This is a genomic window from Paraburkholderia sp. RL17-381-BIF-C (assembly GCF_046026435.1).
Taxonomy (GTDB): Bacteria; Pseudomonadota; Gammaproteobacteria; order Burkholderiales; family Burkholderiaceae; genus Paraburkholderia.
Map to the genome: position 1 here is coordinate 57,672 of NZ_JARESX010000007.1, position 107,523 is coordinate 165,194.

The window sequence follows — 107,523 nt, forward strand, 5'->3', positions numbered from 1 at the left end:
CTTGACGGGCCTCGGTTCGTATTCGGATGAAGGGTTCAGCGGATGCGGCGCAGTGGAGAACGCGGCGAGCGTATCCATTTCGAAGCGCAGATCGAACGCGGCGCCGGCTGGCGAATGGCCAGTGACGAAGTCGAGCGCGCCGTCCTCGCCGATCGCGAGCTTGCTGAAGAAGTTGATGTTGGCGACCAGGTCCCGCGTGCCGAGGCCGTGCTTCGCCAGTTCGAGCAGCAGGCTGTCGCGGCCGTTGCGGATCATGGCATTGCGATGCTGCTGATAGCGCGCCACACCGTATTTGCTCGCGAACAGTTCCGCGTCGCCGACGCCGCCGAGCGGATCGTGCCAGCCGAGCGTATCGGCCGTGATCGACGCCAGCACGCACCCCATGTCCGAATAGAGCACGTGGCCGCTCGTCAGATGCGCGGTGTGCTGCGCCTTCAGCGTATCGGCCATGTTGTAGCGTTCGAGCGGTTCGTCGTGCCGGTAGAACACGGCGGCCAGATTCGCGCCGCCTTCAATATCGACGACGCGCAACGCCATGCCACGGCGCAGCACGCCGGACCAATGGGTGCCGGCGGGAATCACCGTTTCCCACGCCACGTGCGGGATCGGTGCGAGATCGACTGGGAGTTGCGTCGACATGGAGGCTCCTGGTATCGGTTGGGAAAAAGCGTGAGAGGGCGATTGACCGACATCGCGACCTCCCGGGCTTTTATCCCTCCGTGGAGCCTCGCCGGCGCCTTGAAAGAAGGTGAACGGCAAGACCGGATTGCTCTCGGACCAGGCATCGTGCGCATGCAAAGCGCACGACCGGAACCCTAGCGATCCTGAAGATGATGCAAATTACTTCGCACCTCTCGATAAGCACTTAAGCGAGTAGCGTGCCAGTGTTCGCCAGACAATGCGGCAAGTGCGGCGTGGCAAGGGATTGGATGTGAATGGAGGGTGATTTTCATAGGCGTGCGATGTTCGCCCGCGCACCAGTGCCGTTGGCGATTTCGCACCACATGGATGCGCAAGGCACCACGATTGGGCTCGTTCGCCGCGCGCGCCACCGTAAGCAATGGCGTCACGCGATGGCATGGTGTGTGCGTATCAATGGACCACGTCCACTCCCTTCCTGACACGACCATGCCGACGCTTGCCGCTTTTCGACGCGCGCTTTACACCCTCTTGTCGGCACGTTTCATCGAACTGCAGAAGCAACAGCGCCGCTTGTAACTCAAGCGGCGCTGTTGCCGTACCGATCCGGGCGTCCTCTCTCAAACCTGAACATCCGGTTCAGCGGTTGCGTAACGCGCCTGTTGGCCGAAGCTTGCCAGCGCCTTCGAACCATCGGGCAGTACCAGTTCGCCTCGTTCGAGACGTTCCTTCAGATAGGTAAAGCTCTGCGCCGTCTGCGCGAACAGATGGTCGCCCGCCGACACCGGCGGGTACTTCGCGAGCGCCTCGGGCGTTGCGAACTGTGGTAGCGGCGCGACCACCGTGTGATAGTCGCAGGCGAAAAAGAGCGGAAACGAGTAGCGCTCCTGCTTCACCTTGCGCACGCGATGCGAGGTCGCGACATACGTCCCGCCTGTCCACACTTCCAGCATGTCGCCGATGTTCACGACGAACGCGTTCTCGACTGGCGGCGCGTCGATCCACTCGCCTTCGCCGTTCATCACTTCGAGACCGGGCGCGGTTGGCAGCAGGATCGTGAAGCACTCGTAGTCGGTGTGCGCGCCGATACCCGGCCGGTCTTCCGCGGAGGGATCGAGCGGATAGTGGATCAGGCGCAACTGGCTCGGCGGCTTGCGCAGATAACGTTCGAAGTGGTGTTCGGGCAAGCCTAGCGCGAGCGAAAAGCCTCGAAACAACGCACGGCCGAGTTCGAACGCCGCTTCGTAGTACCCGCCCACGGCTTCGCGAAAACCTGCTTGTTCGGGCCAACTGTTCGGGCCGAGCATCGGCGTGCCGGCGCTCACGTCGGGGTCGTCGGCGGGCAATTCCCGGCCTGTGTCGAACGCTTCTTTTCTGTCGCGCTTGCCACCCGCGAACACTTCCTCGCCTTCGGGCACATAGCCGCGATGCGCGGTCGAGTTGCCGATGTAATAGCGCATCTTCCAGTCGTGCGGGGCGGCAAAGAAGCGTTTGGCCTGCTCGATGAGCGCGCTTTGCTGTTCGCGCGCCACCTGGTGGCCGGTCACGTAGAAGAAGCCTGCGTCGCGCGCAGCGCGATCGAGTTCGTGCGCGGTGGCGAGGCGGCGGTCCTGGTCATCGCTGAAGAGGCCGCTGACATCGACGATAGGCAGTTGCTGAAAAGAGGTATGGGTTGGGCTCATGAGAGGTTTGGCGCCTATGCGGCTTGCGGGTTGGTCTGCGATTGCGCTGGCTGGTTACCATTGGCACCGGGAATGCCGCGAGCCTTGCCGGTATCGCGCCCGGCAAGAAACGCGGCGAGGTGACGCCGTTCCTCGCGGCCCATCCATGTGTTGATCTCCCATAAATCGGCCACGGGCGCGTTCGTAAACGGCAGCGTGTGCAGATAGCCGTCGGGGCCGAACTCCGGCGTCATCGTCGTGACGGTGTAGCCCTGCTCGATCTGCGCGGTCCACAGCGCTTCCCAGATCCGCTGATGCGACGCGAGGCAGTCCGCATACTCGGGCGCCGCCGGATGCGGCACCTGCGGACCTTGCGGATAGCCGACACGGCCATGCAGATGGTGCGCATGCGGCGCGAGTTCGAGGATCGTCTCCCACTCGCTATCGAGCAGTCGCTCGCAGACGGACACCCAATGGCTGAAGTCGCAGGTGAGCTTGAGCGAGGGCACGGCGCGCGCGACGTCGCGGGTAATCCACGGGTTGTAGAACGAGCGGCCGCGATGCGTTTCGAAGCTGCAGAGCACCTCGTGCTTCGCGGCGATCTCCACCGCACGGCTGAAGAAATCGACTTGCGTCGCCGCCGGCCACGCGTCGCAACCGGCCATTACATTGAAGAAGCGCGGCGCGAGCGGCTTGCCCCACACGATCTTCTCCTCGAAGTCCCGCAGATGATCGGCCGGCGTGGCCGAACGCTCCGGCACATAACTGCCCGCTGTCGTGATCTCCGCGATGAACCCGAGTCCTTCGTCCGCGATTGCCTGCGCAAAAGCGTCGCGCGCCGCGCCGCCTGGCGGCACTGGCGCTTCGATACCGTCGAAGCCTGCCGCCCGCACCAGCGGCGCCGCATCGCGCGGGCCGCCATCGAATCCCCAGAAGGTCTTGAACAATTCGAATTTCATCGCCACTCCATTTGCATGCAAATTTGCATGCAATAGTACACATGAAATTTGCGAGTCAATAAACTATCGGCGTGAGGCGTGCAAAAATCCGGGCGCGCCCGATTTCCGGCTCAATTAGCACTTAAACTGTGCAGCCCTCCTCCTCGTGGTGAATCGATGAAGAAGAAAATTGCGCGTGCCAAGGGCCAGGCCGTCGCGCGCGCCATTCTCGACATGGACTGGCAGTGGTCGGCGCATTTCGGCGATCTCGGCCTGAACGACCTGAACTACAGCGATCTGTTCTGCCGCATGTGGGTGGACCCGGACAACTACTTCGCCAAGACCGCGCTCTACGAGTTCATGCCTGGTGTGAGCCGCCGCACTGCCGTGCGCTACGTGCAGGACCTGATCGACGGCGGCTGGCTGCTGGAGACGCATTCCGCCGAAGATCGCCGCATCAAGCAGGTGAGCCTCGCGGCGTCGATCGAGGAGCGTCTCGAGCAGTTTCTGGCCTACGTGCATCAACGGTTTGCGGCGCTGGATTGACCGCATCTCCGCATAAACCCTGGCGCGCAATTCATTGGCATATTTCTCGCTAGATAGTTGACCGAGAGGTGCGGCAGCGTCGCATCTTAGGGATGCTAGGGTTCCGGTTCGAGAGAACGTCTGGTCCGAGAGCAGCCCGGTACGCCGGCCGGTTCGCTTGCAGGTTTCATTGCAAGCACGAACGGCCGGGCGCACTACACGGCGGGACAAAAGCCCGGGAGATTGGCGATAGCAATGTCTATCGCGCCTCTCCATGGCCGGCTTTTGTCTCGTGCACGTTTGTCTCGTGCAGTTCTCCGCGCTTTGTCGTTCGTTTGCGTGCGGGAGCCGGTCATGTTGTTTCGTCGCGCAGTCGCCGCGCGATCCAACTCAACAATCGCAATTGACCGGTCTCCTGGAGAAAACGATGAAACGCTTCGAATCTGCCCGCACTTCCCTTCATTCAATCGCCTCGCCCGTCCGCTTCGCCGCTGGCCTTCGCGTGCGTGGCGCGCTCGCCGCGGCCGCCGCCGCGCTCAATATCGGACTCACTGCGGGACTCACTTTGGGACTCACTGCGGGTCTTGCCGCCACCCCGGCGCAAGCGGCGACGCCGCTCGCCATCGGCTATAGCGACTGGCCAGGCTTCGTCGCTTTCCAGATTGCGATCGAGAAAGGCTGGTTCAAGGAAGCCGGCGTGGATGTCAATTTCCAGTGGTTCGACTACTCGGCCTCGCTCGATGCATTCGCCGCGGGCAAACTCGACGCGGTCGGCGCAACCAATGGCGACGCGCTCGTGACGGGCGCAAGCGGCGCGAAGAACGTGATGATCCTGCTGACCGACTATTCGAGCGGCAACGACATGATCGTCGCGAAGCCGCCGGTGCGCACGGTAGAAGGACTGAAGGGCAAGAAGGTCGGCGTTGAAATGGGTCTCGTCGATCACCTGCTGCTCGACACGGCGCTCGAAAAACATGCGCTGAAGGAATCGGACCTCACGCTCGTCAACGCGAAGACCAATGAATTGCCGCAAGTGCTGGCGTCGTCCAAAGACGTCGCCGCCGTCGGCGCCTGGCAGCCGAACGCAGGCGAAGCGCTCAAGCGCGTGCCGGGCGCGCGGCCGATCTTCACGTCCGCCGACGCCCCCGGCCTGATCTACGACGCGATCACAGTGAACCCCGTCAGCCTGCAATCGCGCAAGGCCGACTGGGCCAAGGTGATCACGGTCTGGTATCGCTGCGTGGCCTATATCAACGATCCGAAGACGCAACCGGACGCGGTCAAGATCATGTCGGCGCGAGTCGGCCTGACACCGGAGCAGTACCTGCCCCTGCTCAAAGGCACGCACCTGCTCGACGCCGCGGCGGCGAAGAAGGCCTTCACCAAAGGCGATGGGCTCGACTCCGTGTACGGTTCGAGCGTGAATGCCGACAAGTTCAACGTGCGCAACGCGGTGTACAAGCAGTCGCAGAACGTGAGCGCCTATATCGACCCCTCGCTCGCCAACGCGCATTAAACGGGCCGCAAAGCACTCGCGCCACAACCGCCGAAATAGCCCGCGGACCCGAAACTGTTATTCTTGCGTCTCTCCCGACCGTCAACTGGTCGCCTGCCGCCTTCGGGCGGCACTCCCAAAGCGGCGCTTTTGCGCCCGTCTTCCGAGAGACAGGAATTTGCATGTTTGGTTTTCTGCGCGGCTATTTTTCCAACGACCTGGCAATCGACCTCGGCACGTCCAACACGCTGATCTACATGCGTGGCAAGGGTATCGTGCTCGACGAACCCTCGGTGGTCTCGATTCGTCAGGAAGGCGGTCCGAACGGCAAGAAGATCATTCTGGCCGTCGGCAAGGAAGCAAAACAGATGCTCGGCAAGGTGCCGGGCAATATCGAGGCGATCCGCCCGATGAAGGACGGCGTGATCGCCGACTTCAACATTACCCAGCAGATGATCAAGCGCTTCATCCAGATGGCGCACGAGTCGCGTATGTTCGCGCCGTCGCCGCGCATTATCATCTGCGTGCCGTGCGGGTCCACTCAGGTGGAGCGGCGCGCGATCAAGGAAGCCGCGCACAGCGCGGGCGCCTCGCAGGTCTATCTGATCGAGGAGCCGATGGCCGCGGCCACAGGCGCGGGCTTGCCGGTTTCGGAAGCGACCGGCTCGATGGTGGTCGATATCGGCGGCGGCACCACGGAAGTGGGCGTGATCTCGCTTGGCGGCATTGTTTATAAAGGTTCGGTGCGCGTGGGCGGCGACAAGTTCGACGACGCGATCGTCAACTATATTCGCCGCAACTACGGCATGCTGATCGGCGAGCAAACGGCAGAAGCGATCAAGAAGGAAATCGGCTCCGCGTTTCCGGGCTCCGAGGTCAAGGAGATGGAAGTCAAAGGCCGCAATATGTCCGAAGGGATTCCGCGCAGCTTCACGGTCTCCAGTAACGAGATTCTCGAAGCGCTGACCGATCCGCTCAATCAGATCGTCTCGGCCGTGAAGATCGCGCTCGAACAGACGCCGCCGGAATTGGGCGCCGACATCGCCGAGCGCGGCATCATGCTGGCGGGCGGCGGCGCGCTGTTGCGCGATCTCGACCGGTTGCTGGCCGAGGAAACCGGCTTGCCGGTGTTCGTCGCCGAGGCGCCGCTGACTTGCGTGGTGCGTGGCTCCGGCATGGCGCTCGAACGGATCGAGAAGTTCGGCGGCGCGTTCTCTTACGAGTGAGCTTGACGCGTGTCGGCGCGCGCTGGTCGATCGAGTCGAGCAAGTCGCTCAGGTCACTCAGCTCGCTCAGGACACGAACGGCAGCTTGCTGTCGCGCGCCGCGGCGAGCATGGATAGCGTGATCTTGCGCACTTCCAGCTTGCTCTGCGTGACATGCGCGCGCAGCAGAATGATCGCCTCGGTCAGGCGGTTGCGTTCGATCAGATTGAGCATGGTGGAATGCTCGTCGTAAGTGGCGCTGGTGCGGTGCGGTTTCAGAAAATCGAGCCGCCGCACAATGCGGATGCGCTCGGTCACTTCGTTATGCACGCGCAGCATCTCCGCATTACCGGTGGCGGCAACCAGTTGGCGGTGAAAGTTTTCGTCCATGCCGAACATTTTCACCGGATCGCTTTCGCGCAACTCGGGCTCGACGCACCAGACCGCCTTCAATGCCTCGACGGCGGCATGCGCGGCATCGCCGCACGCGCCTACCCGCTCCACCGCCGCGACTTCCAGCACGATGCGCAAATCGTAGAGTTGATCGAGCTGATCGAAGTTGATCGGCGAGACCTTCCAGCCGCGCCGGAAACCGACTTCCAGATAACCTTCGCGTTGCAGCCGGAACAGGCCGTCGCGCATCGGCGTGCGCGACACGCCGTAGTGTTGCGCAATGCCGTTCTCCGAAAAACGGTCGCCGGGAAACAGGCGGAAGCTGAAAATATCGCTCTTGAGTTGCTGATAGACCTGCTCGGCGAGCGGGTTGGCCGCGCCCGGCGTGGCGGGCATGGCGTGCGTCTCCTGCTCGCCTGAAGCGGCGGGTGTCTCCAGCAGATTCGTCGGGTCGTCGTTCATGATGCCAAGGTCCTTTTTCTTATTATCGGCGTTTCATGGCATCGAGATAAGACTCACATGCGCGGCGACGATCTTCCAGCCGTCGGCGGGACTGAGCCTTGCCCACGTTTGCATCTGCCGGCCGAGCAAGGGCGTGGCGTCGCTCGTGAATTCGGTGCTGACAGTGGCGAAGTCCGTGCCGAAGGTCGTCACCACCGTTCGATGCAGCTTGCGCGACTTCGGCACCGGCTCGCAGCGCTCGCGCCATGCACGGATCGCTTCGCCGCCGTGCTGGACTTCGGCGATACCGTAGCGCACCGTTTCGGGCGTATGCCAGAACAGCGCGTTCATCGCCGCGATGTCGTTCTCCACCAGCGCCCGTTCGTATTCGACAAACGCCGCCTCTACCTGCGCCACGATATCGGGCTGATTTACTTCCATGCCGGGATTGTCTCGTCGAGTTTCATGAATGAAGAAAACGGTGCGGTCCAGCCGACAATGCCGCCTTGCGAACGCACCATCTCGAGCGTCGCCTGTTTGAAGGCGGGGAAATAGCTGGCGGTCGCGTCTTCGATCAGCAGGCTGTCGTAGCCACGGTCGTTGGCCTCGCGCATCGACGTTTGCACACACACCTCGGTGGTGACACCGGCAAACACCAGATGCGTGATGCCGCGCATCGCGAGTTCCTCGCCGAGCCGGGTCGCGTAAAACGCGCCCTTGCCCGGTTTGTCGATCACCAGTTCGCCGGCCTGCGGCGCGAGCGGCTCGACAATCGCATTGCCGGGCTCGCCGCGAATCAGAATGCGCCCCATCGGCCCCGCATCGCCAATGCGTGCGTTCGGCGCGCCGCGCAGACGTTTGGCCGGCGGGCAGTCGGACAGATCCTCCGCATGCGATTCACGCGTATGCACGACGAGCCACCGGTGTTTGCGTGCGAAGGCGAGCAGCGCGGCCACGGTCGGCACGATCTGCGCGAGCAGCGAGACGTCGTTGCCGAGCGATTCGCCGAAACCGCCCGGCTCGATGAAGTCACGCTGCATGTCGATCACGACCAGCGCGGTCTTTGCGGAATCGAAGCTGAACGGTCCGGGTTGGGCGTCGATGGTCAGCAGGTGGGTCGATGTCATCCGATGGCTTCCCTGAGTTTTTCGGCCGGGACGGTGGGCCGCATGGATGTGTCGCCGTGTCCGGCCATATACTGGCCCAGCACGGTGCGCTCCGCGCGCGCGGCCGGCGTCTCGAACACCAGCTCGCCCTCGGCAATCACCATGATACGGTCCGCGAGTTCGAGCAGTTCGTCGAGGTCTTCGCTGACCAGCAGCACGGCCGCGCCCGCATCGCGAGCTGCCATCAAACGCGCATGAATATCGGCCACCGAGGCGAAGTCGAGCCCGAACACCGGATTCGCGACGATCAGCACATCCACCGGCTGGCCGAGTTCGCGCGCGAGCACGGCACGTTGCACATTACCACCCGAGAGCGTGCCGATCGCGCGTTCCGGCACCGGCGGGCGCACGTTGAATTCCTCGATCAACTGCGTGGCGCGTTCGCGCATGGCGCGGCGATCGAGCCACCAGCCGCCGCGCCGCAACGGCTCGCGATCGAAGTCGCGCAGCGCGAGATTCTGCGCGACGCTCATGGCGCCGACGCAGGCGTTTTTCAGCGGCTCTTCGGGAATCGCGAAGACACGACGCTGCGTCATCTGCTCGCGCGTCGCATGGTAGGGCTTGCCGGCGACCTGCATATCGCCCGTCTTCACGCGGCGCTGGCCGACCAGCGCTTCCACGAGTTCCTTCTGGCCGTTTCCGGACACGCCCGCGAGTCCGAGAATTTCGCCCGCGCGCACCGCGAGCGTCGCGTGCTTCACGGCCGTGTGCCCGCGATCGTCTTCCACGGAGACATCGCGCAGCGCAAGGCGCACCTGGGCGGATTCGTCGAGCGGTTTGCGCTGCACGCGTTCTTCGGTCACCGCGGCCATCACAGGCGCGTCGCCGGCCGCCACGGTGCCCATCATCCACGCGGCGAGTTCGTCGCGCGTGGTGTTCGCCACCGTGCTCGTGCCGACCTGACGCCCCTTGCGCAACACGGTGACGTCGTCCGCGTAGGCCATCACTTCGCGGAACTTGTGCGTGATCATCAGCACGGTCAGCTCGCCGCGCGTGGTCAGCTCGCGCATCAGGCCGAGCACTTCGTCGGCTTCCTGCGGCGTGAGCACGGAAGTCGGTTCGTCGAGTATGAGGAAGCGCTGCTGCAGATAGAGCTGTTTAAGGATTTCGAGCTTCTGCTTTTCGCCGGCGGCGAGCGAGGCGACCGGCGCGTCGAGCGGCAGGCGAAACGGCATGCGCTGCATGAACGCGCTGAGCGCGGCGCGTTCCGCTTTCCAGTCGATTTTCCACGGCATCTGGCCGCGCGCGAGCAACAGGTTTTCTTCGACAGAGAGGCCCGCGGCCAGCGTGAAATGCTGATACACCATGCCGATGCCGAGCGCCTGCGCATCGCGCGGCGAATGGATGTGCACTTCGCGGTCGTCGGCGGCGATCTGCCCGTCGTCGAGCACGCCGTAGCCGACCAGTCCCTTCACGAGCGTGCTCTTGCCCGCGCCGTTCTCGCCGAGCAGCGCGTGGATCGTGCCGGCCTTGACCTTGATCGAGACGCCGTCCAACGCGCGAAACGCACCGAACGACTTGCTCGCATTCAGCACTTCGACACCAAGAGCCTGCCGCACCGTCGACATGATCATCCCCCTAGCGTATGCAGCAACGCGCCTGAGTCCGACACCGTGCCGAACACGCCGCCTTGCATCGTGATCATGTGCAGGGCGGCGTCGTGATTGCCTTGGTCGGTCGCGCCGCAACAGTCGGCGAGCACTGTGCATTCGAAACCGCGGTCGTTGGCTTCGCGCATGGTGGTGTGCACGCAGACATCGGTCGTGATGCCGGTCAGAATCAGGTTCTCGATGCCGCGCGTGCGCAGGATCAGTTCCAGATCCGTCGCGCAGAACGAACCTTTGCCCGGCTTGTCGATCACGATCTCGCCGGCGAGCGGCTTCAGTTCGTCGATGATCTCCCAGCCCGGTTCGCCACGCACGAGGATCCTGCCGCACGGGCCGTCGTCGCCGATGCCCACGCCGTCGGTGCCTGCGCGGCGGCTGCGCCAGCGCTTGTTGGCGGGCAGATCGGAGAGATCGGGCCGATGGCCTTCACGCGTGTGAATGATCGTGAAGCCCTGCTCGCGCATCGCCTTCAGCACCCGCTTGATCGGCTCGATCGGCGCGCGCGTGAGCGAGAGGTCGTAGCCCATCTTGTCGACGTAGCCGCCGTGGCCGCAGAAATCCGTCTGCATATCGATGATCACGAGCGCGGTGTTTTCCGGGCGCAGGTTGCCGTCGTAAGGCCATGGGTACGGTTTGGCTTCGATGAATCGGGTCATGGTCGAAATATCCTGGATGGGTTTCGTAGAAGTCGGCAGCGTCCGGCTGTGCGCGAACCGGTCAGCGCGTCAGGCTCAGCTCGCCGGGCGCACCCGCCAGCGTGCGGTCCGGACGGCAATTGATGATCATGATCACGAGCGTGAGCACATACGGCGCGGCGTTGTACAGGTAGTAGCCGCTCGTCACGCCGATCGCCTGCAGCGCGGGGCCGAGCGCGCCCGCCGCGCCGAACAGCAGCGCCGCCCACAGACAGCGCAACGGCTGCCAGCGCGCGAAGATCACCAGCGCCACCGCCATCAGCCCCTGCCCGCTGGAGAGACCTTCGTTCCAGCTGCCCGGATAAACCAGCGACAGATACGCGCCGCCCACGCCCGCGAATACGCCGCCCACCGCTGTCGCGGCGATCCGCACGCGAGTCAGCGGATAGCCCATGGCGCGCGCCGTTTCCGCGTGATCGCCGACGAGCCGCAGCACCATGCCCCAGCGCGTATTGCGCAAGCCCCATTGCAGAACGAAGGCGAGCACCACGCCAATCACGAACAGCAGATTCAGATGCAGCGCGTTATGCAATTGCGGCGATGAACTCCACGCGCCGAGGTCGATGAACGGCAGCATCGGCGCTTGCGGTTCGATAAACGGCTTGCCGAGATAGAACGCAAGTCCGGTGCCGAGCAGCATCAACGCGATGCCGAAGGCAATGTCCGACACCCGCGGCAACGAGCACACCAGACCGTGCAGACAGCCGAGCAGCAAACCGACCGCGCCCGCGGCGAGCACGCCGATCCACGGCGAGCCGCTCAGAAAGGCGCCGGCATAGCCACTCATTGCGCCGGAGACGAGAATGCCTTCGAGGCCGAGATTCACGCGGCCGCCCTTCTCGGTCAGACACTCGCCGAGACTGACGAACAGATAAGGCGTGCTGACGCGGATCGCACCGGCGAACAGCGACAGCAACAGGATCACGATGGGCGAGTGCATATCAGGCATGGGTCTGCTCCAGTTGCACGGGAAGCTCGGTTTGCGCGGCGACCTGCAACTTCACACGCCACGCGGCGATGCGGCCGCCTAGCGCTTCCCACGCGAGCAGGTTGGCGAACAGCAGGCCTTGCAGCACGAGCGTGGTGGCGTCGGGCAGGTCGAGACGCCGTTGCAGCAGACTGCCGCTCGCCTCGATGCCGCCGATCATCAGCGCGCACGCAATGATCGCGAGCGGATTCTGTCGCGCCGCGAACGCGACGAGAATGCCGGCGTAGCCGTAGCCGGCAAGCAGCGACGCATTCGCGCTGCCCTGCACCGCCGCGACTTCGAACATACCGCCGAGGCCGGCCGCCGCGCCGCCCAGCACGCACGCGGTCAATGCGAGCGTATTAACCGGCAAGCCGACCAGACGTGCCGCGCGATTGCTGCCGCCCACCACGCGCATCGCGAATCCCCTGGTGCTGAACTTCACGAACACCCACGCCGCGATGCACGCGACCACGCCCCAGAACAATCCCCAATGCGTTTCGAGCCCGGGGATCGAGCCGATCATCAGCGCGTCGGGAACCGGCAGCGTGGACGGTTTGTTCAGACTCGCGGGATCGCGCAGCGGCCCTTCCACCAGATGCTTGAACACGGCAATCGCGATATACGACATCAACAGGCTGCTGATGGTCTCGTTCACGCCGCGCCACTGCCGCAACGCGCCGACCGCGCCGATCCACACGCCGCCCGCCAGCATGCCGGCGAGCGCCATCAACGGCGTGGCGATGAGCCAGGGCGTGCCGTGCGGCAGGATCTGCGGAACGATCGCGGCGCACATGCCGCCCAGCGCGAGCGCGCCCTCGCCGCCGATCACGATCAGCCCGACCTGTGCGGGCAACGCCACGCACAACGCGGTCAGCATCAACGGCGCGGCGCGCAGCAACGTGCTTTGCCAGGCGAACGAGGAACCGAACGCACCCTGGAAAATCAGCACGATCGCGTCGAGCGCGGGCTGTCCCTGCACCAGCAGGAACAGCGAAAACAGCAGCAAGGTGCCGAGCACCGCCAGCACGGTCGGCAGCGCGGGCAGCAACGAGAGCATCACTCTCGCAACAGAGGCATTGGGGCGCATCACGGCTCCTCGATTGACGCCAACATCGTCACGCACACTCCGCGATCATCAGATCTGGCCGACGACGCCGGCGACCAGATAGTTCATGCTTTCGAGCGTGTAGTCGGTCTGAGCGTGACTCGCGCCGGAGGCGATCGCCATGCCGCCCTTGTTGTCCTTCATCGGGCCTTTGAAGATCACGAAATTGCCGGCCACCATGCCGGATTTGATCGAGTCGGCATTCTGCTTCGCCGCGGCCGTGACTTTCGCGCCGTACGGCGACATCTTCACGAAGCCCTCTTTCAAACCGCCGCGCAGCACGTTGGGCTGCGGCGTGCCGGCTTGCGCGCCCGTCACCAGTTGTTTGTACGGCGTCGCCCAGTCCCACTCCGCGCCGGTCAGATAACCCTTGGGCGCGAGCGCGGCCTGGCTCGCGTGGTAGCCGCAGCTCATCGCGCCGCGTTTTTCCGCGGTCTCGACCACGACCTTCGGACCGTCGACGTGACAGGTCAGCACGTCGCAACCTTGATCGACGAGACTGTTGGTGGCTTCGGCCTCTTTCACCGGCATCGACCAGTCGCCCGTGAAAATCACCTGCGTGGTAATCGACGGATCGACAGACTGCGCGCCGAGCGTGAACGAATTGATATTGCGCAGCACCTGCGGAATCGGCTTGGCCGCGACAAAGCCGAGCTTCTTGCTCTTCGTCATATGGCCGGCCACCACGCCGTTCAGGTACTGGCACTCGTCGATATAGCCGAAGTAGCTGGTGATGTTCGACGGATTGCCCTGCTTCCACAAACCGCCGCAATGGGCGAACCGCACCTTCGGATATTTCGCCGCCATTTTCAGCACGTGCGGATCGAAGTAGCCGAACGAGGTCGCAAAGATCAGCGTCGCGCCGTCCTGCTCGATCATCGCTTCCATGGTCTTCTGCACGGCGATGGTTTCGGGCACGTTCTCTTCTTCCACCACCTTCACGTCGGGCATCTTCTTGATCACCGCGGCGGCTTGCGCCTGTGCCTGGTTGTAGCCGTAGTCGCCGCGCGCGCCGACGTAGATCACGCCGACGGTGGTCTTCGGCGCGGCGAACACCGACTGGATGGGCAGAATATTGCCGAGCGTCAGCAGACTGGCGCTCTTGATGAAGTTGCGGCGGCTTGTCATGGTGTCCAATTCCTGATCGAGGGTGAGAGAGCGTTGGCCGTGGGTTGGCCTAGCGGGTGGCCTGCGGGTTGGCCCGCGGGTCGGCCTTCAGGCTGGCGAGATACGCGAGCCAGCCGCCGAACGAAGTGATGTCGCGTGCGCCGCTGTCGTCGCTGACGGCCGACGCCTCGCAGATGAAGCCTTTCACGCTGTCGCCATCCGCGAGTTGCAGCGTGCCGATGCCGAGCGGCGCGGGCACGTCGGCGACGAATTTGCCGAAGGTACGCAGCGGCACTTCCCACAGCTCGATGGCAATCGGCTGGCCTTGCTGCGGCGTCGCACGGACGAGGCCGGGTTTTGGCGGTTGGGTGTTGGCGAGCGCGTAGAGCTTGTAGCCGGGTGCGGTGTGCGTCGCTTTCACGAAACGCGCACCGGCTTCCTGCAGTTGCCAGTTCAGCGGCTGTCCACGCAGATGCGCGCCGACTACCGCGAGCGTGATCGTCGGTTCCTGGAACGGCAGCGGCTGGATGAGCGCGGCCATTGCGATGGGTTCCGCGGCTTCGGTGGCTTCAGCGGTCTCGGCTGCGTTAGCGAACAGCGCCTGAATCCGCGCGCCGAGCTCGGCGAGCCGCCGGTCCGCGCCGCTCGGCGCGATCAGCGTGACGCCGGCCGGCAGACCGTCGCTGCGCCGCCGGCACGGCACGGCCAGCGCGCACAGGTCGAGCAGGTTGACGAAGTTGGTGTAGTAGCCGAGCTGGCTGTTCAATTCGACAGGATTGGCCTGCACGTCGGCAATCAACGGATGCGTCGGCGTGGTGGGCACGATGAGAATGTCGATCGTGTCGAAGAGCGCTTCGGCGTAGCGCTTCAGATCGGCCAGCGCATACTGGCTATTGAAGGCGTCGGCGGCGGTGAACTGCTCGGCTTTGCCGATCACTTTGGCCACGACCGGATCGATCGCCTGGTGATGGGTCGCGAAGAACGTGCCGAGCGCCGCGCGCCGTTCCGCAACCCACGGGCCTTCGTATAGCAAGGCGGAGACGGCTTTGAGCGGCTCGAAATCGATCGGTTGGGTCGTCAGATAGAGGCGCGTGGTGAGCGTGTCGAGAGCGCCTGAGAACGCCTCCTTCGCTACTGCGTCGCCATAGAACTCCAGTTGTTCCGGCACGCCGATGCGGGGCGCCGAGCGCAGCAGGCCAAGGCCTGGCACCTTGCGCGAATAACCGTCGAGCGAATCGAAGCAGGCGATTTCGCCAAGCACCCGCCAGGCGTCGTCCACGTCGTGCGCGAAGACGGAGAGCGTGTCGAGGCTGCGGCACGCGGGCACCACGCCGCGTTTGCTGACCAGCCCCAGCGAGGGCTTCAGTCCGACGAGCCCGTTGAAGCCGGCCGGCACGCGGCCCGAGCCGGCCGTGTCGGTGCCGAGCGAAAAGGCCACACAGCCCGCCGCCACCGACACCGCCGAGCCCGAACTCGATCCGCCCGATACGCGCAGCGGCGCCTCGGCATTGCGCACGGCGCCATACGGCGAACGCGTACCCACGAGACCGGTGGCGAACTGATCGAGATTGGTCTTGCCGATCAGAATGGCGCCGGCGTCGAGGAGTCGCTGCACGGCGAACGCCGACGCGTCCGGCGTATAGGCGAACGGTTCGCAAGCGGCCGTGGTCGGCAAGCCGGCCACGTCGATATTGTCCTTGACCGCGAACGGCACGCCGAACAGCGGCATTTTCCGGAACACGTCACCGCCCTGCGCTTCATATAGCGCTTCGAGCGCGGCTGCGCGGGCCTGCACGTCGGCTGCGGGCACGCGCAGAATCCAGACTTCCGGGCGGTCGATGGCGTCGATTTGCGCCAGCGCCGAGCTTACGGTTTCAGTCGGTGTGAGGCTGCCTGCCGCGTATGCCGCCAGCAGACCTTTGACCGTCATGGGTGAAGAAATAGGCACCTGTCTGTCCTTGAGTTCAATCTTGAATACAAGTTTGGACTCAAATTAGCAGGAGCTATGCCAAGTGCTCGGCAGGCGGTGGAAAACGGCTTCAAACCTAAGCCAGTCGGGCCTTGCCCATTCCGGGCCCAACGGTCGCTACGCTCACGCGGACACCGCCGGCCACGCTGCCGATGGTGCAGCGCTCCCCAACTCGGGGCTCACGCGCCCTGGATTTGCGCCCGCACGCGCAGCGGGAATGCCGGCTGCGACGCGCCGGCCATCACGAACGCGCGCACCATCTCATGCGCCTGGGCTTTGTGATCTTCCTGCCACTGCGTCGCGAGCATGTCGGTGTTAAAGATGCGCGACAACGTATAAGCGTTCGACTTGTGGAACGAACATAGACTGACGAGCGCCACATACAGATGCAGCGGGTCCATGCCCCGGCGCAGCGAGCCGTCGTCCTCGCCGCGCGCGATCACCGTGCGCAGCAGCGCCAACACCGGCGACGACATTTCCGGAATCGCACTCGAACGCTTCATCACGCGGGCGCGGTTCAGGTTCTCGAACGAGAGCAGCTTGGCCAACTCGGGATGCGCCGCGAAGTGTCCTTCGATGAAATCGTAAAGCTGCACGATGGCCGTGACGGGATCGATGCGATCGACATCCAGTTTGAGCTTGAGCTCCGCTTCGCGCAGCCGCGCCAGCACGAATTCGAGCACTTCCAGATAGAGCGCTTCCTTGCCGCCGAAGTAGTGATAGATCATCCGGATATTGACCTTCGAGCGGCTCGCGATCGTCTCGACCCGCGCGCCGCTTAAGCCTTTGTCCGAGAACTCGGCGATCGCGATCCTGAAGATGCGCTGACGGGTCGCCGCTGCGAGCTTCTGACGCTGGGTCGTGGGTGCCGTTGAACCGGCGGCGGATGCAGCGGAAGTCGATCGGGCTGAAGCACGTGTCATAAGAGTCGAAAGCCTGGCGGCGGCGTGATGGCGTCAAGAGGATGCGGCGGAATGCGCGACTCCCGCATTGTAAGCGCGGCCTCAGCGACGGAACGGCTGGGTCAGCGCGAGCGGCGCGGTTTGCCGGCCGATCAGCCCGGCCACCGCGATCAGCGCGAGCAGATAAGGCAGCATGACCAGCAGCGCGGTCGGCACGTGCACGCCGATCAGCGGCAACTGGAACTGCAACGCGCTCGCGGCGCCGAACAGCAAACAGGCGCCCACCGTGCGGCCAATCTTCCAGTTGCCGAAGATGATCGCGGCAATCGCCAGATAGCCCGCGCCGCTCGTCATGCCTTCGGTGAAGGTGTGAATATCGCCGATCGAAATGAAGCAGCCCGCCGCGCCCGACATCACGCCGGAAAACAGCACCGCGCCATAGCGCAGCCGCGTCACCGAAAGCCCCGACTGATCGACGGATCTGGGCGCCGCGCCGACCGCATGCAGCGCGACACCGAGCGCAGTGCGCCGCATGACGAGCGAAGTCGCGAGCAGAATCGCGAGGCCGAGATAGACGAGCCATACCTGATGAAACACTGGCTCGCCGATCACGGGAATCGCGCCGAGTCCCGGCGGCGACCAGCGCTCGAGCCCAGGAATCACCGCGCTCGAGCGCTCGCCGAACAACTCGCGGTACGCAAGCGTCGTCGCGCCGAGCGCGAGGATATTGATGCCGATGCCGGTAACGATCTGATTGGCGCGCAACGTCACGCTCAGGAACGCCTGCAGCAAGGCGATCGGCAGCACGCCGAGCATGCCGATCGCGAGTCCGAGCGCCGCATTGCCGGTCGCCCATGCGCCCGCCGCGCCGAGAAACGCGCCCGAGAGCATCATGCCCTCCACGCTCATGTTGAGCACGCCGGCGCGCTCGCTGATCAGCTCGCCGGTCGATGCGAGCATCAACGGCGCCGCGAAGCGAATCGACGAGCCGACGAAAACCGCCGCGAATTCCGCGTTCATGAGCGTGCTCCCTTGGGTTCGAGCCACAACGAACCGCCCGCCAGCGCGACGATCACGATGCCCTGCACCACCAGCACCAGCGCCGACGGCACCGATGCGACCATTTCCATATTGATGCCGCCCGAGCGCATGAAGCCGAATAGCAGCGCCGCCGCGCAGACGCCGGTAATCGAGCCGCGCGCGAGCAGACCGACCACGAGGCCGTCGAAGCCATAGCCCGACGAAAAACCCGCCTTCAGCGAGTACTGGTCGCCTTGCAGCATCAACGCACCGGCCAGACCGCCGAGCGCGCCGGCGAGCGCCAATGCGCCGACGATGGTCGACGTGATCGGCATGCCGGCGCGGCGCGCGGCCAGCGCGTTCAGGCCGACCGCGCGCAGATGCATGCCGAAACGGCTATACCCCAGCACGAGCGCCACCGCGATGCATAACACGAGCGTGATCGGCAAGCCGATATTGAGCCCGGTCGAGGTTGCGCTCGCGAGCAAAGGCAGTTTGGTCGAATCGGGAATATCCAGCGATTCGGGGAGCGTGGCCGCGTTGCTCATCGGCTGGCGCAGCAGCGCTTCCGATTGCACGCACCAGTAGAGAAACCATACGGCTATGAACGTGAGCAGCAGCGTGCTGATCACCTCGTTGGTGCCGGCACGGGCTTTCAGCCAGCCGGGCAGCGCGCCCCATGCGGCGCCCGCCAGCGCGGCCGCGAGCATCGGCACGATGAACGCGAGACCGAACGGCAGGTGCGCGACATGACCATACAGACTGACCGCGGTCGCGGCGATGCCGCCCATCGCGATCTGCCCTTCGCCGCCGACATTGGTCAATTGCGCGCGATTGGCGAGCACGAAGCCGCTGCCGACCAGCGCGAACACGAGGCTGCGATTGATCGATGCGCCGATCGCGTAGGGCGAGCCCCACGCGCCGTCGGCGAACGCGGCCAACGCGTCGCCGAGCGGCACGTGGACGATCGCGATCAGCGCCAGCGCCGCGACAATCGCGACGAGCGCCGCGGCGGCGAGCACCAGTGCGGTTCTCACGCGCCGCGAGCCGCGCCATGCGGCGCGAGGAAAAGAACTCAATGAGGTCGTCGGAGTCATGCTGTCTGGCCTGCCATCCATGCGCCAATGCGCTCGCGTTGAAGATTGAGTTGCGACGCATCGGGCACACAGGTGCCCATGATGCGGCCGCGATACATGACGAGGACGCGGTCCGCCACCGCCATCAGTTCGTCGAGTTCGGACGAGATCAGCAGCACGCCGACGCCTTCGTCGCGTGCCGCGCGAATATGGTCGTAGACCGCCGCCACCGCGCCGACATCGAGCCCGCGCGTGGGCTGCGCGGCAATCAGCACGGCGAGTCCGTCGAGCGTGAGTTCGCGCGCCAGCACCGCTTTCTGCTGATTGCCGCCCGAGAGGCCGCGAAACGCGACATCGGGACTCGCGGCGCGCACATCGAAACGCTGCATCAGCGCGCGCGCATCGCGGCGCATCGCGCGACGCCGCATGAAGCCGTGCCGCGCATAGTCGTCGAGCCGGTTGAGAAAGAGGTTCTCGGTCAGGCTCATGTCGGGCACGCAGCCGACCGCGTGCCGGTCTTCCGGCACCACGCCGACGCCGGCCTTCGTCAACGTCTGCGGCGCGGCCTGGGTGCAGTCGGCGCCCTGCACGAAGAAGCGCCCCGCACTCGCCTTCTGCATGCCGGCCAGCACCGCGCCGAGTTCGCTCTGGCCGTTGCCTTCCACGCCCGCAATGCCGACGATCTCGCCACGGTTGACCACCAGCGTGCAGTCTTCGAGACGCGTCACGCCGTCGGCGTCGCGTACCGTGAGGCCGTCGACCTGCAAGGCTTCGTCGGCGAGCGGACGGCCGTAGGGGGACGGGCTGCGGGTTGCGGGAGGTGGCGTCGCGCTTGCGCTTGCGCTGGCATTGGCATTGGCTCCCGCAGCCGATGCCGCGTCCTGCTCCACATGCCCCGGACGTTGGATCATCGCCCGCACGAGCGCGTCCACGTCGGCGGATGGCGTGCTCGAACGGGCCACCACGCGGCCGCTCTGCAACACCGTCGCACGGTTCGCGATACGGCGGATTTCGGCCAGCTTGTGCGTTACCAGCACGACCGCGCAGCCACGCGCCACGACCCGCGCGCAGGTATCGAGCAACGCGTCGATCTCGGCCGGCAGCAGCACGGCGGTCGGCTCATCCAGCACCAGCAGACGCGGCTCGCGAATCAGACATTTGACGATCTCGACGCGCTGCTTTTCTCCCACGGACAGTTCCGCAACACGGGCATCCGGATCCAGCGCGAGCCCGAGTTCCGCCACCAACGCGCGCACCCGCTGCGCCTCGCGCTTGCGATCGAGCCAGCCGCGCACCTGCCCGAGCAGCAGGTTATCGAGCACGCTCACGTCTTCGACGAGGCTGAAGTGCTGATGCACCATCGCGATGCCGTGCGTCAGCGCATCGCGCGGACTGTGCGGTTCATACGGCGCACCGTCGAGCCACATCGCGCCCGCGTCGGGCTGGTGCACGCCGAACATCACGTTGCACAGCGTCGATTTGCCGGCGCCGTTTTCGCCCAGCAGGCAATGCACTTCGCCGGCGAAGAGTTCGAGCGAGACATCGCTCAACGCCTGAAATGCGCCGAAGCATTTGACGATGCCGTCCATGCGCAGCACCGCCGCGCGCGGCCGGCCGTCGCTCACCGGCGCGCCGGCAGTCCCGGTGGTAGCCGCGTTGGCAGAAGCGGAAGTCGCGTCCATGTCAGCCTTCGAATACCTTGATCTTGCCGCTTTCGATGTCCTGTTCGATCTGCTTGATCTTCGTCGACATCTCCGGGGTCGGCTTGCACACCACCATGCCCGACGCCTTCGGTCCCATGGCGAGGCCGAACGCCTTATAGCCCGGCTGCCAGGTGCCGGCCGCCATCTGGTCGATCGCGTATTGCACCTGATAGCCGACGCCCGTGATCGAATACGCGATATACAGCGGGTCCGTGCCGCAGCGGTCGGTATAGCTGCCGATCACGTGCGTGTGCTTTTCATTGGCCGCCTGCTCCATGCCGCGCAAGCCGAGATTGAGAATGTGATAGTGGACGTCCGCGCCTTGCGAGATCGCCGCGAGCGTCGCTTCCTTGGCCTTCGAGACGTTGTCGAAGTCGCCGGTATAGCTCTCGAAGTATTTGATCTTCGGATTGATCGAGCGCGCGCCGTTGCCGAATTCCTTGCCGGCGTTGACGATAGACGGAATCTCCATGCCGCCCACGTAACTCACCGCGCCGTTCTTCGACAGCATCGCCGCAGCCGCGCCGGCCACGTAGGCGATCTCGGCCTGCTTGACGTCATAGCCCGCCACGTTCGGCGGCATGTCCTGCCCTTTGTTGCCGCCCACGATCGCGAACTTCACATTGGGAAAGCGCTTCGCGATCTTCAGCACCGAGGCCTGCGTCTGCCCGCCCACGCCGATCACCAACTGGTTCTTCGAAGCGAGGTTGGTCAACGCCTGCTCCATGTCGGCGTAGTTGATGTTCTCGATCATCTGCGTCTTCAGTTTCGGGCCGAGTTCCTTCTGCGCGGCAACCAGTCCGTCGTAGCCGGATTCCATCCAGCCTTTATCCGACTTGGAACCGGGAATCAGCACGCCGACCCGCAGCGGATCGGCCGCCACCGCATGCATCGCACTGGTGGATGCGGCGAGCGCGACGACACAGGTCGCGAGAGTTTTGAGCTTGGCGATCGACATTCTGGCATTCCTCTTGCGTTTGGTTTGGGTAAGTAGGTTATTCATGAACGAAACCAATGCAACTTCGATGCCATGCGACGGTTTTTGCGGCATGCCGGCTTCGTTTGAACCTGCCCGATAGAGCGATCCAGACGCCGCGCGAACGGCGCGCGTCGGCGCTCACGCAACACCTTTTCTATAGCGATCGAAACCCGATGGAGAACTTTCGATGAAACAGCACGACGCATACGGCACAAGCGTTTCCGGTCAGTTGGGCCGCGACGGCCGGGCGCGCTGGGCAGCCAGCGAAACGCTCGTCGACATGTCGTTGCCCGCGCCCGAACCGGTCGTCGCGACGCTGCCGTGCGAGCCGCAAAACGTTCGTATCGATCTGCGCAGCACGGCCATTATCGTGATCGACATGCAGAACGACTTCTGCACCAACGGAGGATGGGTTGCCCAGATTGGGGGCGATTTCGCCGTCGACCGCGCGCCAATTGCACCATTGCAGCGCCTGTTGCCGGCGCTGCGCAAAAGCGGCGTGCCGGTCATCTGGGTCAATTGGGGCAACCGGCCCGACCTCGCCAACATGCCGCCGAACCAGTTGCATCTATATAAGCCGAAGGGCACCGGCACCGGCCTCGGCGAACCGCTCGCGAGCAATGGCTCGCACGTGCTCGAAAAGGATTCATGGGCCGCGGCGGTGGTGGATGAACTCGCGCCGCTGCCCGAAGACATCTGTGTGGACAAGTATCGGATCAGCGGGTTCTGGGACACGCCGCTCGATAGCATCCTGCGCAATCTCGGCATTCGCACGGTGATGTTCGCGGGCGTGAACACCGATCAGTGCGTGCTGCATTCGCTGACCGACGCTAATTTTCTCGGCTATGGCTGCGTGCTGGTGGAGGACTGCTGCGCGACGTCGTCGCCGGACTTCTGCACCGAAGCGACGATCTGGAACGTGAAGAAGTGCTTTGGCTTCGTCACCGATTCGGCGCGGATCGTCGCCGCGCTGGCGGATGCCGCATGAACGCGTTTATTCCCGGTCCGCGCACGCAGGTGGCCGCAACGGCAAGCGGGCCGCTGAACGGCCTGCGCTTCGCGGTGAAGGATCTGATCGACGTCGCCGGCGTGACGACCGGCGGCGGCAATCCCGACTGGCTCGCGAGCCACGCGGCGGCGCGCGCTCACGCGCCCTGCGTGGATGCGCTATTGGCGGCCGGCGCGACGCTCGACGGCAAGACGATCACCGACGAACTCGCCTATAGCCTCGAAGGCGAGAACCATCACTACGGCACGCCGCTCAATCCGCGTTGGCCGCGTGCGTTGCCGGGCGGGTCGTCGAGTGGATCGGCTTCGGCGGTGGCGAGCGGCGACGTGGAGTTTGCCTTGGGCACCGATACCGGCGGCTCGGTGCGCGTGCCCGCCGCGTTCTGCGGCCTGTTCGGCATGCGGCCGAGTCACGACGCGATTTCGCTCGAAGGCGTGCTGCCGTTCGCGCCGTGCTTCGATACCGTGGGCTGGTTCGCGCGGTCGATCGACGTATTGGCGGCGGTGGGCGATGTGTTGTTGCCGGCGGCGCCGTCCGCTGCTAGCGCTTCGGCAAGCCCAATGTGTCTCACGCGTGTCGCCGAAGCTTTCGCTGCACGCGCGCGCAATGAACCCGACGACGCGGCGCGACTCACCACGCTCGCGGAATCGCTCGGCGCGCGCACATCGCTTGATGTGTTCGCTGGTGTAGAAGCCCGTTGGCTTGCGTGCTATCAGGCCGTGCAAGACCTTGAAATCGACGTTTCGCTCGGCGACTGGATTCGCTCGGCGCGGCCGAGCTTCGGCCCCTCCATCGCGCCGCGATTCGCACGGCTCGACACGCTCGACAGGCAACAGGCCGAGTCATGGCGCGCGGTTCTGCGCGAACTCCGTAGCACACTGGACACACTCTTCGAAACCGAACAGACCGTCCTGATGATGCCCACCACACCCGTCGCGCTGTTACCCAAAGACGCCACGAGCGACGCCGTTGGCCGCTTCTACGAGGACTCGCTCACGATGAACTCGATCGCCGCATTCGGCGGTTTGCCGCAAATCACCCTTCCTTTCACCGACGAAGTCGACCGGCCGCTCGCACTCTCCCTGATCGGCGCGCGCGGCAGCGATCGCGCGTTGCTGACCCTCGCGCGCGATCTATACTCGCGACACGCTTCGGCGAACTCTCAGTAGCGGAGCCTCGATGCACAATCAGAAACCCGCCGGCACGCACGGCGGCATGGTCACCAGCCCTCACGCGTTGGCGAGCGAAGCAGGCCGCGACGTCCTGCGCGCGGGCGGCAATGCGATCGAAGCCGCCATCGCCATCGGCGCCGCATTGTGTGTGACGTACCCGCATTTCACCGGACTCGGCGGCGACGCCTTCTGGGTAATCGGCGACCGGCAAGGCATGTTGCGCACGGTATCGGGCATCGGCCAGGCTGCGGCGCAACTGCCCGCGTACAACGGAGCGATTCCGCTGCGCGGGGCCGCGTCGGCGATCACCACGGCCGCGACCGTCGATACATGGCAGCAAGCGTACGAGATCAGCCAAAGCGCGTGGGGCGGCCAGCAGTCGTGGCCGTCACTGTTCGAACGCGCGCACGAACTGGCCGCCGACGGCTTTCCGGTCACGCCGTCGCAGCATTTCTGGCAGAGCATGCGCGCCGACGAGTTGCACGCGTTGCCCGGCTTCGCCGCGACCTTCGCGCCGCACGGCCATATTCCCGCCATCGACGAGCGCTTCGTTCAACCGGCGCTGGCGAAAAGTATCAACCGGATTGCGCGTTTCGGCGCACGCGAGTTTTACGAAGGCGAGTTGGCTGAACGCATTGCCGATGGCCTCCGGCAAGCCGGTTCGCCGCTCAGTTCGAGCGACCTCGCCCGCACGCACGCCCGCAATGAAGCACCGTTGCGTGTCGCCTACCGTGGCGGCGAACTGGTGAGCATGCAGCCGCCCACGCAAGGCGTGACGACCTTGCAGATCATGGGCACGCTGGAGCGCTTCGACCTTGGATCGATTCCGGAAGGCAGCGCCGATTACTATCACCTGCTGGTGGAAGCGGTCAAACGCGCATTCATGGATCGCGATCGGTTCGTCTGCGATCCGGAGTTCAACTTCGTGCCGGTCGACGAGATGCTCTCGCCCGCCACGCTCGACGCTCACGCACGCTCCATCAACCTGCGTGAAGCGCGTGCGTGGCCACACGTATTTCGCCCGGGCGATACGGTGTTCATCGGCGCAACGGATCGCGAAGGTCGCAGCGTGAGCGTGCTCCAAACGGTGTACTTCGATTGGGGCAGCGGCGTGGTGGCGGGCGATACCGGCATTCTGTGGCACAACCGCGGCGCGTCGTTCAGCACGAACCCCGCGCATCACAACGCCGTGCAGCCGGGCAAGCGGCCCTTCCATACGCTGAATCCCGGCATGTATGTAAAGGACGGCCGCCCTCAACTGCTATTCGGCACGCAAGGCGCGGACGGTCAGCCGCAAACGCTGGCCGCCATTCTCACGCGACTGATCGACTACGGCATGGACCCGCTGACCGCCCTCGCCCGCCCGCGCTTTCTGCTCGGCAAAACCTTCTCCGACACACGCGATGCGTTGAAGCTCGAAGCGGACGCCGGCGCCGACGTGTTCGCGGCGCTCGCCGCGCGGGGTCATGAAGTGAGCGCGATTGCGGCGCAGAGTCCGTTGGCGGGGCATCCGGGCGTGATTCGCATCGAGCCGGACGGGTCGGTTTCAGGCGCGCATGATCCGCGCAGCGATGGGCGTGCGCTGGCGGTGTGATGCCCCAATGATGCAACGTGATGCGGGCTATGTGATGAACGCCGCTGCGTCACCCGAGCGTGAAGCGGTCCCGCGTCGTCACATAGTCGCTCGCACCGAAACGCCCAACCGGAAAGTAGTGTTGCAAACGCACGCGCCACGTTTCGGTGTCGATCAACTCGTCGCGCGCGTGCAACCGGTGCACGCGTCCGATGAAAATCTGCCGGCTGGTTGTCTCCAGCGTCTCCCAGATCGTGCACTCGAACGCGACGGGTGCTTCCGCAATGCGCGGCGGCGCGACGTGCGAACTCGGCAGCGGCGTCAAGCCGACCGCGGTCAGCTCGCTCACGTTCGGCGGCAGCCTTTCTCCGCAGCGATGCATTTTGTCCGCAATGGCTTCGTCCGCGAGATGCACCACGAACTCGCCGGTACGCCCGATATTCACCGCCGTGTCCTTGAGTGTGCCGTCCGCCACGCGGTTGATGCTGATCATCACGATCGGCGGTTCCTCGCCGAGCATGTTGAACATCGAGAACGGCGCGGCGTTGATCGTGCCGTCGGCGCCGAGCGTGGTGACGAGCGCGATCGGACGCGGCACGATCAGACTCGCCATCAGCTTGTAACGCTGATATTCGGTGATCGCTTCGAAATCGATTTCCATATCGGCTGCCTAGTTGGGAGTGACGGATCCGGTAATGCCGAGCAGCTGGCCGAGGCTCTTTTCGCCGCGCATCCGCGAGGTCTCGATCCGTTCTTCGATGTCACGCAAATGCGCTTCCATATGCACTATCGCGCCGGCCGCATCGCGCGCCTCGATGCAATCGACAATCGCCGCATGCTCCGCGTGCTCGCACGGCGCATGCCCCGGCGGTTCATACACACCCACGATCAGCGAGCAGCGCGAGACCAGTTCCTTCAGATAGTTTTGCAGAATCGAATTGCCCGCCAGCGCGGCGATGCGCATATGAAAGCCACTGGCGAGCCTCGCCCATGAAGGCTGGTCGAAGCGGTGCATCGCTTCATGTTCGCTCGCGAGTTGCTCGCGCAACGCCCTGATGTCCGTCGCGTTCGCGCGCTGCACGGCCAGTTCGACCAGCATCCGCTCGACCGAGCGCCGCGCTTCGAAGATCTCGCGGGTTTCCTCGGGCGTGGGCTCGGCAATCACCGCTCCTTTATTCGGCCGCAATACGACAATACCGTCATAAGCGAGCTTTTCCAGCACGCGCCGCACGACCGCGCGGCCCACGCCGAACAGTTGGCACAACTCGGGCTCCGGCAGCTTCGTGCCCGGCGTCAGCCGGTGATTCAGCACGCCGTCGAAAATCGACTGATAGATGCGCGCGTCGAGATCCGCATCGTCCTTGCGGGATTGTTTCGCGGTGGCCGCGCCGGCTTTTGCGTTCATGCAATCGCCGGGCGCACGACGCCGTCCCGCTCCAGTCGGTCCATATGATCCGCGATTGCACCCGGCGTGGTGATCCACACGTCGCCTCGTGTGCGTGCCGCGGCGATATGCTGAAGCGCGCGGCGCAAATGCCGCAAGCGATACGGCTGCCCCACCAGATACGGATGCAGCGCAATGCCCATCACCAGCGCCTGGGGCTGCGTGCCGCGATTGGCCTGCTCCAGCATCTCGTCGAACTGGTCGACGATCATGTCGGCGAACGCGCGGCCATCCATATGGCGGCCCACCATCATCGGCAAATCGTTCAGTTCCTGCGGATACGGAATCGACCACAGCGGCCCGCCGCGCGTGGCCATCCGTACCGGACGGTCGTCGTGACACCAGTTCAGCGTGTAGCGGTAGCCGGTCTCGGCGAGCAGATCGGGCGTCAGATGCGACTCCGAAATCCACGGCGAAAGCCAGCCGTGCGGTGTCGTGCCCGACACTTCGACGATCCGTTCGCGGCAATGCAGAAGCAGCTCGCGTTCGCCGTTCTCGTCCAGATCGCTCTGCCGGTGCGCGTTCGTGTGGCCGTGGCCGATCAGTTCGTCGCCGCGCGCCACACAGGCTTCGATCAGCTCAGGACAGTGATCGTAAAGCGCGGTGTTGATCAGCGTACCGGCCGGCAGATCGAGCTGATCGAACAGTTCGATGCAGCGCCACGCGCCGACGCGATTGCCGTATTCACGCCAGCTATGGTTGAGCACATCCGGTTGCGGCGAGATCGGGCCGAGCGCCGCGCCGAGCCCCTCGCCAAACGCAAAGTGTTCGATGTTGAAGCCCAGATAGACCGCGAGCCCGGTGTCGCCAGGCCAGCGGAACGCGTCGCTGTCGGTGATCGGCCGGTACGCAAAGCGGCCGTGCGTGGCAAGCAACTGACGCGCGCGGTTCTCTGCTGCAGGCATGTTCCGTGTGTCGTTCATGTGAAGAAGCCGTGGGTGATGAAACGCGGCCGGTTGCGTCACGCATGAACCGGATTGGCCGATTCATGCCCCGAGACGGAACGAAGACGCACCGTGATCGCGCAAGAAAATTCGCTTGGATCGCTAACGATCGACACTGCGGATCGTTTGCAATATGTGAGCCAACTCGTAGACGTTAAGCGCACGGCTGTGTCGGCAATCAGCGAACCACTCGATGCAACGGATGGCACATGTCTTGCATTTGGCTGGTTTCGTTCAGGCGCCGCTGCAGTTTTCGTGCGCCCCTGCTCTTCGCCGTTCACGAGGACACCTTTTCATGATTCAGCCTGTTTCAACGGTGCTCGAAACCAAAGCCGCCGATATCGAACTGGTGCACGTGTCGAAGCAATACGGCGACTCGCTTGCCGTCGACGCAATCGATCTGCGTATTGCAGGCGGCCAGTACTGCTGCCTGCTCGGACCGTCGGGCTGCGGCAAGACCTCGACCTTGCGCATGATCGCCGGGCATGAATCCGTCACCGAAGGTGACGTTCTGATCGCCGGCCGCAACGTCACGCGCGCGGAGCCGGCTGCTCGCGGCACGGCCATGGTGTTCCAGAACTATGCGCTGTTCCCCCATCTGAGCGCGCTCGACAACGTCGCGTTCAGCCTGAAGATGCGCGGCATCGCCAAAGATGTGCGGCGCAAGCGCGCCGCCGAGCTGCTGGAACTGGTCGCCATGTCGGCGTATGCCGAACGCAAACCGGCCCAACTCTCTGGCGGCCAGCAGCAGCGTGTCGCGCTCGCCCGTGCGTTGCTCAACCAGCCAGGCTGCCTGTTGCTCGACGAACCGCTCTCCGCGCTCGACCCGTTCCTGCGTGTGCAGATGCGCGCCGAACTCAAGCGCTGGCAGAAAGAACTCGGCATTACGTTCGTGCACGTCACGCATTCGCAGGAAGAAGCCATGGCGCTCGCCGATCTGGTCGTGGTGATGAGTCACGGCCGTATCGAGCAAAGCGGCACGCCGCATGAAGTCTTCAACCGTCCGCGCACCGAATTCGTGGCGCGCTTTCTCGGCGGCCACAACGTCTTCAAAACCAATGGCCGGTTGTTTACCGTGCGTGCCGATCACCTGCGCGTTGTGCCGCATGGCATCACGCCGGTGCAGAACGCGAGCGGCGACAACGGCATGACGCGCATTGGCGGCGTGCCGTGCACAGTGCGCGAAGCCGAGTATCAGGGCACGCATCTGCGCATGACGCTCGACCCGCTCGACGGTTCGCCCGAGTTGATCTCGCTCGTGAGCGACGGTGATTACGATCCGGCGCGGCTCGGTCCCGATGCCCGCGTGGTGGTCTGGTGGAACGAACAGGACGCGCATCCGCTCGCGGCCTGAGTAGTGAAGTCTTCGCATTGAAACGGCATGACATTGCCGCGCATGAGCGTTCCAGCAAGCTAAAACCGAACGTCAATCGAACGTCAACTGAGGAGAAAGCAATGAGTGAAACGAACGAGAGCCCGGCACCGGCCGCAACGGATGGGAAGGAAAAAGGCCTGTCGCGCCGCACGTTCATCAAGGGTGCAGTGGCGGCAGCCGGTATTGCCGGTTTTCCGTACGTGCACGCGCAGGAAAAAATCACGTTGCGTTACCTCGGCACGGCGGTCAATCAGAGCGCCGACATCGCGAAGAAATTCAAGGAAGACACCGGCATCGAGATTCAATACGTGCCGGTGACCACCGACGACGTCGCCAAGCGCATCATCACGCAGCCCAACTCGTTCGACATTGTCGACACCGAATATTTCGCGCTGAAGAAGCTGATTCCGGCCGGCACGCTGGCCGGCATGGACGCGAAGCGCATCAAGCTTGCCGACAAGATCACGCCGGTGCTCACGCGCGGTGAAGTCAACGGCAAGAAGATCGGCGATCAGGGCACCGCGCCGAAGAAGGTGATGTTCCTCACCGGCCCGCGCTCCACCGAATTCTCCGCCACGCCGACCGAGTGGATGACGCTGATTCCCACCACGTACAACGCGGATACGCTCGGCATTCGCCCCGACCTGATCAAGCGGCCTATCGACAGTTGGGCCGAACTACTCAATCCTCAGTTCAAGGGCAAGGCGGCGCTGCTGAACATTCCCGCGATCGGCATCATGGATTCGGCCATGGCGATCGAGGCGATGGGTCACGTGAAATACGGCGACAAAGGCAACATGACCAAGGCCGAAATCGATCAGACCATCAAGATCCTGATCGAAGCGAAACGCGCCGGCCAGTTCCGCGCGTTCTGGAAGGACTTCAACGAAAGCGTGAACCTGATGGCCTCGGGCGAAGTCGTGATCCAGTCGATGTGGTCGCCGGCCGTGACGAAAGTCCGCACCATGGGTATCGCCTGCAAATTCCAGCCGCTCAAGGAAGGCTATCGTTCGTGGGCCTCGGGCTTCGGCTTCCCGCGCTCGCTGCAAGGCAAGAAGCTCGATGCGGCGTATGAATTCGTCAACTGGTTCCAGGACGGCTGGGCGGGCGCCTATCTGATGCGTCAGGGCTATTACTCGGGCGTGCTCGAAACCGCGAAGACGCATATGCAGCCTTACGAGTGGGACTACTGGATCGAAGGCAAGGCGGCCGCCCAGGACATCAAGGCGCCGGACGGCCAGCTGCTCGAAAAAGCCGGCACCGTGCGTGACGGCGGCTCGTACAACCAGCGCATGGGCGCGATTGCGTGCTGGAACGCGGTGATGGACGAGAACATTTATATGGTCCAGAAGTGGAACGAGTTCATCGCGGCTTGACCGACCACCGTGGTAGAAGCCGCGATCGGGCATGAGAGCCGGCGCCCGCCGCGCCGGTTCTCATCCGCTATCCGCACGCACAGTCACTCCTTAGAAATACGCCCATGGCAACGATCGACCTTCCCTCGCACGCGCAGGACGCGCCCGTCAAACATCGCCGCGCGCCGGCATGGTTGCAGGCGACGCCGCTCTCGCTGACCTTCCTGCTGTTTTTTATCGTGCCGCTGGTCATCACGCTGATCGTCAGCTTCTGGGACTTCAACGAATACCAGATCATCCCCGCGTTCACGCTGAAGAACTACGCGGCGATCTTCAACGGCTGTTCGTCGATGACGGACCTCTGCGTCACCTTCAAGACGTACTGGTCGACGCTCAAGTTCTGCGCGATCGTGTGGGCGGTGACCTTGCTGCTGGGTTTTTCCATCGCCTACTTTCTCGCCTTTCATGTGCGCACCACGAGCATGCAGACCGTGCTGTTCCTCGTCTGCACGATTCCGTTCTGGACCTCGAACGTGATCCGCATGATTTCATGGATGCCGCTACTCGGCCGCAACGGTCTCGTCAATCAGGCGCTGCTCGGCGCGCATCTAATCGATCAGCCGCTGGAATGGCTGCTGTATTCGAACTTTTCGGTAGTGCTCGCGTTCGTTCACCTCTACACGTTCTTCATGATCGTGCCGATCTTCAACGCGATGATGCGGATCGACCGGTCGCTCCTCGAAGCCGCGCGCGACGCCGGCGCGAGCGGCTGGCAAGTGGTGCGCGACGTGGTGCTGCCGCTGTCGAAAACCGGCATTGTGATCGGCTCGATCTTCGTGATTACGATCGTGATGGGCGATTTTCTGACCGTCGGCGTGATGGGCGGCCAGCAGATCGCCTCGGTAGGCAAGATCATTCAGGTGCAGACCGGCTACCTGCAATTTCCCGCCGCGGCGGCCAATGCAATCATCTTGCTCGCCGTGGTGCTGATGATCGTGTGGGGTTTGACGCGGGTCGTCGACATCCGCAAGGAGCTCTGAAGATGCAGGCCATTCGCCTCAACCATCGCGAGCGCCGCCCGGCGAGTTTCTATTGGCTGGCGCTCCTGTTCGGCCTGTTCGTGCTGTTCCTGTACGGACCGGTGATCACCATTTTCATCCTGTCGTTTCAGGGTCCGGAAGGCGGCCTCACGTTTCCCATGCGCGGCGTGTCGCTGCACTGGTTCTCCGTGCTGCGCGACGGCGTGGGCGATGTGGATATCTGGTCCGCGTTCGGGCGCTCCGTGCGGTTAGCCGTAGCTGTCACGGTGCTGACGGTGCTGTTCTCCGTCGCGGCGGGCCTCGCCTTTCGCCGAAAATTTCGCGGCGATACGGCAGTGTTCTACGTCTCCGTGGCGAGCCTGATCATGCCGTCCATTATCGTTTCGCTCGGCATCGGTCTAACGTTCCGCCTGCTCGATAACAGCGTGAAGTACCTGGCAACGGCCTGGGGCTATCAGTCTTTCGCCGATACCTACACCACCTCGATGGGCCTCTTCACGTCCGCGCTCGGCGCGCATCTCACATGGACGCTGCCGTTCGGTTTGCTGGTCATGTTCGCGGTGTTCAACCGTTTCAATCCGGCTTACGAAGAAGCATCCCGCGATCTCGGCGCGACGCCGTGGCAGAGTTTCCGGCACGTAGTGCTGCCGATCATCGGCCCCTCGGTGGTGGGCGTGGCCATGTTCGGCTTCACGCTCTCATGGGACGAGATTGCCCGCACCTCGCAGGCGATCGGCGATCAGAACACCTTGCCGCTCGAACTTCAGGGTCTCACCACGTCGGTGACCACACCAGTGATCTACGCGCTGGGCACCATGACGACGGTGTTGTCGCTAACGGTGATGGGCGTGTGCCTGCTCGCCGTGCGATTGCTGGCGCGCAGGCGCGCGGTGGCGGGATTGCAATAGGCGCGTTCTCCGCCGATTCCAGGCGCTGCCCGGCAGTCATTTCACGCCCGCTGCTAAGAATCGGCCAAAAACTTCGTTGCTCGCACCCGCCCCGTCCCTTACCGTTCTCTGATTGCGCCTCACGCGCGCCTCGTTTCGGAGAACCCATGTCCGCAGTCGAATCGCCAACCCACGCTGACCACAGCATCGCCGATGCCGCGCAACTCTTCGGCGACGATCCGCTGACGCGCCGCTTCGCTCCCGTTTTCGCCCGTATCGCGGAAGGCGCGGTGGAGCGCGAGCAACAGCGCGAACTCGCTTACGCGCCCGTGGAATGGCTGCGTGAAGCGGGCTACACGCGGCTGCGCGTGCCCAAAAAATACGGCGGCGAAGGCATCTCGCTCACGCAATTCTTCGCGCTGGCCACGCGTCTCGGCGAGGCGGACTCGAATCTGCCGCAAATCCTGCGCGTGCATGGCGGCTTTATCGAAGCGCTGCTGGAAAACGGCGACGAATCGCTGCGTGAGCGCTGGCTTACGCGGGTGGCGCAAGGTCAGATTGTCGGCGGCGCGGTGTCCGAGCGCACGGGCGTCACCAACAACAGCGTGCGCCTGACGCAGACCAATGGCGCATGGCATCTTGACGGCGAGAAGTACTACACCACCGGCACGCTCTACGCCGACTGGGTCGACGTCACCGCGCACGACGGTTCGAGCGACCTGCGCGTGCTCGTGGAATCCGACGCGCCGGGCCTCGAACGTATCGACGACTGGGACGGCTTCGGGCAGCGCCTCACCGGCAGCGGCACGGCCCGCTTCACGCAGGTGCCGGTCTCGCTCGATAACCTCTACCGCCGCTATAACGCCGCCGAACCGCGTCGCAACAGCCTGCTCACGGCTTACTATCAGGCGCTGCATGTCGCGAACCTCGCGGGCATCAGCCGCGCGGCGCTGCGCGATGCGGTCGCGTTCACGCAGACCAAAACCCGGACCTTCGGCGTGCCGGGCGCGTCGAGTCCGCGCGACAATCCGCTCGTGCAGCGCGTGGTCGGCCGGCTTGCGAGCCTCGCTTATTCGACGCAAAGCATCAGCACGTCGCTTGCGCGCGCCATCGATGAAGTCTCCGTCGCGCGCGAGGAAGGCCGTGCCGACGAACAGACTTACATTCACCTCGACATCCAGACTTTCCAGGCGCAGCAGATCGTCATCGAGCAGACCTTGCAAGCGGCGACGCTGCTGTTCGAAGTGGGCGGCGCATCGGCCACCAGCGAGACGCGCCGCTTCGATCGCTACTGGCGCAACGCGCGCGTGCTGGCGTCGCACAATCCGGCGATCATTCGCGAGGCCGCGATTGGTGACTTCTACCTGAATGGCAACGCGCATAACGAGCGCTTCGGTGTGACGCGGCAGACAGAGATCGCGGCAGCGGCATAAACACGGCCAGCCGGCCTCCTGGTGAGGCTCGCCGCCTTCCTGTGGCACAGTGTCGTCAGGCGCATGCGCTAAGCTTGCGCAACCGAACTGCCCTGACGAGCGACATGAAGAACCTGCCTGCCTACGAGCCTCCGGTCGACGAAAACCAGCTTCTGCTGAAGTGGATTCGCCGTGCGCGCGAATCCCAGATGAGCCACTACGACATGGCGGATCTGCTATCGGCGCGTGACCGCCAGGTCGGCTGGCTTGCCACCGCGTTGACCGCCTTCGTGGGAACGGCTGTGTTTGCGTCCCTGCACGCGTCCGCCGTCTCACCGGAACTGAAGATTTTTATCGGCTTCGTGAGCGTGGCGGCCGCGGTCGCCTCCGCGCTGCAAACCTTCCTGCGCTACGCCGAACGCGCCGAGAAGCATCGCGCCGCCGGCGCGCGCTATGGCGCGGTGCGCCGCAGGCTCGAAGCGGTTTTTGCGGGCGACGCCGATGCGCGTGACGGCCACTATCTCACCGCGATCCGCGACGAACTCGACCGGCTCGCCGAAGACTCGCCCAACGTGCCGCCGCGCGTCTTTTATCGCACCCAACGCACGCTCTCCGCGGATACGCCGCGCAGCCGCGACGCGTGAGCCTCATTCGCCGGCCGTCAGATCTCCGGCATCAATACCCAGCTCCGCCGCCATACGGCGCACCACGGCCTGCAACCGGCTCACTTCATCGGCAAGGCGCTTCTGTTCGGCCTTGACCGCCTCGAACGCGGACAGCGGCACGGCGTCGTCTTCGGCGCCTGGCTGCGCCAGCTCGCTCGCACTCACTTCGCCGCACAGCAAATGTGTCCAGCGGTTCTCGCGCTCGCCCGGCGTGCGCGCAAGTTTCACGACCCGTGGCGGGTCGTTGGCCGCGAGTTCGTCGAGAAACGCCTCGACCGACGAGATATCGGCAAAGCCATGCAGACGCGCGCTATTGAGCCGCAATTCGGCGGCGGTTTGCGGGCCGCGCAGCAGCAAGGTGGTGAGCAGCGCCGCCGACTGGCTCGGCAAACCCAGCACGCGATTCATGTTGTGTTCGAAGCGCGGCACGCGGCTGCTGCTGCCCTCCATGACGAGGCTCAACCGTTTCAAGCCGTCGACGGCGGTCAGCACCTCGGCTTCGGTGGCGTTCATGACCGGCGCGCGGCCGGTCTTCTGATTGCAGCCCAAGGTCAGCGCGTTGAGCGAAAGCGGATAGCTGTCCGGCACCGTGTGCTGCTTTTCGACGAGCACGCCGAGTACGCGTCCTTCAAGCAGGGTCAACGCGCGGATCGAAGGGCGGGAAGAAGTGTCGGGAGTGGAATTCATGGATGATGTCGCGGCATGAGCCGCCGGGTCTCGTGGATGTTGCCTTACCGTTGCACAGCCGGGCGGCGCTTTCTGGTTGGTGGGCACTATGATAAACGGCCACGGCCGCGAAGGTGTACCCATCTCCGCCACGGCCGGGCGCGCACGCGGCCGTCTGGCACGTGGCGTGCTGACACAGAACATTCTTCCCTTATGGAGTCGATCAATGCCCCTACGCCGTCAACCGGTCCTGCGCCTGAGCGCCATTTCACTCGTGGTCGGCGCAGTCTGCCTGCTTGGCGCGTGCGCGCTCAGCCCGGCCGGCAAGAGCGGCAACGCGCACGTGCCCGAGCCCGCGAAGCCCGTGGACCTCAGCCGCTATCTCGGCCGATGGTATGAACTGGCGCGCTATGAAAACCGCTTTGAGCGCGATTGCGAAGCGGTCACCGCCGAGTACGCCACGCGCGACGACGGCCTGATCGACGTGGTCAACAGTTGCCACCAAGGCGCGGTGAACGGTCCGCTGGACGTCGCGAAGGGCCGCGCGAAGGTGGTCGCCGATTCGGGCAATGCCAAGTTGAAGGTGTCGTTCTTCGGCCCATTCTTCTTCGGCGACTACTGGGTGCTAGATCACGCGGACGACTATAGCTGGTCGATCGTCGGCGAGCCGAGCGGACGTTATCTGTGGATCCTCACGCGTGAGGCCACGCCGGCTGCGAGCGTGAAAGACGCGCTGATCGAGCGGGTCCGCGCGCTGGGTTACGACACGTCGATGCTGCGTATGACGAGGCACGAGTAAGTCGCGCTCCTGGCCGGCTATCGGACGGTTGGTCCGCGTCAGCCGGACAGATCCGATTTTTGTCCTCATTGACCGGTTTCCATATTTGAGATATTTTCCCGAATATGGAAACCCCACTCTCCGACGACAACGCCATCGACCGCCGTATCGCCCAGCGGCTGCGGGCGCTGCGCGCCGAGCGTAACTGGTCGCTCGACGATCTCGCGAAACTGAGCGGCGTGAGCCGCGCGACGCTCTCGCGCCTCGAAAACGCCGCCGTGAGCCCCACGGCGAGCGTGCTCGGCAAACTCTGCGTGGCTTACGGCCTGCCCATGTCGCGCCTCATGCACATGGTCGAGGAAGATTTCGCGCCGCTCGTGCCGCGCGACGCCCAGCCGCTCTGGACCGACGCCAGCATCGGCTTCCGGCGGCGTTCCGTGTCGCCACCCGCTCAGGCGTTGAGCGGCGAGGCGCTGGAATGCGAACTCGACGCCGGTGTGCGCATTACCTACGACGCGTCGCCGCGGCCCGGCCTCGAACATCATCTGATCCTGCTCGACGGGCAGTTGCAGATCACCGTGGACGGCCAGCGCCACAACCTGCAACCCGGCGACTGCCTGCGCTACCAACTGTTCGGCCCCAGCGCTTTCGTGACGCCCGCGCACAGCGCGGCCCGCTATATTCTGTTCATCGTGTGAGCCAGCATGAGCGCGACCACCCTCACCCCTTTCTCCGCCGACGACCTCGCGCGTCATCTCCCTGAACTCGGCGCGCTGCTGGGCGCCTGCGTGCATGACGGGGCCAGCGTCGGCTTCGTGATGCCGTGTGGCGCCGACGAGTGCGAGGCGTTCTGGCGCATCAAAGTGCTGCCTTCGTTGCGTGCCGGCGGCCTCGTGCTGCTGGTCGCGCGTCAGGGCGAAGCGATTGCGGGCACCGTGCAACTGGATTACGACACGATGCCGAATCAGCGGCATCGCGCCGAGGTGCGCAAACTGCTTGTCCATCCGGCGTTCCGCCGTCAGGGCATTGCGCGGGCGCTGATGACGGAACTCGAACGCCATGCGCATGGATTGCAGCGCAGCCTGCTCACCCTCGACACCCGCACCGGCGACCACGCCGAGCCGCTCTATACCGCACTGGGTTATCGGACAGCAGGCGTGATCCCGGGATACGCGCGTGGCACGCACACCCATGAGTTCGACTCGACCACCATCATGTACAAGGCGCTATGAGCGAAGCGCGGGCCCGGCCTGTGCGCCTCACGCGGTCTTCGAATATTTGAACGTGCCCTGCGCGCTGGCGATCAGCAGCTTGCCGTCCACCCACGCCTCGCTGCGCGAGAAAAAAATCGAGCGGCCCGCACGCTCCAGAAAACCCTTGGCGGTGACCAGTTCACCGAGTCCCTTGTCGAGATAGTTGGTGGTCAGCGACAGCGTGAACGCATGCCGCGCCGGGTCGCCGCTCGGCGCGAAGATTCCCGCATAACCCGCCGACGCATCGAGCAGCGTCGCGATCGCGCCGCCTTGCAGCACGCCCTGGCGATTGAGCTTGCTGGCATCGATCGGCATGACCAGTTCCGCGTAACCGTCGCGCCATTGCGTCAGGCGAACGCCGAGCGATTCGAGAAACGGGTTGTCGATGGGAAAGTCGGACATGAGCATGCCTTTGTGTTCGAGATGAGAGATGCAAAATGCGCTCAACGGCGCGAATCGAGCGCAATGCGGACCGCAAGTCCGGCAAGCACGGTGCCCATCAACCAGCGCTGCACCAGCAGCCACACCGGCCGCCCGGCGAGAAACACGGCAATCGAGCCCGCCATGCTCGCGATCAGCGCATTGACCGTTACGCTGATGACGATCTGCACACAGCCGAGCGCGATCGACTGCGCGAGCACGCTGCCGTGCCCCGGCGAAATGAACTGCGGCAGCAGCGACAGGTACATCACCGCGATCTTCGGATTCGCGAGGTTGGTGACGAGTCCCATGGTGAAGAGCTTGCTGCGGCTGTCGTGCGGCAGGTCGCGCACCTGGAACGGCGAACGGCCGCCCGGTTTAACCGCTTGCCAGGCCAGATACAACAGATAGAGCGCGCCGCCGAAACGCAATGCGTCGTACGCGTAGGGCACCGTCAGCAGCAGCGCGGTAATGCCGAACGCCGCGCAGAACATGTAGAACACGTAGCCGAGCGCGACGCCGCCAAGAGAAACGAGGCCCGCGCGACGACCCTGACAGAGCGATCGCGAGATCAGGTAGATCATGTTCGGCCCAGGCGTGAGCACCATGCCGAGCGAGACCAGACCGAAGGCGAGCAGCGTTGTGAGGGCGGGCACGGCATTCTCCTTGGCGAATGAAAGTCGGACAGTGCCGCCAAATATAGCCGATGCCGCCGATTTCAGCGTCGCGGCCGGCTTGAGAAATTCGCATTGGCGTATGAGCCGCATTCATGTTCAATTGCGGCGCTTCTGGCCACTTCTTGTGCGGTGACTCGCACGAAACACTTGCGGCGAATTATTTTGAACGGTATCGTCGAGCCGTTCTGCAATGCAGCGCGGGAGAGATCGTCAGAAATTCGGACGACGCCGACGGAGCAACCGCCCCGGAAACTCTCAGGCAAAAGGACCGCGCAGCAGGAACATCTGGAGAGCGGCGCACCGGCATACCGCGTGCGCCCACCGAAGGGGATTCTCCGCGCACGACTCATCACTCATGACGGGCCGGCCGCCGCGGGGAAGAAACTCTCAGGTACATGGACAGATGGGGCATCGACGCCGGTTTCGACATGAAATCGACACCGGTGATGCTCAACTACTCTGGACCATGACATGTCACGAATCGCCATTATCGGCGCCGGCATTACCGGCGTCACGACCGCTCACGCCCTCGCCCAGCGCGGCCACCACGTCACCGTTTTCGAACGCCACCGCTATGCGGCGATGGAGACCTCGTTCGCCAACGGCGGGCAGTTGTCCGCCAGCAATGCCGAAGTCTGGAACAGCGCGGCCACCGTCATGAAAGGCCTGCGCTGGATGCTCACGCGCGACGCCCCGCTGTTGCTCAATCCCACACCCACCTGGCACAAGTACTCGTGGATGGGCGAATTCCTGCGGCAGATTCCGCACTATCGGGCGAATACCGTCGAAACCGTGCGGCTCGCGATCGCCGCGCGCGAGCATCTGTTTGCGATTGCCGAAACCGAAGGCATCGACTTCGATCTCGAACGGCGGGGCATTCTGCATATCTACAAGACGCGCAAGGAATTCGACGCCGCCAGCAAGGTCAACGCATTGCTGCGCGAAGGCGGCCTCGAGCGCAGCCCGGTGACGGCGAGCGAGCTGCATGGCATCGAACCCACGTTGCACGGCGATTTTTACGGCGGATTCTTCACGCCGTCCGATTCGACCGGCGATATTCACAAGTTCACGCGCGGCCTTGCTCAGGCGTGCGTGCGGCACGGCGTCGAATTTCATTACGATGCCGAGATCACCTCGATCGAGCAGCCTGCCGAGGGCCGTTTTACACTGGCGGTCAATCTCGAAGGCGAATCGCAGCGCTTTGCGTTCGAACGGATCGTCGTCTGCGCCGGGGTGAAGAGCCGCGATTTTGCAGCCATGCTCGGCGACCACGTGAATATCTATCCGGTGAAGGGCTATTCGATCACTGTTTGTCTCGATGATGAAATCAGCCAGCAGCGCGCCCCTTGGGTGAGCCTGCTCGACGACAGCGCGAAGATCGTGACGAGCCGCCTAGGCGTGGATCGCTTTCGCGTGGCCGGCACGGCGGAGATCAACGGCTTCAACCGGGATATCCGTTCGGACCGGATTGCACCGCTAGTAGACTGGACGCGGCGGTATTTCCCTGAGGTATCGACCTCGCGCGTGATTCCGTGGGCGGGCTTGCGGCCGATGCTGCCGAGCATGCTGCCCAAGGTGGGCCGTGGAAAACGGCGTGGCGTGTTCTACAACACCGGGCACGGACATTTGGGCTGGACCTTGTCGGCCGCAACCGCGCAGGCGCTCGCGGGCGCGATTCAGTAGGCGTGATGCGGGCGGTTTCGCTAACGGCGGTGGCTCGACATCACAGCCGTCGCCAGATTTGAACTCCCCGTGCTGCTGGAGTTTGGGCGGCGGCTGTGGCGCGAGACCGCAGCCGTCAGCCAATGCCAGATTCTCCATTTCTGCTAGTGTTCTTCCATCCGTGTTACTTCGGTGGAGAACCCATGCCGCACGCCCGCAGCGTAAAACCCAAGGCACACGACACACGCCTGAGCGATGCACAGATCGCGAAGGAAGCGACGCGGCGTCTCGCCTGGGACGCCGCGGTTCCCGAGCATGCCGTGAAGGTCCAAGTCTCGCGCGGCCGTATCACGCTGCATGGCGAGTTGCAGCGCGACCAGCAACGCACCGCTGCACTCGAAGACGTGACGCGCCTGTTCGGTGTAACGGGCGTTCTGGATCACACTGTCATCAAGTCAGAATGAAGTCAGCCCTTGGTTGCCTGACGTAATAGCGCGCGGCAATGCCGCGCGATCTGCTTTTCCTCCTCGGTGTGAATCGCCTTCACCTTGCCCGCCGGATCGCCTTCGGTTAGTCCCATGAAAGCCAGCCCGTCGCAGACGCGCGTGCGAATCGCCTGGCTGTGCTCGCCAATGCCGCCGGTAAACACCAGCAAATCGATTCCGCCCAGCAACGCCGCATAGCCGCCGATCGTCTTGCGCACCGCAGTGGCAAAGGCATCGATCGCGAGCGACGCATTCGCATCGCCCGCCGCAGCGCGTTTTTCCAACGCCTGCATATCGCTCTCGCCATCCGCGTAGCCGGCAAGACCGCTTTCGCGATTGAGCAGCGTCTCCAATGCGCCGGCATCGAGCTTCTCCACGCGCATCAGATACAGCAGCACACCCGGGTCGAGATCGCCGCTGCGTGTGCCCATCGGCACGCCGCCGGTCGGAGTCAGTCCCATCGACGTATCGATCGACTGGCCGTCGCGCAGCGCGCACACGCTCGAACCGTTGCCGAGATGCGCGAACACCGCGCGCGCCGGCAAGTCGGCGCCGAGCCGCGTCACCAGTGATTCATAAGACAGCCCATGAAAACCGTAGCGCATCACGCCGGCCTCCACATAACGACGCGGCAACGCGAGTTGAGCCGCGCGCGGCGGCAGTGTGGCGTGAAACGCCGTATCGAAACAGGCGAAATGCGGTGCATCGTCGAAAATTTTCTCGGCCTCGTCGATCAACGCAAGTGCCGGGGGAATGTGCAGCGGCGCAAAGTGCACGGCGTCCTGCAATTGACGCCGCACGTCGGCGCTAATCCGCTGATGCATGCGCAAATGCGGCCCGCCATGCACCACCCGATGCCCTACCGCCGAAGGCCGCGCATGATGCTGTTGCGCAAGCACCTGCGCGAGCTTTTGCAGCGCGTAGGTCTGCGATTCCAGTTCGTGCTCCTGCTGCAGCAGTACACGGCCGTCGGGCGCCTTGATCCGCAAACTGCCGTCGCTGCGTCCAATGCCTTGCGCGCTGCCTTCCAGCAGGAGCGATTCGTCGCCACCGGCGTACCGGAACAAGCCGAACTTCAGCGACGACGAACCGCTGTTCAACACCAGAATTGTTTGATCGTCAGCACCGTCTGGAGTGCGCATGGTCATGCCTCGCTTAGCCTTTCCACGTCCAGTTGCGGATCTCTTCCCGGTCGATGCCCTCGGCGTGCGCATACGCCAGATGTTCGATGATCTGGCCACGCAACCATTCCTTCGCATGGTCGCCGACACCGCGCAGTTTCGGCACGCGATCGATCACGTCGATCGCGAGCGAAAAGCGGTCGACCTGGTTGATGATCGCCAGTTCGAGCGGCGTGTTGATGTTGCCCTTCTCGTGATAACCATGCACATGCAGGTTGTCGTGGTTCGTGCGGTTATAAGTCAGCTTGTGAACCAGCGACGCATACGAGTGGAAATTGAAAATCACCGGTTTGGTGGCGGTAAACAACGAATCGAAATCGCGGTCGGACAAACCGTGCGGATGCGCGTGCTCCGGCATCAACCGGAACAGATCGACCACGTTGACAAAGCGGATCTTCAGGTCGGTGAACTGCTCCTTCAGAATCTGCACGGCGGCGAGCGCCTCCATGGTCGCGATGTCGCCCGCGCAGGCCATCACCAAGTCGGGCTCGACGCCCTGATCCGTCGACGCCCAGTCCCAGATGCCGATACCTTTGGTGCAATGCGTGACCGCCGAGTCCATGTCGAGATACTGCAAATGCGGCTGCTTGTCGGCGACGATCACGTTGACGTAATCGCGCGAACGCAAGCAATGATCGGCGACGCTTAACAGGCAATTCGCGTCAGGCGGCAGATAGATACGCACCACGTCCGGGCTCTTGTTCGTAACGACATCGAGAAAACCGGGGTCCTGATGCGTAAAGCCGTTGTGATCCTGCCGCCACACGAGCGAGGTGATCAGCAGGTTGATCGACGGCACCGGCTGCCGCCAGCCGAGATCGCGTTTCGCTTTCTCCAGCCACTTGGCGTGCTGGTTGAACATGGAATCGATCACGTGCACGAACGCTTCGTAGGTGGCGAACAGGCCGTGCCGGCCGGTCAGCACATAGCCTTCGAACCAGCCTTCGAGCGTGTGTTCGCTGAGCATTTCCATCACGCGGCCGTCCACCGAGAGTTCGCCGCCGTCCGCGTCGCTCGGGACGGTCTGCGCGAGCCAGGTTTTCGCGGACGCTTCATAGATCGCGGTCAGCTTGTTGCTCGCGGTTTCGTCGGGGCCGAACACACGAAAGTTCGTCATGTTCCGGCGCATCACTTCGCACAGGAACTTGCCGAGCACCTCGGTCGGCGATAGATACGAGCCCCCCCGTTTCTTCACCGCGGCCGCGAAATCGCGAAACGCCGGCATGTCGAGCGTCTTGCATAACAGGCCGCCATTCGCGTGAGGATTCGCGCTGATGCGGCGCGCGCCCTTCGGGGCGAGCTCGCGCAACTCCGGCACGAGGCGCCCTGCTTCGTCGAACAGCGACTCGGGCTCGTAACTGCGCAACCAGCTTTCCACCAGCTTCAGACTCTTGCCATTGGTCACCGGATCGAGCACGGGCACCTGATGCGCGCGCCACGAGCCTTCCACCTTGTGGCCGTCGACTTCCTTCGGGCCGGTCCAGCCTTTGGGCGAACGCAGCACGATCATCGGCCAGCGTGGCCGCGACGCGTCGTTGCTCTCGCGCGCATGCTGCTGGATCGCGCGGATTTCTCCGATGCACTGTTCGAGCGTCGCCGCCATCTGTTGATGCATGACGGCGGGATCGTCGCCTTCGACGAAATACGGCTTGTGGCCGTAGCCGGTCAGCAAGGCTTCCAGTTCTTCGCGGGGAATGCGCGCGAGAATGGTCGGATTGGCGATCTTGTAGCCGTTCAGATGCAGTACCGGCAACACCGCGCCGTCACGGATCGGATTGAGGAATTTGTTCGAGTGCCACGAGGTGGCAAGCGGCCCGGTTTCCGCTTCGCCGTCGCCGATCATGACGGTGACGATCAGATCGGGGTTGTCGAACGCGGCGCCGTAGCCGTGCGAGAGGCTATAGCCGAGTTCGCCGCCTTCGTGAATCGAGCCGGGCGTCTCGGGCGTGCAATGCGAGCCGATGCCGCCAGGAAACGAGAACTGCCGGAAGAAGCGCTGCATGCCGGCTTCGTCTTCGCTGCGGTCCGGATAGATTTCCGAGTAATGCCCTTCCAGATAGCAATGCGCGAGCGTGGCCGGCGCACCGTGACCGGGACCCGCCACGTAGATGACATTCAGATCGAGCTTCCTGATCAGCCGGTTAAGATGCACCAACAGGAAACTCTGCCCCGGGTCCGAACCCCAATGGCCCAGCAAACGGTTCTTGATGTGTTCGGGCTTCAGCGGTTCGCGCAGCAGCGGATTGTCGCGCAGATAGATCATGCCGGCCGAAAGGTAGTTGCAGGCGCGCCAGTAGCGATCCATGTTGCGCAACGTATCGGCGTCTAGAACTTGCGGCGGTGTAGGACGGGAAGTTGCTTCAGCCACGGCGTCACTCCTTGAAAAGGACGGTCAGGCGGGTTAACGGGCGCGGCGGCGATGGTTCGTGATGCGGCGGGCGCGCAGAAATCAGCGCACCCGGCCATCCTGTCACGCAGATGACATAACGAAAGCGTAGAGGCCAAACCTCATTGCAGCGGGAATTCATGCCGCTGTTCATGCAGCGAGCCCGTGCACGTCACGCAGTGTGACAGGAAGCGCGCGGCATGGTTCGATGCAATCGTCTCCGGCTTGAGCCAACTACATGTCCGCAATATCGCAGGCACTCAGCATCACGCCGCTTACGCCAGACGTAAGCGCATATTAAGGGAATGCGTTTATCCTCGTGATCTTGTACGCACGGCGGCGGAGCGCATCTGCGCATCCCGCTTTGCCGACCCTCCTTACCTGACCACTCGATCATGCCGACACCCAGCCGCTGGAAAGCACCGTTGATCCTCGTTATCACATTCGTGCTGCTGTTCGCGGGTGTCGCTGTTCTGATCGGTGTGTTCGGCTTGCTGGTCAAGCTGTTCGGACACGGCTGAGCGCCGCTGACGCGGGCGTGGCCGGCGCAAGATGTGTATCCTGAGAGAATCTTGCCGGCGCCATCTTATGGACACTCGTGCGCACTCATGCGTTCGCGAGACGTGCGACGCCCGGCTTTACTGCAAGGAGATGCCATTGACGGACCACGCTGATACTTCCCCGCCCGCCGGCCAGCCGATCGACCCGGAATTGCTCGAACTGGCGCAGCAGGTCTTCGACCTCGCGCGGCGCGGCGATGCCGCGATGCTCGCGGCGGTGATCGAAAAAGGCGTACCGCCGAATTTGCGTAACGACAAGGGCGACAGCCTCGTCATGCTGGCCAGTTACCACGGTCACGTCGAAGCCGTGCGCACGCTGCTCGAACGCGGCGCCGATCCGAACCTGCGCAACGACAACGGGCAGACGCCGATAGCAGGCGCGGCTTTCAAGGGCTTCGACACGGTGATCGAAAGCTTGCTCGCGCATGGTGCGGATGTGGAAGGCGCGTCGCCGGACGGACGCACCGCGTTGATGATCGCCGCGATGTTCAATCGCACGGCGATCATGGAATTGCTGATTGCGCACGGCGCTGATCCGAAAGCGCGCGATGCGAATGGCGTAACGGCCATGGACGCAGCCGGCCGTATGGGCGCCGGCGATGCGCAAGCGCGTTTGAAGGAGCTTGGTTCCTGAGACGCAGCGCGTTTGAAGGAACTTGGCTCTTGAACCGCGGTGAGGCTTGAAGAAACTCGGTTCTTGCGCTGGAGCGGCGTTGGCTTGCGGCGCTTGTTACATCCCTGAGAGCGGGAATGATCCACGCAGACTCGCAAGCGCCGCGAAAGACCTAGCCTTTCTCCGCCAACAGCCACTCCACGTCGATATCCACCAGCTCTCCGATTCGCTCGACGGTCACATCCGCCGGCGGATTGCTGGCGATCTCTTTCGGGTCGAACGCATAGTGCCCCTGGCGGGGAAACACCGTCGTCAGTTTCGCGCCCCACGCCCTTTTCATGGCTGCCAGAATCCGCAGCTTGTCGTCGACCATCACATAGTGGCGGGCGGGATAACACTCCATCACCTGATCGAGCATCAACTCTTTGTGGATGTAGATCAGCACCCGCCCTTCGACCTCATCCCATAGCCCGGAGCGTTCGATCTTGCGCGGCTGGAACACTACATCACCGTCGGAGAGGATAACCGTGGGACCGTGTGCGCTCAGATGCCGCAGCACGTTCAGCGCGCCCGGATACAGACGGCTCGCAAACGGATAGTCGATCAGGAACGAGGACATGAGCAGGAGCCGCGTGTCGCGCGGCCGCTCAAGGCGATAGCGCTGCAGCGCGCCCAGGTAGTCGGCGTAACCGAGCTCCGTGCGCAGCGTCTCGAAGATTTCCCAGTATCGCGCGGCGTTCTGCGCGCCGAACTCCCGCATCATGTGCGCGCGCAGATCGGCCAGCACAAGATCGTTGTCCAGCAGAGTGTTATCGCAATCGAACAGAAACACGACGTCGTGCGGCGTAGCAGTAGTGGCTTGCATCGCGGCTCCCTGGAATCAGCCTTTCGGCCCATCGGACGGCGTGGCCGCTTTCTCGACGTGGCCGCCGAAATCATGCCGCATTGCCGAGAGCACCCGGTTTGCAAAATCCGCTTCGCCGCGCGAACTGAAGCGCGCGAACAGCGCGGCGCTCAGCACCGGCGTGGGCACGCCTTCGTCGATGGCGGCCGCCACCGTCCAGCGCCCCTCGCCCGAATCGGATACGCGCCCTGCGTAGTTCTGCAGATCGGCGTCGCTGACCAGCGAGCCGGCGATCAGATCGAGCAGCCATGAACCGATCACGCTGCCGCGCCGCCAGACCTCGGTGACGTCGGCGAGATTCAGATCGTACTGGTACAACTCGGGACGGCGCAGCGGCGACGTTTCGGCGTCGGCCTCGCGCGCGTGCTTGCCGGCGTCCGCGTGGCGCAGAATGTTCAGCCCCTCGGCGTAGGCGGCCATCATGCCGTACTCGATGCCGTTGTGAACCATCTTGACGAAGTGCCCCGCGCCGTGCGGCCCGCAGTGCAGAAAGCCCTGCTCCGCGGTGCTCGCGCCGCTGACGCGGCCCGGTGTAGCCGGCGCGGCGCCCGCGCCCGGCGCGAGGGTCGAGAAAATCGGTTCGAGCCGCTTCACGACCTCCGGTTCGCCGCCGATCATCAGACAGTAGCCGCGCTCGCGGCCCGCCACGCCGCCACTCGTGCCGACGTCCACATAGTGAAGCTGGCGTTTGGCCAACTCAGCGCTGCGGCGAATGTCGTCGTGATAGTAGGAATTACCGCCGTCGATCACGATGTCGCCAGGCTCCAGCAAAGGCACGAGTTTCTCCAGCGTCATATCGACCACCGCCGCCGGCACCATCAGCCATACGGCGCGGGGCTTCTCGAGTTGCGCGATCAGATCTTCCAGCGACGCCGCGCCCGCCACGCCGTCCTGTTTCAGCTTCTCCACCGCCGCCGGCTGCACGTCGTAAGCGATGCATTGCTGACCGCCCTTCGTCAGACGCCGCACCATGTCGGCGCCCATGCGTCCCAAACCAATCATGCCTAGCTGCATATCTCGCTCCGGAAAGTGCCTCGTTGCGCTGCTCGATTTGCTTCGTTGTACTGCGGCAATGTTTGTGATTTCGCTGCGTGTTCCAATGGCGGCGCGAACGATCGCGCGCGACTACGCTTACTTTAGTTGTGTTTTCCTGCGTGCGCCAAATGCGCGGCAGCCGCGCGTTTGTCTCGTGCTGCGAAGCTGCGCCACCGTATGTATCGAAAGACGATACGCTTCTTTGCAGAGGCTTTGCGCGGCGTAAAAGTTCCTGACATGAGTGGCTGCGCGGCATTGGGCTCGCGCAGGCTTCGATTCGGCTGACGGACCTCTTACACTTCGGCCTCGCAGGCGGGGACTCGAACGGGCTTGAGCGTCTATTGCCGCCTTGCCTGAAGTTTGCCGTATTGCGAACGCACAAAACGCTTTACGGCCTGCCACATCACCGGATAGCGATCGCCCGGCACGGCGAAGAGCACGAGCGCGCATAACGCCAGCAAGCCGCAGAACATAAACGTGCCGCGATAGCCGAACGCCTGCACCAGCAAACCGGACAACACGCCCGAGAGAATCGAGCCGACCCGCGCCGCGTTGAAGAAGAGCGCGGTGGCGCGGCCGGGCGCGTGGGGCATCAGATCCTGCACGTACGTCATGCCCAGACACGAGGTCACCGCGACGACGAACGCGTTGAGCATCTGCATTGGAATCAGCACATGGACATTGCCCGCCAGTGCCATGCCGGCGAAATACACCGCGTGCACCGCAGCACACGCGCCGAGCCAGTTCGGCTTGTGCAACGCCGACGACTTCGCGCCGAGCGCGAGCATCATCGGAATCTCCATCAGGGCGCCGAGGCCGAGCATGATCGACACGTCCAGATGCGTGCCGTTCAGACCGTGCACGATATAGAGCGGCAGCACGATCATGGTGGCGTTCGCGGCAAGGCCGAGCAACGTGAGCGCGGCAACCGCGCGGCGGATGTCGTTGGCCGAGGCGACGCCGGGCAGGTCCTCGTGTGCGTCCTCGCCGAGTGCGGTGAGCGGCGGCACGGTAATCGAAGCGGAAGGTTCGGACGCCGTGTCTTCCACCGTGTGATCGCCCAGATGACCCTGCGGCTCCCGCATGCGCCAGACAATGGCCGCGCAGGCACCGAAACTGGCGGCGGCGAACAGAAAGAGCCCGTAGAAGCTGCTGGCGGCGAGCACCAGCGCGCCCACCGACGGCCCGAACACCCACGCCGCCGAGAGAATCGTCCGCAAGGTCGCGCTGGCGAACACGCGCTCCGCCGGATCGGCTACCGGCAAGGCCGCGCGGCTGAAAGAAAAGACCATGGAAATAGCCGAGCCGCCCGCGCCGATAAAGACGATCCCGACCACCAGCAGCAACCGGTAGTCACGCACGACGCATAAACACAGATAACCTAGCGCCGCCGCCACCAGCGCCGCCAGCAGCAAGGGTCGGTGCCGCCCGCTCGCGTCGCTCCAGCGGCCCGCGAAGGTGCTGGCGAGCACCCCGCTCGCCGCGATCAGCGTCATGAAGACGCCGAGCCTGAACGGCGTCATGCCCGCGCGCTCGACGCCGAACAGGGAAAGATAGGGAGCGGTGAACGACATCGCCACACCGAGCATCAGAGTCGCGGCGGCGAGCGGCTTGAAGCCGGGGATGCGTAGCAGGTCGAAAAAACGTGAGGTTTTCAACACGGGGGCGGAGGATCAGGGAAAGCGAGCCTGCCACGCGCTATGCGCGCCGCAAACTTCGTGGCCGGAACGACCGGGGCATTATCGGCTTAGCTTGCGGGCGCGTAAACCCGCGTCACCGCGTCCCAAAATTGCGAAGCACATTCGCCGGTCGCAGGCCGCAGGATGCGGCACCGGTTACAGCACGACGTAGCCGCGCTTTTCCAGCGTCCAGCGGTGCCACTGATTGCCGTAGAAGCCGCAGGCCATGCCGAACAACACCGACAGCGCCAATCCGATCAGGTCGGCGGTTTCGCCCCACAAGCCCGAGCAGAACAGCAGAAGATTGACCGCCAGCATGACGAACGCGGCAAACCACATTTTCTTCGACAACGCCCAGATGAAACCGAGCAGACACGCGCCCCAACTGAAGCCCGTGGCGACCGCGACGGTTTCGTCCTTGCCCGGGTACCGCAGATAAATCCTTTCGCCCATATCCTTTCCTGACCACGATGATTCGCCGCCGCCTCGCGGCCTTGACGATGTTTACCACGTCATGCCGGCAACTGTGCGAGTCCGCGTGAAATTCACGCTGCCGCGTGCTTCGCCGCACGTTGGTCGGTGCGGCGCTGCCTGACGATCGCGGGCATAGCTGCTACTCTTACCAGATTCACGCGCAGGGAGCGCCATCGCAGCGCAACCCCGCCAGCACAGGTTAAACCGCTTCGGAGCACGCATGGCCACGCAGACCGCCTATTCTTCCAAAGCCCCTTCGCGGGCCGAACTCGATGCCCTGCCGGGCACCACCGTCGTCGAATTCGGCACGGACTGGTGCGGCTACTGCCAGGGTGCGCAAGCATCGATTGCCAAGGCGCTCGAAGCGCATGCGGACGTCCGGCACCTGAAGATAGAAGACGGCCCGGGCCGGCCGCTGGGCCGCTCGTTCAAGGTCAAGCTGTGGCCCACGCTGATCCTCATGCGCAATGGCGCCGAAGTCGCGCGCGTGGTGCGACCGGCGAACGCGACGCAGATCGCTGAGGCGTTCACGTCGCTCTAAATATCTCTTTAATGTCTCTTTAATGTCGAGTTACGTCGAACCGCGTCGTGCTGTACGCACAGCCACTGATGCGCCGCCGCATTGGCCCACGCCACGCAGGAACGAATACGCAAGACCCGACCCACAGCTATCATGCGCCAAGCCATCCATCACCTGAGCGTCAAAGCCCGCAGCCGCGGGCTCGTCGAGTTCACCGACGAAGCTCGCCGCTTCGTCGCCGGGCAAGCCATCGAGACCGGCCTGCTGACGCTCTTTTGCCGTCATACGTCCGCTTCGTTACTGATTCAGGAAAACGCCGACCCTTCGGTGCAGCGCGATCTGGAGCGCTACTTCGCGAGCCTCGCGCCCGAAGACGCCGAGCGTTACGAACACGACGCCGAAGGCCCCGACGACATGCCGGCGCATTTGCGCACAGCGCTCACGCAAGTGCAATTGTCGGTACCGGTCGAACATGGGCAGATGGTGCTCGGCACCTGGCAAGGCTTGTATCTGTTCGAACATCGCCGTCATACGCAGCATCGGGACATCGTGCTGCATCTGCTCGGTGAATGACGGCGCGAGTCGCGGCCGTGTATGTTTCAAGATGCGTTGTTGACAGAGATTCGTTGCAACATTTCATCCGCGAACCGGATTAAAGGGAGCACACCTCATGGACACCCGTAGCGAATTGCAAGCCACCATCAAGGCAATGGTTCAACCCGGCAAAGGCCTTCTCGCCGCCGACGAAAGCGGCCCGACCATCGCCAAACGCTTCAAGACGATCGGCCTCGAATCGAGCGAGGAAAATCGCCGCGCCTATCGCAACCTGTTGCTCACCACGCCCGGACTCGGCGAATTCGTGAGCGGCGTGATTCTCTACGAAGAAACGCTGGGCCAGAAAGCGGACGACGGCACGCCGTTCCCGCAACTCGCCGCGAAAAACGGCATCGTGCCCGGCATCAAGGTGGATCTCGGCAAGATTCCGCTCGCGCTCGCCCCGGGCGACGAAATCACCGAAGGGCTTGACGGACTCGCCCGCCGTTTCGCCGACTACAAACGCCAAGGCGCGCGTTTCGCCAAGTGGCGCGCGGTCTACAACATCACGGCGAGCCTGCCGAGCCGCCTGGCCATCGAGGCGAATGCGGATTCGCTGGCACGCTACGCGGCGATCTCGCAGGAAGCGGGCATCGTGCCGATCGTCGAGCCCGAAGTGCTGATGGACGGCGAGCACACCATCGAGCGCAGCGCCGAGGTCACGGAGGCCGTGCTGCACGAGGTATTCCATGCGTTGCACCGGCATCGCGTGGTCCTCGAACATATTCTGCTCAAGCCGAGCATGGTGATCGCCGGCTCGGAACACGCGCAACAGTCGTCGAGCGCCGATATTGCCGCTCATACCGTGCGGGTGCTCAAGCGCACCGTGCCGTCGGCGGTGCCGGGTATCGTATTTCTGTCCGGCGGCCAGTCGCCGGAAGAAGCGACCGCGAATCTCGACGCCATGAATCGTCTCGGCGCGCTGCCGTGGAATTTGAGCTTTTCCTATGGCCGCGCGTTGCAGGAACCGCCGCTGCAAGCCTGGAGGGGCGAGGCGAGCCACGTCGAGCAGGCACAGCAGGCGCTGCTCAAACGCGCGCGCCTGAACAGCGCTGCCGCGCTGGGCAAGTACGAGGCCGCGCAGGAAAAGAGCTAGCGTGAACGCCGCACGGTCCGTTGCGCGCCGAGATCGGTCGAGAGCAGCGGACCGCGCCAGCGCGTCAAAGCGGCGCCCCGCCGAATGCCTGGCGCTGCGCGAGCGACACGAAGGCCTGCGCGTCGCGCGCCGCCTGCACCACGGCCGCCATGCCGAAGAACTCGTGAGTCGCGCCACGGTAATTGCGATGCTCGACGGGCACGCCCGCGCCGTGCAGCTTCTGCACGAGTTTCTCACCGTCCGAGCGCAGCGGATCGATGCCCGCCGTGACAACGACAGCCGGCGGCAAGCGTGACAGATCGGCGCTCACCACGTCGATCAACGGACTCGTGAGATCGCTCTCGCTATTGATCACGTTATGCAGGAACCACAGCATCATCGGCTTGTTCAAGGGCCGGGCGTTGCGATTCTCTTCATAAGAGATCGACACGATGTTGTTGCTCGCCACCGGATAGATCAACGCCTGGTGCATCGGCATGCGCGTGCCCGTGTCGCGTGCGCGAATCGAAACATTGATCGCGAGATTGGCGCCGGCGCTCTCACCCATTACCGCGATCTTGCCGGGGTCCCCGCCGAGGCTCGCCGCATTGTCCACGAGCCAGCGCCACGCCGCAAACGCGTCTTCGTGGGCGGCCGGCAGCCTGTGCTCGGGCGCCTGCCGGTAGTGCGCGGAAACCACGATCGCCCGGCTTTGCGCGGCCATGGAACGCGGCGTGGCGTCGTAGGTATCGAGATCGGCGATCACCCAGCCGCCGCCATGAAAATACAGAATCAGCGGGAAAGGCCCCTCGCCTTGCGGTGTGTACACGCGCGCGAGATTGCTGCCCGCTGCGCCGGGAATCATGATGTCCTCGGTGCGCACGGCCTCCAGCTCCAGCGCGGGACGCGCGCTGAACGCAGGGTCGTTCAGCAGCTTTGTCACGGCATCGGCGGGCGTGGGTTGCTGGCGCGCTTCGGCTACGGTGCAATCCTCGATTGGCTTGGGGTTCAAACTCCTGAGCGCGTCGAGCACGGCTTTCATGTCGGGATCGGCATGACCCGTGGGATCCATGCCGACCATGCCTTTAATGGTGTCACCGAGTGTCATGGCGATGCTCCTGATGGAAGATTTCACGGATCCATCGAAGCTGTGAACACCGCGCTCGACCCCCGTGCATGCCGTGAGATTCGAGCAAGCGCTATACCTGTCGCATATTCACGCATGGCGGCGCGAAACGGCTAAAGAATTGCGCCGCATAGCGCTCCGGTTTGAAGCGTACGCAGGTGAGGCGGTCGTCGTGTGGTGCATGGCCGAGCCAGCCCGACCAGCCGAGTTGCTGCGGGCCGCCTAAAATGGCCAGCGGCGCGCTCTGCGGTTCGAGACGCAACTCGAGCTCCCACTCGAACTCGAAGCCGACAAACGTCCTGACCCATTCGACGAGCTTCGGCAAATCAGCGCCTCGCGGCGTGAAGCGCAGGTACGCGGCGATATCGAGCGGACCGACGACAATGCGAAAGGTGTGCTGACAGTCGGGCACCTGTTCGCCCAGCAACGCGCCCACCGTCATGGTCGAAGCGGCGCCCGGCTTGCCCAGATAGCTGTGCTCTTCTGCATCGACATCGATCCAGCTGAACACGGATTCCTCGATCTCGACCGGAACGCCGAAGTAGCGCTCTAGCGTCATGCGCAGCCCGTCGGGATTGCGCGCCTCCCGCACGAGGTGCGCCGAAGCCGCGAGCCGTGCATGCGCGGGCAACGCGCCGTGACCGATCTCGCGGATGTCCTGGCCCGTCAGGCTCGCCACATAGAACGAAAAGCGCTCATTGTCAGCGCGATCGAGTCCCGCGGCAGCTTGCGCGGATGCCCAGGCCCGATAAAGCAGCGTCAGATAGCGATGATGGAAGATATCGAGAAAATTGACGAGCGTGGCGTCGTTGCGGCTCTGTTCGCGGTCACGCGCGATTTCGGTCACGTGAATCGGCAACGGTCCGTTCGGCCCGAGCATACCGAGTCCGAACAGGCGCACCTTCAACCGTCCGTCGGCTTCGTCTACGCTCGCGATCTCGCGCGGCGCGAAACACAGGCTGGGTTGCTGCCCGAGACGAAACGGCTCAGCCTGCGGGCGTGACGCCGTTCCGACCGGATCGATCCGCTTGTCGGCGCCAATGCGACGCAGCAGCGCGAGAAATCCGAAGCGCCACGGTTCGGCCTGCAAATGCCCGATCAGCGCCGGCGAGAGTAACGTGCGATGCGTGATCGCCCCGAAAGAAACGCGCTCCATCAGAGCACTCCGCGCGTGTCCATACGCACCGGCCAGCGCGCGACGCGACCGCGCTGCATCGAATGCAGTTCAGTCTGCGTGAACGAATTGATGGACGCGCGGCGCGCGAGATAGTGTTCGAGAATCAGCCCGAACAGATACGGGCTGGTCCCCGAAAAACCGGTTTCGTCGACCGTCAGTTCGCACGCCACGCCGCGACCGAATACCAGCATGCCATTGCCAGTCAGCTTGCGTGTGACAGCACGCGTTTTTACGCCGACGAGACTCTCCACCTGGCGGCGCTGGTCCGTCGTCTCATCCGTCACGAATAGCCGCAACAGATCGCGCAAACCCTGGGCGCAGGCGCGGTGATCGAGATCGTCGAGCGGCAAATAATTGAAGTTGAGCTGGCGAATCAATCGCCATGCCAGTTCGCGCTCGGCATAAGGCGCTTTGGGCGCCGTGGGCCGGCGAATCAGGCCAATGCTGTCTACCGGCCCGCTGTCATCCAGTTCCAGATCATTCACGCCGTCACGTGGGACGAGGCTCGCCAAATCCCGGTTGGTGGCGAGCGCGGCCACCGAGAGGTAGCGAATCTCTTCGCGATACGGCGCCTCGTGCTGATCCACGAGCGACACGTACACCTCCGTGCCGATGTACTGCGTGCGGCTACCATAGCGACGCGCCGAATCGGAAATCAAACGGCGTTCGCGGCGCGTTGAAAAGTAGCGCCCGTAATTATCTTCGTCGTTATTGAGTGACTGATATAGCGGGCGGAACTCGAACTCGGCGGATTCCGTCGTTGCCTGCGCTGTGAGGGATTGGATGGAGAACACTTCGTAGTCCAATGGAGCAGCGCGAGCCGGAATCACCCTGAACTCGGTTTGCGCGCTATTCAACGCGATATTGTCCATGCGCATTGGAAACAGATTGATCACCGGTGTGCAGAAGAGCGCGAAACGTGACGCATCGACCAGATTCGAGAGCCGCTGGGGCGCTCGGTCGAGTAGCACGACAATCTCGACTTCGTCGCCCTTTGTTCTGCGAAAACCCGCCTCGAGTCCAGTCAGCGTGAAAAAGTAGAAGCGGGCCGGACACGCGAAATACTCCTGCAACAGGTTGTGGCCGTGAAATTTCGACCAGGAAAGCGGCAACAGCCCCTGATCGGGATCAAGGCCTTCATGCACCACGGCGTCGCCCGAGACCACTGAAAGCAGCCCACCCGCCACGCCGAATTCGCGAGGCGCGCCCGTAATCGACGCTACGCTCGCCGTGTGCAGCAATTCGAAGAGATGCGATGCAATCTGCTCGTCGCCCGTCAGATAAACGGGCAGCCTGTCCAGGTGCCGCAGACAGGCAATGTCCATTCCGTTGAGCGTGCGCAATCGCAGTCGCAGCGCTCCGCGCACGTCGGTATTGGCCGGCAGATAACGTTCGAGCGCGGGCATGTCCGGCGGAACGCCGGTCAAGCGCGCCTCGACGATTTCGAGCGGATAGAGCATGACGTCCTGACTACTCTGGAAGCGGCAAACCGTATTTTCGCCGGGAGGCATACGCGATCTGAGTGTCGAACCGCGCGGCACCCGAAAACCTTCGGCCGCGTTGACGTACTTGCGCCCCGGAAAGAAACGCGCAACGGCCATGGAAGGCGTGGGCGCGACGTAGTTGGGATACAGCACATCGAGCAGATGCCCGGTGAAACGCGGAAATTCCGCGTCGAGCTTGATCTGCATGCGCGCGGCCATCAAGCAGAACGACTCGATCAGACGTTCGACGTACGGGTCGGCCATATCGCCCGCTTTCATGCCGAGGCGTTGGGCGATCCGGGGATGAGCCTGCGCGAACGCGGGAGCAAGCTCGCGCATGTCAATCAGCTCCTGATTGTAGTAATCCAGCAGTCGAGGATCCATCGGCGATTTGGTGTTGTTCTTGTGGCGGACTCGCTGACACGGCACGTGCGTCGCGCGAAACGTCTGTCCGCATGTGAATCCCGATGTACGTCCAATCAGCGACTGCCGCATTTTTACCCGGCACTGGAAAGCGTTCAATCAGCGTCACGGGGAAATAATCGCCAACTACTCAGGGGGGCGTGTCGGCGGGGCACATCCACATAACTGAAATCGTTATGGAAGGTTAACTTTCATGAGGATTACCGAGTGAACTGTGAGCGGGTTGTCCCCTACGTACCGAGGAAGAAAGCGTAAAGCCTGACTCAGCGTTGTTCGCCGCGTCAGGCCTTTTCGTCACTGCCCCTTTGTATCGCTGCTGGCATCCGCACCCGGCATATTGGTAGAGTCGGTTGCAGGCTTGCTCGCCTTCGAGGACTTCGTGTGATGCTTTTTGGTCGACTTGGAATGCGCCGTCGCGCCCGATGCCTGCATGTCTCCACCTTCGCGGGTCGCGCCGGCCGTGGTGCCGGCATTCGGATCGTTGCCAGCCGGGCCACCACCGCCGCCACCCGCGCCCTGCGCCATGGCGAGCGAAGAAGCGGCGAGCAAGGTCGAGATGAGCAACACGCTGCGGGTTTTGTTTCCGATGTTCATGACATTCTCCGGTTCGAAAGAGAAGCGGGTTGCGCCGGCTCCAGCCCGACACGCATACCTCGTCCTCTTTTCAGCAAGGGCTGTGCCGCGAGTCATGAAATGCTTCCAACACGCAACGCCACGCGTTACGGCCTGCGAGCTTACGGTTCGCAAACTACGAGCGCGTGCAATTCGTCGATATTGAATGGCTTGGCGAGAATCGCCACGCCTAGCCGCCGCGCGCGTTCGAGTTCGTCGGCGTAGCCGGTCATCAAGGCGATCTTCTGCGACGGCCACGCGCTGCGCACTTTCTCCGCGAGGTCGATGCCGTTGAGCTTGCCCGGCATCTGGATATCGGAGAGCACGAGCTCGAAGCGCGCGCCGCCCGTGAGCAGGTCGAGCGCCTGATCGGCGGTCGGTTCATGGCGTACCTCGCAGCCGAAGGTTTCCAGCACCGCCGCCACACCCGCCGCGACGTCCTCGTTGTCCTCCACCAGAAGCACCACGCCGCTCGGCGCGGGCACCGCCGCCTGCGCCGTTTCGATTTGCGTCGCCGTCGCCTTCTGACGTTCGCGATATCGCGGCAGATATAACCTGACCGTCGTGCCGCTGCCCGGCACGCTTTCGATCTTTGCCGTGCCGCCGGCCTGTTCGCACATGGAAAGCACCTGCGCGAGCCCGAGACCGGTGCCCGAGCCGCGCAGCTTGGTGGTAAAGAGCGGTTCGAACGCGCGCCGCGCGACGGCTTCGGGCATGCCTTCGCCGTCGTCGGAACAGGCAATCAGCACATACTCGCCGTCGGGCAGCAAGGTGTCGCTGCCGACCAGCCGGTTGTTCTGACAACGAATCACGAAGCGTCCGCCGCGCGGCATCGCGTCGCGCGCGTTGACGGCCAGGTTCATGATCGCGTATTCGAGGTCGGTCGGATCGGCCAGCACCTGCCAGACGCTGTCGACCATGTTCAGCGCCAGTTCCACATTGTCGCCGAGCGCCGCGTCGATCAGCGGCGCGGCTGCGGGCAACCATGTGGCGAGATCGAGCGGCTCCTGTTTGAGCGGCTGCTTGCGCGCCACACTCAGAAGGCGGCGTGTGAGCGATTCGGCCGTGGCGGTGGCGCGCTCCACCGCGAGCACTTCTTTCTCCACCTGGTTGAAGCGTTTGAGCCGTGCGAGTTCCGTGTTGGCGGAGACCACCATCAGCAGATTGTTGAAATCGTGCGCGACATTCGCCACGAGATTGCCGAGCGCGCCCATGCGTTGCAGTTGCCGGCTCGAAGCCTCGGCTGAAAGACGCATCGCCACTTCGCCCTGCCAGCGTTCCCACGCGCGGCGCTCGCCTTCCAGTTGACGCAGCGAGTAAAGCACCAGCAGCCAGATGGCGAGACAGGGCACGGCCGTCAGCGCAGCGATCAGAATGAAATGCTGCCGCCATGCCGCACCGATCGACGAGGTCGCGTACGCGCTCATCACATAGAGCGGATAGTCGCCCACGCGGCGGAATGCCAACAGGCGCTCGACGCCGTCCACGGTCGAGTTCAAACGGACGTGGCCGAACAATTGTTTGTCACGCAACGCCTGCGTGAATTTGCTTTGCGGAGTGGGCTTCGCGCCCGCCGGCCAGGGCGGATAGCGGACCAGTAGATTGCCGTCCTGGCGATACAGGCCCATCGCCAGCGACGAATCGCCATTCGTCAGTTCACGATAGAAGCGCGAAAAGTACTCGTTGCGCAGCGCGACCGACACTACGCCGAGGAAGCGGCCATCGGCGTCCGAGCGCCCTGTCGCGGTGGTGAACACGTTGGTTTGCGACAGTGGCCCGAACATCGGCAACGAAAAATACTGCTGCGGACGCATCGCCTTGGCGGACAGGAAGTCTTCACGCTGTCCGATCGAGATGGCGGGGGCGGGAAATACGCGGCTCGACACGAGCAGATCGCCTTTCGCGCCGAGCAGGTAAATGGACGACACTTGCGGAAAGTCGCCGCCGATTTCACGCAGACGATCATGCAGCATGGCTTCGCGTGCGCGAATCTGCGTTTCGTCCTCGTTGCCGAGCAACTCGACAATGCGTGAGGACATCTGCTGATTGAGGTCAAGCACCTTCACCGCCTGTTCCTCGGCAACGCGCGCGAGCCGCTCGATCATGTCGTCGGAATCGGCAATCCGGCGCTGGTAGTCGAAGTAGCCGTAGCCCGCGAGGCAGATCAGAGGAAACACAATCGAGACCGCGAGCACGATCAGAAGCATGCGCCGCGTCGCCGCGAAATTGCGCGAGGGCATCGGGACATCGACTGCGACACGTTCCGCACGCTGCACGGTCAAGCTCTCCGTGAAAGGACAAGATGGGTGAAGGAAAGTACGCCACGCGATGTGCCGCGCACGGTCGTACGCTCGGTCGTGCGCTATTTCCCTTCCCCGGAATTTACCGCACTTCAGGCGTTCTCCATAGCGCGGCAGCCGTGGAACAGGCGCTTGAACAGATGCAAACAGTTGGGCACGTGGATTGCTGCACCACGGGAATTCAGCAGGATGAAAGGCGCGCTGCGATAAGCGCATCGTTGCGCATTGCGCGCCGCCTGCGCCGTCACGTTTCATCGTCCGTGAGGAGCCCGCCATGCCCACGATTGCCCGACGCGTCGCCCAGCTATCGCAATTGCGATCGGACCGCGCCGAACGCTTCGTCGTGGATGGCGAAGCGATCCTGCTGGTGCGCGACGGCGATACCGTGCACGCCTATTCCGCCGATTGCCCGCACGCCGGCGCACCGCTGGAAGAAGGCGCGCTGTGCCACGGCCGGATTATCTGCCCGTGGCACAAGGCAACGTTCGACGTCGCCACGGGCAACGTGCTCGAACCGCCCGCTCTGGTCGCGCTCGACCACTATCCCGTGGTCGTCGCCGGCGACGATGTAATGGTGACGCCGGAAAAATTACCGCAACCCGTGCGCAACGCAAGTGACCTAAAACCGCACTACGTTGTAATCGGCGCGGGCGCGGCAGGTGCCGCGGCTTGCGCAGCCCTGCGCGAATGCGGCTTTAGAGGCCATCTGACGCTGATCGGAGCAGAGCCGCATGCGCCCTACGACCGCACGGCGTTGAGCAAATTCGTGCCGTCCGGTGAAATGCCGGCCGCCGACGTGCCGCCGCTTCTACCGCAAGACTGGTTCGAGCGGCATGACGTGGAGCGGATCGTTGGCAACGTCGCACGGCTCGATGTGCCCGGCCGCACGATTCATTTCGAAACCGGCGGCGAGCTGACTTACGACACCGCCTTGCTCGCCACCGGCAGCGTACCGAAGTTACCCGCGATTCCGGGCGTCGAACTCGGCGGCGTGCACGTGCTGCGCAGTCTCGACGACGCCGCCGCACTCGTCGATGCAATCGGCGACGATGCCGGGCAAACTCAGGTGGCGATTCTCGGCAGCAGTTTCATCGGACTCGAAACGGCTTCCGCGCTGCGCAAACGCGGTGCGCCGGTCACCGTTATCTCGCCGGAGAAAGTGCCGTTCGCGAAGCAGTTTGGCGAGCGCGCCGGCGTCATGTTCCGCGAGCTTCACGAGAGACATGGCGTGGTGTTCCGTCTTGAGGCGAAGGTCGCCTCGCTCGAAGGCGAGGAAGGCGACGTCCACGAGGTCATGCTCGAGAATGGCGACGCCATCTCGGCCGATCTCGTCTTGTTGGGCACGGGCGTCGCGCCGGCCACCGGTTTTGTCGAAGGACTGCCGCTGCAGAAAGACGGCGGCGTGATCGTCAACGCCGGCATGCAAGCCGCGCCCGGCCTGTATGCGGCGGGGGATATCGCGGCGTTTCCGTTGCATGAGGACGAGGAACCGTTGCGCATCGAACACTGGCGCGTGGCACAGCAACATGCGCGCATTGCCGCGCAAAACATGTGCGGAGCACGCCATCGCTACGCCGGCGTGCCGTATTTCTGGACCTATCACTTCGGCAAACGCTTCGAATATCTCGGCCATGCGAACGAGTGGGACGAGATCGTGATTGACGGCGACCTGGATCAGCAGCAATTCGTCGCGCTGTACGTGAAGGACGCCAGGGTGATCGCGGCGCTGGCCTGCGAACGCGAAGCGCAGACCGCTCGCCTGATCGATGCCATGGCGCGAGGCGTGTCGCGCGCGGATGCGCTGGCGATGATCAGCGACGCATCGTGCGTCGCGCAATGAACAATTCAACACTAACGACCCGCGCAGAACGATAGCGCGACGTAAGGCAACACCCGGATCGGCCCGCGTGGCTGGCCACGCCGACTCGATGATGACTCAATGACCTGAAGGAGAAGCACCATGACAGAACAGAAGGAAAAGCACCCGCACTCGAACAAGAGCGAAAAGCAGATCGACCGCGAGGTCGAAGACAGCTTCCCCGCGAGCGACCCGCCCTCCACGGGCGGCACCACGAAGATCGTCCCGGACAAGGAGGCTACTTCGAAAGAGAAGTCGGCAGCGAAGAAACCCGCTAGCCATTAAACGTTGTTGGTCGGATACGAATTGCCCGGACGCACTGCGGACGGGCGATTTTTTTCGCCCTACACAACTGCAATCCTAGCGGACGATGGGGACGGTTATCGCAACGCAATGCTGCGCTGACCAATCGCCCCCGTACTAACCGTTGACCACCACAGGCAATGTTTCTTCGACATGGGACCGGTCCATCTCGACGCGCTTGCAAGCCGCCAGAACTTCCTGCAGTGAAGTGGCGTAACACTCCGCTCCCATCGCGGTTTGCAGATCCGCGCTCCATTTCTCCGTATCCTGCGGCGCCCACAGTCCGACCACAATCGACACGTTCGGCAGACGCGCACGAATGCGCCTGACCAGATAGCGCAAATGTGACGGAATACCGTCGATCTGCAGATAGAGAATGCAGACAATGCCGACATCGTCCGCATCGAGACTATCGATCGATGCTCGCGACGCGGCCTCGTGCGGCAGCGCCCGTGACGTGAACCCGTGCTTGGCGAGCAACTGCAACAGGATCGTCGTCGCCAACGGGTCGAGCGGGCCGCGTCCGGGAATGCACAGCACACGATTGCTGGCGGCTAGCGGCGGCTGGTTCGGCGTGCCGGTGTCTACATGCGCGGAAGAAGCGATACGCTTGCTTGCAGCTTCAGCTTGTGCAGCGTCCGAATCCGAAGGCGCGATCGGCCCCGCCGCGCTCCAGTTTTCTTCCGCGACCGGCATTGTCGCCGGCTCGCGATCCTCATAGCCGTCGAGGCCATCCACGAGATCGTTCGTGGTCGCCTCGATTCGCGCGAGCTGCGCGGCCGTCACGCTGCCGCGCACCACGTCGTTCGCCGCGAGTTGCAAGCCTTTGATCGCGACCTCGTCGTAGTACGCCGACAATGAACGTTCGCGCAACAAGGCCTCGGCCTGCTCGATCGCTTCGTCGGGATCACCCGCGAGCGCTCGCTGGTAGAAGTTTTCGATGGGCGTCAGCGCGGGCTGGTCGCCGAGCAACACGTCGAGAAACTCCAGCCTGCGCACATGCCGGCCGAGCACGAGCAGACACAGCGTCAACGGTGTCGACAAAATCAGCCCTATCGGCCCCCAGATCCAGCTCCAGAAAATCGCGGCGACCACCACCGAAAACGGCGAAAGCCCCGTGCTGCGTCCGTACAGCAGCGGTTCGACGACCTGCCCCACCAGCAATTCCACAGTGACGAACAGGGCCAGCGACCAGATCGCCATCGCCCAACCCGGACTGACGGCGGCGGCGAGCGCGGTGGCGAGCGTCGCTGAAATCCAGATGCCGACATAGGGCACGAGCCGCAGCAAGGCCGCGAGAATGCCCCACAGAATCGGACTCGGTACGCCGATCAGAAACAGCCCCGCGCCGATGACGACGCCGACTCCGGCATTCAGCCCGAGTTGCGAAACGAAATAACGGCTCAGCCGCCGCGCGGCTTCGTCCATTACCGTGGTGGTGCGGTGCAGATCGCGCGAGCCAAACAGGCGAATCGCACGGTCGCGCAGGTCATCGCGTTGCAGGAGGATCACCACCATCACGACGAACACGATAAACGCCGTTTCGAGCGGGCTGATGGCCGGCGACAGCACGCGCCGCGCGAGTTCGAACGGTGTCGGCACCGGTTCGCGCACCTCGACCGGGACGGCGGCGGGAACATTGGCAGTCGATTGCGCAGCGCCGGTGGAGGCGGCATTGCGCTGCGGCGCCGGTTGCGGCGGTTCGATCGTCGCCCGCTGCAGGGCCTGACCGGCCGCGCTGGCGAAACGGTTCAGTTTGCCGATGGTCAGATTGTGCGCGGTTTCCATCTTGTGCTCGACGGTCGCCTGATAGCGCGGCATGCCGGCTGCAAGATCGGTGAGTTGGGTGGCGATCACCGCGCCGAGCAAACCGATCAGCGACACCGAAATCACCACTGCGGCGAATACGGACGCCACATGGCCGAGCCGCAATCGCGTCAGCGCGTCTGCCAACGGGGCGACGAGGAAGCTGAGCAGGATCGCGAGCGTGATTGGAATCAGCACCGCGCTCGCAAAGTACAGGCACGCGACCACCGTCACGCCCACGGCAAGCGCAATCAGGCTGTCAAGGCCGAAGGCAGCGGGTGGCGCCTGAATGCGGGCGGCAGGCCTCACGCCACGCGGGTCGGGAATGTCCTTCATTGGCGAATGCTCTGTTCGGCTCCGTTACGTTCCCGTTCTCGTCAGGCGTGGCAGCTCATCCAGGTTGCGCACGCCGACGGCATCGCGGCAGCGGGCCGCGCGGGCGTCGACGATGCAATTCGTAGCTGCACTTCACTTTGCGGCCAACCGTCTGGCCACCTTTTCTTCAATGCCGCGCTCGCTCGATATCTGCCTGACAGCGCATCTAATTCGCAGGCTTCTCACCCACGGGACCACTTTCCGTCGGCGGCGCCTCTTTTTCTATTTCAGCGCGTGCCTGCTCCCAATACTCGTCAGGCGTGCCCTTCTGATCACCTGACTGTTCCCACAGGTAGTAAGCGCGCGTGCGAATCTGTTCCTCTTGAGAGGTTTGTTCCTGTTCCATTTGATCACCCTCAGTTAGAGCTGACGAAGGCCGGTATCGGCTGACTTGCGCGCCCGCCGCTGAAGGCAGCGGGCGCGCAGTCATCGGGAAACCAGCAAGCGCTATACCCGCCGGCGCCAGCCCGTTGGAGGCCTTCGTAACGGTTCGTCAATCCTGTGCAGGGGGTTCGGTCTCGTCGGTGGTGAGTTGCTCTTCCAGGCGATCGAATACACGCTGTGTGGCGCGGCTCGGCGCTTCGAGCGCAAGCAGCAGCAGCGAGCGGCCGGTCACCTGATACGCGTCGCCGGCGGCGAAATGAGGCAATTCCGCGCGCACCGGCATGTTGGTGTCGAGCAGGCAAGTCCACCGATCGCCCTCGGGAATGTCCGGCAGCGTGAAATTGACGACATCGTGATGCGCGTTCAGCACCAGTAGCAAAGTCGCGTCCGACGCCGGCCGGCGAATCCCGCTCGCCTGCGCGCGGCCGTCGATTACAAGGCCAAAACAGCGCATGGACGGATCGTCCCACTGCTCCTGCGAAAGATCGGTGCCGTCGGGCGAAAGCCAGCGCGCGTCCGTGACCTCCAGCGCCTCGTTGTATTCACCGGTGAGAAAGCGGCCGCGCCGCAAAACCGGCAGACGGTGCCGCAGCGTGGTCAGATTCTTGACGAACTCGGTCAGCGCACGGCCGTCGTCGTCGATCGCTTCCCAATCAACCCAGCTGATCTCGTTGTCCTGACAGTAGGCGTTATTGTTGCCCTTCTGCGTGCGGCCGAATTCATCGCCGGCAAGAATCATCGGCGTGCCTTGCGAGAGCAGCAGCGTGGCCAGCAGATTGCGTTTCTGGCGCTCGCGTTGTTGACGAATCTCCGGGTCGTCGGTCGGACCTTCCACGCCCATGTTCCAGGACTTGTTATCCGAGTGGCCGTCCTTATTGTCCTCGCCGTTGGCCTCATTGTGTTTGTCGTTGTATGAGACGAGATCGTTGAGCGTGAAGCCGTCGTGCGCGGCAATGAAGTTTACGCTCGCCCACGGGCGGCGGCCGCGATGGTTGAACTTGTCGCCGGAACCAGTGAGACGCGTAGCGAGATCGGGGACCTTCCCCTCGTCGCCTTTCCAGTATTCACGCACGGTGTCACGAAAGCGGTCGTTCCACTCGGCCCAGCCGGGCGGAAAGCCGCCGACCTGATAGCCGCCAGGGCCGCAGTCCCACGGCTCGGCAATCAGCCGTACGCTCGAGAGCACCGGGTCCTGCCGGCAACTGTCGAGGAAACCGCCGCCCTCGTCGAAGCCGTGCAGTTCACGGCCGAGAATCGTGGCGAGGTCGAAACGGAAACCGTCCACCTTCATTTCCGTCACCCAGTAGCGCAGGCTGTCGGTCACCATTTGCAGCACGCGCGGATGCGACAGGTTCAGCGTGTTGCCGGTGCCGGTGTCGTTGATGTAATAGCGCGGCTCATCAGGCATCAACCGATAGTACGACGCGTTGTCGATTCCCTTGAAAGAGATCGTCGGCCCACGCTCGTTGCCTTCGGCCGTGTGGTTGTACACCACGTCGAGAATGACTTCGAGATTGTTGTTGTGAAAGCGGTCCACCATTTCCTTGAACTCGCCCACCGAATCGATCGACGACGCGAAGAAACGCGGATCGGCCGCGAAGAAGCCGATGGTGTTGTAGCCCCAGTAGTTGGTCAGGCCCTTGTCGAGCAGATAACTGTCGTTGACAAAAGTCTGCACCGGCATCAATTCGACCGATGTCACGCCGAGACTCCGGATGTAGTCCAGCACGACCTGTTGCCCAAGTCCGGCGAACGTACCGCGCAGATTTTCGGGTACCTCGGGATGCCGTTTGGTAAATCCGCGCACATGGGCTTCGTAAAAAATCACGCGTTCCCACGGCAACGCATTGCGCTCGGGATGACTCCACGAGAAATTGGCGTCGACCACCTTGCACTTCGGCACGAAGGGCGCGCTGTCGCGCTCATCGAAAGAGAGATCGCCTTCTTCGGAATCCAGCGTATAGCCGAAGATTTCCGGCGCCCACTTCAACTCGCCAATGTGTGCTTTCGCATACGGATCAAGCAGAAGTTTGTTCGGATTGAAACGATGTCCCTTCTCGGGTTCATAAGGACCATGCACGCGATAGCCGTAGACGGCGCCCGGTTTGAGATTCGGCACGAAGACATGCCAGACCTCGTCGGTGTATTCCGGCAATTCGATGCGTTCGATTTCGTTTTCGCCGGTTTCATCGAACAGGCAAAGTTCAACCTTGGTGGCGTGCGCCGAGAACAGCGCAAAGTTGACGCCGCTTCCGTTCCATGTCGCGCCGAGCGGAAAAGGCGTGCCTTCCGCGATACGCGTCGAGTAGTTGGCTTGGGATGACATAGGGGTTCCTGTGGAAGCAAGAGGCGCTGACGCGCATGTTTTAAGCAGTGAACAGCAAGCCCGCTGAGATAGCAAATTACGGACCTGACACGATCGCAACGGCAACGAGCCTGTGCGGCACAAATTTTGCAGCTATCAGGGCAGGCTCGCACAATCGAAGCCGACATGGCGCTCACCGCAAAGCGCCAGACCATATCAGGGAGAAGTTCGTCATGAAGAAAACTCTACTCAAACCGCTCGCCGCCACAGCATTGCTGCTCGCCACATTCGCGTCATATGGCAACGCTTACGCTCAAGGCGCGCCGCAAGCGATCACGGAAAAGCGCACGGATGTGGTCCAGCTCGCCAGCGGCTATCGTGCCTCCAAGCTAAGCGGCGCCGATGTCTATAACAAGAACAAAGACACGATCGGCACATTGGACGACCTGATCGTGTCGCCGAGCGGAGATCGCGGCACATACGCAATCCTGTCGGTAGGCGGCTTTCTGGGCATGGGCAAACATCTCGTCGCCGTTCCGTTCAACGATTTGCAGATCAACAACCGTCGTGTAGTGCTGCCGGAAGCCACGAAAAAGTCGCTTGAAACGCTGCCTGAATTCAAGTACGCGCCGGATTGAGTCTTCAGGCATTTGCTGCAACGTCGAGGCTATTGACGAGTCGGCGCGCCCGGCGGGGGACGGTGAAAATGCCGCCCTCCACCGGGCCCACGCGAGGGCGCGAGCCGTCTGGCGAAGACTTCTGCGCCTCGCGCGCGTCAGCCTCCTAACAGCTTATCCAGCGTAATCGGCAGCGCCCTCACCCGCTTGCCGGTTGCGTGCCAGACTGCATTGCTCACCGCGGCGGCCACACCCACGACGCCGATTTCTCCCACGCCTTTCGCCCCCAACGGATTGACGATATCGTCGTGTTCCTCAACGAACAACACGTCAATGTCGTGGATGTCGGCATTGACCGGCACATGGTATTCGGAGAAGTTGTGATTCATTTGCCGCCCGAGTGTATGGTCGAACTGACCATGCTCGTGCAGCGCCATGCTGATGCCCCACACCACGCCACCGGCAATCTGGTTGGCCGCCGTCTTCGGATTCATGATTCGCCCCGCGGCAATCGCGCTGACCACGCGCGACACTCGCACCGTGCCGAGCGTTTCGTCCACGCGCACTTCGGCGAATACGGCGGAATGCGTGCCCATCGAATACGCCTGTTGCTTTTCATGCGGTTGCACGTTGGCCTGCTCGTCGAGTTCGTCGATGCCCGCGCGACTGAAGAGCGCGTCGATAGTGATCGCATCGTCTGCACCGGTGCCGCAAACGAGACGCTCACCCACGCGGCGGATGTCTTCGCGTGCAACGCTCGAGAAACGTGCGCCGCCATGTTGCCGCGCGAGTTCGACGAGGCGGTTGTGCAGGCGCTTGCAGGCGACATCCACCGCGCTGCCCACTGACGATACCGTCCACGAGCCGCCTTCAATCGGCGCCTTCGGCAAGCGTGTGTCACCGAGTTCGAATTTGACATCGTGAATCGAAACGCCGAGCGCATCCGCGGCGATCTGGCACATCACCGTGTAGGTGCCGGTGCCGATATCCGCGGTCGAACTCGACACTTTCACCTGGCCGTCGCGCGTCATCACCGCGCGCGCGGACGCCTCGTTCTGCATGGCGTCCCACACTCCAGTCGCCATGCCCCAGCCGATCAGTTCATGACCTTCGCGCCGGGCTCGCGGCGCAAGCGGCCGTTTGTCCCAGCCGAAGCGCGCCGCGCCTTCGCGAAAGCACTCGCGCAATGCTTTACTGGAAAAAGCCAAGTTCTTGTTGGCGTCACGCTCGGCGTAATTGAGCAAACGCAGATCGAGTGGATCCATCTGCAAGGCTTCGGCCAGTTCGTCCATGGCCATTTCCGGTGGGAAAAGCCCTTGTGCCGCGCCTGGCGCACGCGTGTCCGCTGGCGTCGGCACATCGATTCGCGCGACCTTGTAGCCCATCGTGACGTTGTCGCACTGATACAGTTGCCCCGCCCAATTGACGACGACGTCGCAGTAGTCTTCGTATTGCGAGGTCTCCGACACCGCTTCGTGAATCACCGACTGCAATCTGCCGTCGGCGCCCGCACCGAGTGCGACACGCTGGATGGATTGCGGGCGGTGGGCAAACGTGAACATCTGCTGCCGTGTCAACGTGAGCCGGACAGGCCGCTTCAGTTCGCGCGCGGCCATGACCGCGAGCGCAAGATGATAGTGCGGCCTGAGGCCCGAGCCGAACGCACCGCCGACGAACGGCGCGATCACCTGCACCTCGTCGTCTTTCAGACCAAACACATTGGTGAGATACGACTTGGTATTGCCGACGCCTTGAGTCTTTTCATACACGGTCAGGCGCCCTTGCGCGTCCGGCACCACGGTGCATCCATGCATTTCCATCGGATTGTGATATTCCGCGGGCGTGCTGTAGAAGGTATCCACGCGCGCGACGGCGCTCGCCAGCGCCGTGTCCGCGTCGCCGCGAGCAGGCGGCGGTGGTTCGAAGCCGCCTTTTTCAGTCGAAGGCGGCACAGCGCTCATCACTGCTTCGCTCAAGTCGGTTTGATGCGGCGTGGCTTCATAACGGACTTTCACGAGCGACGCCGCATAGCGCGCCAGTTCCAGCGACTCGGCAATGACCAGAGCGACAGGTTGTCCGCTGTACCAGACGCGATCGTCCCATAGCGGCCTGAACGGACTGCCGCCTGGCGCGACCATATCCTTGTACGCTTTGTCTTCGAGCGGCAATGCCGGGCGATTCTGATGAGTCAGCACCAACAGCACGCCCGGCAACGCCAACGCGGCGGATGAATCGATCGACACGATACGGCCTGTCGCAATGGTGCTCGACACGACGAAACCATAAGTGAGCCCTTCAGCCGTGAAATCAGCGGCATAGTGCGCCGCGCCGGTAACTTTCAGCTTCCCGTCCACGCGGTTGTGCGGCACGCCGGTCGCCCGTGTGGCCGGCAATGATTCGACGCGGTTCACGGTGCGGTCTCCTCAATCGAACGTTGCGTCGCCAATTCGAACGCGCGCGAGATGACGCGTGCCGCCAGTTCGATCTTGAACGTGTTATCCCGATAGCCGTGGGCGCCGCGTAATAGCATGGCGGCGAAATCGCGCACGGTGGCGGCATGGAGGTGCTTGCCGCGCAAGCCCCCTTCCGCAACGGTATCGCGCCACGGTTTGTGCGCCACGCCGCCGAGCGCGCAGTGCGCGTTCACGATCGTGTCGCCGTCGAGTTCCACACCCACTGCAGCCGACACCAACGCGAACGCATACGAGGCCCGGTCGCGCACTTTCACGTAAGCGTGATGGGTGGCGAAGCCCTGCTTCGGCAACTCGATCGCCGTGATCAATTCATCGTCGCGCAGATTCGAATCGATGTTCGGCGTGTCGCCGGGAAGGCGATGAAAGTCTGCAAATGGCAACGTACGCGTACCGTCCTTACCGGCGAGATGCACGCTGGCATCGAGCGCTGCAAGCGCCACACACATGTCCGACGGATGCACGGCGATGCACTGATCGCTTGCGCCGAGAATGGCATGAATACGGTTCACGCCTTCCAGCGCCGGGCAGCCCGTTCCCGGTTCGCGTTTGTTGCAGGGTGTGCCGGCGTCGTAGAAATAATGGCAGCGCGTGCGTTGCAGCAGATTGCCGCCGACTGTCGCCACATTGCGGATCTGCGCGGACGCACCGGCCAGAATGGCTTTGGCCAGCAGCGGATAGCGCGCGGCCACCGTGCGGTCGTACGCAACCGCGCTATTGGTTACCAATGCTCCAATCTTGAGGCCACCTGATTCCGTCGTCTCGATCTGCCTGAGCGGCAAACGGTTGATATCGACCAGCACCGCAGGATGCGTCACGTCTTCGCGCAGCAAGTCGACCAGGTTCGTGCCGCCCGCAATGAACGCCGCCGTCGCATTGGCGCGATGCTGATCGATTGCCTGAGGCACCTCGCTCGCGCGGGTATAAGAAAAGCGGTTCATGAGTGCGCTCCCTCGCCGGTGCGCTGCTTGTTCGGCAAGTCAGCGGCGTCGAGAATCGCCGCGACGATATTCGTGTAAGCGCCGCAGCGGCACAGGTTGCCGCTCATCAATTCGCGCACGTCGTCGGCACACTTCACGTGGCCCTCGTCGAGCATGGCAACGGCCGAGCAGATCTGCCCCGGCGTGCAGTAGCCGCATTGAAACGCATCGTGGTCGATGAACGCCTGCTGCATGACATGCAGCGTGTCGCCATCGGCGAGGCCTTCGATCGTCGTGATCGAAGCGCCGTCGCGCACGGCCGCGAGCGCAAGACAGGTATTGATCCGCTGGCCATCGACGATTGCCGTGCAGGCGCCGCATTGCCCATGATCGCAGCCTTTTTTTGTGCCGCTCAGATGACAGTGTTCGCGCAGCAGATCGAGCAGCGTGGTCCATGCTTCCACTTCGAAATGCCGGGTTTTGCCGTTGATTTCGAACGTGACGGGCACGCGCTCGACTTCGCCCGGCGCGAGATCGAGCGCCGAGTCCGCGATTGGGGTATCCATGGGTTTCTCCTTCTCCTGACGATAGGTCGCTAAGCGATACAGCGGGGTTGCGCAAGCGACGTGCCACCGCGGCACGTCGGTCCGCGCTCGCGCCGCGTCTGCGTCGTGCTGGCGAACGAAGCTATCGTCGAACAAAGGAAACGCAGTGCTGCCGGATCAATTCAATCGACCTAAATGATCGGCGATCCGCCGGTGACCGCGATAGTTGCGCCGGAGATATAGCTGGCTTCATCGGAGGCGAGCATCACGTAGGCCGCCGCAAGTTCGGCGGGCTGACCGGGCCGCTTCATCGGCACCTGTTCGCCGAACTTCTCGACCTTCTCCGGCGGCATGGTCGAAGGAATCAGCGGCGTCCAGATCGGTCCGGGCGCCACGCTGTTGGCACGGATGCCCTTCTCCGCCAGCAATTGCGCAAGGCCACCCGTGAAGTTCTGAATCGCGCCCTTGGTCGTCGCATACGCGATCAACCCCGGATTAGGATGATCCGCGTTGATCGACGTAGTATTGATGATCGCGGCACCGGGTTTCATATGTTTGACCGCGGCCCGCGTGATCCTGAACATCGCGCCGATGTTGGTATCGAAGGTCTTGTCCCACTCTTCGTCGCTGATCGCATCGAGCGACGGATAGCTCATCTGGTAGGCGGCGTTATTGACAAGAATGTCCAGCCGGCCAAAAGCCTCGATAGCCCGATCGACGATCGTATTGCAATGCGCGGGCTTCGTGATGTCACCTGGCAGCAAGACGGCTTTGCGGCCCGCCTCCTCGACCCAACGCGCAGTCTCGCGCGCGTCGTCGTCCTCGTTCAGATACGAAATGAGCACGTCGGCGCCTTCGCGCGCGAATGCGATGGCAACGGCGCGGCCGATCCCGCTGTCGCCGCCGGTGACTATCGCCGCTTTGCCCGCGAGACGTCCCGAGCCTCGATAGGACCGCTCGCCGTGGTCGGGTTGCGGTTGCATCGGCGCGGTGAGCCCTGGCGTGTGGGTCTGTTGCTGGTTGGGGAAAGGTGGTGCAGGACGTTGCGTGTCGCTCATGACGGATCTCCGGTTGCGATGAGATTGCGCGATGTGTGAATGCACACCGCATGGCAACGCAATCAGCAACCCGTGGACCCGTGTTCTATCGTGGGTTCTACAACTTCGTCATGCCGGAAGGAGAATTTGATCTGCATCCCCTGCTCCTGATTCAATCTTTCGGCAATAGCATGATCGATGGCATGGGATTTTTTTCAAAGCGCGCGCAGCCTTTACGGTCGTCCGGCCTCGTGCAGTGCAGCGGCTGATTCCAATACGCGCAACAAACGCTCGGGCGTTAGCGGCTTGGCGCAATGTGCGTCGAAACCCGCCGCTTTGGCGCGGGCCCGGTCGTCACGCGAGGCAAACGCCGTACATGCCACCAGCAGCATATGGGAAGTCGAAGCATGTGCGCGCAGGCGGCGAGCCAGCTCAAGTCCGTCGAGCCCCGGCATCTTGATGTCGAGCACCACCGCGAATGGCTGCCATTCGCGCGCCATCTCGCAGACCGCAAGCGGGTCCTCGAGCGCGCGGCACTCGAAGCCGTCGGCGGTGAGCAACATCTGCAATGCCTCAGCCGCTTCGCGGTAATCGTCCACCACGAGCACACGCCGGTGCGAGGCCATCGCGTACTGGATCGGCCTCCACACGACCACGTCGTCGTTTTCATCCATACGGTCGTCGAACGTCACCCTCTTCTCCCTGGCATTCTTCCATGCGCTACTCGCAGGCACTTCGGAACACGCGCGCAAGATTCGCTCCCGACGTACGGACAAAATCCATCGTGCGCCGGACGAAGGTTTCGGTGTGCGTTGCACGGCGCTCAACGGGCCGCCGCATACGCTTTACCTCACCACCATAGCTCACGCCATAAATCACCGCTCATGGATTTAATACCAGGAGACAGCGCGAATTTCGCGGTAGATGACGCCTGTGCGTCGATCAGACGCACAACGGCTGTGCGGGCCGCGCTTGGCGCGTGCACGAGGCGGCGGCTACTTGCACGCTTTAGGGATTTCTACTCAGCGGGTTTATCCCGAGGAATCGTCGATGAAGCCTTTAAGCATGGCGAGCGTATCGGCGTCGTCGATATGTTTGTCGGTGCGCCAGCGCAGCATGCGCGGAAACCGCACGGCCACGCCGGATTTGTGACGCGGGCTCGCCTGAATGCCCTCGAAGCCGATTTCGAATACCAGCGTGGGCGTCACGCTGCGCACAGGACCGAATTTCTCGATCGTGGTCTTTCGCACAATTGCATCCACCTGACGCATTTCTTCGTCAGTCAGTCCGGAATACGCCTTGGCGAACGGTACGAGCGTGCGTACACCGTCCGCTTCGTCCCATATCGCGAATGTGAAATCGGTGTAGAGACTGGCACGGCGGCCATGGCCACGCTGCGCGTAAACCAGGACGGCATCTACTGCATAAGGATCGATTTTCCATTTCCACCATGTGCCGAACGCCTTGGTCCGGCCCACTCCGTACATCGACTCGCGCTCCTTCACCATCAGACCTTCCACGCCACGCGCACGGCTCTCATCACGCAACGCCGCGAGTTCATGCCAATCAGGCGCGCGTACGAGTGGCGACACGCGCAGCAGATCGCGCGCGAGCGTGCCTTCCATGGCGGTTGAGAGCGCATCCAGCTGGACTCGCCGCGCGGCAAGCGGCGTCATGCGCAAATCCCTGCCGTGCGCTTCGAGCAGATCGTAAGCAAGAAGCGTGGCGGGCGAATCGGCGAGGATTTTTTTCGTCAGCGTTTTGCGGGCAATACGGGGTTGCAAGCGCGCGAATGGCAATGGCGCGCTTGCGCCCGGTTCCCACGCGAGGATCTCCCCATCGATCACGAAGCCGTCTGGCAAGGCCTCACCTAGCGCCGCGACTTCGGGGAACCGGTCCGTGATCAGATCTTCGCCGCGTGACCACAGCCAGACGCGTCCGCCGCGTTTGACGAGCTGCGCGCGAATGCCGTCCCATTTCCATTCGACCTGCCATTGCGAGGGATCGCCAAGCGTGGCCGGATCAGCCTGCAACGGATGGGCCAGGAAGAACGGATACGGCAGCCCGAGATCGCTGTCATGCTGGGGCTCACCGGCTTGCGCATCGTCACCCGTTGCTTCGGGTGCGATCAAACGCAGATAGCGCGCGGCGTCGGGCTTCTGTTGCGAGTCGGTCCAACCCACCATGCGTTGCGCAATCCGCTTATGATCGACGCCCGCCACTTCCGCAAGCGCCCTCACCACCAGTTGCCGCGCAACGCCGACGCGAAACCCGCCGCCAATCAGTTTCGTCAGCAGAAAGCGGCCACCCCAATCGAGTTCGTCCCAATAGCTGAGCAAACGCGTGCGCAACTCTTCCGGCGCCGCCCCACGCAACGTCAGAATGCGCTGCTCGATCCATTGCGAGACCCAGTTCGGAGGTGCGCTGCGCGGGCGGCAGAATATGCGCGATGGTCTCCGCCAGATCGCCCACGGCGTGATACGACTCCTCGAATAACCACGCCGGCAGACCGGCGCGCTCGCGGGCGATCTCGCTCAGAAGGCGCGTGGGCACCGATTGGCGCGGCTTACCGCCAGCGAGGAAATACGATGCCCACGCCGCGTCTTCCGGCTCGGCCACGGCAAAGTAACTGGTGAGCGCTTCGAGTTTGTCGTGCGTCGAGGTGGTCGCGTCGAGCGCGGTATAGAGGGCCGCGAAGCGTTTCATGCGCTACTCGCCGGGTTGACGGGATCAGCGAGCGTGGCGGCGTTACCGGCGGACTCGTCCTGCTCGCCCGTCTGATCGAGTGGAAGTTTTATGTTGCCCGTAGCGGCTGTTTCATCCGCACCCGCGGCGTCCGCTTCGACCGTATCGTCGCCGTATTGCGTTTCAAACGCGCCCGCTTCGAGGCCCTGTTCCCGCAACCAGCGCACCATCGGCTCGACCGACCCGTGGGTCACGATTACGCGTGCGGCGCCTGTCGCCTGAATGGCCGTTTGCAAGCTGGGCCAATCCGCGTGGTCCGACAGTACGAAACCGCGGTCGACACCACGCCTGCGGCGCGCTCCTCGCAACCGCATCCATCCCGAAGCGAACGCGTCGCTGTAGTCGCCGAAGCGCTTGAGCCACGCGCTGCCCTGCGCGGACGGCGGCGCAACGATCAACGCTTGCCGGAACACGGCCTTGTCCTTGACCGATATCTCACTGACTGGACGCACCGGCGGCAAGCTGACCCCGGCCTGCCGATACGCGCGATTGAGCGGCTCGACCGCGCCGTGACAGAAGATCGGACCAATGCCCGCGTCGACGCTCGCCAGCAGGCGCTGCGCCTTGCCGAACGAATAGCAGAACAGGACCGACGCGCGTCCTTCGGCAGCGTTGTGACGCCACCACGAATCGATGCCATCGAATACGGTTTGCGGCGCGTCCCATCGATAGATCGGCAGGCCGAAGGTCGACTCGGTAATGAAGGTATCGCACCGCACCGGTTCAAAAGCATCGCAGGTCGGGTCGGGATCGAGCTTGTAGTCGCCCGATGCGACCCAAACGCGCCCTCGGTGTTCGATCCGCACTTGCGCCGAGCCCAGCACGTGTCCGGCCGGATGCAGCGAGACGGTTGTGCCGTTGAGATCGAGACGCTCGCCATAAGCCAGGGTTTGCAGCGAAATGCCGGGCAAACGCGACATCAGCACGTTCGCTCCGGCTCGCGACGCAAGATAGTGGCGATGCCCGAAGCGCGCGTGATCGGAATGCGCATGCGTGATCACGGCGCGTTCGACAGGGCGCCACGGGTCGATATAAAAATCGCCGGGTGGACAGTACAGTCCCTCGGGCCGCGCAACCACCAGGTCCGCGCTGTCCGCGTGGTCAGAGGCTAGGTTCAAGTGGGGTCCTGAAGCAGGTTGATGCAACGTCGCCACAGCCGCCAAGCAAACTGCATTCCCGGGGCACTTTGCCGGGCCGGCGCATCCGAACGACAGCGTTGTTCAGTATGGCCGCATACTTGCTTGAATGACAAGGCAAGCGCGTCGACAAAGTCTGCATGCCCGCAGAGCTCGCAACGCGCGCTGAGAGGTCCCATGCAAACCATCATCGACGATCACGCGTTGTATGTGGCAAAACATCCCGGTACTTTCCTGCTGCAAACCTTGAAGGCGTTTCGTGCAAACCAGGGTTTGCTGCTCGCCGGCGCAGTCGCGTATTACGCGTTGCTGTCGATCGTGCCACTGATGATCCTGATCGTGATCGCCCTGTCGCGCGTCGTGCCGCAACATGTTTTACTGGCGGCGCTCGCGCATCTGTTGCAATGGCTGGTGCCGGGTCAATCGAATGCGCTCGTGCGCGAACTGGCCAATTTTCTCGCGCATCGCGCGGTGATCGGCTGGGTGCTGCTGCTCACCATGATCTTCTTCAGCTCGCTCGCCTTCACCGTTCTGGAGAACGCCATGTCGCTGATTTTCGTTCACCGCGTGGTGGTGCGGCGACGGCACTTCCTGCTCTCGGCCATGCTGCCGTATTGCTACATCCTGTTTCTCGGCGTGGGCTTGCTGATCGTCACCTTCGTGTCGAGCGGTCTCGAGGCGATCGGCGCCGAAGGCATCGATTTGTTCGGGCTGCACGTTTCATTGCAAGGACTCTCTCGCGTCGTGCTGTATCTGCTCGGCCTCGCGGGCGAGATTTTCGTGCTGACTTCGATCTATATGGTGATGCCGGTTGGACGCCCTTCGCTCAAACATGCGCTGTTCGGCGGCATAGTGGCCGCCGCGCTGTGGGAGATCACCCGGCATGTGCTGGTCTGGTATTTCGCCACGCTCTCGCAAGTCAGCGTGGTGTATGGATCGCTGACCATGGCGATCGTGATCCTGTTCAGCCTGGAGTGGCTCGCAACACTACTGCTATTCGGCGCACAGGTGATTTCGCAATACGAACGATTCGGAACCGAGTCACCTGAGGCGCCGCAGCCGAAGATCGAGACCGGTTGACGGACACGCGAATGGAAAGCCTGCGGCGTGCGTCTGCCCGCCACTTTCCGCCGTGCCAATGCCAATGCCAATGCCAATGCCAATGCCAATGCCAATGCCAATGCCAATGCCAATGCCGATTGCATCATACGGGATTGACCGCTCGCGGATCACATGCGCGCCGGAACCAAACGATGGTCGCTGCGTCAGACGCAAGACCTCTCACTCCGAGTCCCACATGCCGCCCACGCCTGACAACACCGATACACGGCTTCGCGGCAACACTCGGGCAACACTCGGGCAAGACTCGGGTAACATTCTGCTGAATACCGGCTGAGGCGCGCCTGGCGTGATCGCCGCTTTCATCCGGCAGGCTTCGGGAACAGACCATGAGCATCACCCAGCGCAACAACATACAGATTTCCGGCCGCGGCACACGGACCATGGTGATGGCGCACGGCTTCGGGTGCGATCAGAGCATGTGGCGCTATCTCGCGCCGTCGTTTCATGACGAATACCGGATCGTGCTGTTCGACCACGTCGGCAGTGGCTCGTCCGACCTCGCCGCGTACGACATCGACAAATACGACTCACTGCACGGATACGCGAGCGACCTGATCGAGATCATCCGCGAAGTCGCCGAGGCTCCGGTGGTGTTCGTCGGCCACTCCGTGAGCGCGATGATCGGCCTCATCGCGAGCCTCCAGGCGCCGCAACTCTTCCGCGCGCATATCATGGTCAGCCCGTCGCCCTGCTATGTGAACGACGGCGACTACGTGGGCGGCTTCTCTCGCGAAGATATCGAGGACCTGCTGCGCACGCTGGAGAGCAACTACCTCGGCTGGTCGAGTACCGTGGCGCCGGCCATCATGGGCGCGCCGGAGCAGCCGGAACTCGGCGTCGAACTGACCAACAGCTTCTGCCGCGCGGATCCCGAGATCGCGCGGCAATTCGCGCGCGTGACCTTTCTCTCCGACCATCGCGACATCCTGCCGCGCGCCGTCACGCCCACGCTGATTCTGCAATGTAGCGACGACATTATCGCGCCGCGCGAGGTCGGCGAGTACATGCACCGCATGCTGCCCGGCAGTTCGCTGCAGCTGATCGAAAACATCGGCCATTGTCCGCACCTGAGTTCGCCTCAGGCGAGCGCGGCTGCCATGCGCGCCTTTCTCGGGCCGATGAGCCTGTAACGCGATGCAAAGCACGGACTACCCGCTGCCCTCCGCCGATGCGTTGTTCGAGCACGCCGCCTGCGGCCTGCTCGTCACCGACCACAATGGCCGCATCCTGCGCGTCAACGCGACCTTCTGCGGCTGGCTCGGCTACGAGGCCCACGAGCTTGCCGACGCGCGACAGATTCAGGATCTGTTGAGCACGGGCGGCAAGGTGTTCTATCAGACGCATTGGGCGCCGCTCCTGCAAATGCAGGGTTCGGTGGCCGAGGTCAAGCTGAACATGATGCATCGCGACGGCCACATGCTGCCCATGCTGCTCAACGCGGTGCGCCGCCGTCATGGCGAGCTGACCTACCTCGAAGTGGCCGTGCTGATCGTCGCCGATCGCCATAAGTACGAGCAGGAGTTGCTGCTCGCACGGCGCAACGCCGAGGCCTCCGTGGCCGCGCATCAGCTCGCGCAAAAAGAGTTGCAGGAAAGCCGCGACGTGCTGAGTCTCGCCATGCGCGGCGCGCGCATGGGCGCGTGGTCGCACGAGCCGAAGTCCGGCAGGTTCTGGTGGAGCCGAGAACTGGAAGCGCTCGCGGGCTACGCCGAAGGACGTTTTGCCAATACGCCCGGCGGCTTTTTCGAACTGATTCATCCAGGCGATCTGCTCGCGCTGAACGAGGCGGTGGACCATGCGGTGAAAGCCGGCGACGATTACGTCGCCGAATTCCGCTTCCTGCATGCGAGCGGCGACTGGTGCTGGATGGAAGGGCGCGGGCGCGCCGCCTACGATCGGCACGGCGAGCCGCTGATGATCTACGGCCTCGGCATCGACATTACCGAACGCAAGGAAGCGCAGACCGTGCTGCTGCGCCAGGCCGCGATCTTCGAGCACCTGAGCGACGCGATCGTGATCACCGATCTGCGCGGCAATATCACCGACTTCAACGTGGGCGGCGAGCGCATGCTCGGTTATCGCATGCGTGAGATTCTCGGCAAGCCGGTCGCGCTCTTCCTGCCGCCGGAAGATGCCTTGAACATTCGCCGGGAAACGCTGGCGGCGTTGGCCGCCGAAGGCACGTGGCGCGGCGAGTTGCCCTTCGTGAGGCGCGACGGTTCACGCGGCGTCTGCGAAACCGTGGTCAAGCCGCTCGCGAACGCGCGTGGCGACATCTACGGCGCGGTCAGCATCAATCGCGACATTACCGAGCGCCGGCGCGCGGAACATCAGCTCACGCGGCTGAATCTCGAACTCTCCAAAGCCGATCGCCGCAAGGATGAATTCCTCGCCACGCTCGCGCATGAACTGCGCAATCCGCTTGCGCCCATGCGCAACGTCCTCGAGATTTTGCGTTTGAAGGAGTTCGCCGATCCGCAACTGAACTGGTCGCGCGACGTGTTCGACCGGCAACTGCAACACATGACGCATCTGGTCGACGACCTGCTGGAAGTCTCGCGCATCACCCAAGGCAAGCTCGAGTTGCGCAAGCAACGGCTCGAACTGGCGCGCGCGATGCAATCGGCCATGGAAGCGGCGCGGCCGACCGTGCAGGCCTCATCCCATCATTTGAGCGTGACGCTGCCCCGCGAGCCGCTTTATCTGATCGCCGATCCCACGCGCCTCTCGCAGATGATCCTGAATCTGCTGAACAACGCGGCCAAGTACACGCCGCCTGGCGGCAGCATCTCGCTCGCGGCGGAGCGTGAAGGCGACGAAGCGGTGATCGTCGTGCGCGATTCCGGTATCGGCATCCCAAGCGAGCATCTGGACAGCGTGTTCGAAATGTTCTCGCAACTCGCTCCGGCTTTGGACCGCTCGCAAGGCGGGCTCGGCATTGGTCTCGCACTGGTGCGCGGCCTCGCGGAACTGCACGGCGGCACGGTCGCGGCCTTCAGCGACGGCCCCGGCACCGGCAGCGAGTTCGTGATCCGGCTGCCGCTGACGAAAGCCGCCTCGCTGCCGGCCGACAGCGCGCCGCCCGAGGCGCCGCATGCGGCCGGCCTGCGCGTGCTGGTCGTCGACGACAACGCGGACGCCGCCGAAAGCCTCGCGATGGTGCTCGAACTCGAAGGCCACGAAGTGCGCACCGCCGGCGACGGCATTGCCGGTCTCGAACTGATCGACGCCTTTGCCCCGCAGGCGGTGATTCTGGATATCGGCTTGCCGCGGCTGAACGGCTATGAAGTGGCGCGGCGGATTCGCCGCGATCATGAGGACGCCGGCATCCTGCTGATCGCCGTCACGGGTTGGGGCCAGCAGCAAGACAAGCAAACCGCCGTGGAGGCGGGCTTCGACCATCACTTCACCAAACCGGTCGATCCACGGGAATTGCAACGGGTACTGAGCCGGCAGCGGGTATGAGCGGTACGCGCGGCTTGTTAAACTGACGCGATTTCCGCCACCCGCCCCTTTATGCTCGCGCACCTCGCTACGCCATTCGCCGCTGTACGCTTTTGCAGCCACTCGCTGCACACCGGCACGCTTGCCCATGTTTGACGAAGCTCAGGTCACGCGCACGTTGGCCGCGCACGGCATCGTGCCCGATGCGAGCCAGCGTCAAGCGATCGCAGCGCTCGCCTCCCTGCTCGGCGCTAACGGCCGGGCCGCGAGATCATCTGGCGCCGCACCGAACCATCAAGGCGTGTACTGCTACGGATTGCCGGGGCGCGGCAAGAGTCTGGTGGTCGATACCGTGTTTGAACTGGCGAACGGCCGAAAGCGGCGTCTGCATTTCCACGAATTTCTGCGTGAGATGAACCGGCGGCTTGTGAACGAGCCACGCGGCGACGACCGGCTCGGCTCGGTCTCGCGACAATGGCTCGATGGTAGCGAGCTGCTGTGTTTCGACGAATTCCACGTGCACGATATCGCCGACGCGTTTCTGATGGGCCGCTTTCTCGACACCGCAATCGGCCTCGGCACCCGCATCGTACTCACCTCGAACTACGCGCCGGACGCCCTGCTCGCCGACCCGGAGTTTCACGAGCGTTTTCTGCCGACCATCGAGCAGATCAAACGCTGCTTCACCGTGATTCATTTCGACGGCGCGCGCGACTATCGTTTCGGCGGAGAAGAAGCGGACGTTCCGCGTTTCTTTGCGCCGCTCGATTCCGCCACCCACGAAGCGCTGCGCCGGATTTTCGTGCACTACGAAGGCAGCGCGGCGCCGAGTCCGGTCACGTTGAGCGCGGCTGGCAGGCCGCTCGCCGCGCGCGCAGCGGGCGCGGCTTTGCTATGGGCAGACTTCGAGAATCTGTGCGTGGCGAGCCGTTCGCATCTCGACTACCTGGAGCTTGCCGAGCAATGGCACGGTCTGATTCTCGACAATCTGCGCACCGAATCGCTGACTCACACCCACACGCTGCAACGGCTGGTCTGGCTGGTCGATATCTTCTACGACCGCAAGCGCGCCCTGTTCATCGCATCCGATGAGCCGATGGTGGCGGCGCTCAGCGGCCTGGAAGGGGCACATGATCTGTCACGCACGTTGAGCCGTCTTGCCGAAATGCAATCGCGCGCTTATCGCAGCACGCTCGAGAACGCCGGCGAGGTGTCGGCGGACATGCCCGAAGACGCAGTAGACGATTCCGTGTAATGCGCCCGTCAGGTGGTTTGAACCGCGCGTAACCAAGCACGGGTTTCTGCAAATATTGCAACGCAATAGCAATTCCTGCGCATTGCCGCCCTCGCTCTATCCGGGCGAATACACCGCTGATTCATAGGACGAAACGGCGACTGGGCGCCCTTGCGCCACCATACGGGAATAGGTCCTGCTAGCGCCGTTGCGGGCCCATTCTTCAGCGGATAGTGATCCGCCCTCCTCGCCGTTATGATCAGAACCGCTTCTGTCGCCGCGGCATTATGCGCGGCCTGCCTCACTTCAGCCTGCGTACACATTGGACCGTCGCGCCTGAAAGCCGACCAGGTCGACTATGCGCGCGCCCTCGGCGACGCAAAGAAACGCGAGATTCTCGCCGCCGTGGTCGGACTGCGATACGGCGACGCGCCCGCGTTCCTGACTGTCAGCAGCATCATCGCGGCCTATACGTTCGACGCGACCGGCGGCGCCACCGCCAACGTCGGCTCGGGCAGCCAGCCGAACTACGCGCTTGCTACGGGCAGCGTGTCTTACTCGAATCATCCGACCTTCACGTTCACGCCGACCACCGGCGAAGCATTTGCCTCCGCGTATATCCGGCCGCTCGCGCCGTCGCTGGTATTGCCGCTCGCCGAAGGCGGCATTCCGATCGATCTGCTGTTGCGCATCACCGCGCAGTCGGTGGGCGGCTTGCAGAACGGCAATGCGCTCGGCGGCGAGAACAGCGCGGGCGCGCCGGGTTTCTTCGAATTGCTGCAAGCGCTGCGGCGCCTGCAACTGGCGGGCGAGTTGAACGTCGAGTCACGCCAGGCGGACGGCAAGAACGGCGCGATGGGCGTATATCTGGTCATGGGCGCGACCACCAGCGGCGAGTCGCCGGCCACGGCGGCCGATCTGGCGCGCGTGCGCAAGCTGCTGCATCTGTCGTCGAACACGCGCACGTATGAAATCGTCTACGGCCCCTCGTCGGCCTCGCAGAAGGGCGACAAGATTCCGATGGTGACGCGCTCCGTGCTCGGCATCCTGACCGATCTCGGCGCCCAGGTGCAGGTGCCCGTCGAACGCATCAGCGACGGCTCGACCAAACCGACCGTGGGGCTGATCGGCGGCGAGACGCGGCCGACCATCATCGTGCATTCGGGTAAGACTCCGCCTGACAACGCGTATGTGATGATCGCGTATGGCCCGTCCACGTATTGGGTCGATCGCAACGACTTCGATTCGAAATACGCCTTCACGGTGGTGCAGAATCTGATGGCGCTGGCGGAAGCCGATACGAGCAGCAAAGCGCCAGTGGTGACGATTCCGGCGAATTGATTTCGCGCCTGGTGTGCGGGTTGGTGTCGCGATTCATGTCGCGATTCATGTCGCGATTGGTGTCGCACTTGATGCCGCGGCGATGTCAGCGCGCGAAGCCAGGCTGCAAATGAAAAACCGGCGGGTGTGAGCTGACTCACTCCGCCGGTGTTTATCGCGCACGCCGCACGCGCGCTACTCCTGGCTGCGCTTGGACTTCACCCGCTCGATCTGCTGCTTCGCCGCTTCATACACATGCTCCGGCGTGAAGCCGAACTTCTTCTTCAGCTCGGCAAGCGGCGCGGAAGCGCCGAACGTATGCATCACCACCTGCGCGCCGAGGCGCCCCACATAGCGATCCCAGCCCAGCGAGGCCGCCTGTTCGACCGCCACGCGCGCGTCCACGTCCGGTGGCAACACCGAATCCTGATACGCCTCGTCCTGCCGCTCGAAGATATCCCACGACGGCATCGACACGACACGCGCCGCGATGCCCTCGCTCTTGAGCTTCTCGTACACGTCGACGCAAACCGAGAGTTCGCTGCCGGTCGCCATCAGGATCACGTGCGGCTTCTGTCCGCCGGCGGCATCGGCCAGCACGTAGGCGCCCCTCTGCGTGCCGCTCGCAGCCGCATAGCGGCTGCGGTCCAGCGTGGGCAGCGGCTGACGCGACACGACGATGCACGAAGGCCGCCGCGGATCCGCAAGTGCTGCACGCCACGCCTCGGCCACTTCGTTGGCGTCGCCCGGACGCAGCACGGTCAGCCCCGGCACGCCGCGCAGCGACGCTAGCTGCTCGATCGGCTGATGCGTCGGACCATCTTCGCCCACGCCGATCGAATCGTGCGTGAACACGTAGATAGCCGGCACTTCCATGATCGCCGAGAGGCGGATTGGCGGCTTCATATAGTCGCTGAAAATCAGGAAGGTCGAGCCGAACGGCCGCAGATTCGACAGCGCGAGGCCGTTCACCGCCGCGCCCATCGCGTGTTCGCGAATGCCGAAATGCAGGTTGCAGCCGCCGTAATTGTCGTGTTCGAAGCTGCCCGCGCCCTCGAACTTCAGATTGGTTTTGGTGGAAGGCGCGAGGTCGGCCGCGCCGCCGATCATCCATGGAACGCGCGCGGCAATCGCGTTGAGCACCTTGCCCGACGAATCGCGTGAAGCGACACCCTTCGGGTCCGCATCGAAGGTGGGAATGTCGCTGTCCCAACCTGCCGGCAATTCGTGCGCTTCGATCTGGGCGAATTCACGCGCCAGTTCCGGGTGCTTCTTGTTGTAAGCGTCGTACTTCGCCTGCCAGTCCTCGCGCGCCGCCTTGCCACGCGCGCCGAAGCCCGCAGCGAAGCGTTCGTGCACACCGTCCGGCACGTAGAAAAATTTATCCTCGGGCCAGCCGTACGCCTTTTTGGCGAGCGCCACTTCCTCGACGCCGAGCGGTTCGCCGTGCGCCGCCGAAGTGTCCTGCTTATGCGGCGCGCCCCAGCCGATAATGCTGTGCACCACGATCAGGGTCGGCCTGTCGGTGATGCTTTTCGCTTCGACGAACGCTGCTTCGAGCGCGGCGGCGTCGTTCGCGTCGTTCACATGCAGCGTGTGCCAGTTGTAGCCGCGAAAGCGGCTCTCCACGTCGTCGCTATAGGCGAGGTCCGTATGGCCCTCGATCGTGACGCGGTTGCTGTCATAGATCCAGATCAGATTGGACAGCTTGAGATGTCCCGCGAGCGAAGCCGCCTCGTGCGAGATGCCTTCCATCATGTCGCCGTCGCCACACAGCGCGTAGACCCGATAGTCGAACAGCGGCGCATCCGGTTGGTTGAAGTGGCTCTCGTACCAGCGTGCCGCCATCGCCATGCCGACACTGTTGCCGAGCCCTTGCCCGAGCGGGCCGGTGGTGGTCTCGACGCCGGTCGTCATCCGGTATTCGGGGTGGCCCGGTGTCTTGCTGCCCAATTGACGGAAATGCTCGATATCGTCGAGCGACACAGCGGGTCCGTTAGTGGGCTTGCCGCCGTCATCCACGGCCTTGACGTTCGCCAGGTGCAACAGTGAATACAACAGCATCGATGCATGCCCGACCGAGAGCACGAAGCGATCGCGATTCGGCCACAGCGGCTCGTCCGGGTCGTAACGCAGATGGTTTTGCCACAGGTGATAGGCAACGGGTGCCAATGCCATCGGCGTGCCGGGGTGACCGGAATTGGCCTTTTGCACAGCGTCCATCGACAGCGTGCGAATCGTGTTGATACACAGCTGATCGAGGGCGGGATCGTTTTGCATGGGACACTCCTTGTTCGGCGTGAAAGAGACGACCGGGACGCACTGCCTGCGTCGGCGAACCCGGCGAACCGTGTTGATGTGGCAGAACGCATGAGGAACCGCTGCGAGACTCGACGATGATGCGCCAATGCGCGCAAACCTGCACGGAGCGTGACATGCCGCATGTACAGGGTTGCTGTTGGAAGGAAGCAGCGGATTTTCTTTCAGAGGGCTTGCGCTACAGAATCGTTCGGAACGTCGCGGCTACAAGTCAAAAAGAAGCGACCGCCTCAGGCTGCATGCAGCCAATGCTCCACCAGCGGGCCGTGTTCGCCGTCAATCGGATCCAGCGACGGAAAAGGCAGCGCCTCCATGGCCGCCAGTTCGTCCGGCGTGAGCGCCTCGCGGCGGATATCCCATTGCTGCCCCTCGGGATAACCGGCCACCACCCGGAAGTGCCGCGCGAACGATTGCAGGCAATGTCCGGTGCCGGCCGGCAGCAGGATCGCGTCGCCGGCGGACAGCGTCACCACCGTGCCGCCCGGTCCGCCTACGATCACTTGCGCGGACCCATCCGTCACGCCCAGAATTTCGTGCGCGGTAGAGTGGAAATGATGGTAGTCGAAGATGCCATCGCGCCATTGCGTCGGCCATGCGTTGCGTTCGAACAGGATTTCGAATGCGGCACCGAGGTCGCCGCTGTCCGGCATGAGCGCACGCCGGTAGATCACGACCGGCAGCTTGCGGTTATTCGGCACCCAATCATGCGGCTTCAGCATGAAGGCTTCGTACTCCGTTTGAGCCGCATCGAATCCATGCAGCGAATCGTTGTGCATGGCATGCTCCTTTGCGCCCCGATGCTCACGATGTTGCGCGGAATCCGGCGCGCGCGTCGGCCCCGGCGATCTTTTCAGCGCCGCATAAAGCGCGCCCGCCTGCGCGCGCGCGATTCTTTGAGCCGCTTTGCGCGCGTGACCGTGTCGGTGAACGAATTTTTCAAACATATGAAGTGAATCCTCCCCTGGTGGGATTTGCATGTACGACACCACCGCGTGTCGAAGCAGCACGTGGCGCGTCAGTTCTTGCGCTGCGACTCGCGTCCGCCCCCTCCCGGCGGCTCGGCATGGGAGCCTGTGCCCAAGGGCACCTCGGCGGTTTGCGCGGGGCTCTCGCTGGAGCGCGGCGGATTAGTCTGCTTGTCCACGCCGGTCTGCTCGACGGGCTCGATGCCCAGCGGGCTGGGTTCGACATAGTGCGTGCCGCTCGGCTTGTTACGCTGTTTCACCGCCTCGGCACTGTGTTCGGCGGAGCTATCCTGGGGTTTGCTGTCCTGCATGACGCCCTCCTCATGTTGTCGGGTATATCGTCATTGCAGCAACATCCGGTCCCTCTCCGCCGACTGTGCGGAAAGCGCACTCGAATCACGGTGGGCACGCCGGTTGCGGGATTTCAAGTGGACGTCCGGACCACCATTTGTAAAAAGGAGATCCTCATGACGATGACGACCATTCGCCTGTCCGAAACGGAAGTGCAAGTCGAGCGAACTCTTTACACATTCGCCCAAAAGAACGACGCGGACGCATTCCAGCGCTGCCTCGCCGATACTTCGATCGATAGTTGCTACCGCACCCATCCGCCGTTATCCGCCCGACCGACGGTGCCCGACGAACATCCCGACGACTCCGGTCGGGGCAGCACGATTTCTCCGTCACTCGGCGGCATGCCCTGAGCCGTTGCGGCCTGCAGACGGCGCGCTCACGCCGCCCCCATCACTTTTCAGGAGCCGCGCGATCCGCGGCGACAATCTCCCGGCCATAGTCGATCGCTGCGCGCCGCGCCTCGTCGGCGGTCGCGTATGGCCCGATCTCCGGCGCGCCGTCGAATGGAAACAGGATTTTTCTGTCCGCCTTTCTGACGACCTTCAGTCCACCTACGTAACGGCCATCGCCTGTTCCGTGATAGCTGGCGTAAATCTCGAAGTCGTCGTCAGCCACGTCGGCCTTATGTCGCGCCATTTGTCTTTCCCTTATCCCTGCACTTCAGTGCGTCGTGTTCGATGTGAGATGTCGGCGCGTGCCGCCGCTCGGCGCCGCGCGCATGTCTTGACCGAGCAATAGCCGTTCCACTCGGTCAGCGCCGGAATTCTTGGGAAGTGGACCGAGTGGCATGCCGATTGCAAACGGCGGTTTGCGAACATCAGGCACCCATCACGGAGATAACAATGATTCTGTTCAGCACACGACGCAGACCGACCTTGCATCTGCATACGCCGACGCCACCCGCGGTCGATCCCGATGTCCCGCTCCCCACCAGCGATCCCGACCCGTCGCCGCCGCCCGACGATGTGCCGCCGAACGATCCGACACGTGCGCCCGAAGGCGATCCGCCAGTCAAACCGCCGCCGGTCGCCACCACCTTCTTCCAGCCTCAGAAGATCGTTGTCAGCGCAAATTAATTCACTGGTCCGGTAATTGCGGAACTCCTCCTGCGAGCCGGTCTTCGAGGAGCGGCCGCCTACGCCGAGGAGGCCCAGCATGAGTACGGATGAGATCGCCGGAACAGCACCCGACAACGCGGAAGCGGATTGCACGCCCGACAGCGCGCCGATCAAGGAATACCGCAACGCGGCAGGCGGCTGGGGCTCGGTGAAAGCGGTCGCGTCGATTCTCGTGCAGGAACACGTCACGTTGAACGGGAGTCGCATCCTGGCGCAACAGAACAAGGCGGACGGCTTCGCGTGCGTAAGCTGCTCATGGGCCAAACCGGCGGACCCGCACCTGTTCGAGTTCTGCGAAAACGGCGCGAAGGCGACCGCGTGGGAGATCACCAGCAAACGCGTCGAAGCCGACTTTTTCGCCACGCATACGCTGAACGAACTGCGCGCATGGAGCGGTCTCGAACTCGAATCACGCGGGCGGCTGACCGCACCGATGCGTTGGGATGCCACAAGCGACCGCTATGTGCAGACCACCTGGGAACACGCGTTCGCCGAGATCGCGAGGGAACTGCAAGCCATTCACCCGAACGAGGCCGTATTTTATGCATCCGGCCGCGCATCGCTGGAAGCGTCCTACATGTATGCGTTGCTTGCCCGGCTCTACGGCACCAACAATTTGCCCGACAGCTCGAACATGTGTCACGAAAGCACCTCGGTCGGCTTGCCGAAGACGATCGGCGTGCCGGTCGGGACGGTGCAACTCGAAGACTTCACCCACACCGACTGCATGCTGTTTTTTGGCCATAACACGGGCACCAACGCGCCGCGCATGTTGCATCAACTGCAGGACGCGCGCAAACGCGGCGTGGAGATCATCACCTTCAATCCACTGAAGGAGCGCGGGCTGGTTAATTTTGCGAACCCGCAGTCGCCGCTCGACATGCTGACCCCGGCCGACACGCAAATCAGTACGCAATACCATCAGATCAAGATCGGCGGCGACGCGGCGGCAATTGCCGGACTCTGCAAGCTGCTAATCGAATGGGACGACGACGCGCAACGCAACGCGGCGCCACGCGTTCTCGACGCGGCGTTCATTGCCGAACACACACTCGGTTTCGAAGCCTTCGCCGACGCCATGCGCGCGACCTCATGGGAAGAGATCGAGCAGCGCTCGCAACTCAGCCGCGCCGCGCTCGAAAGCGTGGCGCGTGTTTACGCGCAGGCGAATGCGTCGATGGTCTTATACGGCATGGGCATCACTCAACACCGCAACGGCGTGCATAACGTGCAGATGTTGTCGAACCTGCTGCTTTTACGCGGCAATATCGGCCGGCCCGGCGCCGGCATCTGTCCGATTCGCGGCCACTCGAACGTGCAGGGACAGCGCACGGTCGGCATCACGGAGAAGCCTGAACTCGCGCCGCTCGACACACTGAAGGACCTGTATGGCTTCGAGCCGCCGCGCGACAAAGGCATGAGCACCGTCGAAGCCTGTCGCGGCGTGCTCGACGGCAAGGTCAAAGCCTTTCTCGGCTTAGGGGGCAATTTCCAGGTGGCGATTCCCGATCATCATGTCATGGACCCCGCCTGGCAACGGCTGCGGCTCACGGTGCAGATCGCCACCAAACTGAATCGCAGCCATCTGTTGCATGGCGAGGTCGCCTATCTGCTGCCGTGTCTCGGGCGCATCGAGATCGACCGCCAGGCGAGCGGCGAGCAATGGGTCAGCGTGGAAGACAGCACGGCCTGCGTACACGGTTCGCATGGAATGGCCGAGCCGGCCGGCGACATGTTGCTGTCCGAGCCGGCGATTGTCGCGGGCATCGCCAAGGCGCTGTTGCCGCGCAATCCGAATCTCGACTGGGATGCGTGGGTAGATGACTATGCACTGGTGCGCGAGGCGATCGAGCGCACCTATCCGGATCAGTTCAAGGGCTTCAATCAGCGCTTCAGGCAGCCAGGCGGGTTTCATCGGCCGCTTGCGGCGTGCGAGCGCAAATGGAACACGGAAAGCGGCAAGGCCAATTTCATCGTGCCCGATACACTCGACGAAGACGCGGATATGCCGTCGCGCGGCCCCGACGTGCTGCGCCTGATGACGACTCGCGGCGACAGCCAGTTCAACACGACCGTGTACGGTCTCGACGACCGCTTCCGCGGCGTGCAAGGCAGCCGTGAGGTGTTGCTCATGCATCAGGACGACATGACACGGCTCGGCTTTGCGGAAGGCGAATCGGTATGTATCTCCACCGACTCGAACGACGGCATCTCGCGCGAGATCGACGGCATGTACGTCCATGCGTTCGACATTCCGCGTGGCTGCATCATGGGCTATTACCCGGAATGCAACCGCTTGATTCCGCTCTCGCATCATGCGAAAACGAGTCAGGTGCCGGCTTCCAAGTCGATCCCGGTGCGGCTGCGCAAAGCCACCCTCGTGACCGAAGCCGCCGCCTGACGCGGCGCAAGCCGACAGGCCTCAGAACTGATGCAGCATCCCGACATAAGCGCCGGTTTGCGATTCGCCGACGAGCGGACTCGTGTTGCCGGCCGCATCGCGAGGCGAAGCTTCGAGCGAAAAATTCGAGTTGCTGCCGTTGTGCACGTAACCCACCGTGCCGTACAGGAAGGTGCGCTTCGACAGGTTGTAGGTGGTGCCGAGCACGTACATCATCGCGTGGCCGGACGGATCGTGCGCGGTGTCGCCCGATCCGTCGCCCACCTTCACGTAGAATCCCCCCGCCGTCACGGCCCAGCGGGGCTGGAAGGTGTAGGTCGCGCCGAGCCAGTAGTGATCCGCGGTGTCGGCCACGCCGGCCGGCGAATCGGGCGCTGAGTAATGCGTGTAGGCGCCCTGCAGTTTCAGCGAGTCGAGGCGCACGTTCGCGCCCACGAAATATTCGCGCGATGCCTGGAAGATGTTGCTGAAGTGACCGTTGACGTCACGCAGTTCGTCGTAGATGCCGCGCACGTCGAAGAGCGGCGAGTGGTACGTCAGCATGATGCCGTCCGAGCGGCCGAACTCGCCCACCGCGCCGCTATTGAACGCGCCTGGCTGGTTGCCGAACGCATATTGCGCCTGCACGTCGAAACCCCAGAACACCGGGCTGTGATACTCGACGTTGTTGCTCGTCTGCTGCCAGTTGCGCCCGCGCACGAGCGAGGCCGACGAAAACGCCTGCTGCACGAACGGGTCGAATTCCCACACGCCGTCGCTATCGATAAACAGATTACGGCCGGCCTGCAACGTGCCCCACTGTTGGCTCTTCAAACCCGCGAACGCGCGCCGAGACCAGAGCCGCCCGCCGCTTGTCGTGCCGTTCATGACCTGCAAGCCGGTTTCGAGGTTGAAGATCGCATTCAGGCCGCCGCCCAGGTCTTCATTGCCTTTGAGGCCGAGCATACTGGTGCCCCAATCGCCTCCTTCCGCGCTCCAGCGGCTTGAACTGCCACCCGCGCCGTTGTTGATGTGATTCAGATATTCCAGGCCCGCGTCGAGGCGGCCATATAGCGTCACACTCGTTTGGCCATATGCCAGCGGACTTGCCACCGCCAGCGCAGCCATGAGTTTTGTATGTAGTCTCATTGTTCTGCCTTCGATTTGTTCTGTCGCGATGTAGGGCAAAGCGGACTGCGAATGTTTCGAAACTGCCGGCCAGCCTGGAATGCAATTGGCAGTTCGAAAGCCGCTCAAGATAAGATAGTCGGTCATTCGGCGTCAGCCAAATCGCAACGCACTATTCGTCATTGACTATTCAACCTTTGCCATGAACGCGCCCGAACTGACCGAAGACGAAAATCTTGGCCTCTACCAACGCGCAACGGAAGGCGGCGCGGAATGGTGGCGCGTCAGTGTGGCAGACCGGCCGGAAAACTATCGCCTCGAACATGGCGTGGACAACGGCGGCGAACCTGGCGCGGTCGATATCGATCTCGTTGTCGATGCGGAAAATCTGCGCGCGAAGCTCAAGAAATGGCGCCGCGAAGGCTTCGCGATCGAGACGGACAATGCCGCAAGCGAGCAATCCGCGGCCGGGCGCGTCGCCTTCATGCCGGAATTGCAGCGCGCCGCGGCACGGACCGCGGCGGCAAAACACCGGCAGGTCGAAGGCACCGGCGAGACCGTGCGCATCGGTCGTGTGGATGTGCCCTGCGGCGTGGGCAATCCGCTCGTGCCGCGCCTGAACCCGGCCTATCTGTTCTCCGAGCGCTTTAACGACATTGTCGAGGACATTGTCGAGAACCGGCGCGTGATGCTGATCGGCCATACCGGCGCGGGCAAGACCAGCCTGATCGAACAGGTCGCGGCGCGTTCGCATCACGGCGTGCTGCGCTCCAACATGAACGGGCAGACCACCGTTGGCGACTTTGTCGGTTTCTGGACGGTCAAGGGCGGTGAGACGATCTGGGTGGACGGCGTACTGCCCACGGCCATGCGCGAAGGACTCTGGCTGATCGTCGACGAAATCGATTTTGCCGAGCCGTCCATTCTCGCCGCCCTCACCGCCGTGCTCGAACCGCACGGCCGCCTCGTGCTGAAGGAGAAAGGCAACGAGATCGTCGCGCCGCATCCGGCCTTCCGGCTGTTCGCCACGGCAAACGCGGTCGGCGCAATGAGTCAGTTCCGGCATCTGTATCAGGGCGCCAATCTGATGAACGAGGCGTTTCTGGATCGCTGGCGCGTTTATCTACTCGACTATCTGACACCCGCTGAAGAAGCCGACGTGCTGATGGCCACGCTCGCCCCGCACATGACGCGCGCGCTCGCCACCACGCTTGCCGCGATCGCCGCCGACTGCCGCGCGGCGTTCGCCCGCGAAGACCTGTCGAGTGCGTTCTCCACCCGGCGCCTGCTCGACTGGGCCGAACTGATGCTGCGCACGGGCGACCCCGAACGCGCAGCCGGCCCGGCAATTTATGCGAAGGTGAGCCCGGAAGACGCCGCGCTGATTCGCGGCATCATCCGTCATCACATCGCGCCGGCCGCCGACGCTTGAACACCATGCACGCCACGCGCAATCCGCGCGACACGCGCGGCTTCGCATTCGAATCCACACTCAGCAAGGTCGCCCGCGTGCTGACCGGTCAGTACGGCGTGACGGTCGCGTTCAGTCCGGATGGTCCGCGCGTCGAGCCAGGCCGCATCGTGATTCCCGACTACGAGTTGAATGGCGAGGTCGAGCGCGATGTGCTGATCGGCTATCTCGACCTGCTGGTCGCGCGCGCCAGGCATGCGTCGCTCGCGCAGCTCGACGCGCTGCCCGCGGGCATCGCCGCGACTCTCGCGCAAGTTGTCGAAGACCGCCGCGTGTGCGGGCAATTGCTCGACGAATATCCGGGCGCGCGCTGGTTCATCGGCAGGTTGCGCCTGCATGCCGCCGAGCGCGTGCTGCAACGCTGGCCAAAGCTGCATTGGCGCGACCGGCTGGTCTGGCTGGTGGAGCGTGCGTTGTGGGACGAGTCGCCCACGCGGAACGAAGCGAGCCAGTCGCTGCTCGCCGCCTTGCATGCCGCGCAGGACTTGCTCGATGAGGCGCGCGCGAGCCGTTCGACCGCGCAGAGCATTGCTGCGGCGCAGGCACTCGTGGCGCGCGTGCGCGCGCTGTCCGCAGGCGAGGCGAACAGCATGGCGTTCACCGCGGATCCGCTCGAAGACATCGATACGGAAACGGCCGCGTCGTCGTCCGCACCGCGCGACGATGACGAAACCACGCGGCCCGATCAGAACAGCGCGACCTCGCCGCCGTCCGATCGAAGCAGTGGCGCGCAGGCGGACAACGCGGTCGGCATGGGTCAATCGCTCGCGGACGCGCAGCAGCCCTCCGAGCGTTCCGAAGGCGAAGCAGCCGGCTCGATGGCGGACGCGTCACGAGCCCGGCTGTCGATTCCGCTCGCCACCGAATTCGACGATATCCGCGATCTCACGGGCCAGGGCGACAGCGCCGCGTGGCACGAACTACGCACGCAAGCGCGCGCGGACACCGCGCCGCTCAAGGAAAAGCTCGAACGCGCGCTGAGCGCCGACGAACGCACGCGCTGGCGCCGCGAGCAGGAGCGCGGCGAGATCGATCGCACCGCATTGGCGAAGCTCGCGACCTCGCCCGGCTACCGCACGCCGTTTCGCACGCAGCGGCCCGCCAAAGGACGCGATGTGGCCGTGACGCTGCTGATCGACCGCAGCGGTTCGATGGCCGGGCGCAAGATCGAACTCGCGCGCCAGTGCGCGGCCGCCTTGTGCGATGCACTGACGCAGTTATCGTTCGACTGCGAAGTACTCGGCTATTGTTCGGTCGAATCCGCGCCCATGAAGCAGCTCTACGAGCGGCAACGGGCAGCGGGCGCCGATTTACGGCGCTATAACCGCTTCGTCGAACGACTCGATCTGAAAGTCTATAAACGCTTCGGCGCGACCGACATGAGCGGGATCGCCGCCATCGACTGCGGGCACGAGAATCCGGACGGCGAGGCGCTGGCCTGGGCCGCGACACGGCTTGCCGATCACCAGGCCGAACGGCGCATTCTGATGGTGTTTTCCGATGGCTACCCATCCACCGGCGACGGCGATCCGCAGGTGTTGCGCAGCGATTTGCGCGAGCGCGTCGCGGCCATCGGCAAGCGCGGTATCGAACTGGTCGGAATCGGCGTACTGACCGACGCGGTCGAGGACTTCTATCCGCACAACGTGGTAGTGAGCCGCCTTGCCGAACTGCCCGCGACGGTGTTCTCCGTACTCAGTTCGATGCTGCTCACGCGGTAACGCCGGCGCCCACGCGGCTCAAAACGCGTTCAGCGGAATCTTCAGGTACCGCACGCCGTTGTCTTCCGGCTCCGGCAAGCTGCCCGCGCGGATATTGACCTGGATGGCCGGCAGAATCAGCGTCGGCATGCCGAGCGTGCGGTCGCGCGCGGTGCGCATCGCCACGAACTCCGCCACGCTCACGCCGTCGTGCAAATGAATATTGCCGCGCCGCTGTTCAGCCACCGTGGTCTGCCATTGCGGCCCGCGTGACGGAGGCGGATAGTCGTGACACATGCACAGCCGCGTGTCGGGCGGCAGCGCGAGCAGCCTGCGCACGGACTCGTACAGCGTATGGGCATCGCCGCCGGGAAAGTCGCAGCGCGCCGAGCCGACATCCGGCATGAACAGCGTGTCGCCCACGAACACGGCATCGCCGATCCGGTACGCCATGTCCGCCGGCGTATGGCCCGGCACATGCAACGCCTCCCCGCTCAACTCGCCGATGCTGAACGTCTCACCCGGCTGGAACAGATGGTCGAACTGGCGGCCGTCGGCAGGCACGTCCTCGCCGAGATTGAAGATGCGCCTGAATGTGCTCTGCACGATGCGAATGCTCTCGCCAATGGCAATCTCGCCGCCCAAAGCTTCCTTCAGATACTGCGCGGCCGACAGGTGATCGGCATGCGCGTGCGTTTCGAGCAGCCACTGAACACGCAGCCCATGCGCGTTGACGAACGCGACGACGCGCTCCGCCGACTCCGTCGACGTACCGCCCGACTTCGGATCGTAGTCGAGCACCGGATCGATCACCGCGCACGCCGAGCCTTCGGACGCGTAGACGACATAGGTGAAAGTGCCGGTGGTGGCATCGTAAAACGCTTCGATCTGAGGCGTCATGGTCGGCTCCTCGACGCTCACGCCGCTTGCGGCTTGAACGGATACTGTTCGATCTGGCCGCCGCGCGCCACCACCACCGTGCTTTCGGGAATCTCTTCCCACCAGCCCGGCAAGTCCGCAAGCGGTTCGGACAACACCAGAAACGCATTCGCGCCGACCGCCGCAATGCGCGGATCGTCCGGATACAGCTCGTGCAGATGACGGAACGAGCTGCTGTGAAAAAGCGAGCGTGACTGCCTTTCGCTCGAATAGCGCACGGCTACGATCTGCTCGCCGTCGGTGACGCACACCGTCATGTTCAGCGGTTCATCCACGCCGTGCTCGCGGCCGGTTTGCTCGACGAAGGCGACCATCCGCTCTAGCGCGATGACCGGCGCCAGTTCCAGACCGAAGGTCAGCGCGAGAAAAAACATCACCTCGGAATCGGTCGAACCTTCGATTGACGGAAACAGATCGGGGTCGATCTTCACCATCAGATCGCGGCGCACGGCCGGATAGTTGCGGATCAGACCATTGTGCGCGAAGAGCCACCGGCCGTGACGGAATGGATGACAGTTGGTTTCCTGCGAAGGCGTATCCGTTGCCGAACGCACATGCGCGACGAACAGCGGTGCGCGGATCGCCCGCGCGGCTTCGCGCAGATTGCGATCGCTCCACGCCGGCTGGATGCAGCGGTAGCGAAACGGAATATCCGTCGGATCGCCGTACCAGCCGATGCCGAAGCCGTCGCCATTGGTCGTGGTGTAGCCAAGCCGCGAATGCAGGCTCTGGTCGATCAAGGAGTGTTTGGCGTTGAACAGCACCGTTTCCAGTTGAAGCGGGTTGCCCGTATAAGCAAGCCAACGGCACATGGAGTGTTCTCCTGTCGGGTGCGTGAGCGCCCCCGGTGCCGGATGGAACAGCAGGCCGCCGGGGATGCGTCTATTTGACCACCGGTTGCAGTGTCGCAATCGGAATCAGGAATTCGGAGAAGCCGGTCAGCATGATCTGCACGCCGATGCACAGCAGCAAAAAGGAAGATACACGCATGGCGACCTTGGTGCCTTCCACGCCGAGATACTTGGCGAAAATCACCGCGCGGCTATAGACCAGATACACCGTGACGGCCACGGCGAGCGAGATCACGACCGACGCAATGCTCGAAATCACGAACTCCGAGAGCTTATGCGTGCGGTTAGCGGTGAGTGCAATGGCGGTGGCGATCGAGCCCGGCCCGGTGGTCAACGGAATGGTAAAGGGGAAAAACGCCTTCGACATTGCGTTGTCCGCGTCCACCCGTTTGACTGCCGGCTGCTCGCCTGGTTGCGTGTCGGGCGCGTTGAGCATCTGCCAGCCGCCCACGGCGACGGCGAGGCCGCCACCAATGCGCAGCGCCTGCATGGAGATGCCGAAGAAATGCAGGATCGGCGTTCCGATGAAGAACGCCACCAGCAGCACACACACCACGTTGATGGCGATCTTGCGGGCCAGCAACGTGCGCTCTTCCGTGCTCAGCGAAGCAGTCCGGTCGAGGAAGACGAAAGCAATGCCGATCGGGTTGATGATGCTGATCAGCCCGGTAAAGCCAAACAGAATGTCCGGGATCAGACTTTCGACCATATGCGTTTCCGTGTCGAGCGGCGGCTCGGGTAGCTCGTCTGTGTACCCGGCGCGCCGCGCCATGTTGATGAAACCGGAGTCTCTCCGGCGATTCCGATGACGCTTGCGTTGCGTGGCGAGATCATATCGCGGCGCGCCAACCAGGATCGTAAAAAAGCCCGGCGCTTGAGCGTGTGCCGCGGCGCGCCACGCCGCGCTTGCCGCCTTGCAACGCAGCAACCGGAACCCATGAAGGTGCGCCCGCAACTTTCAGAAAGCCTACACTTTTTTGACCTGCTTTACGCGACCAAAGCATCAGGCATACAGTCCCCAGCGAAGCCGCACTTTCAACGAGACGTACTTACCAGTTCGAGGAGTTGCCCCCATGTTGCTTCGTGTACTCGCCGCGCTGCCGTTCATCGGCATTCTGCTCGGTGTCCCGTTTGTAAATCGTGTCGAGCCGCTGATGCTCGGCATGCCGTTCGTGCTGGCCTGGATCGTCATGTGGGTGGTGCTCAGTTCGATCATCATGGCGATCATCTACCGTCTGGACCCGTCCAACCGTCAGCTCGCCGTGGATGGCGAGGAGGCCAGCTCATGAGCGCACTCATCATCATTGCGGCGATTACGCTGTTTGCGCTTTACCTGGGCGTGCGCGCCAAGCGCGGCCACGACATGAGTCTCGAACAATGGACCGTGGGTGGCCGCAGCTTCGGCACGGCCTTCGTGTTCCTGCTGATGGCAGGCGAAATCTATACGACCTTCACCTTCCTCGGCGGCAGTGGCTTTGCATATGGCAAGGGCGCGCCGGTCTATTACATTCTGGCCTACGGCACGCTCGCGTACATCCTTTCGTACTGGATGTTGCCGCCCATCTGGCGTTATGCGAAAAAACACCGGCTCGTCTCGCAGCCGCACTTCTTCACGCGCAAATACGAAAGCCCGGCGCTCGGCACGCTGGTCGCATTGGTCGGCGTGGCCGCGCTGATTCCCTACCTCGTGCTGCAGCTGAAGGGGCTCGGCATTATCGTGGCGACGGCCTCGTACGGGGCGATTTCGTCGACGGCGGCCGTGTGGATCGGCGCGTGCGTCGTGACCGCTTATGTGATCGTTTCGGGCGTGCGCGGTTCGGCGTGGAATTCGGTGGTGAAGGATCTGCTGATTCTGGCCATTGTGTTGTTCCTCGGCATCTATTTGCCGCTGCACTATTACGGCGGCTTCGGCGAGATGTTCCACGCGATCGACGCCGCGCGCCCCGGCTTCCTGACCTTCCCGGCCAAGGGTTCGAGCGTGACGTGGTTCCAGTCGACGGTATTGCTCACGGCGCTCGGCTTCTTCATGTGGCCGCATACGTTCGGTTCGATCTTCACCGCGAAGGACGAGCGCATCTTCCGCCGTAACGCGATGGTCCTGCCGCTGTACCAGCTGATTCTGCTGTTCGTGTTCTTCGTGGGCTTTGCGGCGACGCTGAAGGTGCCGGGTCTGAAGGGCGGCGACATCGACCTGTCGTTGTTCCGCCTGTCGTTGCAGACCTTCGACCCGTGGTTCGTCGGCGTGATCGGCGCGGCCGGGATTCTGACCGCGCTGGTGCCCGGCTCGATGATCCTCACGTCCGCGTCCACGCTGCTCGCCAACGACGTGTATCGCGGCATGGTGAACCGCAACGCGTCGGACGCCACAGTGGCGACGCTCGCGCGTGTGCTCGTGCCGGTCGTGGCGCTGGTGGCGGTCGGCTTCACGCTGCAAGGCGGCGAAACCATCGTGGCGTTGCTGCTGATGGGTTACAGCTTCGTGACCCAGCTCTTCCCTGCGGTGATCTGCAGCCTGCGTCCGCATAACCGCGCGACCAAACAGGGCGCGTTTTGCGGGATTCTGGCGGGAGTGGCGGTGGTGGCCGTGACGACGACCATGCACCTGAGCGTCGGTCAGTTGATGCCGTTCCTGCCCGACGCGCTGAAGGACGTCAATATCGGGTTCCTCGCGCTGGCGGTGAATATCATCGTGTTCGCGGCGGTGAGCGCGATGACGCAGCCGCGGCCGGTCGAGCAGACCCACGCGCCGGTGCATTAAGACTTTTTCCGGCAGTTGTCGAAAGGGGCTGTCGCTTCGGCGACAGCCCCTTTTCATTTCAAGCCCCACGCCTGCGTCGAGAAACAGAAAGTCAAATCTACACACGAATGAAAAAACGCATTGCGGTGCGGCGCACGGTCAAGACATTTAAATAGGCGCCCGCAGCCAAAAAGCCGCTTGTCCGCACTGCAACACAAACCTTGCGCGCCGCCACAATAACGACCCAAACATCAGGCACACCCCTTGCTGAAAGGACAGCTCAACGCATCTCACCGCACTGTGCAAGTGCACAAATCCCGTCCTTGGGGGCCGCTTTGCCGCTCAACGTTCTTCTCGTCGCTTCCGAAGCCCTGCCGCTCGCCAAATCCGGCGGACTCGGCGACATGGTCAGTGCATACGCCGCCGCCCTGCGCGATGCCGGCGTCGATGTCTCGATCCTGATGCCCGCCTATCCGGCCGCGCTCGAACGCGCCGTCGAGGTCGCGCCGGTCGCGCGCATGACAGGCCTGCCCGGCGGCGACGCACGGCTCCTGCGCGGCCAGATGCCCGACACCTGCATACCGGTGCTGCTTCTGCAGATGGATCACCTGTTTGCTCGCGAAGGCCTGTACCGCGATCCGCAGGGGCGCGACTACCTGGACAACCTGACCCGCTTCGCCTCGCTCGCGGCAGCGGCCGCGCGGGTGGCGCGTGGCGTGCGCAACGTGAAGCGCCCCGACATCGTGCACGCGCACGATTGGCATGCAGGACTCACGCCCCTTTACCTGCGGCTCGCGGGCGTTGCCGCGAAAAGCGTGTTCACGATTCACAACCTCGCGTTCCAGGGCAACCATCCGCTCGCCATGGGCGGCTGGATCGGCGTGCCGCCCGAATTGCTGGCGCCTGCGCTGTCGGACGAACGCAGCATCGAGTTCTACGGCTCGCTCAGCATGATGAAAGCCGGCATTGTGCATGCCGATCGCGTCACCACCGTGAGCCGCCGCTATGCACGCGAAATCCTGACGCCGCGTTTCGGCCACGGCATGGAAGGCGTATTGCAGGCGCAGGCCGGCAAGCTGTCGGGTATCGTCAACGGCATCGACACCACGGTCTGGAATCCCGCCACCGACAAACACATCGCCCGCCCCTATTCCGTCGACGACACCGCCGGCAAGCAAGCCTGCAAGCGTGAACTGCAAGAGGCCTTCGGTCTCACGCGCGATCCGTTCGCGCCGCTGGTCGCCATCGGCAGCCGACTTACCGAACAGAAGCTCGCCGATGTCGTCGTGCATACGCTGCCGGCGCTGCTCGAACGGCATCCGCGCTTGCAGTTCGCGATTCTCGGTCAGGGCGAGCATGGTATCGAACAGGCACTGCAGGACATCGCGGCGGCATGGCCGGGGCGCGTCGGCGTGCAGATCGGCTATGACGAGCGGCGCGCGCACATGCTGCATGCGGGCGCGGACATTCTGCTGCATGGCAGCCGCTTCGAACCCTGCGGACTCACGCAGCTCTACGCGATGCGCTATGGCACGATTCCGGTGGCGTCGCGTGTCGGCGGCCTGGCCGATACGATCGTCGATTATCTGCCGTACGATCCACGCGGCGACAGCAAGGCAACCGGCTTCCTGTTCGACGGCGAAGGCCCGGACGACGTCATGCATGCACTGGGCCGCGCGCTGTCCGCGTTCGTGGAGCCATCGTCGTGGCACGTGTTGCAGCGTAACGCGATGAGCCGCGACTTCGGTTGGGACACGTCGACTTCGAACTATCTCGCGCTGTATGCGGATCTGGTGGATGCACGTCCGGCGCTGCGCGATACGCGGATTCGCAAGACTGCGGTTCGGCCGCGGGCGGCTGCCGCTGCGAGTGGCCGCAGGGAAGACTTCAATGCGGGCCTCGGCGAGATGGCGCGCAGCGCGTAGTGGCGTGATGGCGTGATGGGGGATTCGTAATCAAGTTTCGTAATCGGTTTGAGGCACCCGGCTAAGGTTATCGGCTGCGCGCCGCAACTGACACGTTATGCTATGCGGCCTGCCATGTTTCGTGGAGTCGCCGATGCATTCGCCCGTTCTCCGGGTCGCCCGCCCCACTAACGATCTGCATAAGGTCACCGATTTCTACACCCGCGGGCTGGACTTCGAAGTCCTCGCGCGCTTCGAGAATCACGCGGGCTTCGATGGCGTCATCGTGGGACGGCGAGGCTGCCCCTGGCACCTCGAGTTCACGCATCAACACGGCGTGACCGTGGACCGGGCGCCGACCACCGAGCACCTTCTCGTGCTCTATCTGCCTGAGCGCGATGCATGGTGTGCGGCCGTCGAACGGCTCGAAGCGCTCGGCGCAATGGCCTGCGAATCTGAGAATCCCTATTGGGACCGTCAGGGCAAAACTTTCGAAGATCCGGATGGCTATCGGATCGTTTTGCAGAACAGTTCATGGGTCGACACGTCACCGGCTTCTTCTGCGCATACGGACGATTCGCCACGCATGACGTCATGACGCGCGGCCTTTCGCGCTCCCACACTTTGTCCACCCAGCCTGCCGAAAGCCGCTTGACAGCTTGCCCCGGCATTAGGCAAGCTGCGGCGTGCAGAACGTCTGCACTGCGAGTCCGGTTTGCTGTTGCCTCTGTTGCCTCTGTTATCCCGCGCTGTCCGAATGATCACGCTGCCGTCTTGCACGGCGCATTCGCAAGGGTCGCAATGTACAGAACACGAACTATCGCTGCCGCGCTATTGGCCATCGCCCTCGCCGCCTGCCAGACGGCGCCTACCAACGACTTCGCCAGAGCCCCTGTCGCCCCGGTCACCGCCAGTAGCGCCGACATCCGCTCGATCGCCAAAGACGCCTATCTCTACGGCACGCCAATGGTCGATTCATACGGCATCATGTATGCGTTTTCGGTGGACTCCACCAACCCGCAATACAAAGGCCCGTTCAATTCCATCCTGAACATCTCGCGCGTTTTCACGCCGGACGACACCGCCTTCGTCACGCCCAACTCCGATACACCCTACTCGTTCGCCGGCCTCGACCTGCGCGCGGAACCGGTAGTGATCACCATCCCGCCCATGGACCCGAAGCGCTACTTCGTGTTCCAGTTGATGGACCTCTACACCTTTAACTTCGCGTATATCGGCAGCCGCACGACGGGCAACAACGGCGGCACGTTCCTGATCGCGGGACCACGCTGGAACGGGCAGACGCCCAATGGCATCACGCAGGTCATCCGTTCCGAGACCGATCTCGTGAACGTGGTCGGGCGCACGCAATTGTTCAATCCGGACGACCTCGACAACGTCAAGCAGATTCAGGCGGGCTACAAGGTGCAAACGCTGTCGGCGTTCACCGGCAGCAAACCCGCACCCACCGCGCCGCCAGTGCAGTGGATCAAGCCGATCGCACCGGCCACCGCGCGGACATCGCTCGAGTTCTTCAATGAACTTGCCTTCGTGCTGCAGTTCGCGCCGGTCAATCCGGACGAAGCGGGGCTGCGCAGCCGCTTTGCACAGATCGGCGTCGTGCCCGGCAAACGGTTCGATGTCAACGCGCTCTCACCCGAGCAGAAAGCGGCCTTTCAGGCCGGCATGCAGGATGGTCAGAAGGCGATCGACGACAGGCGCGCTTCACTCGGCGGCAAGACCGACACGCTATTCGGCTCGCGCGAGTATCTGAAGAACGACTACGTGGCGCGCGCCACCGGCACCCAGGTCGGCATCGGCGCGAACTCGCGCGAGGAGGCGTTGTATCCGGTGCTCGACAAGGATTCGGCCGGCCAGCCCCTCGACGGCAGTCAGCGTCGCTACGTGCTGCGGTTTCCGAAGGGACAATTGCCGCCAGTGAATGCGTTCTGGTCGGTGACCATGTACGCGCTGCCCAGTCAGTTGCTCGTGAAGAATCCGATCGATCGCTATCTGATCAATTCGCCCATGCTGCCGCAACTCAGGAAGGATCGCGATGGCGGCCTGACGATCTATATTCAGGCGAAGTCGCCGGGCAAGGGCAAAGAGGCCAACTGGCTGCCGGCGCCGGATGGGCCGTTCATGATCACCATGCGCTTCTACTGGCCCAAACCGGCGCTGCTGGACGGCAAGTGGAAGACACCGGTGGTGAAGCGGGTGAAATAGGTTTGGCGCGTGTGTGATGCGTGCTGCTTGCTGCTTGCTGCTTGCTGTCTAATGCCTGGTGCCAGGTGCGAGCCATGAATGGCTCGCACTGAACGCGTCACGTCGAAGTCTTCTCGATGCATCGGCAACCCGCTTCTAATTCTGCCGCTTGCCGATAATCACGATGCCGCGCGACAGTCCGCTCACGCTATCCACCGCCAGCGCCGCTGCGTACAACTGCGCGACCGGCACCCAGACGGCCGGATATTTGTAACGCGCCACATCGAGCAGCAACGCGCTGTCGCTCGCCGAGTCGTAAGCGCCGAGCGGCGACCAGTGTCCGCCACCCGCTTCGCCGATTTCCATGCGCCGGAAATTCAACAGCACAAAGCGGTCGTTGTGCGCCGTGGTCGCGCGCACGATATCGCGGAACTGACCGAGCGACAGGTCCGCGGCGTGATATTTCCTGACCGCGACCGGAAATGCAGTGAGGGCCGTGCTGAGCTGGTCGAGCGTCATGCCCTCCCTCGACACCTGCGCGGCGTTGGCGACCTGCGGATCGATTGCGCGGAAAAAATCGTCCTGCGAGAAGAACGGAAAATCCGGATATTGCGTCGACTCGGGCCGGCGAATGCCCAGTGCATTGAGCGCCATGACCGACGTGGCCACGGAGCAATAGGCTTCGTTACGCTGGGTTTCGAAATACTGCGAGAGCGGCCAGTATGACTGGTTGGACACTGCACCCGTCAATCGTTTCTGACCGGCCGGCTGCGCCAGCGCAACCAGGTTTGGCGGGACCGGCAGCGACCCTGCGGCCGTGCGTGCTGTAGCCTGAGCGCCGGGCTGATTGCCGGGCTGTGCGGCCGGTTGAATGACAGCCGGTTGAGCGCCAGGTTGAACAGGCGCCGGCGGCACCGGCGCGCAGGCAGCCAAGGTCGCGACCAGAATGGCGACGAGCCACTCCGGCTGCTTCAAGCGCCCCACGGCGCGCATCATCGAATATCTGGACATGGATCTTTCCGCTGGGACCGAATTCGCATCGACCACGATCGCGCCGGCGCATGAATCATGCACACGTCGTCGAGCCTCGTTTTTGTAACACGAAACACAGCTCAGCGTGCGCGCGAGGTCATCGCGTAGGGGTATTCGAATGCCGGGGCGGAAAGTGAAGCTGAAGAGGCACAACCCTGCTCCGCACCGAGGATGCGCACACGCAAACATGCATACACGCGCCGAGTGTGCGCTCAGTCAGCTTTCGCCGTGAAAGCGTAACCGTTTTTGCCGCTGCGCTTGACGCGGTACATCGCCTCGTCCGCCGCGGCCACGAGACGCTGGTAGTCGCCGACGAGGTCGGGAAAGCTGGCAATGCCGATACTCGCGCGCACCAGCCCGAGTCCCATCTGCTCATCGGTCGCCACCACGCACGCAATCAGCCGCCGGGCAACCTCGGCCAGTTCGTCGGCCGTGGAGAATTCGTGTATCAGTACCGCGAATTCGTCGCCGCCAATGCGCGCGACAACGTCGCGTTTGCGCACCGACTCGCGAAAACGCCGCGATACCGCGATCAGGAATTCGTCGCCCGCACGGTGGCCATGCGAGTCGTTGACCTGCTTGAAACCATCCAGATCCACATACAGCACGGCGATTTTGCGAGGCGCCGGTCCTGGCTGCGGGTTCGCCGCTGCATCGTCGAGCACGGCGAACAGCTGGCGCCGGTTCGGCAGCGTGGTGAGCGGATCGTGCAACGCGGCGTACTCGAATTCGTACGACTCGCCCACCAGTTGACGATTGCGTTTGGCGTACATGCCGAGCGCGGTGAGCAACAAACAGAACAGCAGCGCAGCCAGCGCGATCAGCACGTTCGCGACGTGGGCAACCCGCAGGCGTATGTCCGCGCCATCGGCATCGCGCAGTGCCCGCCAATGCGCGGAGACCGTGGCCAGCAGCGCCTCGGTCTCGCTCAGACTGGCGTCAGCCATCAACGCCGAGCCGGGCATGTGCGGCGCGGCAGACGGGCTGGCGTTCACCAATGCCGCGAGCGCCCCGAGGCGATCGGCGAGTTCGGCACGTGCCTGCCGGTAACCCTGCGCTTGCGCCTCGCGATCACCGGGGCGTTGCCGCCATACCTCGACCATGGCACGCGCACTGTCAGCGCGGCCTGCCGCTTCGAGCACGAGCCCGGCGTATTCCTGTTTCAACTGATCGGAGAAGATCGTTCTGATCTGCGAGGCGAGATACAGAAGACCAGCCAGCAGACAGACCAGCGAGGCGCCGGCCAATATGGCGGGCGCCCGCCTGAACCGGGTCATGAAGGCGCCTGCCGGACCCATGCGAGCGCCACGTCGTCGCTCAGGGATGGGAATAGATGTCTTGCCGATTTGCGTTGCCATGCTGCCGATAGTTCACTCGACGAAAAAAGAGCCCGATGCGGGTGAACGCGTTGTCTTTATGCTTCGCGTTCGCCAAGGTCGTACGGCGCTCCTGCGGCGTTGCACGACTATCTTTACCCGCTCGCGACGGGACCGCTTGCTGCACGGCAGGCGCGCCGACGCTTGCCGAACGTCGGGCCGCGCTGGCAGAGGAAGCAGGCGCGTCGGGCGCCGCATCTGTCACGAAGTTTGTCTGGAGCGTCGGTGGCGAATGCCGTTTGACCTCACCAGACCAGGTGGCTAACTGCCCGCCCGCTTCCGGATCGTCGACGGTGGGTGCTGCCGTCACCGTGGGGCTGCGTTCCGCCGGCGCTGACGGCAACGATGTCGCGCCGCTGGTTCGTGCAACCACCGCCGCACTCCCCGATGCGCCGCTACCGAGCGCTTGCCGTGCGCCGGCCATTGCTTCGGTGTAGGCCTTCTGATCGTGATTGAACCAGACACCGTACGCCACCGTACCCATCACGCCGATCGCGAGCGCGCTGGCCACAGCCACGCACATGGCGAAGCGTCCGAACCGCGGCGGCGCAGCGGAAAGTGGCAAACCGTTCATTCGGCCGCCGACATCCAGGCCGGCGGCCAGAGAGTGGGGCAAGTTGGGATCATTGAACATCGCAGTACTCTCCGAAATCCTTATGTCTGATCTGTCGGCAGGCTTTATTCACACGATCTTGCAGATCGAGGCAAAGCCGCTCGACGAATTGAGCCCCCTCAACGCACGAGAACAACACGGCAATGCTGCGCTTTAAACGGCGTCTTGGCGAGGCAGGGTTGCGTTGGAGAAACAGGTAAAACTTCTACGACGCTGGTAGTCGCGCGCAATGTCGGCAGCCTTCGCAAGGTGCGTCTGCAGGCCGTGCAAGCCGCACGCGGCGGGCGGCGAGCGGACGGCTGTGGGGTGATGCGACAGCCACGCTCAGGCGCAATGGCTTGCTCGCGCTTGACGTCTCATGTCTTAAACGCAAGTGCCATTCCCGATATCCGGCCATTGGCTGCAAACAATGACAAGCACCGCCTGCACTCGCGCGGGATCAGATCGAATCGCGTCGCGCGTGGCTTGCCTTGATCGGCGCGGAGAACGCCGCATCCCGCCTCCACGAGCACCGGTCAATCACCTCGTGTCGCGCGCCTGCCGGCGACGCTCGCGCTGGCGTCTGGAAGCTCGGTTTCGGCGCGAGGCGGCTACTGTTATTTTGAGTGTGGAGACTGCGTGTGGAAACCCGGGTCGTCGCATCTTGCCGTTCCCACGGCGAAGGCCGCGCCGGGATCTCTCCTATTTCGGCGCTTACTGCACGGTAATCGTTTCCTTCATATTCGGGTGGATGCCGCAAAACACCTTGTACACGCCTGGCTTATCGAACTTGAACTGGTAAGTGTCGTTCTGATCGAGCGCGGCGGAGCGAAACATGCCCGCGTCGTTCACGACGGTATGCGGCTCGCCGTCGAGGTTTTTCCAGGTCACAGTCGAGCCGGCTTTGACCGTCAGTTCCATCGGCGAGAACATGAAGTTCTTGATGACGACCGCGTTCGGCGTTTCCGCCCGCGCCACCGAGAACCCCGACAATGCCGCAAACAATGCCGAACTGGCAGCCATTACGAGAAAAATGCGGCGAATGTTTTTAGTTTGCATAACTGATCTCCTGCAAGAAGAAAGTGACGATCAAACCAGTGTCGTGTCGTTCAGCGTCGCCTTGAGCGGATGCCGCGTGACTTTGATGCTGGTGACCCCAAGCATTTTCGGGAGCTGGTCGCTAGCCACCGTCAAAGGTCCGGGGCCGGTTCCGTTGCCGGCCGTTGGCTGCGGATAGGCCGTCGAGCGCGCCGTATGGAAGGTGATGTTGCCCTCCACTTTCGACACGATCTGATGAATGTGGCCGTTCAGCACCGTCACCGAGCCGAAGCGCTTCAGATAGCTCATCGCCTGTCCGGCATCGCCGGTGCCCCAGCCCCATGGCTCGTAGATCGTCCACATCGGCATATGCGCGAACACGACGATCGGTGTGCTGGACGAACGCCCCTTCAGATCGTTTTCGAGCCACTCGAGCTGTTCGTCGCCCAGACCGCCCAGGCCGTTCGGCTTGAAGTGCATGACGTTGACGAGGCCGACGAAGTGCACGCCCTGGTGGTCGAAGCTGTAATAGCCCTTGTTGTCCGAGGGCTTGCCGAACCGGCTGAAGTATTCCGTTCCGGGGCCGTCCGTCACGTCGTGCTCGCCGGGCACGGTATGCAGCTCGGTGATCTTCAGACCGGACATCAACTGGGCCGCGAGATCGAACTCCGCAGGTTTGGAAAGGTGCGTGATATCGCCGGTATGGATAGTCAGCGCGGGCTTGACCGGCATCGCGTTGACGTACTCGATGGTCTGCTTCAGCGTGCCCGCCACGTCCGGGTTGGCTTCCTTGTTAAAGCCGATGTGCGAGTCGCTGATCTGCAGGAAAAGCGGCACGCCCGAGCCGGCCGCGGACGATTTCTGGTCGGCGGCGAGCGCCAGTTCCACCGGCGTCAGTATCCCGCCGGACAAAACGAATACGGTGCCGAGGCCACCGAATGCAAGACACTTCAGCGCGCCGCGACGCGACGCGTCGAACGAATGATCTGACGACATGTTGACCTCACGATAAAGAGTCGCAGACGGGCCGCGGATTATCCGGCGGCCCTTGCGGATCGGTTCGTCAGGCATGACTGGACCGGCCCCGGTTTTATTCCCGGGGTAATCCATCGCGCAGGTCTTTTTTGTCAGTCGGCACAGCTGCAACGAAAAAGCGGCCCGCCTCGCTGCATGGGGGGGGGGGGCGCGGGGCGGCGGGGGCCGTGGGGGTTATGGGCGTGGGGGGCCCGGGGGGTG

The 107,523-nt window shown here is 63.5% G+C and carries 96 protein-coding genes, 1 pseudogene and 3 riboswitches (1 of these 100 cut by a window edge); of the genes and pseudogenes, 40 read left to right on the plus strand and 57 right to left on the minus strand.

Features of this window, described 5'->3' with window-relative positions; genetic code table 11:
* From P0D70_RS07135 to P0D70_RS07145, 3 genes are all read right to left on the minus strand, one after another.
* Positions 1-639, minus strand: the 5' portion of a protein-coding gene (locus tag P0D70_RS07135; RefSeq protein WP_408183893.1) for an urea amidolyase associated protein UAAP1. It extends 117 nt beyond the left edge of the window; only the first 639 of its 756 coding nucleotides appear in the window; its start codon is at positions 637-639; its stop codon lies beyond the left edge, outside the window.
* A gap of 57 nt (positions 640-696) precedes the next feature.
* Positions 697-830, minus strand: a riboswitch (guanidine-I (ykkC/yxkD leader).
* A gap of 429 nt (positions 831-1,259) precedes the next feature.
* A complete protein-coding gene (locus P0D70_RS07140) occupies positions 1,260-2,321 on the minus strand; it encodes an isopenicillin N synthase family dioxygenase (RefSeq protein WP_408183894.1) in 1,062 nt (353 codons plus the stop codon).
* 14 nt (positions 2,322-2,335) lie between these two features.
* Positions 2,336-3,259: a sugar phosphate isomerase/epimerase family protein gene (locus tag P0D70_RS07145; RefSeq protein WP_408183895.1), complete on the minus strand. Its 924-nt coding sequence runs from the start codon at positions 3,257-3,259 to the stop codon at positions 2,336-2,338.
* 156 nt (positions 3,260-3,415) lie between these two features.
* On the opposite strand from P0D70_RS07145, the gene P0D70_RS07150 reads away from it, so the two are divergent.
* The 3 genes from P0D70_RS07150 to P0D70_RS07160 all read left to right on the plus strand — a co-directional run bounded on the left by P0D70_RS07150 (position 3,416) and on the right by P0D70_RS07160 (position 6,484).
* Entirely contained in the window at positions 3,416-3,784 is a 369-nt protein-coding gene (locus P0D70_RS07150; protein ID WP_408183896.1) for a MarR family transcriptional regulator, read from the plus strand.
* Between the two features lie 84 nt (positions 3,785-3,868).
* Positions 3,869-4,007: riboswitch (guanidine-I (ykkC/yxkD leader) on the plus strand.
* Between the two features lie 183 nt (positions 4,008-4,190).
* Entirely contained in the window at positions 4,191-5,279 is a 1,089-nt protein-coding gene (locus P0D70_RS07155) for an ABC transporter substrate-binding protein (RefSeq protein ID WP_408183897.1), read from the plus strand.
* Between the two features lie 161 nt (positions 5,280-5,440).
* On the plus strand, positions 5,441-6,484 hold the full coding sequence (locus tag P0D70_RS07160) for a rod shape-determining protein (RefSeq protein WP_091808392.1): 1,044 nt from the start codon (positions 5,441-5,443) through the stop codon (positions 6,482-6,484).
* A 66-nt stretch (positions 6,485-6,550) separates the two neighbouring features.
* Here P0D70_RS07160 and P0D70_RS07165 read toward each other — a convergent pair whose 3' ends face one another.
* From P0D70_RS07165 to P0D70_RS07230, 14 genes are all read right to left on the minus strand, one after another.
* Positions 6,551-7,318, minus strand: coding sequence for a GntR family transcriptional regulator (locus P0D70_RS07165; RefSeq protein WP_408183898.1), 768 nt, complete (start codon positions 7,316-7,318; stop codon positions 6,551-6,553).
* Between the two features lie 33 nt (positions 7,319-7,351).
* Positions 7,352-7,738, minus strand: coding sequence for an oxalurate catabolism protein HpxZ (gene hpxZ, locus P0D70_RS07170; protein WP_408183899.1), 387 nt, complete (start codon positions 7,736-7,738; stop codon positions 7,352-7,354).
* Positions 7,729-8,424 (minus strand): cysteine hydrolase family protein, encoded by a 696-nt coding sequence (locus tag P0D70_RS07175; RefSeq protein WP_408183900.1) that lies wholly within the window; start codon positions 8,422-8,424, stop codon positions 7,729-7,731. Before P0D70_RS07175 ends, hpxZ begins: the two co-directional genes overlap by 10 nt.
* Positions 8,421-10,031, minus strand: coding sequence for an ABC transporter ATP-binding protein (locus tag P0D70_RS07180; RefSeq protein ID WP_408183901.1), 1,611 nt, complete (start codon positions 10,029-10,031; stop codon positions 8,421-8,423). Before P0D70_RS07180 ends, P0D70_RS07175 begins: the two co-directional genes overlap by 4 nt.
* Positions 10,032-10,033: 2 nt before the next feature.
* A complete protein-coding gene (biuH, locus tag P0D70_RS07185) occupies positions 10,034-10,726 on the minus strand; it encodes a biuret amidohydrolase (RefSeq protein ID WP_408183902.1) in 693 nt (230 codons plus the stop codon).
* 61 nt (positions 10,727-10,787) lie between these two features.
* A complete protein-coding gene (locus tag P0D70_RS07190) occupies positions 10,788-11,714 on the minus strand; it encodes an ABC transporter permease (protein WP_091808382.1) in 927 nt (308 codons plus the stop codon).
* Entirely contained in the window at positions 11,707-12,822 is a 1,116-nt protein-coding gene (locus P0D70_RS07195; protein ID WP_408183903.1) for an ABC transporter permease, read from the minus strand. Before P0D70_RS07195 ends, P0D70_RS07190 begins: the two co-directional genes overlap by 8 nt.
* Before the next feature lie 48 nt (positions 12,823-12,870).
* Entirely contained in the window at positions 12,871-13,968 is a 1,098-nt protein-coding gene (locus P0D70_RS07200; protein WP_408183904.1) for a BMP family ABC transporter substrate-binding protein, read from the minus strand.
* Between the two features lie 49 nt (positions 13,969-14,017).
* Positions 14,018-15,877 carry an allophanate hydrolase gene (gene atzF, locus P0D70_RS07205; protein ID WP_408183967.1) on the minus strand — a complete coding sequence of 620 codons (1,860 nt, stop codon included), beginning with the start codon at positions 15,875-15,877 and terminating at the stop codon, positions 14,018-14,020.
* Positions 15,878-16,095: 218 nt separating this feature from the next.
* The gene (locus tag P0D70_RS07210) at positions 16,096-16,839 is read right to left on the minus strand and encodes a TetR/AcrR family transcriptional regulator (RefSeq protein WP_408183905.1); all 744 of its coding nucleotides are present in this window, start codon (positions 16,837-16,839) and stop codon (positions 16,096-16,098) included.
* 81 nt (positions 16,840-16,920) lie between these two features.
* Positions 16,921-17,838 carry an ABC transporter permease gene (locus tag P0D70_RS07215; protein WP_408183906.1) on the minus strand — a complete coding sequence of 306 codons (918 nt, stop codon included), beginning with the start codon at positions 17,836-17,838 and terminating at the stop codon, positions 16,921-16,923.
* Positions 17,835-18,935, minus strand: coding sequence for an ABC transporter permease (locus P0D70_RS07220; protein ID WP_408183907.1), 1,101 nt, complete (start codon positions 18,933-18,935; stop codon positions 17,835-17,837). The genes P0D70_RS07215 and P0D70_RS07220 overlap by 4 nt, the downstream gene beginning before the upstream one ends.
* A complete protein-coding gene (locus tag P0D70_RS07225) occupies positions 18,932-20,596 on the minus strand; it encodes an ABC transporter ATP-binding protein (RefSeq protein WP_408183908.1) in 1,665 nt (554 codons plus the stop codon). The genes P0D70_RS07220 and P0D70_RS07225 overlap by 4 nt, the downstream gene beginning before the upstream one ends.
* Before the next feature lies 1 nt (position 20,597).
* Positions 20,598-21,575: a BMP family protein gene (locus tag P0D70_RS07230; RefSeq protein WP_408183909.1), complete on the minus strand. Its 978-nt coding sequence runs from the start codon at positions 21,573-21,575 to the stop codon at positions 20,598-20,600.
* A 208-nt stretch (positions 21,576-21,783) separates the two neighbouring features.
* On the opposite strand from P0D70_RS07230, the gene P0D70_RS07235 reads away from it, so the two are divergent.
* From P0D70_RS07235 to P0D70_RS07245, 3 genes are read left to right on the plus strand one after another with little or no spacing between them, the layout of a single operon-like run.
* Complete coding sequence (locus tag P0D70_RS07235; protein WP_408183910.1) at positions 21,784-22,584, plus strand: cysteine hydrolase family protein; 801 nt, start codon at positions 21,784-21,786, stop codon at positions 22,582-22,584.
* Positions 22,581-23,774: an amidase gene (locus tag P0D70_RS07240; protein ID WP_408183911.1), complete on the plus strand. Its 1,194-nt coding sequence runs from the start codon at positions 22,581-22,583 to the stop codon at positions 23,772-23,774. The genes P0D70_RS07235 and P0D70_RS07240 overlap by 4 nt, the downstream gene beginning before the upstream one ends.
* 10 nt (positions 23,775-23,784) lie before the next feature.
* Positions 23,785-25,371 carry a gamma-glutamyltransferase family protein gene (locus P0D70_RS07245; RefSeq protein WP_408183912.1) on the plus strand — a complete coding sequence of 529 codons (1,587 nt, stop codon included), beginning with the start codon at positions 23,785-23,787 and terminating at the stop codon, positions 25,369-25,371.
* Between the two features lie 49 nt (positions 25,372-25,420).
* Here P0D70_RS07245 and P0D70_RS07250 read toward each other — a convergent pair whose 3' ends face one another.
* Genes P0D70_RS07250 through P0D70_RS07260 form a run of 3 tightly spaced genes read right to left on the minus strand, consistent with a single transcriptional unit; the run spans position 25,421 to position 27,717 of the window.
* Entirely contained in the window at positions 25,421-26,011 is a 591-nt protein-coding gene (locus P0D70_RS07250; protein ID WP_408183913.1) for a flavin reductase family protein, read from the minus strand.
* Between the two features lie 9 nt (positions 26,012-26,020).
* A complete protein-coding gene (locus tag P0D70_RS07255) occupies positions 26,021-26,755 on the minus strand; it encodes a GntR family transcriptional regulator (protein WP_408183914.1) in 735 nt (244 codons plus the stop codon).
* Positions 26,752-27,717 (minus strand): polysaccharide deacetylase family protein, encoded by a 966-nt coding sequence (locus P0D70_RS07260; protein ID WP_408183915.1) that lies wholly within the window; start codon positions 27,715-27,717, stop codon positions 26,752-26,754. The genes P0D70_RS07255 and P0D70_RS07260 overlap by 4 nt, the downstream gene beginning before the upstream one ends.
* A gap of 316 nt (positions 27,718-28,033) precedes the next feature.
* Between P0D70_RS07260 and P0D70_RS07265 the strand changes: the two genes are divergently transcribed.
* The 6 genes from P0D70_RS07265 (at position 28,034) to P0D70_RS07290 (ending at position 34,451) form a co-directional block, all read left to right on the plus strand.
* Positions 28,034-29,092 (plus strand): ABC transporter ATP-binding protein, encoded by a 1,059-nt coding sequence (locus P0D70_RS07265; RefSeq protein WP_408183916.1) that lies wholly within the window; start codon positions 28,034-28,036, stop codon positions 29,090-29,092.
* A 101-nt stretch (positions 29,093-29,193) separates the two neighbouring features.
* Entirely contained in the window at positions 29,194-30,489 is a 1,296-nt protein-coding gene (locus P0D70_RS07270) for an ABC transporter substrate-binding protein (protein WP_091808349.1), read from the plus strand.
* Between the two features lie 104 nt (positions 30,490-30,593).
* Positions 30,594-31,508, plus strand: coding sequence for an ABC transporter permease (locus tag P0D70_RS07275; protein ID WP_408183917.1), 915 nt, complete (start codon positions 30,594-30,596; stop codon positions 31,506-31,508).
* Between the two features lie 2 nt (positions 31,509-31,510).
* Positions 31,511-32,416, plus strand: a complete 906-nt coding sequence (locus P0D70_RS07280; protein ID WP_408183918.1) for an ABC transporter permease — start codon at positions 31,511-31,513, stop codon at positions 32,414-32,416.
* Between the two features lie 146 nt (positions 32,417-32,562).
* Entirely contained in the window at positions 32,563-33,828 is a 1,266-nt protein-coding gene (locus P0D70_RS07285) for an acyl-CoA dehydrogenase family protein (protein ID WP_408183919.1), read from the plus strand.
* Between the two features lie 104 nt (positions 33,829-33,932).
* Positions 33,933-34,451: an SLATT domain-containing protein gene (locus P0D70_RS07290; RefSeq protein WP_091808339.1), complete on the plus strand. Its 519-nt coding sequence runs from the start codon at positions 33,933-33,935 to the stop codon at positions 34,449-34,451.
* A gap of 3 nt (positions 34,452-34,454) precedes the next feature.
* On the opposite strand, the gene P0D70_RS07295 is transcribed toward P0D70_RS07290, so the two are convergent.
* Positions 34,455-35,159, minus strand: a complete 705-nt coding sequence (locus P0D70_RS07295; RefSeq protein ID WP_091808336.1) for a YceH family protein — start codon at positions 35,157-35,159, stop codon at positions 34,455-34,457.
* A 205-nt stretch (positions 35,160-35,364) separates the two neighbouring features.
* Here P0D70_RS07295 and P0D70_RS07300 point away from each other — a divergent pair, with 205 nt between their 5' ends.
* From P0D70_RS07300 to P0D70_RS07310, 3 genes are all read left to right on the plus strand, one after another.
* Positions 35,365-35,937, plus strand: coding sequence for a lipocalin family protein (locus tag P0D70_RS07300; protein WP_408183920.1), 573 nt, complete (start codon positions 35,365-35,367; stop codon positions 35,935-35,937).
* Positions 35,938-36,041: 104 nt separating this feature from the next.
* Positions 36,042-36,614: a helix-turn-helix domain-containing protein gene (locus tag P0D70_RS07305; RefSeq protein WP_408183921.1), complete on the plus strand. Its 573-nt coding sequence runs from the start codon at positions 36,042-36,044 to the stop codon at positions 36,612-36,614.
* A 6-nt stretch (positions 36,615-36,620) separates the two neighbouring features.
* Positions 36,621-37,148: a GNAT family N-acetyltransferase gene (locus tag P0D70_RS07310; RefSeq protein ID WP_408183922.1), complete on the plus strand. Its 528-nt coding sequence runs from the start codon at positions 36,621-36,623 to the stop codon at positions 37,146-37,148.
* 27 nt (positions 37,149-37,175) lie between these two features.
* Here P0D70_RS07310 and P0D70_RS07315 read toward each other — a convergent pair whose 3' ends face one another.
* Together P0D70_RS07315 and P0D70_RS07320 are read right to left on the minus strand one after the other, a co-directional pair.
* Positions 37,176-37,571: a PaaI family thioesterase gene (locus tag P0D70_RS07315; protein ID WP_091809312.1), complete on the minus strand. Its 396-nt coding sequence runs from the start codon at positions 37,569-37,571 to the stop codon at positions 37,176-37,178.
* A gap of 41 nt (positions 37,572-37,612) precedes the next feature.
* Positions 37,613-38,245 (minus strand): LysE family translocator, encoded by a 633-nt coding sequence (locus tag P0D70_RS07320; RefSeq protein WP_408183923.1) that lies wholly within the window; start codon positions 38,243-38,245, stop codon positions 37,613-37,615.
* Between the two features lie 209 nt (positions 38,246-38,454).
* A riboswitch (glycine riboswitch) is annotated at positions 38,455-38,547 on the plus strand.
* A 190-nt stretch (positions 38,548-38,737) separates the two neighbouring features.
* Between P0D70_RS07320 and P0D70_RS07325 the strand changes: the two genes are divergently transcribed.
* Together P0D70_RS07325 and P0D70_RS07330 are read left to right on the plus strand one after the other, a co-directional pair.
* Entirely contained in the window at positions 38,738-39,949 is a 1,212-nt protein-coding gene (locus tag P0D70_RS07325) for a D-amino acid dehydrogenase (RefSeq protein WP_408183924.1), read from the plus strand.
* A gap of 182 nt (positions 39,950-40,131) precedes the next feature.
* Positions 40,132-40,392 carry a BON domain-containing protein gene (locus P0D70_RS07330; RefSeq protein ID WP_408183925.1) on the plus strand — a complete coding sequence of 87 codons (261 nt, stop codon included), beginning with the start codon at positions 40,132-40,134 and terminating at the stop codon, positions 40,390-40,392.
* A 2-nt stretch (positions 40,393-40,394) separates the two neighbouring features.
* On the opposite strand, the gene P0D70_RS07335 is transcribed toward P0D70_RS07330, so the two are convergent.
* Both P0D70_RS07335 and P0D70_RS07340 read right to left on the minus strand, forming a co-directional pair.
* Positions 40,395-41,555, minus strand: coding sequence for an acetate/propionate family kinase (locus P0D70_RS07335; protein WP_408183926.1), 1,161 nt, complete (start codon positions 41,553-41,555; stop codon positions 40,395-40,397).
* 13 nt (positions 41,556-41,568) lie between these two features.
* A complete protein-coding gene (locus P0D70_RS07340; protein ID WP_408183927.1) occupies positions 41,569-43,962 on the minus strand; it encodes a phosphoketolase family protein in 2,394 nt (797 codons plus the stop codon).
* A gap of 413 nt (positions 43,963-44,375) precedes the next feature.
* Here P0D70_RS07340 and P0D70_RS07345 point away from each other — a divergent pair, with 413 nt between their 5' ends.
* Together P0D70_RS07345 and P0D70_RS07350 are read left to right on the plus strand one after the other, a co-directional pair.
* On the plus strand, positions 44,376-44,501 hold the full coding sequence (locus P0D70_RS07345) for a hypothetical protein (RefSeq protein WP_286162203.1): 126 nt from the start codon (positions 44,376-44,378) through the stop codon (positions 44,499-44,501).
* 136 nt (positions 44,502-44,637) lie between these two features.
* Positions 44,638-45,174: an ankyrin repeat domain-containing protein gene (locus P0D70_RS07350; RefSeq protein ID WP_408183928.1), complete on the plus strand. Its 537-nt coding sequence runs from the start codon at positions 44,638-44,640 to the stop codon at positions 45,172-45,174.
* A gap of 151 nt (positions 45,175-45,325) precedes the next feature.
* On the opposite strand, the gene P0D70_RS07355 is transcribed toward P0D70_RS07350, so the two are convergent.
* The 4 genes from P0D70_RS07355 to P0D70_RS07370 all read right to left on the minus strand — a co-directional run bounded on the left by P0D70_RS07355 (position 45,326) and on the right by P0D70_RS07370 (position 49,224).
* Positions 45,326-46,018 carry an HAD family hydrolase gene (locus tag P0D70_RS07355; RefSeq protein ID WP_091808317.1) on the minus strand — a complete coding sequence of 231 codons (693 nt, stop codon included), beginning with the start codon at positions 46,016-46,018 and terminating at the stop codon, positions 45,326-45,328.
* 15 nt (positions 46,019-46,033) lie between these two features.
* Complete coding sequence (gene gnd, locus P0D70_RS07360; RefSeq protein ID WP_408183968.1) at positions 46,034-47,131, minus strand: phosphogluconate dehydrogenase (NAD(+)-dependent, decarboxylating); 1,098 nt, start codon at positions 47,129-47,131, stop codon at positions 46,034-46,036.
* Between the two features lie 299 nt (positions 47,132-47,430).
* Entirely contained in the window at positions 47,431-48,753 is a 1,323-nt protein-coding gene (locus tag P0D70_RS07365) for a sugar efflux transporter (protein WP_408183929.1), read from the minus strand.
* Between the two features lie 174 nt (positions 48,754-48,927).
* Positions 48,928-49,224: a DUF2628 domain-containing protein gene (locus P0D70_RS07370; RefSeq protein WP_408183930.1), complete on the minus strand. Its 297-nt coding sequence runs from the start codon at positions 49,222-49,224 to the stop codon at positions 48,928-48,930.
* Between the two features lie 241 nt (positions 49,225-49,465).
* Between P0D70_RS07370 and P0D70_RS07375 the strand changes: the two genes are divergently transcribed.
* The 3 genes from P0D70_RS07375 (at position 49,466) to P0D70_RS07385 (ending at position 51,455) form a co-directional block, all read left to right on the plus strand.
* Entirely contained in the window at positions 49,466-49,786 is a 321-nt protein-coding gene (locus P0D70_RS07375) for a thioredoxin family protein (protein WP_408183931.1), read from the plus strand.
* Positions 49,787-49,918: 132 nt separating this feature from the next.
* The gene (locus tag P0D70_RS07380; RefSeq protein ID WP_091808304.1) at positions 49,919-50,338 is read left to right on the plus strand and encodes a secondary thiamine-phosphate synthase enzyme YjbQ; all 420 of its coding nucleotides are present in this window, start codon (positions 49,919-49,921) and stop codon (positions 50,336-50,338) included.
* A gap of 97 nt (positions 50,339-50,435) precedes the next feature.
* Positions 50,436-51,455 carry a class I fructose-bisphosphate aldolase gene (locus P0D70_RS07385; protein WP_091808302.1) on the plus strand — a complete coding sequence of 340 codons (1,020 nt, stop codon included), beginning with the start codon at positions 50,436-50,438 and terminating at the stop codon, positions 51,453-51,455.
* 64 nt (positions 51,456-51,519) lie between these two features.
* On the opposite strand, the gene P0D70_RS07390 is transcribed toward P0D70_RS07385, so the two are convergent.
* From P0D70_RS07390 to P0D70_RS07410, 5 genes are all read right to left on the minus strand, one after another.
* On the minus strand, positions 51,520-52,542 hold the full coding sequence (locus tag P0D70_RS07390) for an alpha/beta hydrolase (RefSeq protein WP_408183932.1): 1,023 nt from the start codon (positions 52,540-52,542) through the stop codon (positions 51,520-51,522).
* Between the two features lie 91 nt (positions 52,543-52,633).
* Positions 52,634-53,716 carry a type VI secretion system baseplate subunit TssG gene (gene tssG, locus P0D70_RS07395; protein WP_408183933.1) on the minus strand — a complete coding sequence of 361 codons (1,083 nt, stop codon included), beginning with the start codon at positions 53,714-53,716 and terminating at the stop codon, positions 52,634-52,636.
* Positions 53,716-55,605, minus strand: a complete 1,890-nt coding sequence (gene tssF, locus P0D70_RS07400) for a type VI secretion system baseplate subunit TssF (RefSeq protein WP_408183934.1) — start codon at positions 55,603-55,605, stop codon at positions 53,716-53,718. The genes tssG and tssF overlap by 1 nt, the downstream gene beginning before the upstream one ends.
* Before the next feature lie 333 nt (positions 55,606-55,938).
* Positions 55,939-56,238 (minus strand): hypothetical protein, encoded by a 300-nt coding sequence (locus P0D70_RS07405; protein WP_408183935.1) that lies wholly within the window; start codon positions 56,236-56,238, stop codon positions 55,939-55,941.
* Between the two features lie 140 nt (positions 56,239-56,378).
* Positions 56,379-58,532, minus strand: a complete 2,154-nt coding sequence (locus tag P0D70_RS07410; protein ID WP_408183936.1) for a hybrid sensor histidine kinase/response regulator family protein — start codon at positions 58,530-58,532, stop codon at positions 56,379-56,381.
* Positions 58,533-58,830: 298 nt separating this feature from the next.
* Between P0D70_RS07410 and P0D70_RS07415 the strand changes: the two genes are divergently transcribed.
* Positions 58,831-60,396, plus strand: a complete 1,566-nt coding sequence (locus tag P0D70_RS07415) for an FAD-dependent oxidoreductase (RefSeq protein WP_408183937.1) — start codon at positions 58,831-58,833, stop codon at positions 60,394-60,396.
* A 120-nt stretch (positions 60,397-60,516) separates the two neighbouring features.
* Entirely contained in the window at positions 60,517-60,699 is a 183-nt protein-coding gene (locus tag P0D70_RS07420; protein ID WP_408183938.1) for a hypothetical protein, read from the plus strand.
* A 135-nt stretch (positions 60,700-60,834) separates the two neighbouring features.
* Here P0D70_RS07420 and P0D70_RS07425 read toward each other — a convergent pair whose 3' ends face one another.
* From P0D70_RS07425 to glgX, 3 genes are all read right to left on the minus strand, one after another.
* Complete coding sequence (locus P0D70_RS07425; protein ID WP_408183939.1) at positions 60,835-62,859, minus strand: AI-2E family transporter; 2,025 nt, start codon at positions 62,857-62,859, stop codon at positions 60,835-60,837.
* Positions 62,860-63,064: 205 nt separating this feature from the next.
* Positions 63,065-63,244 (minus strand): DUF2934 domain-containing protein, encoded by a 180-nt coding sequence (locus P0D70_RS07430; protein WP_091808289.1) that lies wholly within the window; start codon positions 63,242-63,244, stop codon positions 63,065-63,067.
* 147 nt (positions 63,245-63,391) lie between these two features.
* Positions 63,392-65,608 (minus strand): glycogen debranching protein GlgX, encoded by a 2,217-nt coding sequence (gene glgX / locus P0D70_RS07435; RefSeq protein ID WP_408183940.1) that lies wholly within the window; start codon positions 65,606-65,608, stop codon positions 63,392-63,394.
* Positions 65,609-65,820: 212 nt separating this feature from the next.
* Between glgX and P0D70_RS07440 the strand changes: the two genes are divergently transcribed.
* Positions 65,821-66,225, plus strand: a complete 405-nt coding sequence (locus tag P0D70_RS07440; RefSeq protein ID WP_091809299.1) for a PRC-barrel domain-containing protein — start codon at positions 65,821-65,823, stop codon at positions 66,223-66,225.
* A gap of 137 nt (positions 66,226-66,362) precedes the next feature.
* Here the strand turns inward: P0D70_RS07440 and P0D70_RS07445 are convergent, their stop codons facing one another.
* The 7 genes and pseudogenes from P0D70_RS07445 to P0D70_RS07475 all read right to left on the minus strand — a co-directional run bounded on the left by P0D70_RS07445 (position 66,363) and on the right by P0D70_RS07475 (position 75,040).
* Positions 66,363-68,615 (minus strand): xanthine dehydrogenase family protein molybdopterin-binding subunit, encoded by a 2,253-nt coding sequence (locus P0D70_RS07445; protein ID WP_408183941.1) that lies wholly within the window; start codon positions 68,613-68,615, stop codon positions 66,363-66,365.
* Positions 68,612-69,616 (minus strand): FAD binding domain-containing protein, encoded by a 1,005-nt coding sequence (locus P0D70_RS07450; protein WP_408183942.1) that lies wholly within the window; start codon positions 69,614-69,616, stop codon positions 68,612-68,614. Before P0D70_RS07450 ends, P0D70_RS07445 begins: the two co-directional genes overlap by 4 nt.
* Positions 69,613-70,161, minus strand: coding sequence for a (2Fe-2S)-binding protein (locus tag P0D70_RS07455; RefSeq protein ID WP_408183943.1), 549 nt, complete (start codon positions 70,159-70,161; stop codon positions 69,613-69,615). Before P0D70_RS07455 ends, P0D70_RS07450 begins: the two co-directional genes overlap by 4 nt.
* 170 nt (positions 70,162-70,331) lie before the next feature.
* The gene (locus P0D70_RS07460; RefSeq protein WP_408183944.1) at positions 70,332-71,198 is read right to left on the minus strand and encodes an SDR family oxidoreductase; all 867 of its coding nucleotides are present in this window, start codon (positions 71,196-71,198) and stop codon (positions 70,332-70,334) included.
* Between the two features lie 212 nt (positions 71,199-71,410).
* On the minus strand, positions 71,411-71,869 hold the full coding sequence (locus P0D70_RS07465; protein WP_091808275.1) for a response regulator: 459 nt from the start codon (positions 71,867-71,869) through the stop codon (positions 71,411-71,413).
* Positions 71,870-72,208: 339 nt separating this feature from the next.
* Positions 72,209-73,883, minus strand: a pseudogene (locus P0D70_RS07470) (ATP-dependent DNA ligase).
* Positions 73,880-75,040, minus strand: a complete 1,161-nt coding sequence (locus P0D70_RS07475; protein WP_408183945.1) for a ligase-associated DNA damage response exonuclease — start codon at positions 75,038-75,040, stop codon at positions 73,880-73,882. Before P0D70_RS07475 ends, P0D70_RS07470 begins: the two are co-directional and overlap by 4 nt.
* A 195-nt stretch (positions 75,041-75,235) precedes the next feature.
* Between P0D70_RS07475 and P0D70_RS07480 the strand changes: the two genes are divergently transcribed.
* From P0D70_RS07480 to P0D70_RS07500, 5 genes are all read left to right on the plus strand, one after another.
* A complete protein-coding gene (locus tag P0D70_RS07480) occupies positions 75,236-76,138 on the plus strand; it encodes a YihY/virulence factor BrkB family protein (RefSeq protein WP_408183946.1) in 903 nt (300 codons plus the stop codon).
* A 368-nt stretch (positions 76,139-76,506) separates the two neighbouring features.
* Positions 76,507-77,310 (plus strand): alpha/beta fold hydrolase, encoded by an 804-nt coding sequence (locus P0D70_RS07485; RefSeq protein ID WP_091808265.1) that lies wholly within the window; start codon positions 76,507-76,509, stop codon positions 77,308-77,310.
* 4 nt (positions 77,311-77,314) lie between these two features.
* A complete protein-coding gene (locus tag P0D70_RS07490; RefSeq protein WP_408183947.1) occupies positions 77,315-79,645 on the plus strand; it encodes a PAS domain S-box protein in 2,331 nt (776 codons plus the stop codon).
* Between the two features lie 127 nt (positions 79,646-79,772).
* Positions 79,773-80,879, plus strand: coding sequence for a cell division protein ZapE (zapE, locus tag P0D70_RS07495; protein ID WP_408183948.1), 1,107 nt, complete (start codon positions 79,773-79,775; stop codon positions 80,877-80,879).
* A 234-nt stretch (positions 80,880-81,113) separates the two neighbouring features.
* Entirely contained in the window at positions 81,114-82,199 is a 1,086-nt protein-coding gene (locus tag P0D70_RS07500) for a hypothetical protein (protein ID WP_091808258.1), read from the plus strand.
* Positions 82,200-82,373: 174 nt separating this feature from the next.
* Here P0D70_RS07500 and tkt read toward each other — a convergent pair whose 3' ends face one another.
* The 3 genes from tkt to P0D70_RS07515 form a co-directional block, all read right to left on the minus strand.
* Positions 82,374-84,458 carry a transketolase gene (tkt, locus tag P0D70_RS07505; protein ID WP_408183949.1) on the minus strand — a complete coding sequence of 695 codons (2,085 nt, stop codon included), beginning with the start codon at positions 84,456-84,458 and terminating at the stop codon, positions 82,374-82,376.
* A gap of 269 nt (positions 84,459-84,727) precedes the next feature.
* Entirely contained in the window at positions 84,728-85,273 is a 546-nt protein-coding gene (locus P0D70_RS07510; RefSeq protein WP_408183950.1) for a cupin domain-containing protein, read from the minus strand.
* Between the two features lie 239 nt (positions 85,274-85,512).
* Positions 85,513-85,773, minus strand: coding sequence for a hypothetical protein (locus P0D70_RS07515; protein WP_408183951.1), 261 nt, complete (start codon positions 85,771-85,773; stop codon positions 85,513-85,515).
* Positions 85,774-85,929: 156 nt separating this feature from the next.
* Between P0D70_RS07515 and P0D70_RS07520 the strand changes: the two genes are divergently transcribed.
* Positions 85,930-86,166, plus strand: coding sequence for a hypothetical protein (locus P0D70_RS07520; protein WP_408183952.1), 237 nt, complete (start codon positions 85,930-85,932; stop codon positions 86,164-86,166).
* Positions 86,167-86,206: 40 nt separating this feature from the next.
* On the opposite strand, the gene P0D70_RS07525 is transcribed toward P0D70_RS07520, so the two are convergent.
* The gene (locus P0D70_RS07525) at positions 86,207-86,452 is read right to left on the minus strand and encodes a DUF6723 family protein (RefSeq protein WP_091808250.1); all 246 of its coding nucleotides are present in this window, start codon (positions 86,450-86,452) and stop codon (positions 86,207-86,209) included.
* A 206-nt stretch (positions 86,453-86,658) separates the two neighbouring features.
* Here P0D70_RS07525 and P0D70_RS07530 point away from each other — a divergent pair, with 206 nt between their 5' ends.
* Positions 86,659-86,892: a hypothetical protein gene (locus P0D70_RS07530; RefSeq protein WP_091808248.1), complete on the plus strand. Its 234-nt coding sequence runs from the start codon at positions 86,659-86,661 to the stop codon at positions 86,890-86,892.
* Between the two features lie 79 nt (positions 86,893-86,971).
* Complete coding sequence (locus tag P0D70_RS07535; protein ID WP_408183953.1) at positions 86,972-89,335, plus strand: FdhF/YdeP family oxidoreductase; 2,364 nt, start codon at positions 86,972-86,974, stop codon at positions 89,333-89,335.
* Positions 89,336-89,356: 21 nt separating this feature from the next.
* Here P0D70_RS07535 and P0D70_RS07540 read toward each other — a convergent pair whose 3' ends face one another.
* Positions 89,357-90,463 (minus strand): porin, encoded by a 1,107-nt coding sequence (locus P0D70_RS07540; RefSeq protein ID WP_494478131.1) that lies wholly within the window; start codon positions 90,461-90,463, stop codon positions 89,357-89,359.
* Positions 90,464-90,644: 181 nt separating this feature from the next.
* Between P0D70_RS07540 and P0D70_RS07545 the strand changes: the two genes are divergently transcribed.
* Both P0D70_RS07545 and P0D70_RS07550 read left to right on the plus strand, forming a co-directional pair.
* Entirely contained in the window at positions 90,645-91,874 is a 1,230-nt protein-coding gene (locus P0D70_RS07545; protein WP_408183954.1) for an AAA family ATPase, read from the plus strand.
* Between the two features lie 5 nt (positions 91,875-91,879).
* Entirely contained in the window at positions 91,880-93,634 is a 1,755-nt protein-coding gene (locus P0D70_RS07550; protein ID WP_408183970.1) for a cobaltochelatase CobT-related protein, read from the plus strand.
* Positions 93,635-93,652: 18 nt separating this feature from the next.
* Here the strand turns inward: P0D70_RS07550 and P0D70_RS07555 are convergent, their stop codons facing one another.
* From P0D70_RS07555 to P0D70_RS07565, 3 genes are all read right to left on the minus strand, one after another.
* Entirely contained in the window at positions 93,653-94,513 is an 861-nt protein-coding gene (locus tag P0D70_RS07555; RefSeq protein ID WP_408183955.1) for an MBL fold metallo-hydrolase, read from the minus strand.
* 17 nt (positions 94,514-94,530) lie between these two features.
* Entirely contained in the window at positions 94,531-95,364 is an 834-nt protein-coding gene (locus P0D70_RS07560) for a class II glutamine amidotransferase (RefSeq protein WP_408183956.1), read from the minus strand.
* A 70-nt stretch (positions 95,365-95,434) separates the two neighbouring features.
* Entirely contained in the window at positions 95,435-96,112 is a 678-nt protein-coding gene (locus tag P0D70_RS07565) for a MarC family protein (RefSeq protein WP_091809292.1), read from the minus strand.
* A 364-nt stretch (positions 96,113-96,476) separates the two neighbouring features.
* Here P0D70_RS07565 and P0D70_RS07570 point away from each other — a divergent pair, with 364 nt between their 5' ends.
* From P0D70_RS07570 to P0D70_RS07590, 5 genes are all read left to right on the plus strand, one after another.
* A complete protein-coding gene (locus tag P0D70_RS07570) occupies positions 96,477-96,692 on the plus strand; it encodes a DUF3311 domain-containing protein (RefSeq protein ID WP_091808235.1) in 216 nt (71 codons plus the stop codon).
* The gene (locus P0D70_RS07575) at positions 96,689-98,161 is read left to right on the plus strand and encodes a sodium:solute symporter family protein (protein WP_091808232.1); all 1,473 of its coding nucleotides are present in this window, start codon (positions 96,689-96,691) and stop codon (positions 98,159-98,161) included. The genes P0D70_RS07570 and P0D70_RS07575 overlap by 4 nt, the downstream gene beginning before the upstream one ends.
* A 314-nt stretch (positions 98,162-98,475) precedes the next feature.
* The gene (gene glgA, locus P0D70_RS07580) at positions 98,476-100,065 is read left to right on the plus strand and encodes a glycogen synthase GlgA (RefSeq protein WP_408183957.1); all 1,590 of its coding nucleotides are present in this window, start codon (positions 98,476-98,478) and stop codon (positions 100,063-100,065) included.
* Positions 100,066-100,198: 133 nt separating this feature from the next.
* A complete protein-coding gene (locus tag P0D70_RS07585; protein WP_408183958.1) occupies positions 100,199-100,642 on the plus strand; it encodes a VOC family protein in 444 nt (147 codons plus the stop codon).
* A gap of 203 nt (positions 100,643-100,845) precedes the next feature.
* A complete protein-coding gene (locus P0D70_RS07590) occupies positions 100,846-102,270 on the plus strand; it encodes a DUF1254 domain-containing protein (protein ID WP_408183959.1) in 1,425 nt (474 codons plus the stop codon).
* A gap of 135 nt (positions 102,271-102,405) precedes the next feature.
* Here the strand turns inward: P0D70_RS07590 and P0D70_RS07595 are convergent, their stop codons facing one another.
* The 5 genes from P0D70_RS07595 to P0D70_RS07615 form a co-directional block, all read right to left on the minus strand.
* Positions 102,406-103,260, minus strand: a complete 855-nt coding sequence (locus tag P0D70_RS07595; RefSeq protein WP_408183960.1) for a phytochelatin synthase family protein — start codon at positions 103,258-103,260, stop codon at positions 102,406-102,408.
* A 233-nt stretch (positions 103,261-103,493) separates the two neighbouring features.
* A complete protein-coding gene (locus tag P0D70_RS07600) occupies positions 103,494-104,558 on the minus strand; it encodes a diguanylate cyclase domain-containing protein (protein WP_408183961.1) in 1,065 nt (354 codons plus the stop codon).
* A gap of 40 nt (positions 104,559-104,598) precedes the next feature.
* Positions 104,599-105,291: a hypothetical protein gene (locus P0D70_RS07605; RefSeq protein ID WP_408183962.1), complete on the minus strand. Its 693-nt coding sequence runs from the start codon at positions 105,289-105,291 to the stop codon at positions 104,599-104,601.
* Between the two features lie 672 nt (positions 105,292-105,963).
* Entirely contained in the window at positions 105,964-106,308 is a 345-nt protein-coding gene (locus P0D70_RS07610; protein WP_408183963.1) for a cupredoxin domain-containing protein, read from the minus strand.
* Positions 106,309-106,338: 30 nt separating this feature from the next.
* A complete protein-coding gene (locus P0D70_RS07615) occupies positions 106,339-107,283 on the minus strand; it encodes a metallophosphoesterase family protein (protein ID WP_408183964.1) in 945 nt (314 codons plus the stop codon).
* Positions 107,284-107,523: the final 240 nt, after the last annotated feature.

Excerpts from the sequence above, each read along its gene's own strand:
- P0D70_RS07140 (WP_408183894.1), bottom strand. The coding sequence starts at position 2,321 with ATGAGCCCAACCCATACCTCTTTTCAGCAACTGCCTATCGTCGATGTC.
- P0D70_RS07145 (WP_408183895.1), bottom strand. The coding sequence starts at position 3,259 with ATGAAATTCGAATTGTTCAAGACCTTCTGGGGATTCGATGGCGGCCCG.
- P0D70_RS07150 (WP_408183896.1), top strand. The coding sequence starts at position 3,416 with ATGAAGAAGAAAATTGCGCGTGCCAAGGGCCAGGCCGTCGCGCGCGCC.
- P0D70_RS07155 (WP_408183897.1), top strand. The coding sequence starts at position 4,191 with ATGAAACGCTTCGAATCTGCCCGCACTTCCCTTCATTCAATCGCCTCG.
- P0D70_RS07160 (WP_091808392.1), top strand. The coding sequence starts at position 5,441 with ATGTTTGGTTTTCTGCGCGGCTATTTTTCCAACGACCTGGCAATCGAC.
- P0D70_RS07165 (WP_408183898.1), bottom strand. The coding sequence starts at position 7,318 with ATGAACGACGACCCGACGAATCTGCTGGAGACACCCGCCGCTTCAGGC.
- hpxZ (WP_408183899.1), bottom strand. The coding sequence starts at position 7,738 with ATGGAAGTAAATCAGCCCGATATCGTGGCGCAGGTAGAGGCGGCGTTT.
- P0D70_RS07175 (WP_408183900.1), bottom strand. The coding sequence starts at position 8,424 with ATGACATCGACCCACCTGCTGACCATCGACGCCCAACCCGGACCGTTC.
- P0D70_RS07180 (WP_408183901.1), bottom strand. The coding sequence starts at position 10,031 with ATGTCGACGGTGCGGCAGGCTCTTGGTGTCGAAGTGCTGAATGCGAGC.
- biuH (WP_408183902.1), bottom strand. The coding sequence starts at position 10,726 with ATGACCCGATTCATCGAAGCCAAACCGTACCCATGGCCTTACGACGGC.
- P0D70_RS07190 (WP_091808382.1), bottom strand. The coding sequence starts at position 11,714 with ATGCCTGATATGCACTCGCCCATCGTGATCCTGTTGCTGTCGCTGTTC.
- P0D70_RS07195 (WP_408183903.1), bottom strand. The coding sequence starts at position 12,822 with ATGCGCCCCAATGCCTCTGTTGCGAGAGTGATGCTCTCGTTGCTGCCC.
- P0D70_RS07200 (WP_408183904.1), bottom strand. The coding sequence starts at position 13,968 with ATGACAAGCCGCCGCAACTTCATCAAGAGCGCCAGTCTGCTGACGCTC.
- atzF (WP_408183967.1), bottom strand. The coding sequence starts at position 15,877 with ATGACGGTCAAAGGTCTGCTGGCGGCATACGCGGCAGGCAGCCTCACA.
- P0D70_RS07210 (WP_408183905.1), bottom strand. The coding sequence starts at position 16,839 with ATGACACGTGCTTCAGCCCGATCGACTTCCGCTGCATCCGCCGCCGGT.
- P0D70_RS07215 (WP_408183906.1), bottom strand. The coding sequence starts at position 17,838 with ATGAACGCGGAATTCGCGGCGGTTTTCGTCGGCTCGTCGATTCGCTTC.
- P0D70_RS07220 (WP_408183907.1), bottom strand. The coding sequence starts at position 18,935 with ATGACTCCGACGACCTCATTGAGTTCTTTTCCTCGCGCCGCATGGCGC.
- P0D70_RS07225 (WP_408183908.1), bottom strand. The coding sequence starts at position 20,596 with ATGGACGCGACTTCCGCTTCTGCCAACGCGGCTACCACCGGGACTGCC.
- P0D70_RS07230 (WP_408183909.1), bottom strand. The coding sequence starts at position 21,575 with ATGTCGATCGCCAAGCTCAAAACTCTCGCGACCTGTGTCGTCGCGCTC.
- P0D70_RS07235 (WP_408183910.1), top strand. The coding sequence starts at position 21,784 with ATGAAACAGCACGACGCATACGGCACAAGCGTTTCCGGTCAGTTGGGC.
- P0D70_RS07240 (WP_408183911.1), top strand. The coding sequence starts at position 22,581 with ATGAACGCGTTTATTCCCGGTCCGCGCACGCAGGTGGCCGCAACGGCA.
- P0D70_RS07245 (WP_408183912.1), top strand. The coding sequence starts at position 23,785 with ATGCACAATCAGAAACCCGCCGGCACGCACGGCGGCATGGTCACCAGC.
- P0D70_RS07250 (WP_408183913.1), bottom strand. The coding sequence starts at position 26,011 with ATGGAAATCGATTTCGAAGCGATCACCGAATATCAGCGTTACAAGCTG.
- P0D70_RS07255 (WP_408183914.1), bottom strand. The coding sequence starts at position 26,755 with ATGAACGCAAAAGCCGGCGCGGCCACCGCGAAACAATCCCGCAAGGAC.
- P0D70_RS07260 (WP_408183915.1), bottom strand. The coding sequence starts at position 27,717 with ATGAACGACACACGGAACATGCCTGCAGCAGAGAACCGCGCGCGTCAG.
- P0D70_RS07265 (WP_408183916.1), top strand. The coding sequence starts at position 28,034 with ATGATTCAGCCTGTTTCAACGGTGCTCGAAACCAAAGCCGCCGATATC.
- P0D70_RS07270 (WP_091808349.1), top strand. The coding sequence starts at position 29,194 with ATGAGTGAAACGAACGAGAGCCCGGCACCGGCCGCAACGGATGGGAAG.
- P0D70_RS07275 (WP_408183917.1), top strand. The coding sequence starts at position 30,594 with ATGGCAACGATCGACCTTCCCTCGCACGCGCAGGACGCGCCCGTCAAA.
- P0D70_RS07280 (WP_408183918.1), top strand. The coding sequence starts at position 31,511 with ATGCAGGCCATTCGCCTCAACCATCGCGAGCGCCGCCCGGCGAGTTTC.
- P0D70_RS07285 (WP_408183919.1), top strand. The coding sequence starts at position 32,563 with ATGTCCGCAGTCGAATCGCCAACCCACGCTGACCACAGCATCGCCGAT.
- P0D70_RS07290 (WP_091808339.1), top strand. The coding sequence starts at position 33,933 with ATGAAGAACCTGCCTGCCTACGAGCCTCCGGTCGACGAAAACCAGCTT.
- P0D70_RS07295 (WP_091808336.1), bottom strand. The coding sequence starts at position 35,159 with ATGAATTCCACTCCCGACACTTCTTCCCGCCCTTCGATCCGCGCGTTG.
- P0D70_RS07300 (WP_408183920.1), top strand. The coding sequence starts at position 35,365 with ATGCCCCTACGCCGTCAACCGGTCCTGCGCCTGAGCGCCATTTCACTC.
- P0D70_RS07305 (WP_408183921.1), top strand. The coding sequence starts at position 36,042 with ATGGAAACCCCACTCTCCGACGACAACGCCATCGACCGCCGTATCGCC.
- P0D70_RS07310 (WP_408183922.1), top strand. The coding sequence starts at position 36,621 with ATGAGCGCGACCACCCTCACCCCTTTCTCCGCCGACGACCTCGCGCGT.
- P0D70_RS07315 (WP_091809312.1), bottom strand. The coding sequence starts at position 37,571 with ATGTCCGACTTTCCCATCGACAACCCGTTTCTCGAATCGCTCGGCGTT.
- P0D70_RS07325 (WP_408183924.1), top strand. The coding sequence starts at position 38,738 with ATGTCACGAATCGCCATTATCGGCGCCGGCATTACCGGCGTCACGACC.
- P0D70_RS07330 (WP_408183925.1), top strand. The coding sequence starts at position 40,132 with ATGCCGCACGCCCGCAGCGTAAAACCCAAGGCACACGACACACGCCTG.
- P0D70_RS07335 (WP_408183926.1), bottom strand. The coding sequence starts at position 41,555 with ATGCGCACTCCAGACGGTGCTGACGATCAAACAATTCTGGTGTTGAAC.
- P0D70_RS07345 (WP_286162203.1), top strand. The coding sequence starts at position 44,376 with ATGCCGACACCCAGCCGCTGGAAAGCACCGTTGATCCTCGTTATCACA.
- P0D70_RS07355 (WP_091808317.1), bottom strand. The coding sequence starts at position 46,018 with ATGCAAGCCACTACTGCTACGCCGCACGACGTCGTGTTTCTGTTCGAT.
- P0D70_RS07370 (WP_408183930.1), bottom strand. The coding sequence starts at position 49,224 with ATGGGCGAAAGGATTTATCTGCGGTACCCGGGCAAGGACGAAACCGTC.
- P0D70_RS07375 (WP_408183931.1), top strand. The coding sequence starts at position 49,466 with ATGGCCACGCAGACCGCCTATTCTTCCAAAGCCCCTTCGCGGGCCGAA.
- P0D70_RS07380 (WP_091808304.1), top strand. The coding sequence starts at position 49,919 with ATGCGCCAAGCCATCCATCACCTGAGCGTCAAAGCCCGCAGCCGCGGG.
- P0D70_RS07385 (WP_091808302.1), top strand. The coding sequence starts at position 50,436 with ATGGACACCCGTAGCGAATTGCAAGCCACCATCAAGGCAATGGTTCAA.
- P0D70_RS07390 (WP_408183932.1), bottom strand. The coding sequence starts at position 52,542 with ATGACACTCGGTGACACCATTAAAGGCATGGTCGGCATGGATCCCACG.
- tssG (WP_408183933.1), bottom strand. The coding sequence starts at position 53,716 with ATGGAGCGCGTTTCTTTCGGGGCGATCACGCATCGCACGTTACTCTCG.
- tssF (WP_408183934.1), bottom strand. The coding sequence starts at position 55,605 with ATGGATCCTCGACTGCTGGATTACTACAATCAGGAGCTGATTGACATG.
- P0D70_RS07405 (WP_408183935.1), bottom strand. The coding sequence starts at position 56,238 with ATGAACATCGGAAACAAAACCCGCAGCGTGTTGCTCATCTCGACCTTG.
- P0D70_RS07415 (WP_408183937.1), top strand. The coding sequence starts at position 58,831 with ATGCCCACGATTGCCCGACGCGTCGCCCAGCTATCGCAATTGCGATCG.
- P0D70_RS07420 (WP_408183938.1), top strand. The coding sequence starts at position 60,517 with ATGACAGAACAGAAGGAAAAGCACCCGCACTCGAACAAGAGCGAAAAG.
- P0D70_RS07425 (WP_408183939.1), bottom strand. The coding sequence starts at position 62,859 with ATGAAGGACATTCCCGACCCGCGTGGCGTGAGGCCTGCCGCCCGCATT.
- P0D70_RS07430 (WP_091808289.1), bottom strand. The coding sequence starts at position 63,244 with ATGGAACAGGAACAAACCTCTCAAGAGGAACAGATTCGCACGCGCGCT.
- glgX (WP_408183940.1), bottom strand. The coding sequence starts at position 65,608 with ATGTCATCCCAAGCCAACTACTCGACGCGTATCGCGGAAGGCACGCCT.
- P0D70_RS07440 (WP_091809299.1), top strand. The coding sequence starts at position 65,821 with ATGAAGAAAACTCTACTCAAACCGCTCGCCGCCACAGCATTGCTGCTC.
- P0D70_RS07450 (WP_408183942.1), bottom strand. The coding sequence starts at position 69,616 with ATGAACCGCTTTTCTTATACCCGCGCGAGCGAGGTGCCTCAGGCAATC.
- P0D70_RS07455 (WP_408183943.1), bottom strand. The coding sequence starts at position 70,161 with ATGGATACCCCAATCGCGGACTCGGCGCTCGATCTCGCGCCGGGCGAA.
- P0D70_RS07460 (WP_408183944.1), bottom strand. The coding sequence starts at position 71,198 with ATGAGCGACACGCAACGTCCTGCACCACCTTTCCCCAACCAGCAACAG.
- P0D70_RS07480 (WP_408183946.1), top strand. The coding sequence starts at position 75,236 with ATGCAAACCATCATCGACGATCACGCGTTGTATGTGGCAAAACATCCC.
- P0D70_RS07485 (WP_091808265.1), top strand. The coding sequence starts at position 76,507 with ATGAGCATCACCCAGCGCAACAACATACAGATTTCCGGCCGCGGCACA.
- P0D70_RS07490 (WP_408183947.1), top strand. The coding sequence starts at position 77,315 with ATGCAAAGCACGGACTACCCGCTGCCCTCCGCCGATGCGTTGTTCGAG.
- zapE (WP_408183948.1), top strand. The coding sequence starts at position 79,773 with ATGTTTGACGAAGCTCAGGTCACGCGCACGTTGGCCGCGCACGGCATC.
- P0D70_RS07500 (WP_091808258.1), top strand. The coding sequence starts at position 81,114 with ATGATCAGAACCGCTTCTGTCGCCGCGGCATTATGCGCGGCCTGCCTC.
- tkt (WP_408183949.1), bottom strand. The coding sequence starts at position 84,458 with ATGCAAAACGATCCCGCCCTCGATCAGCTGTGTATCAACACGATTCGC.
- P0D70_RS07510 (WP_408183950.1), bottom strand. The coding sequence starts at position 85,273 with ATGCACAACGATTCGCTGCATGGATTCGATGCGGCTCAAACGGAGTAC.
- P0D70_RS07515 (WP_408183951.1), bottom strand. The coding sequence starts at position 85,773 with ATGCAGGACAGCAAACCCCAGGATAGCTCCGCCGAACACAGTGCCGAG.
- P0D70_RS07520 (WP_408183952.1), top strand. The coding sequence starts at position 85,930 with ATGACGATGACGACCATTCGCCTGTCCGAAACGGAAGTGCAAGTCGAG.
- P0D70_RS07525 (WP_091808250.1), bottom strand. The coding sequence starts at position 86,452 with ATGGCGCGACATAAGGCCGACGTGGCTGACGACGACTTCGAGATTTAC.
- P0D70_RS07530 (WP_091808248.1), top strand. The coding sequence starts at position 86,659 with ATGATTCTGTTCAGCACACGACGCAGACCGACCTTGCATCTGCATACG.
- P0D70_RS07535 (WP_408183953.1), top strand. The coding sequence starts at position 86,972 with ATGAGTACGGATGAGATCGCCGGAACAGCACCCGACAACGCGGAAGCG.
- P0D70_RS07540 (WP_494478131.1), bottom strand. The coding sequence starts at position 90,463 with ATGAGACTACATACAAAACTCATGGCTGCGCTGGCGGTGGCAAGTCCG.
- P0D70_RS07545 (WP_408183954.1), top strand. The coding sequence starts at position 90,645 with ATGAACGCGCCCGAACTGACCGAAGACGAAAATCTTGGCCTCTACCAA.
- P0D70_RS07550 (WP_408183970.1), top strand. The coding sequence starts at position 91,880 with ATGCACGCCACGCGCAATCCGCGCGACACGCGCGGCTTCGCATTCGAA.
- P0D70_RS07555 (WP_408183955.1), bottom strand. The coding sequence starts at position 94,513 with ATGACGCCTCAGATCGAAGCGTTTTACGATGCCACCACCGGCACTTTC.
- P0D70_RS07560 (WP_408183956.1), bottom strand. The coding sequence starts at position 95,364 with ATGTGCCGTTGGCTTGCTTATACGGGCAACCCGCTTCAACTGGAAACG.
- P0D70_RS07565 (WP_091809292.1), bottom strand. The coding sequence starts at position 96,112 with ATGGTCGAAAGTCTGATCCCGGACATTCTGTTTGGCTTTACCGGGCTG.
- P0D70_RS07570 (WP_091808235.1), top strand. The coding sequence starts at position 96,477 with ATGTTGCTTCGTGTACTCGCCGCGCTGCCGTTCATCGGCATTCTGCTC.
- P0D70_RS07575 (WP_091808232.1), top strand. The coding sequence starts at position 96,689 with ATGAGCGCACTCATCATCATTGCGGCGATTACGCTGTTTGCGCTTTAC.
- P0D70_RS07585 (WP_408183958.1), top strand. The coding sequence starts at position 100,199 with ATGCATTCGCCCGTTCTCCGGGTCGCCCGCCCCACTAACGATCTGCAT.
- P0D70_RS07590 (WP_408183959.1), top strand. The coding sequence starts at position 100,846 with ATGTACAGAACACGAACTATCGCTGCCGCGCTATTGGCCATCGCCCTC.
- P0D70_RS07595 (WP_408183960.1), bottom strand. The coding sequence starts at position 103,260 with ATGTCCAGATATTCGATGATGCGCGCCGTGGGGCGCTTGAAGCAGCCG.
- P0D70_RS07600 (WP_408183961.1), bottom strand. The coding sequence starts at position 104,558 with ATGACCCGGTTCAGGCGGGCGCCCGCCATATTGGCCGGCGCCTCGCTG.
- P0D70_RS07605 (WP_408183962.1), bottom strand. The coding sequence starts at position 105,291 with ATGTTCAATGATCCCAACTTGCCCCACTCTCTGGCCGCCGGCCTGGAT.
- P0D70_RS07610 (WP_408183963.1), bottom strand. The coding sequence starts at position 106,308 with ATGCAAACTAAAAACATTCGCCGCATTTTTCTCGTAATGGCTGCCAGT.
- P0D70_RS07615 (WP_408183964.1), bottom strand. The coding sequence starts at position 107,283 with ATGTCGTCAGATCATTCGTTCGACGCGTCGCGTCGCGGCGCGCTGAAG.